A 115,343-nucleotide genomic window follows, 5' to 3' on the forward strand; every position below is an offset into this window, starting at 1 on the left:
GGTCGCGTTACCTTGATTGCGACTCAAGGGCAGGGTCACGGGCGAGTAATGAAGTGCCCACAAGTGTTCGAGAGCTTTGATAACTTGATTGGCTAAGTCTAACGAGCGCAAGTCAGTAGGACGCCAGTAAAAAGATCGTAAGCTCAAAGCTCAGAAAACATAAATAAAAAGGCCAACCAGACAGTATCTGGTTGGCCTTTGTTTTAGGGATTTAGTTGATGCTTAGTCAGTATCTAACTAAGCCCTATCTTTGTTAGCAGCTTGCAGGACCGATCTCTTTCCACACGCCCCATTGGCCTGTCGTTGTTGGATCTTCACCTGTTGTCCACCACTTCGCTTCCCAAACTTTACCACCTTGAGTTACTTGGTCGCCGCCAGTGTAGACCGCACTTGAATCCCAAGCGTTAGTACACGTACCGCCGCCTGTGGTTTTCTTAAGAACGTTCACTGAAGTAGCCGCTACCGATGTATCAGTGCCATCGCTGACCGTTACAGAGAAGTTCAGTGTTGTATCTTGCGCGTATTCCGCCGCGACAAAGCTCACTGAAGAACCTTGAACCGTTGCATCAATACCAGCAGGTACATCCCATGTGAAGGTCAATGTGTCTTGGTCAGCATCGCTCGAAGCCGAAGCATCAACCACGATTACATCACCCGCATTAACTTCAGTCGGAGCTGAAACAACCGCGACCGGAGCTGTGTTTACTGGACCTGTGTCCTTAGGGGTTACTGTTACAACAACGGTGTCAGTTGCAGTAGCACCTTCGTTATCAGTTACCGTTAGACTGAACGTTAGTACTTCTTGTTGAGCGACTTCAACCACATCGAAGCTTGCAACAGCCGCATTAGCGTTCGCCAGCGTTACTGCCGTACCGCTTACTTGTGACCAAGCGTAGCTCGCAATTGAGCCGTCGCTGTCTTTTGAAGCGCTACCGTCTAAAGAAACAGAAACTGGGCCTTCAACCGATTGGTCTGCGCCCGCTGCAGCTGTTGGCTTGCGGTTGACAGGATCTGTTGTTCCGCCCGCTAGGCCTTCATGCATTGCGTTGAGGATGTCGCCGTTATCTGCATCAATTTCCCAAGAGAATAGACCCGCAAGGCCAAGGCTACGAACGTACGCGCCTTTTGCTTTCACTGAACGGTCATCATCAAATGTGATTAGCTTGCCCGAAGTACGGTTCCAAACGTAAGGTGCTTCTGCCATTTCGTCGTAACCATATTCAAAGCCGTTGATGCCTTGGTTGTTTGCACCAAGCATGTTCGCCTTAATGCCTTTGTAATCAATAACGCCATCTTCCCATACACCCTGAGCAGAGCTGCCGGTCAGTTTGCCATTACCTACGCCAGTCATTGGATCACTAGGATCTGAAAGTGATGATGGTAATACGCCTTCCCAACCACGACCGTACATTGCTGCACCTACGACAAGTTTGTTCGCTGGAACACCTTGCTCAAGCAGCAATTGGATGCCGTTGTCTGTGGTGTAAGCAGGGCCAGTGTACTGTTCGCCATTTTCATCAAGGCCTGTGCCATCACATTGACCAGGGCGCATGAAGTTACCGCAGTTGAGTGCTGTTTGGTGACCTAACACGTTGTTAAAACCGCCGTAGAAGTCGTAAGTCATTGCGAAGATGTAATCCATGTATTGGATAGCATCGCCGTAGTTCACGTCTTCAATCTTATCGTGACCAACACCGATCGCTGATGTTAGCTCGTAAGTACGGCCGTTGTCAGCTTCTAGCTCATCCAACATAACGCGCAGTTCTGCCATCAGTGCAATGTATGCTGGGCCATCATTTTCTGGGTCACCAAGCTCTGGCGCAGCACCGCCACCACCTTGGTATTCCCAGTCGATATCTACACCATCGTAGAATTTCCATGTGTTGAGGAATTTCTTAACAGACGCAACGAAGGTGTCACGGTTGGCTTTGGTTGTGAAATCAAAGAACGGGTCAGACAGCGTCCAGCCGCCAATCGATGGGATGATTTTCAAGTCTGGATTACGCTGTTTTAGCGCCATCATCATCGCGTAGTTACCCTTGATAGGTGAGCTGTATTCGTGACCTGCTTGAGGGAAACTCTTCTGGAAAGCCGCCCAAGGGTCATGAATCACCACTTCGTAATCGTTAACGCCCTGACACGCTGTCATGAGTGCGTTGTAGCTGTTACCGCCTACTGATTTCACTGATTCATTAGGACCACAAATTGGGATGAAGCCGTAAAGGATATGGGTCAAGTTGTCAGCGGGTAGGTTATCGACTGTGTAATCACGGCCATAGATACCCCACTCAACAAAGTAAGTGCCTACTACCGTGTTTGGGTCGGTGTTGTATGACTTGTTGTTCGGGTCAACGTTCATCGCAAGTGGCGCTAAGTGTGAACCATCGGTATCTGCAATCGTGATCTGAGCAGGAGCACTCTTGGCGCAGCCTGTTTCGTCACACGCCTCGATTTCCATCTGAAATAAGCCGCCTTGGCCGTATTCGAATGAAGCTGTAGTTTGGCTGCCAGTAATAGGGCCAGTGGCCACTTTAACGCCATCGAAGTAGATGTTGTACGTGTTTCCTGACGTTCCGCTCCATTGGTTGAACTTGACGTCGACCTTTGCTTTGTCGTGATATTTAACCATCTGGTTGTAGCCTGATGTGGTTTCCATCGCGAGTTCAATTTTAGAAAACTGCAGGTTGTTGGAACCGTACATGTCGATGCTAGGTGCTGTTGGATCAGCTAATGCTGTACCAGATAGCGCTAGAGCAATGCTCGCCGCACAGGTATTTATACGAATCATACTTTTTCTCTCATTCCTTGAAGGTTACGAGAACCAAATGGCCCCATAAACGGCTCCAGTCAGTTTTGAAGGAGCTTCCCAGTCAGTATTCGAGAGAGTTTTAATTTTATAACTGAAAATAAATACGTTTTCGATGGACAACTAAAAAATAGTATTTCGTTACAATTCTGTTGCTTAATGAGTGAGAGGCTGAGTCCATGTTTTATAAAATAAAACACCCTTCAGAAGTAAAATCTCATAAGTGAAAATCCACGACATGAAGTTATGAAAAGATGCGACAAACGATAAGAAAGTATCGCAAGTTGAAGCAGTATCACAAAGCGAAATGTGTTGGGTGAGCGGCGCAGATCGGTAGGTAAATATGAAAGTAGTGATGCGGAGAATACTTTTTACGGAGAAGATTATTATTTAGATGACTGTTATTTAGACGACTGAAGAAGACTGAGAAGGGGGGTTATCTTTTGAATTGCTCGGCTAAAGAAGCCCGTCTTTGTTGCATCACACTGTGGGTATCACCAACTGCAGTATCCTCGTAGCCTTCTTTAATAAATTGCTGAGATGGTACGCTTGGCTCTAATCGCTTCAAGCGAGGCGAATCGTAAGTACCACTGATGGTGTAAACGGTGGTTCCAGAGCCAGTGTTGATCGTGACGATCTTCCCGTCAAAATCGAATGAGGTAGTGATAAGACGATGATTCATCATCACACCGTTTTCTGAAAGTGTCAGGATGTCGGTGTTGTAAGGTGGCGCCGCAATCTCTATCCATGTGCCATAGACGTTGCTTGGGCTGACAGATTGCTGGTGGGCTTGGTAAGCAAAATAGCCCGCGGTGAGGGCAACCATAAAGCCAGCTAATAGGAAGCTGTAGAGTAACGAGTTGGCAAATAGATCTCTGCTTTTAGTCGGCTTTTTTGCCATTATCTCTTCATTTTTCGACTGATATTGTTTTAGATTCTATTAACTAAAACCTTAGTTTGCAAAAATTGTTCTAAGAGTTAGAAGCAGGATCGAATGTTCTAATAAATTTGGTTGCGTTAGTGGTTTTTAGCCTTGCTCCTCAGTATTTACGTTGTCAATGAAAGCGAATTCCAGAAATGCTTAAGCTATGCGTATTTATTTCTTGTAGGAAAGTCTCGAATTGGTTAAAACAATTATCACCTAAATTTACGCATAGGCTTACTCGGTGAGCTCAATAATTGCAATTTGAAGATAACAAGGAAGTACAATGATTAAAGAAAACACATACTTTGAAGGTGGCGTTAAGTCGTTAGCGTTTAACCAGTCTGGTGCTGATGTGAGTGTTGGTGTAATGGCGGCTGGTGAGTACACGTTTGGTACTGCGGCTCCAGAAAAGATGACGGTTGTTAAAGGTGCTTTGATTGTAAAGCGTGTTGGCGATGATGACTGGACGACATATCAATCTGGTGAGTCTTTTGACGTTGCAGGTGATTCTTCATTCGACCTACAGGTAAAAGAAGCGACAGCTTACCTGTGTGAGTATTTGTAACTCGCTCTAAATTCGTTTAATCAGGGCATCGTTTATCTCTGATTAAATAGAAAAAAACCACGCTCTAAGAGCGTGGTTAAATAAGTGATAGTAACCGGCAGTGGATAGTGTCACTTGTTTTTGCAGTCATCAAATGGATGACCAAATCGTTGTTCGTTGCAAAATCTCTTCAATCTTCAATCTTCAATTCAAAGCTCAAAGCTCAAAGCTCAAAGACAGACATTGGTAAATCAGTAAGTCTCAAATACGCCGTCGTTGTAATCCTGAATCGTCTGTTCAATCTCTTCCATTGAATTCATGACGAACGGACCATAGTGCACAACAGGTTCATTAATCGGTTCACCAGAAAAAACCAGCACACCTGAATCTTCTAAGCTGTCTAAAGAAAGCCAGTCAGCTTTGGTGAGCAGGGCAAGCTGACCTTGCTTGATCACTTTGTCGCCAATCTTAATGCTGCCTCGGTACACATAAGTCATGGCATTGTGATTAACATTAGTCCCTAACGTCACTTTTTGCCCAGCATGAGAGCGCCAATCCGCAACGCTTAATGGCACACCTGTTTTCTGCAATGGACCTTGCGCTCGTAAAGCCTCTGAATCATCGTTAGTTTGGTTATGCAGTTCAAACCCACCGGCTATCACTCTCAATAAACCACGTTGTTCGCTTTGGTGTTCTGTAATGCTTTCACTCTGGAAGTCGTGATATTGCGCGGGCAGCATTTTGTGTGACGCAGGCTGATTTATCCAAATCTGAAAGCCATGCAGTGCGCCTTCTTCCATCATTGGCATTTCGCTGTGAATAACACCACGACCCGCGGCCATCCACTGTACGCCACCGCTGCGTAGCTCTCCAACATTCCCCATGTGGTCTTTGTGTTGAAAGTGACCTTGGAGCATGTAAGTGAGCGTTTCTATCCCACGGTGAGGGTGCGGAGGAAAGCCACCAACATAGTCTTTGCTTTCATCCGACTTAAGTTCATCAATCATCAAAAATGGAGAGAAACGCGTGTTATTGAAGCCAGCGAGCCTTTGGATTTTGACGCCATCACCATCGGAGGTCGCATGTGCTGCAATCACATGATCTACTGTTCTTACACTCGTCATTTTGAAATCCTCATAAACTTGAATAGCTGTAGTTTATGTAATTTGATTTTAAAAGAAGATGGCATAGCGTTGAGTGACTTATTCGAAAATTTTGAACAGGTAACAATAATTTTGAACAGGTAACAATATGAAATTATGTCTATACTCAATATAGAGTAGACCGCCAAGGAGGCCGCTATGGCAGTACAGCAAAAACATGGCGAAAGGCAAGGTCGGATGGGCTTTGATAACGACTTTACAACGGAGCAAGGGCAGCGTTTTACCGAGGTTGCGAACAGCGCCGTTAAACGTCGCGTGAAAAAGCGTGCAATTGAAGCGCCGTTTATTCAGTCGGCTAAGCAAGCTGCTTTTAAAACGGTAGTGAGACCTAGAGGCAATAACCCAAACCGAACACGACAAGTCGTATGGATGATTGTGATCGGGTTAGTGAGCCTATGGCTTATGTATATGGCAGGTTAGTGCGTTTAGCCGTCAGCGATATTAATGGTTAACGTTGACGCGTTTTTAACAGCGTAACATTGTTCCCTTCGACTTTTGCTTCAAGACAATCTTCAAGCTCAGATGAATCCGATTCTGAGAAGGTTAGGTTCGTCGGTAGTTCTTCGATCAATGTCGATACTGGATTGTCGTGATAATAAGCGTATCGGTTTTTTCCTGAATGCTTGGCAACATACATCGCTTTATCAGCACATCTCGTCAGTTCATGTAGCTCTTGAGCATCTTGCGGATACAAAGACACCCCAACACTGAGCGTCAATTCCTTGATTCTCTCGTTTGTCTGGCAACCACTTTCGAATAACCCACAAATCCTATCTAAAATACCGTCTAGATCTTTACGAGTTGGTACATCGTAGAGCATCAAAACAAACTCGTCGCCAGCAAAGCGCGCAATCGAATAGTCGTATTCATGGCTTTTTCTGTCTCTGGTTCGAATGTTGTTACTCAAGCGATTGGCAAAGTGCTGTAAGACACTGTCTCCTACGTCGTGCCCGTAGCTGTCGTTAATGCCTTTAAAGTCATCAATATCTAAAAAGACCAATGCCGTAAGTGATCGCTCACTATCCACTGTCGCAAGCTTTTCCACCGCCCAGCGCTCAAAGCTCCAACGGTTGGCCAATCCGGTAAGTTGGTCTCTGTAGGCGAGATCTTCAATGCCTTCTTTATAAAGGCGTTGGATATAACTGACGGCTTTTGTGTAGTAATAAGCGGATGTGTGACACACCAAGCTCATGGTAAATAGGCTAAGAATAAATCGGTGTGTACTGTTAAATGGCAAAGAAAAGTTATTGGGCATCGCCGTAATTAAGGTGCTGATAAACAGACAAAATGAGGTGCTGAAGATAATGCCAATTCTGAAATCGTTAATGAAAATGACGGCTGCCAGAATAGGGTAGAGCCAAAGTATCCGGTCGGGAATAGCGTGACTGTACAAGAATAGGATAACCCCTTGTACCAGAAGAACACCACTCAGAATCAATTCTGAATATTCAGGGTTAATGACTTTTCTTACGTAAAATGCATTGGAGATAGCGATCAGTGCAAAACACAATTCGAAAACCGACAGTGTGTAATGTTGGCCTTGGAAGTAAGCCCAAGTGTAGAAAATGAATAACGCAGCGGCAGTCAGTGAAAAGGAGTGGACAATTTTTTGCTTGCGGGTGGACCGTATGTCCGCCATTTCTTCTAGGTGTCTGCCGACCAGCCTTTTCATGTGATTTGTGCCAAAGATTTTGATAATGGAGTTAATAGTAGATTAGATAATAAGCTACGCGGAGATTTAGAGGGCTATTTAGTGTGATTGTTATCAAGGTTTTATACTAAAAACTAATCAACCGATAATAAATAGTGATGTGTATCACTGATGGCGCAAGCTTGTCCGAGAGTGAGATAATCAAGGTTCGAATTGGCAAAAGCGATTTAGTTATTATCTACTTGCTTTCCAATGATTTACTCAACATAGTTTATAGATAGCTAAATGTTTATAGATAGCTAAATGCTTGTAGATAGCTAAATGTTTATAGATACCTAAATTTGATAGAGGCTCATTATGTTAATTACCTTTAGTTGCAAGGCTCATGCTAGCGTCACTATGTTTGGTGAGGTAGGTCTTCAGTTCATTAAGATGCTTGGACATAGTGGCGCGATCCCAGGAGCCATTGATGCTTCAGCGGTCCCTCAAGCACTAAACAACTTACGTGCTGCGATCGCCGCTGAGCAGAGCAAACCGGTAGAGCAAGAAAATGCGGATGACGACAATGAAGAAGAGGTTGTTGAAGCGCCTGTTAATATCGGTAGCCGAGCTTTTCCGCTAGTCGAACTATTGAAAGCAGCTATCAAAGATGAATGCGAAGTTATGTGGGAAGACGGCAGCGGTAAACGATTGTAGTTCGATTCGCGCAAAACGTAACAAGCCTATCGAATCTATTTTAATAGGAATGAATGTTGAGCCAGTGTCGGGCATACCATGGAGTTTGATGGTGATGAATCGACACTGGCGCTTTTTTTAGGCGAAGTGTTTCACTTGTGTCTGTTCGTTTACAAAGTTCATCAGCCTTGAAATGAGTAACTTTTGTTATCGTAATATCAATACATAACAGACCGTAAACAAAGTGATGCTGTTCACGCTTTCTTGACTCCCAATTCTGAACTAGGAATTTTTCCTAGTTATTCTAAGACCCTCTCTCATGCGGTCGATTTTTAGACTCCTTATTATTTCACGGTCAACTAACAAAGAATGCATGGTCGCAATTATGCCGTGCAGACCTCATAAATAATAAGAGAGTTCACAATGTTAAAGTTCCTAGATCAGGTTCGAAAACCGACACTGGATCTTCCGGTCGAAACCAGAAGAAAAATGTGGTTTAAACCCTTCCTACAATCTTACCTAGTCGTGTTCATTGGCTATCTAACCATGTATTTGATCCGTAAGAACTTCAATGTCGCGCAAAACGACATGATTTCTACTTATGGGTTATCAATGACGGATCTAGGTCTTATCGGTCTTGGTTTCTCAATTACTTATGGTATTGGTAAAACCGTCGTTTCCTATTACGCCGATGGTAAAAATACCAAACAGTTCCTGCCATTCATGCTTGTCCTTTCTGGTATTGCCATGTTGGGCTTCAGCTTCAGTATGGGTGGCGGCAGCGCTAGCTTATTCATGATGGTTGCCTTCTACGCACTGAGTGGTTTTTTCCAAAGTACGGGTGGCCCTTCAAGTTACTCAACCATCACTAAATGGACGCCTCGCAATAAGCGTGGTTCATATTTAGGTCTTTGGAATATGTCACATAACGTGGGTGGTGCGGGTGCAGCTGGTGTTGCTCTGTTTGGCGCAAACTACCTATTTGATGGCAACGTAATTGGCATGTTTGTTTTCCCATCTATCATCGCGATTGTGGTTGGTTTCATTGGTATGCGCTTTGGTAACGACTCTCCAGAAGCATACGGCTTAGGTACGGTTGAAGAGTTGTTTGATGAAGAAATTAGCGAAGAAGATACTATCGCTGAAGAAAATCAAATGACCAAGAAAGAGATCTTTGTTGAATACATTCTAAAAAACAAAGTGATCTGGTTACTCTGCTTCGCGAATATCTTTTTATACATTGTTCGTATCGGTATCGATCAATGGTCTACCGTTTACGCGTATCAAGAGCTAGGTCTATCAAAGGAAACTGCGATTTCAGGCTTTACTCTGTTTGAAGTCGGTGCTCTGGTTGGTACATTGATGTGGGGTTATTTATCAGACCTTGCGAACGGACGTCGTGCTTTAGTTGCTTGTGTATCGCTTGGATTGATTATTGTCTCTCTAGAGTTCTACCAAAATGCAACGAGTGAGTTCATGTACCTAGCGTCACTATTCGTACTGGGCTTCCTAGTGTTCGGTCCTCAACTGTTGATTGGTGTTGCTGCAGTAGGTTTTGTACCTAAGAAAGCAATCAGTGTTGCTGACGGCGTGAAAGGCACATTTGCTTACCTAATTGGTGACAGCTTTGCCAAACTTGGTCTAGGTATGATTGCGGACGGAACGCCAATTTTCGGCTTAACGGGTTGGAAGGGGACATTCGCAGCACTCGATACGTCAGCTGCCATTTGTATCGTGTTATTGCTATTCGTTGCGGTTGCGGAAGAGAAGAAGATTCGTCACGCGAAGAAGATGCACCTAGCGGCTCAAAACGCGTAATTAGTCTCTCGTGCTTTATTTGATTAAAGCACGTGAGATCATACCAATCGTTAGTTCGATTCAGTATCATCTCTATCAATAAATTTAATAATAAATAGCTCCTGTCGGGGCTATTTTTCTTTCTTACTCTTAATTCTGGTTAATATCATGATTAATGTTGCGCTTGTTGATGACCACGTCATTGTTCGTTCGGGCTTTGCTCAATTACTCAGTCTTGAAACTGATATTACGGTCGTGGGTGAATTCAACTCTGCGGCAGAAGCGCGCCTCGGATTGCCAAGTTGTCACCCTGATGTCGTTATCTTGGATATTTCAATGCAGGATGAAAGTGGCTTGAGCTTATTGGAAGAAATTCCATCAGGCATTGCCAGTATCATGCTGAGCGTGCATGACTCTCCGGCAATGGTTGAGAAGTCATTAGAGTTAGGAGCCAAAGGTTATCTCAGCAAGCGCTGCAGCCCAGATGAGTTAATCCAAGCCGTACACACGAGCGCAAATGGTGGCTGTTATCTCACGCCCGATATCGCTATAAAGCTTGCGACACCAATGAAGAATAAAGCCTCTTTAAATCAACTCACCCGCAGAGAAAGCGAAGTGTGTCAGTTATTGGCAACGGGGCTCGATGTGAAATCTATCGCCGTTGAGCTAGGGGTTAGTCATAAAACGGTGCATGTACACCGTGCCAATGCGATGGACAAACTCAATGTTAAGAACAACGTTGAGTTAGCTAAATTGTTCACTCAAGATCAGTACTAATGCGCTCCTATCTAGCCACTTCACTATGTGGGGTTTTTATGGCTGGCTGTGCATGGTTTTGTTTATGGGTTATTGCCTTCTATTTTATTAATGACCCTGAGTTAGCCATTCTGCTTTTCCCATTCTCACTTCGATTGGGAATGACGCTGCACACTCGCAATCACTATTGGCCTGCTATCTATATTGCAGAGTGGGGACTTGCGATCGCGTTAGCGTTATTGCTTGATGAACCCCAATGGCTGACCATACTAGTCGCCAGTGGATTAAGTATTCCTGCCACTCTATTTGCCAAGCGTTATTACTATGGTGATCAAAATCGTCACTTGTTAGTGATGGCGAGCTTAATCATGGTTACCGCATTAATTAACGTTGCCGTGGTGGATTCTCATGTTCCAGCCGTTTACATGGTGTGGTTAGCGAGTATCACGGGTGGATTGATGCTGGTACCTATGTGTTATCTGGTCTGGAACTATCTATTCCAAAATAAGTGGGCGCCACTGAGCTCTTACTTAATCCATAATGTTGTAGAGTTCAAAATCCGTCACATCGCTTTATACAGTGTGTTGCTGGTGGCCAGTATTTTGATACAAACCAGCTTGCCTGATGAACTAAGGCGCTTCGCCCCATTTTGTATGGCGATCCCTATTATCTTGCTGGCCGTACGTTACGGATGGCAAGGCGCTTTACTGGCGACCCTGTTAAACAGTGTTGCGCTGATTGCTGCTCATAGCGGAACGTCCAAACTCGAAATTACCGACTTACTCTTGTCTCTATCGGCTCAAACTATTACCGGTATATTGCTGGGCCTTGCGGTTCAAAAGCAGAAAGATCTCAACTCCAAATTGCGAAGCGAGCTTTCCAGAAACCAAAACCTTTCACGCCAGCTAATAACAGCTGAAGAGTCGGTTCGTCGTGATATTGCGCGTGAGCTGCATGATGAAATTGGCCAAAACATCACGGCAATTCGTACGCAGGCAAGCATTATTAAACGTGTCGATGCGGCTGAGATGAGCGTTCGCTGTGCGGGGACGATTGAGTCATTGTCTTTGAATGTTTATGACACCACCAAACGTCTACTTACAAAACTAAGACCTAAGATGTTGGACGATCTTGACCTAAAAGATTCTGTGGAACAGCTTATTCGAGAGATGGAGTTTTCGGATCATGGCGTTGATATCCAGTTAAATTGGCAAGGTGATTACTCGTGTTTGAGTGACACGCTCAAGGTCACTATCTTCAGGCTGTGCCAAGAATCCTTAAACAACGCCTCTAAATACGCCAACGCGAGCGAAATCAGAATTGAACTGATTCTAGGTGACCAGGCTTATCTTCAGGTATCAGATAATGGCATTGGTTTTACAGCGCAAGATCTTCTCAAAGGAATGGGGGTTCGCGGTATGCAAGAGCGTGTTCAGGCGCTCGGCGGCAAGATGACAATCAACGCTAATGGCTCGTCTTCGGGTACCAATATCAGCGTTACATTACCCAAAGTGTGAGAACGAATATGTTTGGATTTCTGCGCTCAACAACGTCCAAGAGTGATGCTCTGACAGATGATGAAGTCAATCAGAGTTATCGCTACTGGCGCCTCCACATCATGATAGGAATGTATGTCGGCTATGCAGGTTTTTACTTCACTCGTAAAACCTTTAATTATGCCGCGCCAGCCATGATCACCGACCTTGGTTTGGACAAAGGCGATATCGGCTTAATTGGCACGCTCTTTTATCTTTCTTATGGCTTATCGAAATTTATATCAGGCACGATATCGGATCGGTCGAACCCGCGTTACTTCATGGGGCTCGGCCTAATCGCGACAGGTTTGATCAATATCGCGTTTGGCTTTTCTAGTTCGTTGGCGGCTTTTATCTCGCTGTGGGTACTGAACGCATGGTTCCAAGGTTGGGGCTGGCCATCGTGTTCCAAGTTATTGACGACTTGGTATTCTCGCTCCGAAAGAGGCTTTCGCTGGGCTATATGGAATACAGCACACAACGTTGGTGGGGCGCTAATTCCTATTCTCGTGGGTTATCTAACGCTGCAATTCAGTTGGCGGGCTGGGTTTATCTGGCCGGGTGTGATTGGTGTATTTATCGGTCTTATCGTTTGCTGGCGCTTACGTGACAAGCCCACCACCATGGGACTCCCGACGGTAGGGAAGTGGCGCAGTGACCATCTAGAGTTGGCGCAAGAGAACCATGGACAAGGGTTAAGCTATCGAGAAATATTGAAAACCTATGTGTTCAGCAATAAGTACATTTGGTTGCTCGCCTTTAGCTATGTGCTGGTTTACATCGTAAGAACGGCGGTTAACGACTGGGGTAACTTATACTTAACCGAAGAACACAATTACAGTTTGATAAACGCCAACGCTGCCTTGTCTCTGTTTGAGATTGGCGGTTTCGTTGGTTCACTTGTTGCTGGGTGGGGCTCGGATAGGCTGTTTGGTGGCAACCGCGGTCCAATGAACATCTTGTTTGCCATCGGCATATTTCTTTCAGTTTCAGCATTGTGGTTAATGCCTTTAACCAACTTTGTGTTTCAAGCGGCTGGGCTGTTTTGTGTCGGCTTTTTTGTTTTTGGTCCTCAAATGCTTATTGGCATGGCGGCGGCAGAATGCTCGCACAAAGACTCTGCTGGGGCGGCGACAGGTTTTGTTGGCTTGTTTGCTTACATGGGTGCAGCACTTTCTGGTTACCCATTAGCGCTCGTTCTAGAAACTTATGGCTGGAGTGGATTCTTCATTACCATCTCGACTTGTGCGGCCGTTATTGGCTTGCTGCTACTGCCTTTCCTACAAGCTCAATCACCTCAGAAAAGTGCAGAGGCTCGCTCTGGTTTTTAAGGGGCTTCTTCGTCAATAAGATAGCTGCTAATGGTCCTCTGGTTATTGTGCAGCTATCCTATCTTCAGCGTTTTTTATACGTAGCATTCAAATGTGACTCTTTTCACGCTTTTCATCGTTCTCACCCGTTTCTAAGAATTTTTCCTATTGCGTCTAAGACCTCATCTCATGTGGGTTCTAGCTGCTCTCTGTAGTCTTTCTAATTATTTACGTTATTAGAAATCAGCTCTCTGAATTGTGTTCAAAGAGCTCACTACGGAAAACGCCATGTCACTCAGTCACTTCTCAGAACACTCATTTTTCCCAATGGAAAACACCATCCAAAATTATGCATGGGGGAGCATTTCTTCGATACGTGAGCTGTTTGGCTTTAAGAATGAGACACAAGAGCCGCAAGCGGAAGTTTGGATGGGAGCGCATCCGAAGGGTTGCTCAATGGTTAAGCTTGACCAACATTTGGTGCCTCTCTCTGAGCTGATTAACAAGAATAAACCCGCTTATCTATCAAGCGATATTGCGCAGGAGTTCGGTGAACTGCCGTTCTTGTTTAAGATCTTGGCTGCAGAAAAAGCTTTGTCTGTTCAGGTTCACCCAAACAAGCGCCAAGCTGAAATTGGCTTTGCTAGAGAAGAGCAAGCAAGAATCCCCCTAAACGCAGGGCACCGTAATTACAAAGACTCTAACCACAAACCTGAATTGGTTTACGCGATCACTGAATACCAAGCGATGAATGGCTTTCGAGAATTCGATGAAATATTAGGTCTGTTCAGAAAGTTGGATTCGAGCGAGCTGGCTGGTTTGGTTGAAGAGTTTGGTAACCACCTTGATTCTCTAGGTTTAGAAGCATTTTTCCGCGATCTGCTAACGCTAAATGACCAACGTAAACACCGAGCATTAGAGCAACTTCTGACTTACGCAGCATCTCATCAAGACCAAGCTGAGTTTGCTTTGGTTACTGAGCTTAGCCATCAGTACCCGAACGATATCGGTTTGTTTTGTGTTCTGCTGCTTAACTTGATCACACTAAAGCCAGGTGAAGCTATGTATTTGAATGCGAACACTCCGCATGCTTACATTAAGGGAACCGGGCTTGAGATTATGGCAAATTCAGACAACGTGCTCCGAGCCGGTTTAACGCCAAAACACATTGATGTCGCTGAGTTAGTCGCCTGCACAAAATTCACGCCAATTCCGTTCGAACGCTTGTTGTTGGCGCCCTCAAAACTGGGGCAATGTGATAACTATGATATTCCTGTCAGTGATTTTGATTTCAATATCTTTCATCGCCCTCATCAAGAAGAAGTCATCACAAGCGGTGCTGAAATTTTAATGGCGATAGACGATGATTTAACGTTGATGAGTCAGAAAGGTGAGCATTTAACCCTTACTAAAGGGCAATCGGTATTTATCCCAGCCTATATTGGCCATTATGAATTGAGCAGCAACGGGCGAGTGGCTAGGGCGTTTAATTAGGGGAATAGCTGTCGTCTAACATTAGAAAGCTTTCGGGCTTTGGGTATGCGGTAAAGTCGTAGAGATATTAGTAAGAATGAACATTTCATAACAATAAGAGCTCTTCGAATCAGAAAACAAACGTTTTCATAGGTTGACTAATAAATGCAAACTGAAACAATAAGTCGCATTTATAGAAGTGTGTTGATCTAAAGGAAATTTGATGAGCTCTTATTCTCACGTTCGCAGTTACGCCAGTTTATTCAGTGTCTTATCGTTGGCGGTTACGTCAGCTCCGAGTGCCGCTGATATATCAACAACGCCCGTCATTGGTGGCGTTTTTAGCTCCAGTGAAGTGTTGAAAAATGAGGTGCTTTCAAGCCTAAGTTATTCAGCCAAACTCACTCGTGATGCAGCTCTTTTCACGATTGGTGGCGTTACATTAGATGCGTATATTCTCGCTCTCCCTTTAGATGTCAAAACAAAAGCCAGAGTCGTTGCTCAGTTATCTAACCCGACGTACTCAATTCCTCTGGGTTATTTTCTCTATAGTTATTACGACCGCTATTCAGGCTTGGGCAGTGAAGATGTGTTCAAATCTTACTTGTCGACGGTTTATGATAAGCAGGCGCTAAAGGGCTTTGAACATAGCCTCTATCATGTTGGAGATAAGCCAACCTCAGAGCATCACGAGCCAGATACCTCGACTGAAGCAACGGGACATCATGAAGGTATTCGTATCGATGAACAGTTCATTGCTAACATGGTGGTTATCTACGATGCGTTATTCGAAATTGGTGTTTGGCAGGATATGGACACGCTCCCTGCGAATTACACATACTTAACCAATAGCCCTGAAGATCTAGCGATCATCGCTCAGATTCAACCGATCATCGTTGATTTGATCGGTAAAGCGGCATTGGGAATGGATGAGGGTGACATGAAGTCTGCAATGTTAGCGATTGCAGAAGATGGCAAACCAGAAAACGCTGATAAGCCGAATAACAAAGCACAAGCCCTTACCATCACTCTCATTGATTTTGTACGCTTAAACTTGCTTAAAGCCTACCGACAGTTTGTGTTTAAAGAAGAACGTGCAGAAGCGCTCGATGATTGGATGCAACAAGCGTTCAGTGACCAGCCTGATGCGCTAATACAATTCTTAGAATCCCAACAGCACAAACGTTTTGCGGTCCAAGTGACCGTCGATGGTTTACAGCAAGGGTTGCTCGAAGGCTTGGTCGATGAAAATTCACCTTTCATTTCGGTTGCTTATCAGAATCATAAAAACCGAGCGCAATATAAACCTCAGCTAGAAAAAGTGATTGAACCTGAACACCAACAACAGGTGAGGTTCATGGAAGTTCTGTCAGAACAAACCTACCGTGATCCGAATTATCTTCCGTTCTTCAAAAAACTTTATCAAGAGAATCGAAATAATATAAGCCGAGTGGGTATCTCTTCTACTCCGACGATCAGCGTACGCAACCTACCGATCATTAAAACGGGCGCAAAAGTATCGGGGCAAGGTGGCACTGGTATCCCTAATTTCCACTTTGTTGACCGAGAGATCGACCGAGCGTATTACTTCTTCGGTAATGATGCCCTACAGCTGGATGTGTTGATGGCAAACAACAAGGTGCAAACCATGTTTGATCGCCTTGATTACCTCAAAACGCTGAACTGCAACGCTCAATATGATTGGAATGCTCACACCACTTACGATGGGCTAGTAAACCTAGGTTTGGGTGAGTCACTGCGTGATTATGGTGAGAAACGCTGCGTTAAAGAGCTTCAAGAACGTTCAGAAGTCGAAGTGGTTTTGCAAGAAAAGCGTCAAGCCTTGATTGAAGATATTGAAGCGTATCAGTCTATATCTGGCTTTGATTTTTTCACTAAGTTTTCAAAGAGAGCTCAGGTTAAACAATTGATTACTCAGTTTGCCGAGTTAGATGGAAAAGGGATGCCCGACTACACCTTGGTTTATAATCCATGGCCGGATCACTTCGCACACTTTACCGGTCCTTTTAGTGACGAAATTCTGATGCCGACTGGAGAGCTTAACCGACTGGACTATTGGATTCGCCAGATTGAAGCGACCTACCGCAGTGCCGGCGTTTACGATAAAACGCTATGGGGCATGGCAGGAGATCATGGTTTAACGCCAGTGTTCTACGCGCTCAACCCCGAAAAGCAGGTATTCGAAGGCTTACAAGCAGAGCTAGAGTATCCAATTGTGGTTAAGAAAATATCTTCAGACGAGGGGGAAGGACCTAAAATCACCAATGCCCTAAGCTACCCAAGCTCGAAAGAATTGGATGTGGTGGTCGCCTCGACGGCTGGTGGTAACTTCATGATGGATTTCTTTAATTCGGCTCAAGGGTGGCAGGTTCAGCCTGTTTACCAAGAACTCACGCAGTGGTCTCCGATTGCAGCGTCAGCTGGTCAGAACATAGACATCATTAATCAGATAGCGCAACGCTTGCCTGAAAGTCTTGATTATATGGTCGTAAGAGAAAGCACATGTGATCAACAACGTTGCGCTGTTCGTGTGATTGGCAACCGTGATTTAAAACGGGTCGATGAATTGATCACACGTGAAGGTGACAAGCTTTTCTATGAGTCATTGGAAGACAATCGAGCGCCGATTTTGCTCAATACGCAAAGGTTAAATCCATACCTAGCATCACCAAGCGAAGCTGATTTTTCACAATATTCTCAATTGGTCGACAAGTGTATTAACCGAGCGGTTAAAGCGGATGTGACAACGTGGTGTAGCAGTGCTGAGTGGACTTCATTGACGCAGCCAACACCTCGACCAGATTCAGTGAATCAACTGTCTAATATCTACCTTGAAGATAGGGCTGGCACGGTTAACTTGTTCCCTAAAGCGGGAATTGGCTACAACACCAAGGTACCGGGGCGTCATGCTGGTGAGGATTACTTAGAGAAAGATGCCTTCATCGGATTCTGGGGAGCGCCAATTGGCGATAAGTCTCAGCAATTGAAAATCGAAGCTAACGGATCTTTAGCGCCAACGCTGTTTGAGTATTTGACCGGAGAACCTGTGGTCGAAGGCGAGAACGGTTGGGGTTTTCCGTCGTTGATTGAGAAATTAGATATTTCAAGCGCGCGCTAAAGTAAACGCTCTCTACCTACTCGCTATCTGTATTTTCTCTATGGTTAGCGAGGCTGAGAGTTAGCTAGGTTGAGAGCCAATCCCACAAAATCATCATCTCCTTCATCAACAACTCGGTAGCCAAGTGAACGATAAAAGCTAATGGCGCGAGTGTTACTTCTAAAGCTCGACAAGGTGACTTGCTCACGTCGCTCTTCCGTGGCTCTCTTATGTATGAGAGTCATGACTTGCTTGCCAAGTGAGCGGCCTTGGTTTTGAGGGAAAATGATCAGCAGATGAATATGGTATGCGTTGTCATAAGGCTTAAAACACACAAGTCCAATCCTCTCTTCTCCTCGGTATATCCAATGAAACCAAGAGGGGTGGTAATCGTTTAAAAGTCGCTTACGTTGGAAGTCGTCGTCCCACACGAAAACGTTATCTACGTGTATGAAAAGACCTTGTTTAACACACGTAAACCGTTCTTCGAATTCAGAATTTGAAACGAGCTGGAATTGTATATTCTCTTCTTGTCTTGCCACAGTGTCCGCTTCCTTATCAAACGCCTTTGAATAAGCAAACAGTAACATAATTGAAGAAGCCGAATTAGCTTAGATTTGCGATGTGATGAAACCAAAAAGCCATGCGTGATGCATGGCTTAGAATAAAGTCTTGGACTGATTTTTCTATACGATCTTAAGTGCGTGGTGGCGCGTGAGCTGTTTGTGTAGCGAGTCTTTTAGCTCCATGCGTTCTACTTTGAGATTGTGCATGCTGTCGTCATCGATAGGGCTGCCAGAGATTTCTAGCTGACGGATGTCGTAGTCAAGTTGGTGGTACTTCTGCATGTCTGCTTTGAATTTTTCGTCGTCGTGGTTTAGCTGAACAATGTCTAATTTAAGATCTGGGAAATCTAAGATAAAGGCATGGTTTTCATTGAGCATTGGCACTTCCTCTCTAGTCGAATTATTAACAGTATAGAAGTAATTTTTCGAAAGAAATGTGGCTCAAAACACAAAGCGAGAACAGGATCAAAAAAGGGCATTGGCGTTCCATTATGGATTCGCTGATGCCCTTTGTTATTTTAGTAATATTAAAAACTACTTCGCTTTCTTACCAGAGCGTTGCTGCTCTTTGTGTGCAAGCTTTTCTTTCTTACGTTGATCGATAAGGTGAGCAGCATCGCCGCCTACGTGGGTTTCGCCACGAGCATTCGACAGTTGAACTTGCTTTTCACGTTCACGGAAACGCGCTTTCTGCTCATCGCTGTGCTTATCAACACACTTAGGGCAGCTTACGCCTTTCTCAAAGTGCTCAGACGCTTTGTCTTCGTCAGTGATTGGCAAACGACATGCGTTACACACATCGTAACCGCTCTTCTCTAGCTGGTGGTTAACTGCAACACGACCGTCAAATACGTAGCAGTCGCCTTCCCACATGCTCTCTTCTTCTGGTACTTCTTCTAGGTACTTAAGAATGCCGCCTTCAAGGTGGTAAACCTCATCAAAGCCTTGCTCTTTCATGTAGGCTGTTGATTTTTCGCAACGAATACCGCCAGTACAGAACATCGCAACTTTCTTGTGCTTCTTAGGATCAAGATTTTCTTCAACGTATTGAGGGAATTCACGGAAGGTTTCTGTGTTTGGGTTTACAGCATTTTTGAATGTGCCGATGTCCACTTCGTAGTCGTTACGGGTATCAACCAGAATTACATCAGGATCAGAAATCAGAGCGTTCCACTCGTTTGGTTTCACGTAAGTGCCGACAACGTGGCGTGGGTCGATACCCTCAACGCCCATGGTTACGATCTCTTTCTTAAGCTTAACCTTGGTGCGGTTGAATGGTTGTTCTTCGTTGAACGACTCTTTGTAAACAACATCAGCCAAACGAGAATCTTGTTTGAACCATTTAAGAAGAGCGTCGATAGATTCGCGCTTACCTGCAACGGTGCCGTTGATACCTTCATTCGCAAGTAGCAAAGTACCGCGGATTTGGTTAGCTTCTAACACGTCAGTGAGTGGCTGGCGAATTTCTTGGTAATCATCAAGTGCTACGAATTTATACAAAGCACATACAACATATTGAGACATGGTTTTTCCTTTCTGCGAGCTGGAACGTAAATCCAGAGCGGTTGCCTTTTATGATACAGACTGAGTTCGATTTACTCAGGTTTGCCCATATTGGCTAATTAAAATCCGCCGCAGTATAACCAAGCCAAGGAAGGACAAAAACCAACCAAAAGTAGGGCTATTTAGCATTATTACCAGTGTGGTTTTAGGTGTGTGGAGGTGGTAGCTATTTGATAAGCAGTTTTAGCTCAGATAAGTAGTGATATCTTGTTGTTTATTGAATATTTGGCTACGAACTTATGTTGTATCTCATTTCAATGAGCTGGTGTTCCCCGACGATTTCTACTTCACGAATGAACTCAAAGCCAAACTTTTCATAGTAATTCTTTAGGTATTGATGGGCGTGGATTTCAATTACTTTAGCACCATGTTCAGAGGCATGTTTTAGAAGTGCCGTGACAATTTCAGATGCGATACCAGATCCTCGATAAGGCTGTAGAACAGCAACACGCGCCATAGTTGAGCGTCCTGATTCATCAATGTGCAAGCGTGCAGTCGCGACTAAATTATCTTCATCGGTGATGAGTGCATGATGTGAGACAGGATCGAGCCCATCAAGATCCAATATGTGCGGTATGCCTTGTTCAACAACGAAGACTTGATGACGAATGGATTGTACTTTCATTATCAATTCAGGGTTGTTACCAATCACCACTTCCATTTATTGCTCCATGCTGTCTAACTAATGCTTTGAAAACACTCTATTTGAGAGGCTGTTCGTTTGTGACTTGCCTTTAAACTAAGGCTTTTGAATAGCTACTTGTCTCTATATCAATGATCTCTACGGTCAGCGAAGCATTGGATAGTGGAAGAGTCAGTAATTGATCCAAAATGGACTTGGAGAGCATCGTTTTAATGCTTTCGTTACGCCCAGACAAAATACGCACAGAGACATGCACGAAGTCTTCTTTTACTTCACCAGTTTGGTAATGCTGGTAGGCAAGGCTGCGTACTTTGATGTCTTCTCCTGTTGGTGAGAACAACTGAGATTCCATCGCGCCGAGAAACACTTTCTGATTGAGTTGCTGACCATCAATAGTGGATGAGTGTTCGATAATACAATGAGGCAAACTGAAGTCCTTTCTGTGTTTTATAGCGACCTAAAATTAAGGCCAATGTGACTCTCTTGTTGAGAATGACATTGGCCCTTAATGCTGATTCGTTGCGGCTTTCTCGGCAATAAGCCGATCAGGCTATCACCAAAGCGGTCAGTATCGTCAGCGATTACGCTTGGTTAAGTACTTCCGCTAAGCGTTTCACCGCTTCTGTTAATTCTTCTGGGTTGGCGTTGGTGAAGTTTAAGCGCAGTGCAGCTTTAGCTTCATCAGCCTTTGGATAGAATACAGGGCTTGGTACAACCGCGACGCCATTCGATAGCAAAGTCTTAGCTAATTCGAAGGTATCGCACTCTGGGATCTCAACCCAAATGAACATCCCGCCATCTACGGCTTTTAACACACAATCTGCAGGCAGTTGTTTTTCTAGCTCTGAAAACAACACTTCATAACGAGACTTGTACAGTGTGCGAATGTTTTCCATATGTACGTTGAAGTCTTCATGTTTCAGAAGACCGACAAGCAGCGCTTGCATGGGTACACTTGAGTGCAAGTCAGCGCCTTGTTTCACTTTGATCAGTGGCTCAAGGTAGCTGCGTTTGCCTGTTACCGCGCCAATACGTAGACCTGGCGATGCAATCTTAGAGAATGAACGAAGAACGATAGAGTTATCAGGGCAGAACGAAGAAACCAACGGCAGTTCCGTACCTGTGAAACGTAGCTCACGGTATGGTGCATCTTCAATGAATGCCACGTTGTATTTGATACACAGCTCAGCCACTTTTTGACGAGTTTCTGTTGCCCAGCACACACCGGTCGGGTTGTGGAAATCAGGCACGGCATAGAACATTTTTGGCGCTTGCTCGGCAAAGCATGTTTCCAGTTCATCTAAGTTCGGGCCAAATTCAGTTTGAGACACGGTAGCGATGTTTGCTTGAACTAGGCCAAACACCTGCATCGCACCTAAGTAGCTTGGCGCTTCCATCACAACCACATCACCCGGGTCAACATACGCACGCGCAATCAAATCCAAACCTTGCTGAGAGCCAGTACAAATCATTGCCGTGTGAGATTCTGGCAATTGGTAGCTTTGTGTTAGGTGATCAAGCAACGGGCCATAACCGGCGGTCGAGCCGTATTGGAAAACTTCAGGCATGTTCGCTAGGTTTTCTAGCGTAGGCTTCATTAAATCGATAGGGAATGTTTTCGCATCGGGTAAACCACCGGCCAACGAAATAACATTAGGATCGCTTGCGGCTGCGAGGATCTCTCGAATGTATGAAGATTGAATCTGTTGTAATGACTGTGCGATTTCCATGTGTTGTGTCTCGTCGTTTATCGTTTTTATTCTATCGCTTGATATTACACGGCAATTGTAAAAACTGGCGTGTCCGTTTATGCTCTTAAACATGTCCATTTATGCTATTTGAACGATGTCACGACAACACATATCCCGAATCAATGATGTTTTGTTCCATATTCACCAAGACATCAGTCAGCCTTTGTCGGCAAAAGCGCTCTCTGAGATTGCTGCGTATTCAGAGCAACACTTTCATCGCACGTTCAAAAGTGTGGTTGGGGAGTCGTTGCATCAATACATTCGACGCACTCGAATGGAGTATGCGGCTAATCAATTGATGTTCGATACCAGCTCGTCTGTGGTTGAGATCGCCCATAAATGTGGCTTTAGCTCTGTGTCTTCGTTTAGCCGAGCATTTAAAGCGACCTTTAATATGTCGCCCGGAGAATGGCGTAAGCATGATTTACAGATTGCAGAAAAACCTTACCTGAAAGATCCCGAAGTGGCGGCAGGCTATTTGAATGTGTCGCAGCGGGAGTTACCGGAACCTAAAATTGCTGAAGTATCAGACCGAATGGCAGCTTATGTTCGACATACTGGCTATAACCGATCCATTCGTAATGCGTGGTTGATATTGAAAGCATGGGCGAACTCTGAACAGCGTGATTTTTCGAGTCAGTTCGGCTTGCATCACTCTAACCCTGCTTGGGTTGAAATGGATCAGTGTCGTTATGTAGCGTGCATCGCGATTGATGAGCCGATTAAGTATCGCAGTGTCGTGAACCAAATGGTGATTCCAGGCGGTTTGCATGCCGTATTTCGACTTAATGGTCGTTATGGTGAGCTGCTACCACAGATCAGTATGGTATTGGAAAAATGGTTGCCGGCTTCTGGTTTCAAACAGCGTTCGACTCCTGCGTATGTGCATTATCATCGGAACCATTTTCTCAATAGTGATGAAGTGTTTGAGCTTGATTTCTACCTCCCTGTGAGTTTTTACTGAGCCTTTATCAGGCTAACTAATGAATTGGCTCGGTAATTGGTTTTGTTGTTTTTTATCGAGCGTGGCTTTACTCATTTGTTGTGGCTAATTTGCTCACTCAATGGCTGAAAGGCATCTTATGTTGGTGATGTAATGAAGAGAAAGCTTGTTGATAATTTACCTTAGTAATTAATGACAACGTACGGATTAAGCGATAGCATTCCGTTCTAATTGCAAATAATTCTTAATATCACTCGATAGAATATATGACCATTACCCATAAAGATTATCTGAAAATCGCCTTCCCCTTCATCATCTCTACGGTGACACAGCCTCTGCTTGGTGCTGTCGATACCGCTGTAATTGGGCAACTTGGCATTGCTGAATTGATTGGTGGCGTGGCGATCGGCACCATCATTATGAACACCATGTATTGGCTGTTTGGTTTTTTCCGTGTTAGTACCACGGGACAAAGTGCGATGGCACTGGGCAAAGGGAATCGTTCTGATTTAGCGGGCAGCTTGATGCGTCCGTTCGTATTGTCTGGTTTGGTGGGTTTGATCTTTATCTTAATACAACCACTCATCTGGCAAGGCGCGATGTGGGTGATAGAACCTGAAGCGAAAGTGGCTGAGCACGCGCATATCTACTTCAGTATTTTGATTTATGGTGCACCTTTTGTACTGCTCAACTACACCATTATTGGTTGGTTAATGGGGCAGGCGAAAGCCAAAGAAGTTCTTTACACACAAGTGTTTGGTAACGTGTTGAACATTGTATTGGATGCGGTGTTTGTACTTTATTTCGACTTGGGTGTTGCGGGTGTGGCCTACGCAAGTTTGATTGCACAAGTCACCACCTTCGCTATTGGTATGACACTGGTGATTAAGACCAGCAATATCTCGATCTCTGAGTTCCTACAAGGTTCGAAGATGACCAAGAAAGACCTATCGACAATCATCTCTTCAAATACTGATCTCTTACTTCGTACCATCTGTATTTTAGTTTTCTTCAACATGATGGCGCGTACTGGTTCTAAACTGGGTGCCGATGTTCTGGCTGCTAACGCGATCTTGATGCAGGTGACCTTCATTGTCAGTTACATGTTTGACGGCATTGCCAATGCATCGAGTGTGTTCGCGGGTAAAGCGGTAGGTCAGAAAAACCCTTCAATGTTGAATCGTGTATTAAGACTTAACTTCCAATGGACGGCGAGCTTTATTGCCGCACTGACCTTCCTCACCTTGGTATTCAAAGACAGCATTGTCTTCTTGTTTACCGATATCCCAACGCTTGTCGCTCTATATCAAGAGATGGCTCCGTGGTTGATTGTGTTCCCGCTGGTGTCTGGCTTTGGCTTAACGGTTTACGGCATCTTTACCGGAACGGGTACCACGCGTCCGGTTAGGGACTCTAGCATCGCTACTTTGTTGGTATTTTTAGCGGTACAGGCATTATCAATCGATATGTGGGGCAATCATGGTTTGTGGTTGGCGTTTACCTTGTTTTATCTTGGACGTATTGCATTCTTGTATCCGTTCATCGCACAAGTTAAGCAGAAGTGTCTTCCAACAGAAGGTGCATCCGCGGCGTGTCATTAGGTTAGAAGCACAGTCGTTCTTGCCAGTAGCTTTGAAAGCGCCTGACAGCAGTATGCTAAGGGCGCTTTTTCTATCTAATGACCTAGTAAAAATGGTCAATCAAACAGCAAATAAAATGCGATACGGTTCAATGTTCGCTTTTCATCATGTAGGCTTAATGATAGAGTTGTTATGTTATAACATCCATTTATGAGTATCTGCGTGAACACCCCACTTCTGTCTGTTGACCAATTCACGATCAAAACCTCTTCGAGAACACTTTTTCAAGATATTCATTTCGATGTATATCGAGGAGAGCTGTTGGCGATCATGGGTCCATCAGGCATTGGTAAGTCGATGCTTTCACGCGCGATTGCGGGTTTTCTGCCAGATACGGTTGAGGTTGAAGGCCATATTTCTCTTTCTGGCGATGCAGTATGTGGCTTGCCTATGTTGCAAAGAACCGCAGCACAGCGCCCCGCAGTTATCTTTCAAGATGCGCTTCAAGCATTAAATCCTCTGGTTTCCATTGAAGGTCAACTCAGTTTGGCATTGACGGGGACGCGCACTAAGCTTAAATCACAAGATAAGATCAAACTCACTGAATTGTTAGTGCGGCTTGGATTTCCTAACCCTGAAACCATATTGCCGTTATATCCGAGCCAAATTTCGGGAGGGCAACGTCAACGGATTTGTATTGCGATTGGCTTGCTGAGTAACGCCGATCTCATCATCGCCGATGAACCAACCAGCGCGTTAGATCCGGTGACAGAGCAAGAGATACTTAAGCTGATTCGAGACAATGTTAAACAGCGACAAATCGGTGGCTTGTTGATTACGCATGACCTGCACAGCGCATTAGCGTGTGACAAGTTGTTGGTCATCGATGATGGTGGAGTGGTGGCTTACGGCGCACCAAAACATGCGCTTGAATCAAGCTCTCACGCTTTCTGTTGTTCATTGAGAGACTTAATCGAATGAGCCCGACCTTACCACTAAATTCAGAAGTCTCGCCGTTAATGCCAGTGATAGATTCAGAAACACAAACACCGATCGAGATTAAGTTCGAGAATGTCGGAGTTCATTATTACTCAGTGCCAAGTTGGCAGGGTGGTAAGGCGTTCAAAGCGCTACAGAACATCGACCTCAATGTTGAAGACAAAAGCTTAGCCATTGTTGGCCGTTCTGGTGCCGGAAAATCGACACTGATTGAGCTGTTATTTGGCCTAAAATCACCGACTGTTGGCCGAATCAGCCTATTTGGCCATTCGCTGCCGATTCGCAATAGCAAAACGCAGGCAAGGGTGTGTCGCTTGATCCAGTTGGTACCACAAGAGCCTCATACCAGTCTCAACCCTTACTATACCGTTCGACAGATCTTAGCCGAACCGCTAAGCAACTTAGACGTTTCTGGTAATCATGAAAGCATTATTGAAGAGACGCTATTGGACGTGGGCTTACCTGCCAGTTTGCTCTCATTGAAACCTAGTCAGCTTTCTACTGGCCAAGCTCAACGTGTGGCTATCGCTCGGGCTCTTGTCGTTAGACCCGCAGTGTTGGTGGCCGATGAGCCGACTGCCAGCCTTGACCCTGTGAACCGTCAAAGGTTGCTGGATTTACTTAACTCACTGAAGAATAAGCGCGACATGCGAATCGTTTTGGTGACGCATGATCTCGGTGCGGCAAAGGCGCTTTGTGAAGAAATTCTGGTTCTTGACCATGGCGAGATGGTGGAGCATGGACCGACACCTCAAGTGATGAGCACACCTGCTCATCCTGCGACTCAGTTGCTGATCGAATCTCAGCCACTTTCGAAATCTACTTGTTAACACAACCTTATTTATTACGAAATACTGCTTATTAACGAAATACTGCTTATTAACACAACACAGCTTACAGAGAAAAATAACTATGCGTTTTAATTCAATCAAACTGGCTTGCGCGCTTGCGTTGGCTCTGCCTTTGACGGGCTGTTTTGACTCTCAACCAGAGTCGAGCGATGCGGCGGTCAAATCTGAAATTCGTGTTGCGATGATGCAGCCACCAAGAACGGGCCTATCGCCACTTTCTGATGACGCGTTCAAACTATCACGTTGGAGCACGGCTGAAACGTTAGTGAACTTGAGCCCAATCTCAGAAGCAGAACCAATGCTAGCGACTGATTGGAAACATCTTGATCCACTGACCTGGCAGTTCACGATTCGCCAAGGCGTTAAATTCCACGATGGCTCTACATTAACCGCAGAATCCGTAGTGAACTCTTTGCAGAAAGCGCTTGAGGCGGCACCGAAGCCACGCATTCTAGATGGTGTCGATCTCGAAGTGAAAGCGATGGACAACTACCGCGTAGAGATCAAGACCAGCTTTGATGACCCTCTTTTACCAAGCCGTTTATCAAGCCCTCAATTAGCGATTCTTGCAGCAAGTGCTTACCAAGAAGATGGCCGTGTTAGCCCAATGGGTGCAGGTACAGGACCGTTTGAGTTGACTGAAATTAACGGTACAACAAGTGCGAAACTGAAACGTTTTGATGGCTATTGGGGTGAAAAAGCGCAAGTTGAATCTGTGATTGCAGAATACGTCCCTAACGGTTTTGCTCGTGCTGCAGCTCTAAGAACAGGCACGGCAGACATCGTTGAAGCAGTACCCGTTTCACAAATCGCGACCATTGATCCGAACCTACTTTATGAAGTGGCGATGCCTCGTACCAATACGCTTTACTTAAATAACAAGTCAGGCGTATTCAGCGATATTAACTTGCGTAAGGTTGCGGCGGCTGCGGTAGACCGAGAGCAAATCGTGAATACCGTTTATGAGAACCACGCGGATATCGCACAAGGTCTATTAGGTCCTGCTCTTGCTTGGGCTGAACCAATTCGACCTGAAGGTCAGGCAATCGACAAGACTCTCAAAGCGAACGGCGAAAGCATTGTTATCGGTACCTTTACCGATCGTGCAGAGCTTCCAGAAGTAGCAGCACTGCTTAAACAACAACTTGAAGCGGCTGGTTTCAAGGTTGAGCTGGATATCCGTGAATACGCTCAGATTGAAAACGATGCACTGTCAGGCAAGTTTGATGCGTTCATCCTTTCTCGTGCAACCGTTCTAGATTCGGGTGATCCAGTGGCTTACATGATGAGTGACTTTGGCTGTAAGGGTTCATTCAATCTTGGTCAATTCTGCTCTCAAGAAGTAGACCAAGCGCTGACTCACGCTGATTTGCAACCACTAGGTGCACTGCGTCAGCAAGCGATCATCGAAGCTGAGCAAAAAATCCTTAACGACTTCGCTGCTATTCCACTGCTTCACGAACGCGTGATTCAAGGTGAAAGCGAGCGCGTGAGCAATGTGGTTCGTGACCCAAGTGAGCGTCGCTTGGTTGACCAAACTACACAGATCAAACAAGCGAAACAGGCTAACTAAATAGATGCTATCTGCTGAGACTCTGCGTCGAACCTTATTTCTCTTGACGCCTTGGTTATCAAGAATCGCCTCACTGATTGTGGTGGTGATTCTTGTTGGCTTGATGCCTGACATTGCAGGCATCGACCCAAGCCAATCCATTCTGCGTGCGAGGGCGGGGCAACAACACCTGCTTACGCCTGAAGCTTTAGCAGCGGTACGCGCTGATCTTCAGCTTGACCGTTCGGCAAGTGAGCGCCTGATCGACTGGGTAGGAAGTGCTTTTTCAGGCGACCTAGGTAAGTCATGGATTGATGGCTCTTCGGTTGCATTAGGCATTCAAAAGACAGCGTCGACGTCTCTGTTTCTGATGTCGAGTGCACTTGTGATGACTTTCGTGCTGTGCGGTGCAGGCTTGCTTGCCACCTTGCGTAGCTGGAAGAGGGGCAAACTGGGGCAGAGTTACAGCAGTTTAAGCACCGTATTAATATCCTTGCCAGAGTACGTGGTGGCCTCGGTATTAATACTGGTGTTCTCTATCTGGTTAGGTTGGCTGCCGCCGTATGGTTGGCAAAGTTGGCAAGATATCTGGCTACCGAGTTTAGCGCTCGCACTGCCCGCCAGTGGCCTATTTAGTCGCCTACTCAGAGACAGTTTACAACGCGTTTTAAATGAGCCTTGGGTGATTACTTGGCTCAGTGCCAACGTTCACTCTAACCAAATTATTCGCTTTGCGCTGAAAAGAGCGCTGAGCAGCCTGATCCCACAAATCGCGATGATCGTGATTGGTTTGACTGGTGGCGCGGTCGCGGTTGAGCTTATCTTCTCGATTCCGGGTATCGGGCGCATGATTCTAGGCGCTGCTAAGGCGCAAGATTTACCAATGTTGCAAGGCGGCCTATTGGTATTGCTGCTATTTTCAATTGCCGTGAGCAGCATGAGCTTGTTTGTTCAACAGCTGATTCTGGGTCACAGTCTGAAAAGCGGTAAGCTCATTAGCAGCCACTCTTCGTTTCGCTTTACACAGAGCCGTACCAAGCGTGCTGTTGCTTTTTCAATATTTTCATTCCTGAGTGCAATTGTAATTTGGGCGGCATTTCGTGACCCATACACCAGTCAGTTTGCTCGCTTAGCGGACCCTAGTTGGCAAGCGCCTTTGGGTGCGGATGGCATTGGCCGAGACTTACTGGCGAGAATCGGCTCGGGCATGGTCTCGACCTTCCAAGCGGGCATCTTAGCAACGTTCTTGAGCTTGGTGACGGGCATCATAATGGGCTTCAATACTCGCTTTAGCCAAGGTCTTATCGAGATAACTAAGGGTATCCCTTACATCATTGCTGGCCTGTTGGTTGCTGGCTTAACGGGGATGAATCCGAACAGCGCATTAATCGCGATTGTATTGGTATCTTGGGCACCATTAGCAGCTCACTGTTCAAGCTTGATCGTGGAAGCAAAGGCTCAACCTTATACGCATCTCGCGCCATTGTGGGGCACCAGCAAGCTTCGAATCTTCCGTTTCTACTTGCTTCCTTATGTATTGCCACCTTTGCTAAGGCACGCGATGTTGAGGCTGCCAGTAATTACATTGAGCCTGACCTCACTGAGCTTCATCGGTTTAGGTGCGAAACCGCCTGCACCGGAATGGGGTTTGATGATTGCAGAAAACTTGCCCTACATCGAGCGCGCGCCATTGGCTGTCATGGGGCCAATCGTTGGGCTGATTCTGTTAGGTGCGGCCATCAACATGATGTTTGATGATTAACGAAAAAGTGCAGGCTGCTTAAGTTTTCGATGTGCTATTCGATTGAGTGTTCGATTTGCTTTTTATGTTGTAACCTTGAGCCTGTTTTTTTGAATTGGCTTTCGGATCGGTTGTCGAACGGTTTTTAGCTTAGTTAAGTGTTCAGCGTTAAGGATTCAACATGTATCTCGTTTTGTATTGCCACAATATTGGTATGACCGACTTTTCCTTCTTTGAAACGGAAGATTTCGATAAAGAAGAGGGCTATATCGTGCGAGGTAAGTGGCCGAACGAGAAAGCGTTTCGTGATTACTTAACCAAAGAGTTTGGTGACATGAGCGAATTTCAAGTGATCGACTTAATCGCCAAAGGTACAGAAGCAGAACACTACTCGCCCGAAGAGTTGATGCGCTTAGCTTTGTAATATCTAGTTTAATAACGGTTAGCTTATCAGCATCCAGTTAAGTAGCATCTTTCGAACAAACGAATAAAGAAATGGCAGCCTGATTCGGCTGCCATTTTCGTTTTAGGTTAAAGCTAATACCTTTTGCATCGTGAATGGTGCTACTGCGCCACTTCGTCCACCAAGTACAAGATTGACTGATACGGAATGCCACTGTGATGTGACAAACCGATCTCACAGGTTCGGCTGTTGCTGAATCCACGAGTACAGTTGCTTGGCACTTGTTCTTTGAGTGGGTGTACCGCCGCTTCATTCAGCTCTGGCGTGGTAAAACCTTTATCACCCGCCCAACCACAACATTGAATATGCTCAGGAACAATCACCTCTTCGGTACAGGCTTTAGCAAGGCTCAACATCGCGCCTTCCAAACCCATTCGACGAGAGCTACAAGTTACATGCAGCATCACGGTTTCTTGCAGCGGCTCAAGTGTCAGGTGCTCAAGCAAGTATTGGTTCACAAACCCTGTCGGCTCTAATACCTCTAACGGTTTGGTGAACTGTTCAATACTGCGTTTAGCACAAGGGCTGGTATCCATTAATACTGGGTATTCACCCTGACGACTGGCCTGCCACAACACTTCTTCGAGCTGTTGAGCTTTAGATTGGGCTAAATCGGTCATCCCTTTACTGTCGTAAGGCATGCCACAACATTGGTCATCGAGCTTCTTCGGAAGAATTACCTCAAATCCTGCTTTGTTAAGCAAAGACATGGTCACTTCAGTTAGAGGACGTTGGTCGCCCGCATCGCTTTGCTGTCCCATGGTGCGACTGGCACAGGAAGGGAGGTAAACCACCTTCTTATGATTGCTTGAGGATTCTGCCGTCACTGGTGATGAGACTAGCGAGTGGCTATTGGATTGCGGCATCTCAGGCATCCAAACGGGTGTCGCGCCTTTAGTTATTGAGCGCAAGCCATTGGTTAGCTTGCCGACTGTAGTTGCGCCTAATACTTTGCTCGCCACTTGGTTGGTTTTGAGGCTAGCCTTGGTGAGTTTTGTGGTGGTCGAGAAATGATCAGCTGTCCATTTGGCGATTGGTGTAAATTTCTCGTATTTGGCAATACGAAGCTTCTTGATCAAATCGCCGGTGTTGATTCCCACTGGGCAACGCTCGGCACACAGGCCAGTTGCGGCGCAGGTATCGATACCTTGGTATTCGAAGGTTTTCTCTAGCTCACTTGCTTCTATCTCTTCACCTGCGGCACGGCGGCGTTGTAGCTCGCGATATAAAACAATACGTTGGCGTGGTGATAGAGTGAGCGTACGAGACGGACAAACAGGCTCACAGAAGCCACATTCAATACAGCGGTCGACAAGGTCATCGGCAGCAGGCATTGGCTTCAAATTGGTGATGTGTGAATTCGGGTTGTCGTTGATGATAACGCCGGGGTTGAGCAGCCTTTCTGGATCAAACAGCGCTTTGATCTGTTGCATCAAGGCATAGCCGTCTTTGCCCCATTCCAATTCTACATAAGGCGCCATGTTACGACCAGTACCATGCTCTGCTTTTAGAGAACCTTGGTATTTCACCGCAACCAGCTCGGCAACATCGTCCATGAAACCGCCGTAGCGATCGATTTCTGTTTGACTGTCGAAGCCTTGAGTAAATACAAAGTGCAGGTTGCCTTCGAGGGCGTGACCAAAAATGATCGCTTCGCTGTAGTCGTATTTGTCGAACAGCTCTTGTAGCTCTCGAATACCGTTAGCGAGGTTTTCGACAGGAAAAGCAACGTCTTCGATGATAACGGTTGTGCCAACTTCACGAACGGCTCCAACGGCAGGGAACATGCCTTTTCGGATGCCCCACAGAGTTGCGACTGTCTTTGGATCGGAAGTGAAAGGCACCGATTCAACAATCGTGTATTCAGTCAATGCGTCCAAAATTGATTTACATTGTAAATCTAAGTCCGGCTGGGAGCTGGCGTGTGATTCAACCAAAATCGCTGCGGCTTCTAAATCCAAGTTCGGCATGAATGCAGGCATACCTGGTTTGTCTGCGACAGAACGTAGTGCTCTGCCATCCATCAATTCAACCGCAGCAACCGGCGTTTTTGATAGCGTAGTAACGGCTTTACTGGCTTGTTCGATGTCGGCAAACACCAACAGAGCAGAGGCTTTGTTCGGATGTTCGATAACCGTGTTGTAGGTGATTTCGGCGATGAAGCCTAGTGTGCCTTCTGAGCCAATCATCAGATGTTTGATGATCTCGATTGGGTCGTGGTAATCAACCAAGGCATTCAAAGCGTAGCCAGTGGTGTTTTTTAGGCGGTACTTGTGGCGGATTCTGTCTGCGAGTTCTTGGTTTGACGCTGTCTGTTGATGTAATTCGACAATGCCTTCAAACAGATCTTTATGTGATAGCTTGAATGCTTCAACGCTGGCGTTATCTGCGGTATCAAGCAGGGAACCATCACTCAATACGATTTTCATGCTCTCAACGGTGCGATAAGAGTTTTGCGCAGTACCACAACACATGCCGCTGGCGTTGTTCGCGGCGATACCACCGATTTTACAGGTATTGATTGAAGCTGGATCTGGGCCGATTTTACGTTGGAAAGGGGCAAGGTATTTATTAGCATCAGCGCCAATTACCCCTGGTTGTAGGATGATCTGATTGCCGTTATCGATAATTTCGTGGCCACGCCAGTCATCGGTCAGTGTGATGAGTACCGAGTCTGAAACCGCTTGTCCTGACAGGCTGGTGCCCGCGGCGCGAAAGGTAAAATGAATACCGAGTTCACGGCAACTTTGAATGGTGAATATCACTTCGTCTAAGTTCTTGAGCCTTAGAACCATTTTCGGCACCAAGCGATAAAAACTCGCATCGGTGCCGTAAGCCAAGCGCTTTGCCTCTTGAGTGACAATGCGTTCCGTTTCTATTTTTTGAGCCAGTATCGCTTCAAGCTGCTGATAAGCTTGTGCGTCTATTACTCGCTCATGGGATGTGGTTGTCTCCATCTTTGCTTCCTTGTGCTTCTTATTTGGCACTGTTCAGGGCGTGTTGACCTTTCGTGGTTAAATTTTGTTCGAGATAAAAGCGTTTTAATCGCGGCGAGGGGGAAGTAGCCTAGTCACTCTAAGCAAATCCCCCTCAACAAAGAGTAAAACGCTTTTTGCGGGGGCGCCCAGCTCGAACCCTTCGGGCAGCGTTTGCTGGCCATTTCTACTACGTTATCGGCTTCTCATGTAGGCTAGCTACACATCGACGCCTCTGCCTTGTATAAATACCCAGCAACTCGCTGCAAAAATCAGCTCGAAAGATCAACACGCCCTAGTTTTTTATTTTATTTTCCAGTGCTTAAACGGTGTCACAACGGCAGTGGAATTGCTGTGACACCGATTGAACTTCAGTCTAAGTAGACCAAAGCATTAGTCCGAATCCGAACCTAAATCGTTGAGGTTTAATCTAGCCCTACCAAAGATTCGCGAGTTAAGTCTTTGATTGTCTTAGCGCCTGTTAATGTCATTGCAACGCGCATTTCTTTGTCATATAGGTCGAGCAGGTTCTCAACACCTGCTTGTCCTTGCGCTGCTAACGCGTAAACGAAAGAGCGGCCAAGCAAGGTGCAGTCTGCGCCCATCGCCATCATGCGAACTACATCTAAGCCAGTACGAATGCCAGAGTCGACCAGAATCTTGGTGTCGCCTTTTACCGCATCTGCAATCGCAGGCAGTGCTTTAGCACTTGATAGAACACCATCAAGCTGACGACCGCCGTGGTTTGAAACTACGATACCGTCTGCGCCAAATCTCACGGCGTCTTTTGCATCTTCTTCATCAAGAATGCCTTTGATAACCATTGGGCCATCCCAGAAATCACGGATCCACTCTAGGTCTTTCCATGAAATTGATGGGTCGAAGTTATCACCTAACCAACCGATGTAGTCTTCCAGTTTGGTTGGAGAACCGCGATAAGTCGAAATGTTGCCAAGGTCGTGCGGTTTACCAAGTAGGCCAACATCAACGGCCCAACTAGGATGACGCATAGATTGGAATACACGACGTATTGCTGCATTTGGACCACTCATTCCTGAGTGCATGTCACGGTAGCGAGCGCCAGGTACAGGCATATCAACCGTGAAGACCAGTGTTGTTACGCCTGCCGCTTTGGCACGTTCCAATACGTTCTTCATGAAGCCACGATCTTTTAGCACGTAAAGTTGGAACCACATTGGGCGCTCAATCTTAGGTGCCACTTCTTCGATCGGGCATACCGATACGGTCGACATGGTAAAAGGGATGCCCTTGTTGTCAGCCGCTTTAGCCGCTTGTACTTCGCCACGTCGTGCGTACATGCCTGTTAGTCCAACCGGAGCTAAGGCAATCGGCATCGCCAGTTTTTCGCCAAACAATTCGGTTTCCAAATTTAGGTCCGACATGTCATTAAGTACACGCTGCTTGAGTGCGATCTCTGCAAGATCGGCCGTGTTGCGGCGTAGGGTATGTTCTCCGTAAGAACCGCCGTCAATGTAGTGAAAAAGAAACGGTGGCAATTTTGCTTTTGCTGCGGCGCGGTAATCAGTCGATGCGGATATGATCATAATTTCAGTCCTAAATTCTTGGGATGTTGCCCTTCTATGAGAGCTTGGCTTGGGCTGCTTTAATTCTTGAAAAGTAAGTGTTTGTTGTTTCTTAATCGGTGAAGCAACTCATCGATAAATAAAATAACCTGTGAAGCAATTAATCTATGAAGCAATTAACCTGTGAAGCAAATAAACAGTGAAACAGTTAAGCAATAAAATGGCGTTAATACCCGGGGTGTTGATGTGTTTTAGTATCCGTTCCGAAACTCATCAACTGTCTTATTAGACGGTGTTACAGTCGGGGAATTGAGTATTAACGCCAAGTGCTTTTGTAACGACTTATGGTTTACATAAGTGCGTCTGTCATTTTGAAGCCGTAGATAACCACTAGGCCGATGATTCCTGTCATCACCAAGTAGTAGAACGTTGGGATGATAGTCTTACGTAGTGTTGCGCCTTCGCGTCCTAATAAGCCTACGGTCGCCGATGCGGCTACCACGTTGTGAATCGCAATCATGTTACCTGCTGCAGCACCAACGGCTTGCAGAGCAACAACCACAGCACTAGAGATAGACAGAGTTTGTGCTACTTCGAATTGGAACTGGCTGAACATCATGTTTGAAACGGTGTTTGAACCTGCAATGAAGGCACCTAACGCACCCACCGTGGCACTTAATGCTGGGAATGCGCCGCCGACTAGGTCAGCTGCAAAGTTGGCAGTGGTTACTGGCATACTTGCTAAATCAGCGCCGTTCACACCTGAGTTAATGAAGATACGAACCATTGGGATGGTGAACACCAACACAAAGCCAGCGCCTATTAGAGTCTTGCTCGACTCACCAAAAGCTTTAGCCAGTGGTGTTGCGCTGCGTGATTGCATTAGAACCGCGACTAGTGCGACGAAGACCAAGATACCGCCAGGTAAATACAGAGGTTGAATCGCTGTGCTTACACCGGTCTCGCCAAGGATGTTGCTGAAAGAAAGGCTAACGCTCTTAAGTAGGCCTTTGAACTCAGGGCTCACACGGCTAGCAACGAGAGTGACAGCGAGCAGCACGTAAGGTGCCCATGCCATCGCCATGCTCATTTTCTTATGACCTTGCTTACTGTTTGAATGAGTGTCATCAAGATCGATCTTCAAAGAACCTAGCCATTCTGCTGGCCACTTGTCTTCGCTTTCAAAGTCCCATTTTGATTTAGGTACTAGGAAGCCGCGTTTTGCTGCTGTTACAACAATCGCAAGGCCAACCAAACCACCAATCAGTGATGGGAACTCAGCACCTAGGAAAACACCTGTTAGTGCGTAAGGAATGGTGAAAGCGGCACCTGCGAACAGTGCGAACGGCAGGATATCAAGACCTTCAGTCCAGCTTTTGTTCTTACCGAAGAAGCGAGTCAGCATCATCGCCATCAATACAGGAATCATCACACCAACGCAGGCGTGGATGATCGCAACACTTGATGTGATCTGTTGTAGGTAAGCATCCCATGTTGAACCATTGGCAATCAGGCTTTCACCAATGTTGTGCGTATCCAAACCTTTGTTTACGCCAACAATGATAGGTGTACCAACCGCGCCGAACGATACCGGCGTAGATTGAATCATCATGCCCATCAGTACCGCAGCTAATGCTGGGAAGCCGATTGCAACGAGTAAGGGAGCGGCGATTGCTGCGGGTGTGCCGAAGCCGGATGCACCTTCAATGAATGAACCAAAACACCAAGCGATGATGATCGCTTGCACACGACGGTCTGCTGATATGTCAGTAAAGCCGTTACGGATGGTGGTGATGGCTCCGGTGTGTTTCAAAGTGTTTAATAAGAAGATGGCGCCAAACACAATCCAGAGAACCGACACGGTAATGCCGAAGCCTTGGAATACTGAAGCCAGCACGCGAGTGCTAGACATATCCCATGCGAATAGGGCGATAGCAACGGTTAATGCAAATGCCACTGGCATCGCTTTTTTTGCAGGCCAGTTAAGGCCAACCAGCAGAATCGCTGCAACAACTATTGGCGAAAAGGCCAATAATGCTAGTAGAGTTTCACTCATGGGTACTTCCTCGTACTTGTTTTCAAACGTTCATGTTTGAAGTGAATAACACGTCATTAGTTTTGTAGGTGTAATCTGAATCTCGAGGATTCAATTGTTGTAATTAGAGTCGCTTTATTTGTAACCGATGTGATTGCAAAAGCTGTTTTTGTAATTGTTTTGTTAATTTGGCGTGAATTTACCCCTTTATTTTTTATTGATATAGGGAAATAATGAAAATAATTAATTCCAAAATTGGCATAATCAAATGCGAGCAGACGATTTGATCCTGTTTTCACAGGTAGTAGAACTGGGCAGTTTTAGTAAGGTGGCAGAGCAAAATAACCTTACAAATTCGGTAGTTAGCAAGAGAATTGCGCGTTTGGAAGAAGAGATTGGCGTGCAGCTATTATATCGAACCACGCGTAAATTGACGCTTACCGAGGCGGGTAAGGCAATGTTACACGGAGCCAAAAATGTGAAGCAGGCGGCTCAAGAGGCTATGGACGCAGTTTCAGGCTTTGGTGAAAATGTTAGTGGTCATATCAAAATGTCAGTGCCTACTATCTCCGGAGATTTGATTCTGGCAGACGCTGTTGCCGAGTTTTGTAATATGCACCCAGGTTTAACGGTCGATATGTCTCTTAACAATCGCTTTGTGGATCTGGTTGATGATGGCCTCGACTTAGTGATTCGAACCGGTTACTTGGAAGACTCCAGCTTAATTGCCCGTCATATATTGGATTCACAATGGGTGGTATGTGCCTCGCCGTCTTATATCGCCAAGAATGGTAAGCCGATGCAGCCCAAGGATTTGGTTGAGCACAATTGTCTGCAATACGCTTATCAAACAACGGGTGCCAGTGAGTGGCAATTTCTGCATAGTAAAGATGGCTTTACTGATAATGATAAATACATAGTGCGCGTCTCTGGATCTTTTTCTACCGATAACGCGACGGCATTAAGAAAGGCGGCGTTGGGCGGTCATGGTGTTGCGTACGTGCCACGTTGTCTGGTGTATCACGATATTCGCAATGGTCAGCTGGTGGACATCTTCCCTGATTTAGTCGGCAAGAAGCTCGGTATTTATGCGGTGTACCCCTTTACGCGCCAGCCACCGAACAAGATTAAGTTATTGATTGAACACATCAGAACACGTTACCTGACGATTTCACATTATTTTTAATAAGGATCACGATGAGCTATTTAAAAGAGTATCAATATCCAGTCACCAACAAACAGATCGTCAGCGATGACTATTTTGATCACATAGTTGAAGACCCTTATCGCTGGTTAGAAGACGACAGAAGCGACGAAACCGCGCAGTGGGTGGCGAGCCAAAATGAAGTCACGTTCAGTTACCTTGCTCAAATTCCGTATCGCGCAGAACTGCGAGAGCGATTAGCAAAAGCGCAAGACTACAAAAAGAGCTCGCAGCCGTTTGTACGAGGAGATTACACCTACTTCTACAAGAACGATGGCTTGCAGAATCACAGTATTCTCTATCGTCAGAAAGAAGGGCAACAAGAAGAAATTTTCCTAGATCCGAATACCTTCTCGGAAGATGGCACTACATCACTGGGTTCGGTGTCGTTTTCTAAAGATTACAGCCTAGTGGCGTACAGTATTTCAGAGGGTGGTAGCGACTGGCGCAAGATTTTTGTTATCGATACCGAGACCAAACAACAGCTCGAAGCCGAAATCACTGACGCGAAATTTACTGGCATCTCTTGGTTGGGTAATCGTGGCTTTTATTACTCTAGCTACGACAAGCCTGACGGTAGCCAGCTTTCTGCACGTACCGAACAGCACAAACTTTACTTCCATGAGTTGGGTACAGAGCAAGCTAGCGACAAAGTGGTTTTTGGTGAGAACAACGCTGAGCAGCACCGCTATGTATCAGGCTATACCACCGAAGACGACCGTTACTTGATCATTCTAGGGCGAGAGTCGACATCGGGTAACAGGCTGTTCTATATCGATTTAAATTCACCAGAACAATCGCTGAACACGCTGATTGATCATGTGGATAGCGATACGTACCTCATCGATAACCAAGATGAAGTCTTTATTTTATACACCAATCTCGATGCGCCTAATGGCAAGGTCGTGAGCTTTGATACTCGCAGTCAACAGTGGCTCGATATCATTCCTGAAAAGCCACAGCCGTTAGATATCAGCACTGGCGGTGGTTACTTGTTTGCTCATTACATGGTCGATGTGGTGTCTAAGATTGAGCAGCTGGATTACCAAGGTAACCTAGTTCGTGAAATTCATTTACCCGGGCTAGGAACTGCTAGTGGTTTGGGTGGTAAAAAAGAGCAAACCCAGCTTCATTACACCTTTACCAACTATGTAACGTCGCCAACGATTTTCTCTTTCGATGTCGAATCTGGCAATTCTGAAATCTACCAACGCTCTGAGTCTCCGTTTGAGTCGGATCAATTTGAGTCTAAACAAGTCTTCTATACCTCGAAAGATGGCACCAAGGTTCCGATGCTTATCTCTTATAAGAAGGGATTAGTGTTAGATGGCAATAATCCAACCATGTTGTACGCCTATGGTGGCTTTAACGTTAGCCTAACGCCTTCTTTCTCGGGCACGGTTGGCAGTTGGCTGGAACTGGGTGGTGTGTATGCAGTGCCGAACTTACGTGGTGGTGGCGAATACGGTAAGGCGTGGCACAAAGCGGGTACACAACAACAAAAACAGAATGTATTTGATGACTTCATTGCTGCTGCGGAGTTCTTAATTGAAGAAAACTACACCTGCAGTGATAAGTTAGCGATTCGCGGCGGTTCTAACGGCGGTTTGTTGGTAGGCGCTTGCATGACACAAAGGCCTGAGCTGTTCCAAGTGGCTTTACCTGCGGTTGGGGTGTTGGACATGTTGCGTTACCACACATTCACGTCTGGTGAAGGCTGGGCGTACGACTACGGTACATCAGCGCAGAACAGAGAGATGTTCGAATATCTGCTTGGCTATTCTCCGGTTCATAATGTGGTGCGCGGCACGGATTACCCTGCGACATTGGTTACTACAGCTGATCACGATGATCGCGTGGTACCTGCTCACTCTTATAAATTCATTGCAGAGCTGCAAGATAAGCATGAAGGCGGTGCCCCCGTGATGATTCGTATCGATGTTAATGCGGGCCATGGTGCTGGAATGCCGCTGAGTAAAGCGATCGATCTCACTGCTGATATCTACGCATTTACCCTGTTCAATATGGGAATTGAGTCCCTAGATTCATTTTAGCGAATACTTGATTTTAGATAACTGGGTATTTTACTCAGACCAAAAAGCCTCAAAATCTGCCTTAGATTTTGAGGCTTTTCATATATATGAAAACCAATCAAAGCTGCATCGTATTTCCTTCACTTTCACACTCTGTTTTCCGTGATAGCCGCCACCATTACTGATGAAATGAAAGCGATTTCAAGCTGATATTTCACGTATTTTTGTTCATAACTTATTGATCTCAATGCAGTAGTTTTCTCCGTGAATTTTCTAAAAGTTTCATGGCATTTAAGCTGATTTATCAGTGTGAACAGCGACCAACTTTTCAACTCTTTCATTGCTTAATATTTCCCTGTTCGATGAAAACTCAAAAAAATAATAGGGAAATACAATGCAAAAATTTAAGCTTTTGCCAATAACGGTCGCAGTGGCGGCATCGCTTGCTTCACTCTCTTCTTTTGCTGCTGATACTAATATCGAAGCATTAGAAAAACGAATCCAAGAGTTAGAATCTAAGGTTGTGGATATTGATTATGTCAACGATCAACAGCCTGCTGTCCTAACTGCAGAAACTAAGGTGCCAGAAGGCATCGTCTTCTCTGGTTATGCTCGTTACGGCGCTCACTACAAGAGCGGTGATGAGCGTTACGTAGACATCGGTACAACAGGTCGTTCTGTCGGTCGTTTGGGTAACGAAGCTAATGGTGGTGAGGTTCAGCTAGCTAAGCTTTTCCAAGCTGACAATGGTGCGATTTGGGACATCGTATTCATGGCTGACCACTGGGAAGCAGACGCTTGGGCTGACGACGGTGGCTTGAGCATGAAAAAAATGTACGCTGGTGTAACTAACGTATTTGAAAGCCAACCAGAACTTTACATGTGGGCTGGTCGCGACTTCCACCAACGTCCGCAACAAGGTTTGAATGATTACTTCTGGATGACACACGATGGTCAAGGCGCTGGCTTTAACAACCTAGATTTCGGCGGCGCGAAGCTGGATATGGGCTTTGTAGGCCAAGTGAAAGGCGGCCTCGTCAATGATAATGGTCGATACGCTGTAACCGCGAAGCTACACAGTATTGACGCAGGTATTGGTAATCTGGATTTTTACGCGAACTACGGTTTTGCATCGAGCGAAGCGGATACGTCTACGACGACTGAGTACGTATACGATCCAGTGACAGATTCAATGCAGCCTGTCGTGACTCAAGGACAAAAAGTCAGTGATGAAACGGCCTACCTAGTAGGTGCAACATTAGGCTTGGGTGAGTCTAACAAGTTGGTTGTTAAGTACGGTGACGGTGCCGATTCATCGGTATATGACCTTAAAGGTGATTACCAGACTTTGTATGCAAGTGTTGAGGGTAGCTACGCTGCATCTGAACAGTTCATCATTGATTACTTAGTGTCTTACAAAGACAATTCTGGCTCAGACTTAGATCGTGAGAATACTGAATACGCTGGTATCGTTCGTCCACAGTACCAATGGGATGATGTTCACTCTACATGGTTAGAAGCTGGCTACGGCATGGTTGATTACGATGACGACGGTGAAGAGAATGCGTGGAAAGTCACTCTGTCTCAAAACGTTTCTCTAGGTGGCTTACCTTGGAGCCGTCCAATGCTTCGCTTCTACACAACTGTGGGTGATGTAGAAACGAAAGGCAACACAGTGAAGACAACCAATGTTGATACATTGTCGTTCGGCGCAATGTTTGAAGCTTGGTGGTAATCACAGGTATAGAAAGCGCTGCTCTTTGAATTTGGCATATTTTCAAGGAGCCATGCTTTCAAATATCTATGCTTGTTAAGAGCACGTAATACTGTCCATTTTAGCCCTAAAGGCAGATTGATTAGGGCACGTTTCAATTAACTCCATTCTTGGGCACATTTTTGTGCCCTTTTTTTTCGCCACTAGATCAAGGAATAACGATGAGACTTTCTTCCATTGTGTCTCGAGTCTATTTAGGTTTCTTCACGCTGATAGTAATCATGCTGGGTAGCGCATGGTTGAGTATTAGCAGTAACAAGAACATAACCTCACACATCGAAACCATCACTCAACAAGCCACCCCTTTAATGCTCCAATCCTCCACGCTCACCATTCGTTTCTTGGACATTAATCGCAGCACTACTCCCTATTTATCCGCCAACTACATTGATGAGCTCGAACCGCTGAAACAAACCGTCGTGAGTAACATCGCGCAATATCAGCAGCAGTTAAATTGGTTTGATGGCAAGGCTGAATCGGGCTCACCACTTGAACCCATACTCCAAAATATTGAAGAAACGGGCGTTGCCACCATCAATAAGATAGAACAGTCCTTGAACTTATACGTCTCTTATTTGGATAGTAAAGATCTCGGTTCGATGGATCAGGAACAATTTCAATCTGTGGTAGGACAACTCAATAACACCTTGGTTAATCAATTGGCGAGTACGAGTTCGGGTAACACGCAAAAAGCGGTAGAAGCCTTGTTGGTTCAGTTGAGTTTGATTGCCGCAGAAGCGAATGAAGCTTTCTCTCTGCAAACGTCATCGGAGGTTCGTGGTGTTGAGCGTCGTCTACAAAGTCGTAAAGAGCGATTCGAACAAGCTGTATCAGACTTGGATAATCTGGACTCATCTTTGTTACGCCGCAGTAAACAGTCTTTATCACTGCTCGCTTCACATGTATTTTCAGCGCAAGGATCTGTGTCAACGCATATGGAAACCGTGAAGCTACATGAGAGCATTGCTCAGCAAAGAGTGGAGATCGAACAGCTCATTGATGTGCAGTTAAGCCATTTTGATGAGCTTTCTATGTACGCGGAAGATACGGCTAAACGTTTATATCACGAGTCGATGGACTTCTCTCATCAAGCACTGTTGATGCAGGCCATCATTGCTATTGGGTCGGTTTTTATTGCGCTGCTAATCGGGCTGAACATCGCTAAAGGGATTCGCAAGCCAAGTAAATTACTGCAAAGTGCACTAGACCAAGTCGCCAAAAAAGACTTGAGCGTGATAGTTCGTTATCAAGCCAATAATGAATTTGGTTTGGTGAGCGATAAAGTCAATTTGGTGATCAGTCACCTGACCCAAATGATTGACAACATGCGCCACTCCTCAATACGTTTAAAGGAAGCTTCCCTTGAGAACCAAAGCACCAGTCGTTCTTTGAATGAAGCGATGCAAGAACAAACCAATCAAACGGTGATGGTAGCGACAGCGATGGAGCAAATTGAGTGCTCAGTGACGGAAATCACTCAGGCGGCCAACCAAACGCTAACGCTAGTGACCGACGCGGTATCCAGTTCCAGTGATGGGCAGAAGACCATGGATAAAAGCGTCGAATTGATGGGCAGCTTAGAAAATAAGCTGGCGGAATCAACGGCGACCATTGGTCAGCTTGAAAGCGAAAGCGCCAGTATTGGGTCCATTCTGGATGTGATATCTGGGATCTCTGAGCAAACCAATCTACTGGCGTTGAATGCGGCCATAGAAGCGGCGCGAGCTGGAGAACAAGGGCGCGGTTTCTCTGTGGTGGCTGATGAAGTTCGCGTGTTAGCGGCCAAAACCAATGCGTCAACGCAAGAGATACACAATAAGATTGAACAGCTGCAAACCAGTTCCAAATTGGCGGTGGAACAAATCAATCAATGTGTGGTGGGGATGGTTCAATGTGTTGAGCAAACGGGCGAAGTGAATCACTCGATATCGACGGTGTCTGATCTTCTCAACGAAGTAGAGCAACGAAGCCATCAAATTGCGACCGCGACGACAGAGCATCAAGTCGTTGCCTCTCAAGTCACTCAAAATATCAGCCAGATACACACCTTGGCTGAAGATAACTCGCAACGTTCCCAAGTGCTTTTTTCCCACGGTCAACAGCTTGAAACTATGTCGCAACAGCAATTCTCATTAACTCAAGAGTTTAAGTTAGCGGAATCATCTAATCACAAAGATTAGAGCCAGTTAATTTCTTCCATGTTTTCACGCCCAGCCTTCCGCTGGGCGTTTTCGTATCTGGTTTTTTGATGAAAAGGCTTTGAGCTAAAAATCACCGTGAAATGTTCTCATACAATTTCGAAAGGCCATTGAAATAACAAGGTCACTTCCCCCGTGTATATTGCCGTCAGCTGCGGATTCATCATCAAATGACGTTTAAAAAAAATGGATTTAGGCGGACTTGTTTGACCTGACGAACAAGTAACCGAGCGCCATCTTGATAATATGAACAATAATCCCATGAAACAGTTTCATGGCGTGAAGTTAATCTGTAAGCGCTTTCATGATTTCCACAACTGGCCTTTTTACCTCCAACTTTAGTGTGATGACACTCACTTCAACTAAAACGTAATTTCTTAATAATCGTTTTGTAAGCGGTTACAAGCTAATGAAGTATCGAGGTTCGAGTGGCAACAATTAAACACGTATCAGAACATGCAGGTGTGTCTCAGGCGACAGTGTCTAGGGTTATTAATGGCACTAGCAGAGTCAGTCATGACAAGAAATTAAAGGTTGAAAAAGCGATCAAAGAATTGGGTTATCGCCCGAACTCTATCGCTCAAGCCTTGGCTTCAAGTCGTACTGGTAGTGTGGGTGTTGTTGTTCCAGAACTTGGCGGTTCTTTCTATTCAGGCATTTTGCATTGCATAGAAGAAAACCTACGCCGCTTTGGTTACCACGCTGTGGTTACAGCGGGTTCGAATACTGAGCAAGGGCAACGTGAGTCGGTGGAGTTTCTGTTGGGGCGTCGTGTTGATGCTTTGATTCTTCATACTCAACTGCTCAGTGATGATTATTTAATTGAATTGGAAGAACAGGGGACCCCTGTGGTTTTAATTAACCGCTTCATCCCAGAAATGGCGATGAGTTGCATTGATATTGATAACGAAGTCGGGGGGCTACTCGCTACTCAATATCTTTTGCAAAAGGGACATACAGATATCGCGTGTATTACCGGGCCTTTAGATAAAGCAGATGCTAGGGGGCGTTTGCAGGGGTATCGAAAGGCCTTGGAAGAAGCGGGTGTGCCATACGATGAAGCCTTAGTCTCGGAAGCGGGCTTTACTGAAGAGACGGGCATCAGTGCTATGAAGAAGCTGATTAATCGTAAGTGTCATTTCACAGCAGTATTTGCTTCGAATGACCACATGGCATTTGGCGCCTTCGAGGTGTTGCATCAAGAGGGACTGTCTGTTCCGAAAGATGTATCACTGGTGGGCTTCGATAACACCATCTTCGCGCGCTATCTGACCCCTAGTTTGACCACCATTAATTTCCCTATTGAAGAGATGAGCGTTGAAGCAGTACAGCTCACTCTACAGAAGCTAAAAAAAATAAAACATGACGTGAACTTTAAATTGCTGCCGACGTTGGTCACTAGAAACTCGGTATCGGATTTACCAGTTACCCTATAAAAATATTAAGGATAGAACATGAAATTTAAGACCTTAGCGCTTTCATGCGCGGTTGCTTTAGGATTAGGTACAACAGCTGCAAATGCAGCAGACAAAGAAATTCGTTTCGACGGTTTCCCTGATTTCGATAGCAGCCTGAAGGTATTACTGCCTGATTTCGAAAAGGAAACGGGTATCAAAGTTGATTACCTTATGAACAACCACGGTGACCACCACACGAAACTCACAACGAACCTTGCAACGGGTTCTGGTGCCGGTGATGTGATTGTTGTCGACGTTGAGAAAATTGGTCCATTTGTTGGCTCTGGCGGCCTAGTTAACCTGTCTGAAAACTACGGTGCAGATAAATACGAAGAACGATTCGCACCTTACGCATGGGCACAAGGCAAAGGCGCTGACGGCGATATGTATGGTATCCCTGTCGACCTAGGTCCTGGTGTTATGTACTACCGCACCGACGTATTCGAAAAAGCGGGCATTGATGTAGAAGAAGCAATCAAAGATTGGGATTCATACATCGCTGCTGGTGAAAAACTGAAAGAGCAAAACGTACAACTTATCGCTTCGGCAGCCGACGTGGCACAAGCGATTATCTTCACGACCGTTCCTGAAGGTGAAGGTCTGTACTTCGATAAAGATGGCAACCCAGTGGTGACATCAGAGCGTTTTGTTCACGCTTTTGAAGTAGCAAAAGAGATTCGCGACAAAGGCTTAGACGGCCGCATTCTGGCTTGGTCTAACGAATGGTACGAAGGCTTCCGCAACGGCACATTTGCAACTCAACTTTCTGGCGCTTGGCTTCTTGGTCACCTAAACAACTGGATTGCTCCTGAAACCAAAGGTAAGTGGGCAGTAGAAAACCTACCTGATGGCATCTACGGCAGCTGGGGTGGTTCATTCCTTTCTATTCCAACTCAATCAGAAAACCCAGATGAAGCTTGGGCGCTTATTGAATACATGACGACGGATCGTGAAGTACAGCTTAAACACTTCGAAACGATTGCTGCCTTCCCTGCGAACATCACCACGTATGACGATGAGCTTTTCCAAGAAGAGATGGAATTCCTAGGTGGGCAAAAAGCGCGTCTACTGTTTGCTGAAGTAGCACAGAACATCAAACCAGTATCTCCAGCACAAGGCGACCACGTTGCACGTTCTATTATCTTAGAGAACGCATTGATGGAAGTACTTGATGAAGGCAAAGACATCAAGACTGCGCTTAAAGAGGCAGAGCGTCTAATCAAGCGTCGCACGCGTAATCTTTAATTTGTTTTTACTTTAAGTAAGTGAGGAAGCGTGGATAACGCGCTTCCTTTTTAAGAGGTCGTTACTATGAATCATACAGCGAGCACAACGATAGAACCTGCGGACAAAAGCCTTTTTTCTCGTCTAAATTTGAAAGCGCTTACACCGTATGGATTTCTTCTGCCGTTTCTGATCATTTTTTCTGTATTTGGGATCTTCCCGCTGTTGTTCTCTGTTTACCTGTCGTTCCACGAGTGGAACCCGGTAAGAGGCATGGATGCGATGGAGTTCGTTGGTTTTGAGAACTATCACATTGCTTTAACGGACCCATGGCTATGGCGTTCATTGAAGAACACGCTTTGGCTAGCGATCACTTCAGGCGTGGCTCAGCACTTAGTCGCTATTCCAGTAGCTTACATGTTGGTTTCAATGGGTGACCGTATGCGTCACTGGCTAACATCGGCGTACTTTCTACCGTTCATTACATCAACGGTCGCAGCGTCACTGATTTTCTTCAATATGTACTCTCCTAACTCAGGAATTATTAACCAAACGCTAATGGCACTAGCCGATAGCACGCTGTTTGGTTGGGCATTCGCTTGGGTTAACGATTTCCAACCCATCCGTTGGTTAGACGATGCCACTATGGTGAAGCCGTCTATCGCAATCATGGTTTTCTGGAAATACACCGGTTTTAACATCGTCCTTTACACCACAGGTTTAATGACGATTCCTAAAGACATCTTAGAAGCTGCACGTATGGATGGTGCCAATGCCTTCCGCCGCTTCTGGAACATTTCACTACCAATGATTCGTCCATTCATCTTCTTTGCTATCACGATGACCATCATCGGTAACCTGCAAATGTTTGAAGAACCGTTCGTACTAACACGTGGTACAGGTGGTACTGGCCAATCTGGTTTAACTATCTCGATGTACCTCTACAAAGTGGGTTGGGAATGGCTAGAAATGGGCACAGCATCTGCTATCTCGTGGTTACTGTTTGCACTCATCGCGACTTGTACATTGGTTCAATTTTTACTCTTCGGTAAGAAAGGCTTAGGGGAACATTAAGATGTCGACATCAATTAAGACAAATACCTCACCACTAAGTGGACTGATGCCAAGCGAACGCAGCATGTACATTCTGACTAAGATCTTGATGGTCATGTTAGGCATCTTACTGGTTGTTTCAGCGCTGATTACAGTCTTTCCATTTGTATGGTCGGCACTGCTATCAACGCGTGACCGTTCTGAAATTTTTGGCACGGGCATTAGCTTTGCGATTGGCGATAGCCTGGCGATTAACTACGCCAAATTGCTTGAAATCATGCCGTTTTGGAAAGCGATGTTTAACTCGATTTATGTGGCTTTCTTAGGCACCACCATCTCGCTGCTGTTTTGTAGCATGGGTGGCTACGCGTTTGCTGTGTTTAAGTTCCGCGGTAAGAACGTGTTGTTTGGCATGCTGGTTGGCTCAATGGCGATTCCGCCGGTGCTTAGCTTGATCCCTTACTTCATGATCGTGAAATTCTTAGGCTTGTTGGATAACCACATGGCGGTATGGCTACCGTTCACTACGACACCATTTGGTATCTTTTTGATGCGTCAGCACGTGATTGCATCGATTCCAAAAGAGCTACTTGAAGCGGCGAAATTGGATGGTGCTGGTGAGTTCAGAACGTACTGGAGTGTGGTATTGCCACTGATGAAGCCTGCCTTAGCAACACTGGCTATCGTTCAGTTCGTTTTCTTCTGGAACATGTTTATGCAGCCTCTCGTGGTGCTTAACAACCCAGATAATTACGTGATTACACAGGCGTTACGAAGCGTTCAAGGCATTCCGAATACGCCATGGGGCGCGGTAATGCTAGGCACCACAATTTCTATTTTACCACTCGTGATTACTTACTTGTTCGCATCGAAACAGATGATCAGTGGTTTAACGTCCGGCGCAGTCAAAGGTTAGGTTTAAGGGTTATAACAATGAATAAATATCAACTTCCAAGTGATTCAAAGTTACGCAGTAAGGAATTTGTATTCGGTGTCGCGACATCTTCATACCAAATTGAAGGCGGCGTTGAAGAGGGCGGTCGTACACCGTCTATCTGGGACACTTTCTGTAAGACGCCGGGTAAGGTCGATAACGGCGACAATGGTGATGTGGCGTGTGACCACTACCACTTATGGAAACAAGATATCGAGATGATTCAAGGCTTAGGCGTTGATGCTTACCGTCTCTCTATTGCATGGCCGCGCATCCTGCCACAAGACGGTGTCGTGAACCAGCAAGGCCTAGAGTTTTACGGTCAGATCATCGACGAGTGTCATGCTCGCGGCATGAAAGTGTATGTGACTTTGTACCACTGGGATCTACCGCAATATCTTGAAGATAAGGGTGGCTGGTTAAACCGCGAAACGTCTTACAAATTCGCAGAATACGCAGAAGTGGTGAGCAAATACTTTGGTGACAACATCGATGTGTACACCACGCTGAATGAACCGTTTGTGTCTGCATTCCTAGGCTACCGCTGGGGCGAACATGCGCCAGGCATCAAGGGCGAAAAAGAGGGCTACCTAGCATCTCACCACCTAATGCTGGCACATGGTTTGGCAATGCCGATCCTTCGCAAGAATGCACCTCACGCTAAGCATGGTGTGGTATTCAACGCGACGCCAGCTTACCCGCTGACGCCACAAGACCAAGCGGCAGCAGATTACTGCGAAGCCGAGAATTACCACTGGTTCATCGACCCAGTATTAAAAGGCGAGTACCCACAGCTGGTGGTTGAACGCCAAGCGATGAACATGCCTATGATCCTTGAAGGTGACTTAGACATCATCAGTGCTCCTGTTGATTACATCGGTATCAACTACTACACACGCAATGTCGCTCGCTTTAATGAGAACGGCGACATTGAATCGGTGAAACAAACCGATGCTGAACACACTTACATTGGCTGGGAGATCAACCCACAAGGTCTAACCGACTTATTGGTAAGACTGGATGCTCGTTACGAAAATATGCCACCTATCTACATCACAGAAAATGGTGCAGCGGGCAACGATGAACGAGTAAATGGACAAGTGATGGACGAGCAACGAGTTCGTTATTTCCAAGGTCATATCGAAGCGGTTCACAACGCCGTTGAAGCGGGCGTGAAAGTTGATGGCTACTTCGCTTGGAGCCTGATGGATAACTTTGAGTGGGCATTCGGTTACTGCCAGCGTTTTGGCATTGTCCATGTTGACTACACCACCCAAGAAAGAACATTGAAACAGAGCGCAATTGCGTACAGAAATATGCTTCTAGAGCGCGCTGAGGAGAACAGATAATGGCTAAAGTAGAATTTAAGAACATCAAAAAATCATTCGGTGATGTTGAAGTCGTCAAAGAGTTTGATTTTACGGTTGAAGACGGTGAGTTCGTGGTTTTCCTTGGCCCATCTGGCTGTGGTAAATCGACAACGCTACGCATGCTAGCTGGCCTTGAAAGCATCAGTTCTGGTGACATTGTAGTTGGCGGCAAGCTGATGAATAAAGTCGACGCGAAAGACCGTGATTTAGCGATGGTATTCCAAAGCTACGCACTGTATCCGCACATGACGGTATACGAGAACATCGCATTTGCTCTTAAACTGAAGGGCATGCCAAAAGCAGAAATCGACGTAGAAGTGCTAAAAGCGGCGAAAATGCTAGAGCTTGATCCGCTACTGAACCGTAAGCCAAAAGAGCTTTCTGGTGGTCAGCGTCAGCGTGTAGCAATGGGCCGCGCAATGGTTCGTACACCTAAGGTCTTCTTGTTTGATGAGCCGTTATCTAACCTAGATGCAAAACTTCGTGGCGTAATGCGTGAAGAGATCAAACACCTACACCGTGAACTAAAAACCACAACGATCTACGTAACACATGATCAGATCGAAGCGATGACACTGGCGGATCGCATCGTGATCCTAAAAGACGGTTATGTTGCTCAAGTTGGTACACCAACCGAGGTGTTCCAGCGTCCTGCAAACAAGTTCGTCGCGCAATTCATTGGTAACCCATCAATGAACATGTTGGAAGCAAAACTGATTGAAAAAGAAGGCGAGTACTTCGTTGAAATCGGTGATGTTCATATCCCACTGCCTGAACGCTTTAAGTCTCTGGCATCTAAGAACCTAGCGCTGCATTTTGGTGTTCGTCCAACAGACATCCACCTACGTGCCGAGCAAGTTGACCACGACCGCGTGCTGCCATTCCCTGTGAAAATCAAAGACAAGGAACTACTGGGCGCAAGCATTCTTCTGAAAACAGAAATTGGCGGTCAACCGCTGATGGTTGAAACCCAAGCAGCTGAAGTGGATGTAAAAGATCTGACGCTTTACTTGGATTTGGATGCTTTCCACTTGTTCGATGCATTGAGTGAGAACTCGCTAGCGAGCTGATTTGCAAGAGCTAGTTAATTTGCAACAGCCAGTTGATTTGCAAGGGCGACTGAAAGAAGCCTGACTCAAACGGCTAATTAAAGTGGCTAAGTCAGTCATTGAGCTGACACCAACCAACTTACGACAAATTGTTTTGGCTCCTCCTGATTTGGGAGGGGCTAGGGATAGTGATGATGAAATTCGGATATTTTGACGATAAAAACAAAGAATACGTAGCAACCACGCCGTGCACACCGATCAAATGGTGTAACTATGTCGGCACATTAGATTTCGGTGGCATTGTTGATAGCAACGGTGGTGTGCTGTTGTGTAAGGGCGATCCTGCACTCAACCGCATCACTAAGTACATTGCTCAATTGCCAAACTCAGATTTCAAAGGCTCGACCATGTACCTCAAGGTACGTGACGAAGCGGGCAACGTAGAGGTGTTCTCACCTTTCTACACGCCAACCTTGAAGCCGTTAGATAAGTTCGAAAACCACACCGGTTTGTCATACACCACCATTATTGCAGAAGCCTTTGGTGTGCGTTGTGAAGCGACGTTCTTTGTACCAAAAGCTGACCAAGTACTGCTACAAGACATCAAAGTGACCAACATTTCAGACAAAGCGCTACACGTTGATGTGGTGCCTGTTTACGAATTCACACACTTCGATGCGCTTAAACAGCTACTCAATGCGGACTGGGTTCCACAAACCATGACGCTAAAAGCACACCAGCAAGAGTCGGGTTATACCGTGCTTGAGCAGTATGCTTTCATGAAGCGTGACTACGCGGTGAACCTGATGACAGCGGATCGCCCTGCGACGTCTTTTGATGGTGATCGCCAATCGTTCCTAGGGAATTTGGGCTACGGCACATGGGCAGCACCAGAAGCACTAAACAATGATGAATTAGGCAATACTGAGTGTTTGCGTGGCGACAACATTGGTGCACTTAACCTGCGCCTAGGTTGGTTATCTCCAGAGCAGACAGAACGTACGATTGTACAAATTGCGCAAGAACAGAGCCTAGAAGCTGCACTTCCTCTGCTGGCTAAATATCGTGACCATCAAGTGGTCGATTCTGCTTTCGCTGAACTGGCTGAACATTGGGATGGTTACCTACAAGCGGTTCAGGTTGAAACGCCAGATCCGGCAATGAACTCAATGCTTAACGTACATAACCCACGTCAGTGTCACACAACCAAAAACTGGTCTCGTTACCTGTCTCTGTACCAGCTTGGTTATGGGGCTCGTGGCATCGGTTTCCGTGATTCTTCGCAAGATACTTTAGGCGTAATTACTCACATGCCGGAAGAGGCGCGTGAGTTCATTGAGCGTCTGTTATCTGTGCAAAACACCAACGGTTCTGCGATGCACCAGTTCTTCCCATCAACGATGGAAGCGAACGCGGGTGACTCACGTGAAGAGGAAGATCGCCCTGATTATTACGGCGATGATCACCTGTGGATCATCTACGCGGTGACGCAATATGTGAAAGAAACCGGCAATGCAGACTTCTTGAATAAAGATATTCCGTTCTATCAAAAAGACAAAGCGGGCAACCCAGTCGAAACGGGAACCGTGTGGAATCACCTGTGCCGTACGATTGAATTTACTTACTGCAATACTGGTGAACACGGTCTACCGCTACTGGGTTTTGCTGACTGGAATGACACGGTGAACCTGCCAACGGGTGCTGAATCGATGATGGTGGCGAACATGTACGGCAAAGCACTGCTCGACATGTTGGACTTGTGTGAGCTGCGTGGTGAAGCGCAACTGACGGCTAAGTTTAAAGATCAGTACCAACAGATGCAGAGCACAGTCAATGAATGCGGCTGGGATGGCGAATGGTTTGTTCGTTACTTTGATGAGCAGGGCTTGCCGATCGGTTCTCATAAAAATGAACAAGGGCAGATCTACACCAACGGTCAAAGCTGGCCTGTAATCTCTGGTTTCGCGACTCAAGAACGTGCAACGCAAGCGCTAGATTCGGTTTACAACAAACTGAACACTACCAATGGCATCAAGCTTTCAACTCCGGGTTACAACGGCTTTGATCCTCAGCTAGGTGGCGTATCGACTTACCCACCAGGTGCGAAAGAGAACGGCGGTATCTTTTTGCATTCAAACCCATGGGTGATGATCGCAGAAGCGAAAATGGGCAACGGTGAGCGTGCTTACGAGTACTACCGTCAAATCAACCCAGCTTCCAAAAATGATGACATCGATACCTTTGAATCTGAACCTTACTGCTACCCACAAAACATTCTGGGTGACGAGCACAAACAGTTCGGTTTAGGACGCAATGCGTGGCTTTCTGGTACTTCATCTTGGACTTACGTGGCGGGTACGCAGTGGATTCTGGGTGTTCGCCCTGAAGTGGATGGCTTGCTGGTGGACCCATGTATTCCGGCGGATTGGCCTGAATTTAAAGTCCGTCGTCAGTTCCGTGGTGCGACTTATCATATTCATGTCACTAACCCGAATAACGTGTGTAAGGGCGTGGTTGAGATGAAGGTCAACGGTGACCTAATTTCAGGTAATAAAGCGCCAGTGTTTACCTCTGGTGAGCACACCATCGAGGTGATTTTAGGTTAACAAAGAGAAGGGCGCTTTATGCGCCCTTTATTGCTTCTTTAGTTTGGTTCTTTCGTTGCAGTTGTTTCGTTAGCAATGCGTTCTCCGGGGGCTGATTTCGCATACAGCAGTTGCTTTACTTTGCTTTCTTTATGTTGGCTGATAGGTGGCTTGGCATTGCCAAGTAAAGGTTTGAGATTGGTTCGGGCTAAGCGTCAATAAGCCAATCTGGTTATTGAATGCGTCGGCTGGGCAAGTCATTGGTTCTATTGCAATACTTTGCTCGCTAGTCGGCGTGTACAGCTGAACGAATGGGTAGCTTTCATCTTGTTGGTAGCGAATTGCGGCAGACGAATCTGAGCGCGTAAATGCAAGTTGATTGGTTGTCTTGGAATCAAATTCAAAGCAATGATTTAAGCTTTGATTGGTGAGTGAATCGTCCAAAGACAAACGATCAAAAGCGTGCTTTTCACCATTGGGTAGGTCGTTTTCGTGTATGACCTCAGAGCAAGGCGACATAGCGAGTCCACATTGTGCTAGCTCAGTGCCGAGTGAAAAATAAGGGTGCCAAGCATCACCGAATGGGAAAGCTGAATCACCAAGATTAGAGACGGTCGTTGAGGAAGTGAGTCTACCCGTGACGTCAATCGTGAAGGTGACTTCAAGGTTGAGAGCAAACGGGAAAGCAGGGTGCAAAGACGATGTTTGATACTGCAACGTCACACTGGCGGATTCTTCAGTGGCTACGTTGTTTGTGATTGAAAAAGGTTGGTTGTAGAGCAGGCCGTGTACGGCGTGATCAGACCAAGGAAAATTAGCTGGGAGTTGATGGTTTTGGTTATCGAAACTGTAACGACCTAAGTTTAAACGGTTTGGAAAAGGGAATAATTTAGCACTGCGGGAAAAGAACGGATGTTGGTTGATCAGTTCATCATAATTCTGATAACCACAAATAAAAGAGAATGGACTGTTATTTACGATATACTTATTAATAACAGCACCAAATCCATTGATTATTTGAAGTTCTATACCATGTTGGTGGTTTATTAATGTGACAGAGTCAATATTTCCAAATTTTTCATTTATAATTTTAAACATGTTGATGTCTCCATTTTTAAAAGATATTAACAAGAAGAAAAAAATATTCAATGGCGGTTTTAAAATGAATAATAAAATTCCATATACGAGCTACTCAGGAAATTCAGAACACTTGTGTAAAAAAGGTGATGCAGTTGAATTTATTCAACCTTGGTACACGCCAATTTCGACTACACCAGAAAATACCGGTATGGCAGTCGGCGGAATTGGTAACACATTTACACTCACACCAAACGGCAACACGCCTAACTTCAGCTTTATTCCGGGAATTTTTGTCGATTGTTCAGAGCAAGTTATTAATTTTAATGATTTTTATGCGTCAGTGATGAATGTGCCAACCATCGACACGCTGCAAGTTCTTAATGAACAAGAGCTAAGCGTTCACCTGAACTTCTATCCTGCTTTGTTTGATGGAAAAAAGATTGAAAGTAGAGAAATGTCGAATGCGATTAGTCTCATTCAAACAGCATTAAAAAATGGTCGATTCTACCAAGAAAATAAAACTAACTTTACAAAATGGAACGTTGAATTTTCAAATAAGACTCAATTGTTGATTGCAGAAGATTCAGGTTCAACTATTTGTCAATTATATGTAGCCTTAGATTTCTTTAATGGTTTATTAATAAATGATACAACGAGATTATTATCACTCACTGCGGGTGATAATAATGATATGGATAGTATCAGTGGCAGTGATATAGATAGTATCAATGGCAGTGATATAGATAGTATCAATGGCAGTGATATAGATGGTGTTAATGGCAGGGATATAGAATACCAAGCTTTATATCCACTGGCTGAATATAAATACAATAGCTTCGACGATATTAATATAAAGCGTAAGGTAGTCTCTCCGATCGTTAAAGAGAACAAACGCCTGTGTTCTTTACCGATGCACTGGAATCACTTCGAATTAACCAATAATTCATCACAACCACGCGTGATTACGCTTGCTCAGCCGCTTCAAAACTTGATTGGTTCAACCTACCAAAAAGGCCGTGATGGTATTCAGGATTCGGCATGTACCTTGTCTCAAAATCCGATTGCTCAGCAGCATGAAGTGGTTAACTTAAAGGGCGAAAGCCACAGCTTTACGGGTGTTCAATTGTCTAGCCAATCGCCTTATCAAAGCGATATTGAAGGCGAAGTGGTGTTTGGTGTTCAAGCGGATAACCATTTGACTGAATCTGGTAAGGTTTCGATTTCTGTCAAACCAACGCTTTATACCTCTAAGACAGCTCAGCAAACAGAGTTCGCACTGAAAACAGGCCGTACCAACGCGGAATTCCAAACAGGAATTTACACGGGGCGTGAAGCATTGAGCGCATTGGTGGTGGTTCAGGTTGAATTGGAACCTGGCGAGTCTGTTGACCTGCGTTTTGCACAGGTGATGGCTCACAGCAAAGTCATGCTTAATGGTTGGCACTCAGATAAGGCTTACACGCAATTCTACCCGCAAGTAAAGCCTGCATTACCTATGTTAGAAGACATGTTGCCTAAGCTCGAAACCATTGAGCAGCAGATCGTCGAACAACAAACAACTTTCCTAGAGCAAGCTCAAAACAAGATCTCGCAGCCTGAATCGGCACTTCGCTATGCAACGATGGCGATGAACTCATTGTCCTTCCTAGCGGAATCAACGGTATGGGATAAAGAAGATAAATTCTTGGTTAAAGAGTGTGTCGACTACCCATTCTTTAACTCTCTTGATGTGTACTTCTATGGCTCATTCTCGCTGCTTTATTTGCTGCCTGAGCTTGATGGCTGCGTGATGAAAGAATTCTCGAAAGCCATTTTGGCGGAAGACTTTACCGAGCGCCGATACTGGGAATACGAAGCGACGCCTAATGCCGAATTGATTGATGACAAGTACCAAGGTGTGCGTGCTATTCGAGGTGCGGTAATCCACGACTTAGGCAGCCCATTCGACATCCAGCCCGATGCTTATAGCTGGCACAACGTGAAAGAGTGGAAGGACTTAGCGCCGAAATACATTCTGATGGTGTACCGCCATTACCAAAACACCCAAGATATCTCTGTGGTTAAAGAGTGCTGGCAAGCAGTAACTGAAAGCATCGATTTCTTATCGAATTTGATCGCTGAAGGTGACGATTTACCACTAACCCGAGGTACAGACGATACCTTTGATAACCTAGCTTCTCATGGCATTTCAATTTACTGTGCGAGTCTTTGGGTTGCTGGCTTGCAAGCGGCGAGTGAACTTGCACAATTGATGGGTGAAAGCGAGCGAGCTAACGGTTACTTAACACGTTCTAAAAAGGCGTTGGCAACCGTTGAGCAAAGCTTGTGGGATGACAAAGAGGGTTACTACCACTTCTTCGTGACGCCAGTTCAGGCCAAGCATCTAACCGGTGCGGGCTATCAAGCTCTGGAAACCTTAGGACTTTCATTGACTGGCGATGCGATTGCTGACAAGAACACGCTCAATACCTATCTCAATGAAACGGATACTTCCATCAGCATCAGTAAGGTATCTCAAAGAGTCTCTAAGAAACGCTTGCTGAGTGAGGCGGCGCCACAAGCCTTTACTCAAGAATACTTAGATTTAGTGCCAGATTCTGACAACAGTTTTGGTGATGCCTTGTTGGCCGACAGTTATCTAAAACTCATCGGACTCGAGGGTATTTTTCCGCAAGAGAACATCCAACGCGCACTAGACTATGTTTATAAGCACAACTTTGAGATTAACAGCCCTAAGCTTGGGGTTGCGAATATGACGTTGGCTGATGGTTCACCGCATGAAGCGTTCCAAGCTCAAGATGTGTGGATTGGTGTGCAGTTTAGTGTTGCAACGGCGTTGAGTCTGGCAGGTAAAAACCAGCAAGCAGAAACATTGATGGATACCGTGTATACCGCACTCTATGACTATTCAAAAATTCCATTTGCAGCGCCAGAAGGGTTCAATTGCTCTGTGTCTGTCCATGAGGAAGATCTTATAGAAGCATTTAAATTGACGCAAAATGATGCGAAAAACTGGCTAAGTGTACTTAAATGTCAAAACTGTGTGCTGTCTGACGGTCGTATCAGCCCAACCTTGACGAAAGATACTGATAATTTTGTTAAAATGTTGAGCGGTGAAATCCCGCTAGAAAAGCTGGCTGGCTTGCACAAATGGCTACTGAGTACTGGCTTGAAATACACGGCTGGTCGCTACTTTAGACCGGGGATGATCTTCGCCTACTTGTATTAACTTAATGACACGATTTTCAGCTAAAGCAGTGGTATGCAGGTTGAAACTGATGGGGAGCTTAAAGCTCCCCGAATGTCACTTGATTAGGGATTCGAGATGCGCACTAAAACAAAAAAAACAACAGTATACGATGTAGCAAGACTGGCTGGTGTTTCTCCCAGTACCGTGTCTCGCTTCCTTAATCGAACCACTTATGTGTCTGACGATAAAAGCCAAAATATTGAGCAAGCGATTAAAGACACGGGCTACAAACCTAATTTTCAAATGCAAGAAAACACCAACCGACGCTCGCTCACTATTGGTGTATTGGTACAACACCCTGACAGCCCTTATACCAGCCGTATTCTCAATGACATGGAGAAAACACTGATCGCTCAAGGTTATTCGTTAGTAATCGCGACAGGGCATTGGCAGAAAAAGTTAGAAATGCACGCGTTGGAGTATCTCGCAAAAAGTAACGTGGATGGCATGATCATCGTGACAGGAAGCATTACTCAGGAAGAGATTGCCAAGTATGCACAAGACATTCCTATCGTGATGGTTGGCTACGATTTTGTTGAGAATAACGTCCGCTCCATCAATATTGATAACATGTTGGGCGGCTACATGGCAACATTACATTTACTGCAACAAGGGCATGTGAATATTGCTCATATTAAGGGGCTTTTAAGTCAACCTGATTCGGGAAACCGCTTTGAAGGCTATAAGAAAGCACTTCAAGAAGCGGGCATTAAAGTGATGCCAAAACTCGTTAAACAGGGTGATTTCAGTAGTGAGTCTGGCTACGAGAAAACGGTGGAGTTGATTGAATCTAAGGTTCACTTCTCTGCCTTGTTTGCTGCAAATGACCAAACGGCTTACGGTGCGATTAAGGCGCTGTCTGACCACGGTTATAAAGTGCCAGAAGATGTGTCTGTGATTGGCTTTGATGATTTGCCGACCTCTAAGTATTTCACGCCAGCCCTGACGACGCTGAGACAGCCGATTGAAGAGATTGGTGAAGTGTGTGCTCAGTCGATTTTGAACCTGTTATCTGGCGAGCGGCATGAAGCTCGACTACCACCCATTGATTTAATCGTCAGAGAGTCGACCAAATCATTGTATCGTTAATTTCAAGACAAGCCTCAAGGTGGTGCGACCGTGATGGTTCGTATTGATGTCAATACGAACCATGGTGCAGGAATGCCGCTGAGTAAAGCTATCGATCTCACTGCCTATATTTGCGCGTTCACATTGTTCAATATGGGGCAGGTAAGCTAAAACATTTCTGCCCCAATCCAATTCTGGATGATTTTTATCACATTTCAAGGCTGGCTATTTGACCTACATTTTTAATCAATGCAGTGTCTAGTGAAGTGGGGTCTAACATGCTATACCTAGGTTCTGCCACTAAGTACTAGCTACTTATAATTTCTTGCCTTGCCTTGCCTTGCCTTGCCAGTATAATTACTTTCAATCAATTAAATAATCGTGAATGTTCATGTCGTCTTATCGTAGAGAGCTTGATGGTCTTCGAGCTTTAGCTGTTATCGCAGTAATTATTTATCATGCTAATTTGGAGATCTTTGGTTTTCAAATATTTCAAGGAGGATTTTTTGGTGTTGATGTTTTCTTCGTTCTGTCGGGATACTTGATTACAGGAATAATTCGTAGTCAGATGGACAACGGTACATTCACATTTAGAGATTTTTATTGGCGAAGAGCTAAGAGAATAGTGCCAGCATTGGTCACAATGTTGTTAGTTACTTCAGGATTAGCATTCCTAATTTTACTACCAAGTGATTTAGTAACTTATGCTAAGTCGCTCCAATCCACGTTGTATTTTGGTTCAAACCACTTCTTCTACGGTGAAGAGAGTTATACAGCGGCTGCAAGTATTTATCGCCCCTTACTGCATACTTGGAGTCTATCCGTTGAGTGGCAGTTCTACGTAGTATTTCCGCTTATTGTTTGGTGGATCAATACGTTTTTCCCTCGATACTTTTTCGGAGTACTTCTTGCTTTAGCGCTAATATCATTACAGGCATCTAGCTTCATCGTAAAAGTGAACCCTGAGATGGCATTCTATCTTCTTCCTACGAGATCTTGGGAATTAATATTAGGAGGTTTAGTTAGCTTTTATAATAGAAGCAATCTTGAAAATGCTATTAAAGGTAGTTTACTATCTTTTGCATTTAAATCCTTGCCTATTATCGGGTTATTTCTTGTCGTGCATTCTATGATTTTTGTTGGACACGAAGTTAAACACCCTTCATTTATTACATTACTTCCTGTTTTAGGGACTTGCCTTTTCATAATGTTTGCTCATAAAGGTGAGCTTTCTAATGATCTCCTATCCCTAAAGCCATTTGTTGGTGTTGGTTTAATTTCTTATTCTTTATATCTATGGCATCAACCAGTATTTGTTTTTTTTAGATTTATCAAGCATGATTATTTTAGGATAGAACAATTTATCTTACTAGTAACTATTAGTCTTTTGCTTTCATACTTCACCTACATCTTTGTAGAAAAAAAATTCAGGAAAACAAATGTAGGGTGGATTCACTTAACAGTGATGGTTTTTTCTGTGATGTTTCTATTCTTATATTCCTTTGGAATGAAACATTACATCGAAGAATATTTTAACAAGCCAATGGCAATCGCTTCTATGGAAGCTACTAATAAAAACCCTTATGAATGCATGGTAGGACAGAATGTAAAACTAAGTGAACTATCATACTGCTACATTGGTAATAAAGATAATATTAAGGCCATTGTCGTCGGTGATAGTCATGCAGATGCATTAACTACGTCAATATCAAGTGTGTTAAATTTAGAAAAAGAAGGTCTTATCGCACTTACTCGAGCATCTTGCCCCTTTGTTATTAATGCAAAAAGTAATGTAGATGGAGATTCTTGCTATAAAGAAAATTTTCTTAGACTGAAAGAACTTAAAAGTAATTTCCTTGACGTGCCTATATTTATTATTGCGAGATGGTCAGCATATATTTATGGCCAATCTAATCCCAAAAGAATTATTGGTGATAATCGAGCTTCTATGTATTTTGGTGAAAATGATGATATGAAGGAACTAGACTTAATATCATCGTTTCGTGAAAACTTAGTGCTTTCAGCATGTGAAGTAAACAAAAAATCCCCAGTTTACATTACTCAGCCAATACCTGAAATGAGAAAAAATATACCTAAAACAATGGCTGAAAACATTCGTTTAGGTCGAAAAAATATCGATTACTCACTTGATGAGGATATGTACTACGAGAGAAATGATAAAATAAGAGAGGTGATCTCTAGTCTTTCTACTTCATGTGGTGTGCATGTGCTAGACCCTACAAAATATCTTTGTAATGAAGGTAAATGCATTGCTGAAATTGATGGAAGGCCAATTTATTATGATGGGGATCATTTGAGTGAATTTGGGAATAAATTACTCAGTCCTTTATTTGAAAAAGCCTTATATCATTAGATATAACTGCTGATAATGCGAGCTGCCAAGCCTTTTAAATCAAAGCCTAATCAAGCGCAAGTTTGCGACTTGCGCTAACCCTTGGTAACTCAGGCTGACAATACTTAAAGTTATTCATGAATTACTAATTTAGCAAAGGCACTATCAAGTGTTTGTCCAAAAACGAGATGAACGAAGCCGCTCTTCGACTGTGACCCAACTACCAGCTAACCCTGTTTAAAGTCCGTCAATTTTAGCAAACCTTCATAATCGCTGAGTTGATTTTTCATATACGCCAGAAAAGAAAAATGTCGCATCCATGCGACATTTTTCTTTTGGCGGCCAAACCAGTTTTGCTATATCCATTCTAGATTTCAATCCATTAGGAGATTATTCAGAATGTACTTATAAGACGCTGTTAATGTTGATTAGTTCCCGTTACGCCGCATTTTTTTTCGATTTATTTTCTAAGTCGAATGACGCTGCGATTAACTTCTTGGTGTAGTCATTTTTTGGTGCATTGAAAATCTCTTCTGCAGACCCTTCTTCCATCACTTCACCCTTCTGCATCACCAATACACGATCCGACAGTGCTTTCACTACCGAGAGGTCATGGCTGATGAACAGGAAGCCGATATTGTGCTTGGCTTGAATGTCTTTCAGCAGGTCAATCACGGTCAGTTGTACTGAGCGATCGAGTGCTGAAGTAGGTTCATCCAGCAAAATGAAAGAAGGTTCAAGAATCAGCGCGCGAGCAATCGCGATACGTTGTCTTTGTCCGCCAGAGAACTCATGCGGATAACGGTTTATTGAATTCGGCTCTAAGCGAACTTCAATCAATGCTTTGCGCGCTCTTTCTAAACGTTCTTGCTTGGATAGATGAGGTTGATGCACCGTTAAGCCTTCGGTGATGATTTCCCCAACTGTCATGCGTGGTGACAAAGAACCATAAGGATCTTGGAACACCATTTGGACATCTTTCTTGAGCTTGTGACGCTCTTTATCACTTAATAAGCTAACGTCTTGGCCTTTGTAAACAATACGTCCGGTACTTGGCAGCAAGCCGATTAACGCTCGTCCCAGTGTTGATTTTCCTGAACCGGATTCACCAACAATACCCAAGGTTTCGCCCTGTTTAAGATTCAACGAAATGCCTTTTACGGCTTCGAAATACTGACTTTTACTCTTGATGAAATGTGATTTAACCAAGAACTGAACTCGGATATCGTCAGCACACAATAGCTCTGGGGCTGACGCCTCAACAGGAACCTTAGCGCCTTTAGGAATCGAGTTAATCAGCATGCGTGTGTAATCGTGTCTTGGATTCTCGAATAAGGCTTGAGTCATCCCTTCTTCAACTAGCTCACCTTTGCACATCACCAGAACACGGTCGGCAAAATGTTTTACTACGCCAAGGTCATGGGTGATGAACAAAATTGCCATGCCCATTTTGTTTTGGATTTCTTTGATAAGAGAAAGCACTTCCGCTTGTACGGTCACATCCAATGCGGTGGTGGGTTCGTCGGCAATCAAAATGTCGGGCTCGTTGATCAAAGCCATCGCAATCATGATGCGCTGCAACTGACCGCCTGAAAACTCATGCGGATACTTGTTGTAAGCCTGCTCTGGCATTGGTAAATGCACAAGATTGAAGAGCTCTAGCACACGCTGTTTTGCTTTTGATTTCGATACATTGCGGTGACACATAATGGCTTCCGCCACTTGTGTGCCCACGCGCAGGTATGGGTTGAGAGAGGTCATCGGTTCCTGAAAGATCATGCCGATTCTGTCGCCACGAATCGACTGCATTTCTCGTTCAGTCTTGCCAAGTATTGATTGCCCCTCAAATTCTATTTCAGATTGAGCATCAATGATGGCGTTATCAGGGAGCAAACGCATGAGTGCGTTAGAAGAGACTGATTTGCCTGAACCTGATTCACCAACAATGGCCAAGGTTTCGCTAGAATTAAGGGTAAAGTTAACCTTTTTTACCGCATCAATGATTCCATCATTGGTTGTGAAGCTAACGGAGAGGTTATTGACTTTAAGAATGGCCCGGTCCGACATGATATATCCTTATCAATTTAAGACATTAGGTGAAGATTTCACTTCTGACGTGGTTTTAAGTTGCCCAAAATGGTGATGAGCACGTTGAATTTGTTCTAGTTCGAGCATCCAATACGAACTGCGTTGAGCACTGCAAAAAGCGATCAAGTGATTGAGTAGATCTTCACTCTGTTTTTCCAGCAGTGAATAGGTGCGTTGGATCAGTTCTGTGCTTTCGAGAGAGATAAATTGCATCAGTGCGTAAGACTGATTCAAGGTGTCGAAGGCTTGCTGATGATGGCCTAAACGGTTGAAAATCTCTGATTGAGCGACACTTGCGTCTCTAAGCCCTGCAAGTAGACAGGCAAATTGGCAGGGCTTGATGTCGCTTTGGTATGCAGCATCTTGGATGTGGTGAGGAAGAGACGTTAGAACATCACCATACAGGCGCTGTGCTTCTGGCCAGTGACCTTGTTCCATTAACTGTTCAGCTTTTAGGTAGTGCATCCAGCATCGTTCAATTTCCATATCCACATCCTCAATTTATAATATCTGAAAATGTTAATGATATTTATTATCAAATGCAAATTAAAATCATTCACATGTTAAGTTGGTAAATAAAGTGGCCGGTTATTCTTAAAAATGGCTCAAATTGTGCGTTATTTGCTCAGTTGAACAGCGATGTTGCGTAAGTCACTAAATTTATAGGAAATTACATCTACACTGATTTTATCTACACCCAAGTAATGAAGGACTAAGGAGGCGGCGATGGCGATGCAAAGACTCAATACAGAACAGCTGTATAAGGTAGCGGAACTCGATAAGCTACCATGTAAGTCGACCAAAGAACTGGCTCCAATTGACGAAATCGTCGGGCAAGAACGTGCACAAAAGGCCGTTGAGTTCGCGATGTCAATCAAGGAAAAGGGTTACAACATTTATGCGATAGGGCGAAATGGTTTGGGTAAGCGCACCATGATTTTGCGCTATCTAAACCGACACACTCAAGAGGTCCAAGAGCTTTTTGATTGGTGTTATATCGCGAACTTTGAAGATATTCGTACACCGAAGGTACTCAAGTTGCCACGTGGCGTGGGCAGCAGCTTAAAGCAAGACATTGAAAAGCTGATGCGTAAATTGCTTAAAGCCATGCCGCTCGCATTCGACAATGAGATGTACTTTAGCCGTGCAGATAGGCTTAAAAACCAATTGGCCACGAAGCAACAAGCTGCACTCGAAACAATTAGCCAAGAAGCGAAAGACAAAGGCATCAACCTGACGATTACTACTCAGGGTGATTACCAGTTTGTCGCAATGAATGGGGATGATCTTCATACCGAAGAGAGCTTCGATCTGCTTTCGCCGGAAGAGCAAGACCAGTTCGATAAAACCATTGATGGATTGGAGGTGGGTCTACGAACCATTTCTCGCGAATTGACCGAGCTTGAAGAGACGTATACAGAGAAAATTCAAAAGCTTAATGATGATACGGCGCGAGATGTGATCACGCATTTCATCAAGCAGTTGAAGCAAGATTACAGCCAATATCCAGATATCAAAAAGTACCTGACGGCACTGCGTAAAGACATTGTCGACAACGCAGATATTTTCTTGGAAGAGAGCACAGAGCAAGCAGAAGTTGCGACCGCCTCTTTGGATAAGAAAATGCCGCGTCGCTACAAGGTTAACGTGATTGTGAGCCAGAAGGAGGAGACGCTGCCGATCGTGGTTGAAGAGAATCCGAATTATCACTCTCTGTTTGGCTATGTCGAGACGGCAACTTTTAAAGGCACTGTATTTACGGACTTCTCATTGATTCGCGCAGGTAGCTTACACAGAGCCAATGGCGGTGTGTTGTTGATGGATGCGGTTAAAGTCCTCGAACAGCCTTATGTTTGGGAAGGCCTGAAGCGCGCGCTACGTTCGCGTCAATTGAGCTTCACTTCATTAGAAAAAGAGGTCACGTTAACGGGAGCGGTATCGCTTGATCCAGAACCCATTCCATTAGACGTTAAGATCATTTTGTTTGGTGATTACCGCACTTATCAACTGCTGCAACATTACGATGCGGAGTTCGGTGAACTGTTCCGTGTCACAGCCGATTTTGAAGATGAGATGAAGCGTACTGCGGATTCTGAAATGCATTATGCACGCTTCATTTCGAGCATCGTACATGACAACAACATGCTACATTGTGATCGTAAAGCGATTGCTCGCATCATTGAGCACAGTTCTCGTCAAGCGGGTGACCAAGGTAAGTTGTCGCTGCACTCGGCACACATTGCGAATCTGCTTCGTGAGTCAAACTACGTAGCGAGAGGCTCAAAATCGAACTTGATTCGTGCAACGCACGTCGACCAGGCGTTATCTAACCAACAGATGCGTGTTGGACGATTGCAAGACAGCGTAATGGAAACTTTCACTAACGGTACAACGCTTATTCATGTTGATGGCCAAGCGGTAGGGCAGGTTAATGCGCTTTCAGTACTCAGTACTACCGATCATATGTTTGGTGCGCCGAACCGAATCACGGCTACCACAGCTTACGGTGATGGTGAAGTGATTGATATTGAAAGAAACGTAGACCTAGGTGGCAGTATTCACTCGAAAGGGGTGATGATCTTGTCTGCTTATCTTTCTTCAGTGTTTGGTAAGACAGCCAAAGTCCCGCTCACCACTAACATCACCTTCGAACAATCGTACGGTGGCGTCGATGGTGACAGTGCGAGTATGGCCGAGTTTTGTGCGGTGGTGTCTGCGTTTTCTAAGCAGCCAAACCGCCAAGATATTGCGATTACCGGCTCAATGAACCAGTTCGGTGAGTCTCAGCCAATTGGTGGTGTGAACGAGAAAATTGAAGGTTTCTTTGATGTGTGTGAAATCAAAGGACGTTCAAACGAACAAGGGGTGATAATCCCACGTTCGAATGTTCATAACTTAATGCTGCGCGGTGACATCGTGAAAGCGGTTGAAAAAGGTGAGTTCAATATCTGGGCGATTGACCATGTCACAGAGGCGATTGAACTGTTCACTGGCAAAGCCGCAGGTGAGGCAAGTGATGAGGGTAGCTATCCAATTGATACTATCTTCGGTATCGCTCAAGCTAAACTGAACGCACTGCGTAAATAGCTGTATAGCTAGACTAGATAGATAGATAGATAGATAGATAGATAGATAGATAGATAGATAGTTAGCTTATGCCTAGATAAACAGATAAACAGATAAAAACAGCCAAAACGCAAAAGCCATCGATTCTAGAGTCGATGGCTTTTTTATTGGTTGCGACTTTGCTCGCGAGTGAGTGGTTTGTATTTGGTCAATTCACGAATTAGACGAGCGCAGCGTGTTAAATGATCTTAGCCGTTTCGTAAGCAGAGCTTGGTGCCATCGAACTTCAATTTTGCCAACAAGTGTTTAGCGTTAGCTCGGCCAATATCATCAAATTCCACACCGTATCGAGCGTAGTGCGTCGATTTTTGCAGATTACAGATGATTCCTCTCAATGGAGGGATAAGAGGGCCATTGTAGTTCTCAGGTGTAATTTCGATAGACACTCGATCGGCAATCTGAATTGCACGAGAGGTCGGTGAGGTCACAAAACGACAACCACTTTTCGATAAGTCTCTTATCTCACAGTTTGCTCGTTGGTCGTTGAAGATAATTCTTGAAGCCAAGTTCACTTCATAGCGTGTTTCTTTACGCAGCTGAGTGACTTGCATCGTGCTTGGTGTCGAAAGCACAAGAATAGGGAAGGGTTCACCAATCTTATGGTGAATTTGGCTTCTAAAGTGAATAAGTGCGCCTTCACCTCGTAGAGAATAGGCACGAGCGGTCATCCAAAAACCTTCTTGAAAGAAAAAATTCAGATCTTCATTGGATACCTCGGGAACCTCAACCACAATACAGTTATCACTGTGCGTACCGATAAACTTGGTGGTGGCGAGAAACTTAGTGCCAACCGGAGTCGAGACATTTAATGTCAGTTCACTGCCGTGCTCAATCATGGCCAGTGCATCGGTGCTGTTTATCGTAGAAACGGTGCGGTTACGAGGGTCTTGAAGTGCCTGATTATGCTCCAAAGGCTTCTTCAGTGGTGCGTTCATTATATATTCTCCATGCGCCAACATGCGTCTGTTAGTTATATTGGTAACTTGCTAACAAGGGGTTATTACGTGCTAGATTGAGTAGGCGTACTCACATAGATTTATAGAGTGCCTTTTATCATTGCTGTTTTTATATTAAGCCGATGGCACTGAATTAACTACTTTGTTTGTAAGTACTTAGTTTTATTTATATGCACTTGCGTTAGTCTATTACAAGGAACTCATACTTCAAACTTTTATTGTTTGTCGTATCAATTATTTGCAGGAGTTGAGAATGCAGGCAGTAAAATGGGATCAAGAAGTGAACCAGATCACAGTTGAGCTAGAACCCAACCAGTTCGCGGTCGTTAAGTATCAAAAGGACGGAGATGTACTACATATCACTTCGACACGAATCCCTGATGAACTACAAGGCAAGGGCTTTGGCAAGGTGATGATGGAGTCGGTCTTGCCTGAAATTGAACAAGCAGGTTTCAAAATTGTGCCAGTTTGTAGCTATGTCGTTCACTACATGAATAGGCAGCCTCAGTGGTCACATCTTCTATCTGATAAAGCATAGCAACGAGTAATATGTCTCAATCAATATCGTCAAATAATCGGGCTCAACCTGAAGCGAGTTCAAGTCAAAATCAGCCAGAGCTTTATCAACAAGAGTTTTATCGAAATGAGCTTTATCAAAAAATAGCGACCTCGTTGGGTTGTCATGAAGGGTTTGATGTCCAAGTGATTCAACGCCTGTGGGGTGGATATGGCGAGTTAGTTCGCTTAGTCTTTTCTCAAGAAGGCCATGCTGAACTGAAAAGTGTGATTGTTAAACATGTCGCGTTGCCAGATAAAGCAGAACACCCAAAGGGTTGGAATACCAAACTCTCTCACCAACGAAAGGTGCACTCTTACCAAGTGGAAACGGCTTGGTATCAATCGTTCACTCAACAGTGGGATGAGCGTTGCCCTGTACCTGCAGGGCTGCATTGTGAGTTACAAGAGAATGAATGGCTGATTGTGATGCAAGACTTGGCCGAAATCGGCTTTCCGTTGATCTCTCAGTTTGATGTGCTTGCTGCCTCTGACGATCTGGCAACCAAAGAGACTCAGCTTGAACTGGCGTCTGGTTACACACTAGAAGAGCAAAATCAACGTGATGCCTGCCTAAAGTGGCTTGCTAATTTTCATGCGAAGCATATCCATATCGACCACGAACAATCAGCCTCATTGTGGCAAGTCGGCACATACTGGCATTTAGACACACGCCCTGATGAGTTTAATGCCTTGGCCGACTTACTATTGAAGAGCCAAGCCAAGCACATTGACCGTTTACTTAAAGAGTGTCCATATCAAACCTTAGTCCATGGCGATGCCAAGCTTGCCAATTTCTGTTTTGATTCAGAAAGCCAAAACGCAGCTGCCGTCGATTTCCAATATGTGGGTCATGGTTGTGCGATGAAGGACGTGGCTCTATTTATGAGCAGCGCGGTTAGGCCACAAGATTGTGCAGAGCTTGAATCACAGATGTTAGAGACTTACTTCCGATACTTGGAAGAGGCATTGGCGTACTATCAACCACAGCTTTCGTTCGATGAAGTCGAAGCCACTTGGCGACCAATGTTCTATGTGGCGTGGGCTGATTTTCAACGTTTTGTAAAAGGTTGGAGCCCAGAGCATTGGAAGATCAACCCGTATACTGAGCAATTGACTCAAACGGTGATTGAGCAGCTAGAAAGCTCAGAATAAATTGCCTGATATCTGCAAACCAAATAAGAAAAAATCGCCCAATTTATGATTGGGCGATTTTGATTTTATCTAGCGTGTGTTTTTAATTCGTTAGGCTATCAGCTTCTGTCGTTCGTGTGTAAGCGAGCTTATTGGCAAGTTTGAGTTTGTTATTGAATCCCTCTTTATCAATATCTCCCATTACACGCGCAGGCTCTATTTCACCGCTGGCGGGTGAGTAAAAGAAAATCGCTGGTGGGCCAAATACATTCTTATCATTAAGCCACGCCATTTGCTCTGGAGAGCTTTCTGTCACATCAAGCTTTATTGTCTTCCACTCTTTAAGTTGTTGGCTCACTTGTTGGTCGTTAAACACATTGTTTTCAATCACTTTACAAGAGACACACCAATCTGCGTAAAGGTCGACTAGCACCTTTTGGTCGCTGCTCGCTGCGGTTTGCAACTGTTGTTCTAGCTGAACAATAGAGTCTGTTTTTTCAAAGGGAGTGATTGCAACGGATTGGACTGACGCTCTGTTTGCAAGCGGATTTAGAGGGTCTGTATTACCCAAGAAGAATCCGAAAAATAGAATTAACCCGTAACCCAGTGGCAGCAAAGCAGAAAACTTACGAGTACGCGCCCAACCCGGTTGTGCGGCTTCTAAAGCACCGAAATGCACACCGGAACCGATAGCAAGCAGCGCCCATAAGATCATAATAATCGATGGAGCGACAAAGCGGCTCAACAGGACAATAGCAACAGCTAACAACAGCACGCCAAACACTTGCTTAACTGAAACCATCCACGCGCCACTTCTTAATAACAGACGTCCACCACTTGCGCCGATAGCGATAAGCGGTATGCCCATACCAAGCGCCATAACGAACAGAGTCGCTCCGCCAAACACCCAGTCTTGAGTTGTTGAGACATACAGCAACGCACCAGCCAATGGAGCACTGACACAAGGTGACACAACCAAGGCTGATATTGCGCCCATGGCAAAGACACTGGCGATCTTGCCGCCGCCAAGTTTGTCTGAGCCGCTATTGAGCTTTTGCTGCAGGGCGGCAGGCAGTCGGAGTTCATAGAATCCGAACATCGCCAATGCGAGCAGAACAAAAACCGCTGCAAAGCTACTTAACAACCAAGGCTGTTGCATCGCGGCTTGCAGGTTGACCCCTTTTGCCAAGGTGGTGACTAAGATCCCCGTTATGGCATAGCTGGTCGCCATACCCAGAACATAGGAACTGGAGAGTGCCGCACCTTTCTTGCCTGTCATCGCTTTTTCGCCACCGATGATGCTAGCCAAAATCGGAATCATCGGCAGTACACATGGCGTTAGGGACAAGCCTAGACCAAGCAAGAAGAACACAAGAAGCGCTTGTAACTTACCGGCTTGGGATAGGAACGAAGATAAGCCATTCGTATCCTCACTGATCTCACCTAGGGTTTGATATAGAGAGTTTGATGGCTCCTCAACCAAGGTTTCAGCTACGGTTTCGAGCATCGGTAAATCGAGCACTAACTTTTGCGGCAGGTAGCAAAGTCCTTTGTCTGCGCAGCCTTGATAACGCACGGTGAGTTTCCCACTTCCTGAGTAAGGAACAGTAACGGTAACGGGCTCGTGAAACACGATGACGTTACCAAAGTTAGGATCCTCTTTCTTTTCACCTGGCAGCGAATAACTCGGTTCTAACGTAGATAATGACGACTCACCTTTGAACGAAAATCGAGATTGATACAGGTAGTAACCCTTGTGGGTATCAACGCTGATTACCGCGCCTTGAACTGTGGCTTCCCAAGTTACGGGGAAAGCTTCTTCAACAGGAAGAAACTCGTTTTCTTGAGCATGCAAAAAGCCGCTAAACAATAGAATTAACGTAAGTAGGTAGCACTTCATGGATGAAGGAACTCCGTGTTTTGGTGAATGTGTAATTGATCGTCGATGTAGATAACAGCGCTGTCTTCAGGTACTGATATGTTGGGATTCAATGTCAGTGAAGTACTGAGCACGCCTGCTTCTAATGTGGACGACGAGATAGCGGTAACAGAAAGGATCTTCTGCTCGACATCTTGCTTTGACAGAATATGAGAGGTGGTCTTGTCACCAAATTGCACTTGGCGTTCACTGTGAGCTGAGGTCGTGAGCGCTGCGTTCGTTAACGGAACGGCGAAAAATGGGGTCTTGTTGTCTCTTGGATCTAAGACAGCAATGTTAAATGCCGAGCCATCCGGTTTGGTTCCCAGCGCATAGATGTCACCGCCAAAATTCACTAACATCGACGTCGCGCCGAGCTGTTTGCCGATCGCTACGGCTTGGTCGACGGCGTACTCTTTGATGACGCCGCCAAAATCGAAACGAGTACGGGAATCAGGGACGTGTAGCCTTGTCTTTTGTAGATCGACAGTCCCTTTCAGCTCCCACGCTTGCTTACCCAAAGCAGAAGACAGGGCTTGGAAAGCATGACTGTGCAACATCTTCGGCTTTTGTTTTAAAAGATGTTTGATGCTGCCAACCGTAGTATCAAAGGTATCGAAGGTCAGTTGACTTAATCGGTCGAGGTGTTGGAAAACCTCAGCAGATTCAGAATCGAGTTCGACATCACATGATGCTCGCTGATTAATGTGCTGTGTTAGCCATGAGTCGTCGCAGTAGAAGTTATATTTGTCTTCCAATCGGCGTGTGTTTTGCTCTATCTCAGTCGCTATTGCTGTTGCGCTTGCCTCTGGAATGTTAGCCAAATCCATCGACAAAATTTGCACTTCACACGGTACGGTCATGGCATGAAAGCGATGTACAAAGGGCAGGTTAGAACTCATAGGTTGCTCCAACAGCCCACCACTGTGCTTCAAAACCGTTGCTTTGTTCGTAGTACGCAGCAAGCGCATTTAAGCGTAACTTCTTATGTACCTTGATACTCGCACCTAGTTCATAGGCATTAGCTGTGAAGTTGCCTAAGCGAAGGTCTGAAGTCGCGTAACCTGACGATGCAAAAGAAGGATCGGCACTACTTGGATCGCGATAGAAATCGGCTGCATCTTGCGTGTACCAGAAATAGCCCGGTGCCAAGGTTAACCATTCACTCACTCGCCAAGATAATTTGCCACCTAACTGGTGAGACATTACGCCCCAATCATCCATAAACCATTTGTATCTTGGTCGGATTTTTAGACTGTCGGACACTGAGTAAAAAGCTTGGATATTAATACCGCCAGAGAGTCGCGTATCCGGTCGAGAATCTTGTCCCAAGAACACTTCATCATCATCGATCTTTCCGTCGTCGTTGATATCGACTTCACGCAGAACCGTTAAATAGTGATTGCTCAAATAGCCACTACGGTAACCCGTGTAAGCAGTAAAAATGCTGTATAGATTCGGCGTGAAGGTTTGTGATAATCCGGCTTCTAAACTGCCCGTGAAAATGTCTTCCCAGCTCTGGCTGTTTGATGAAGCCAACGAGTATTTGCCGAACGCTTGAGTCTGATCGAAAAGGGCAGAGCCACCTAGACTGTAAGAGCGGTTTTTAGTGCTATCGGCATAGACCAAACCTTTGGCATTGATACCAAGGCTTTCGTAATCTTCTTCTTGAGAGGCGTTACCACCGAGAGTCCATTCATTACGTAAGGTATCGCGATAGGTCGCGCTTAAGCTGATGGATTTTCTAGTGTCTTCAAGGCCTACTTTTTGGATTTCATAGCCACTGCGGTGAGGATCATAGCCTGCACGAATAACCTCGTCGGTTTTATTCTGTGCTTGTTGAGTTTTCAGGGCGCGGTTTACCTGATCGGCATTGGAAGCAGGAGGTGTTGTAGGCCCCCATGCTGGAGAGGCGCCTGAAACACTGTCGTAGCTTATCTCTGCGTTGAGTGTCCAATCTAAGCCGATACTTTTCTCAATCGAAACCATGGTGTCATTGGCTGATACTCTGTCATCGTATTCCTCATAGCTAAGGTAATGAACAGAGATATGATCTTCAGCTAATGCCACGTTAGCCACTGCCGCTGCACTCAGCAGCGTAATTGGTAATTTTTTCATTTTTTTCTTATTTTGTTTTTTTAAATACTGATTTGTTCGTTGATGGATCGGTTAGTTACAACCACAGCCACCGCCACCAACACCACTGCCGCCGACGGAACCTTGTTTGTAAGCGAACACCTTTTCAGAAAAGACGTCGAATTCAGGCACCGTGCCACCGGGTTTCATCTCTTTTTGAGCCAATGTGCCTTTTTCCCAAGGCTTTACGGGTTCAATACCAAGGAACTCATCAACGAAAGCCAAAGCAGAAGGTTTGTTACTCTCTTCTGGTGCTTTCTGTTCGATAACCAGTTGCTTTGCCTTGGGTTTAACCATTTCAATGTTTCGTCTGGTCGCACGTTTTGCTTCTTGGTTTGAATAATCACCGCCACTTGAATAAACGGTGCTAGAGATGATCTCCTCTTCAACGAGAGGACCTTCGTTTTTGTCAGTGGCTTGCTGCTCAACGGGCTTTTTGCCCAGACCACTGAGGTCGAGTTCTAGCGTGGCATTAGCCGTCATTGGAATCGCGAGTAGCCCAACAAGGGTGACTTTGATTAGCATTAAAGTTGCACTCCCATCTTGGTGAGGTCATCAGTAATCACGTCACTAATGTGGTTAATGGCACCAAAACGAATCTTGATAACCTTGCCTTGGTAGATGTAGTAAAGCGCAGGCATGCCGATAGGTTTAAACTCTGCGATCAACGCTTGTTCAGGGTCGTTAACAATAGGGAACTCCAGTCCGAGTTGTTTTTGAAACTCCAAGCCAACCTCAACATCTTCATCCACATCAACGCCTTTAAACGTGACGCCTGTGCCTTTGAGTTCGGTGTAGAGTTGATTAACTTCTGGTAGCTCTTCGCGGCAAGACACGCACCACTCTGCAAAGAAGTCGACAATGGTCAGTTCATCCTTGTTGAGTTGAAGTTTTTCGATGACGTCTGGCGACAACGAATCCCCTTCTTGATAAGCCATTGCAGGTAAAGAAAGGCACAGCGCCAATAGCGTTAGGGCTCGTGTAAACATGTTTTTCTCCATATTGTTTTTAACTTGTTTGTTTTTAATTCAATGCTTAAATTCAGGTGTTTCGAATCAAACGCTTTGTTTGGATTAGCGAGTGAGTTTGATGGTTGCCGAGTATTCAACCGCTAAAATATCGGAAAAATACTCGTTGAGTTGGGTGGTATTCGTGGCACTAAATACACGTGATGGGTTCCCTGCACAACGCTCGAACTGGGCGATTCGAGATGAGCTGACGCCATAGCCGATGAAGTTCATTTCGATGCCATATTGATTGATTGCGGTAGTACAGAACCCTGCGTTAACCAGTTGGTCAAACGTGTCTCCTTCGTCAGCACCGTCGGTGAAGAGCACTAGCTTTCTTCTGGTTTCAGGTACTGTGCTGACGTTGATTCCCCATGCTTGTTGCCAGCTAGGGATCAGTTGTCTCACTCCCCATAACAAGCCGTGAAAAGAGCGAGTACCGCCATTTGCTGTTAGGCTGTTTATCGAGTTTCGGACGCGAGAAAAGACGCTGGTTAATGGCAGTATTGGTGAGCTTTGGTTACAGTCAGATAACCAGCCGTTGGGCTTCGCAAACTTCACGGGCTGTTGCGAATGCAGAGTCGCGAGGTTATCGACGGTCAGAGCTGCAGAGAAATTGCCATTACGATAGTTAAGCCCATCGATACAGTAGATACCGGCTGCTTCTTTGGATAACCAAGGTGGGCGCTGCGCTGCGACTCCAGAGTCGAAGGGAACAATTGAAATACTCACAGAATCTAAATCGTTGGCGTTATTGCTCTGAGATTGAATCGTATTCAATGCATTGGATAAAATGGATTTCAACGACTGGATGTTTGAACCCATCGACCCAGACACATCAAGTACTAAAACCAGCTCCGTTGGAATCGAAAATTGCTTGCTTTCAACCACACTTTTATAACCACCACCCGTCGCCGTTACCTTGGTTGCATAGCTCTCATATTGGAAGTTGGGCAGTAAGGGTGACAATGAATAACCTAGGCTAATACGGCATTCTGAGCCTATGATTTCTGGTTCTAAGCCACTCACACCTTTTAGGGTTGGCTGATAGTACTCTTGGTAAGCCCGCATCATTGGGAGTGTGGCTGTATCAGCAAAGGCACAAGCTAATGCGGCAGAATCGGCGGCTTGCGCTGCTCGGTTTGAAACCATTACTTGAGCCGAGATCATCAGGGTGCCAACGGCAATGAAAAGCGCTGGAAACAGTAACGCCAAGAATGAAATGGTCATGGAGCCTTGCTGTTTTTTAAGCGCAATGCTGCCGAATATTGGTTTAACCATAATGCTTTCCTATCACGGCTGATGAACTTGAGAGTGTTTTAGGAAGATTGAGTCGCTTGTAGTCAAACGGTGTATTCACACATAAAGTGAGTTGAACCAAGGTGGATGGTCTTCCAACTAACGCAGGGTCGCCGCTACCCTCAACGATAAGTGTCTCTAGTTGATCGATGGGTGTGTACTTTTGACAGATGATCCCGGCATGGATGTGCTTGTATTCCCAGTTCGAAGCAGTGGTATCAAATACACGGCTTTCAAGTACCAGCCCAATATCGCTGCGCTTGATGTCTTGCGGAAGATAACGTTCGGCGAGATCGAGAAGCTGATCCTTTAACGTATTAGGTAATCCGTTTGGGCCTTGCTCTGGTTTTAGTTGCGTTAGTGAAACGGCGTTGACTAAGTTATATGTCACGCTGTCGAGTTGAGTCTGCAGGCTGAATAAGCGATAAACGGCAACAAGCCCCCACAAAATGATCATGAGTGCGAGTACAACGAAGGGGAATTCAATCGCTGCTGAACCCGCTTGTTTTTTTCGAGGTGTTTTATTTGTTGTCATAACTAACCAGTACCTTTCTTTTCAAGGTTGTCATGTTGCCGATAGACTCAGAAAACTGAGTTGATAGATTAGGTAATAAGGCAAATGAAAATGAGTAAGACACCTTGTACTCGCCTAACACTGCTCTGCTTTTGGATACCGGTTTCTCATTAACTAAATCTGAGAAGTTTTCGGCGTATAGCGGCGATGGATCCAAGACGAGCTTGCTCTTATCTATCAGTGGGAACTTTGCGATAGTCTCGGCAAAAGCTTGGTCTGAAATAGGACTAATCGGCCGTGTCTTGGCCTCACGAACACCCGCATTAACGGCTACATCAAGGATGATGTTGACCAACAGCAGGCGGCAGATCTCAAAGAACCCGATGATCAGTATCAGGAACGGTACCACCAACATTGCAAACTCGACGGTCTGTGCACCTTTTTGACGTGAGAGCATCACTGTTCTCCTTGCTCAGTTTTAGCAGCAAGCTCTTGGTAATACAGACTATTGTTGGCGAGCTCAGGTTGAGATAGATGTGCACGAGCGATACTTTTCGCGGACGCACTGTCTCCAGAAAGCGCATAAGCCAGTGCTAGATTGAGTTGCAGTTTTACGCTCGCTTCACCTCGGACAAAGATCGGGTGCAGAATGCGGATCCCTTGTTCTGGTTTACCATCGAGTATCCAAGCCATGGCTAAGTTGTTGCGATACTCATTACTGGATGGCATCAAGCTGAGGGCATGAGAGTAAGATTCACGCGCTTTTGAATACTGCTTATTGAGCGAGTAACTTACGCCTAAACTGTTGTGGGCGACATCATCAGTTGTAACTAATCTGACAGATTCTTCGAGTGCTGATGTGGCTTGTTCAAGCTCACCAAGCGCCAACCACGCGCGGCCAAGTTCTCTGTAAATCGCGCTCGATTGATTAAGCTCGATACCGTGCTTTAGATAATGCAGTGCCTCATCATAACGACTGGCTTGATTCGCAGCGGACCCCATTAGCAATAGTAACTGTGGGTCATCAGGCTTCGATATCAGCATCTTTCGGTACAGATCCATGGCACTTTCTGGTTTGCCATTCATCAGTGCAACCTCGGCGACTTTCATATCTTCAGAGGTCTCTTTTTCAACGTTATTCGTTGACTGACAGCCAACCAAAATTAGCGCTAAACCCAAGAGAATGATCTTGTTCATAAGCCCCCCAGAGTTTGTTTAAGGGATAACATGATTGGCACGACAATAATGCCCACGACAGGTAACATGATGAAGACCACTAAAGGGAATGACATCTTGGCTGGTATTTTTCCTACCCACTCTTCAAGCTCTAAGAAGTGATATTGGCGGCTATCAGAGGCAATCAGCTTTAACGCTTCAGCGAGAGGCGTACCGTATTGAAGCGCTTGATTCATGGTGGTCACAATATTGTTGATGTCAGGAAGCTGGACTCGTTTGTCTAGGTTTGAAAGTGCCGTTTGTGGTGAATCAAGAACCGATATCTCAGTCGCAGTGAGTAGCCATTCTCGTGACAGTGCTGGAGAGATCGCACGCATCTCTTCACCGACACAGCGAAATACCGCTTCGAGTGTTAGACCTGATGCGACACATACCACCATCAGATCGACGGCATCAGGAATAACGCGGCTAATTTGCATTCGGACTTGGTTCACGCGCCAATCTAGAATGCGGTCAAACAGGATGCCAACCACAATGGCGATTGCGATACATTCGGCCACAGAGTTCATGTTAAGCACTTGGATTCGAGTGACATACCAAGCAATAGATCCCGTCACCATCGTCAGTAGTCTTAAGCCAAGAAAATAGATCTCTGCATTAGGACTCAACCAGCCAATGAGGATTAACTTCTGGCGTCGTGGTTTTGCACCTTGGAAGCGCCATTTACTTGAAGCGGTGGTGTACTTTGAGGAGTCGCTCGATACGCGAGTCAGTCGCTCAGCGACAACATCTCGTTTGAAAGAAGACAAGTGTACGACAACTGTCAGTAGTAATGCACATCCCAACAGAAGCAAGGCAACATACATCATGATGAGAACCTTCTGTTACGAGTCAGAGCGTTCAAAATGAGTGTGCCTGAGCTGATGCTAACGACGGCGTAGGTTAGTACCCGCTGTCCCGACTCTGTGTTGAACAATTGGACTATCATGGTGGGTTCCATCAAATAGATACCACTCAATAACCCCAAGGGTAAGATAGAAAGAAAGAGGGCTGTCATACGAGGCTCCGAGGTTAAGCTTTTGACCTTTTTTCTCATCGCTCGATTGTCATGCATGGTTCTGCTTAAGCTTTGAAGAATGTCGCGCAGTTGGCCACCATTCGATTGATTCAGGATCAACGCGACCGAGAAGTAGCGGAAACTGCTGTAAGGAAGGCGAACGCATGCATCATCGAGGCTTTGTCGAAGGCTTAAACCGAGCGTTAAGTTATCGCGAATATAGGAGAACTCACGTCCTAATAGCCCTGGTTGGGTTTCTGACACTTGTTCAATCGCTTGTGGGACTGAGAGCCCCGCAGCTACCGCTCTAGAAATTAAGCCAAGTACATTGATGATGCCTTGTTCGAACTCTTCTACCTGCATTTTTCGGCGGTACATCACCAAGGCACATGTGCATACAAACCAAAGTCCAACAGCGGCGAAAAGTTGATGATGCATTGCCATTTGGGGAAATAACATGTGGCCTGATGCTGGGAAGCCGATAGCTGATAAGGCAATAAAGTACTTATCCCAAACTGGCAGCAATGCATTCATTCGTAAAAAGAAAGCATGCAGTTTGTTGCTGCGCTGGTGGTTGGTTTTTTTGATTGAAACGTCAGCTGTAAGCGAGCGTTGACTGCCGCTTACCAATAACAGCCGTTTATTGACGATGGCTTGCTTTGAGCTCAACCTGATTAACCCGATCGCGATAAATAAAACGAAAACAGTGAGAACTAAGATCATCAGGCTTCAAGCTCCATCGCTACTCTTAGTTGAGCATCGAGTTGGTGGTATTTGGCTTTTTCATTGAAGCTTGGTACGCACTTAGCACTCTTGTATTCGCCAATCAGGTTGCCTTGTTGATCCTCCGATAAAGGCTTGAATTTGAACAAGTCTTGAGTGATGTATTGTTCTCCTTCTAACCCTTGCACCTCGGTGATCGAAACAATGCGTCGTTTGCCATCACGCATTCTTTCGACTTGGATAACGACATCGATGGTGTCTGCGATTTGGCGGCGCAATGAGAACAGAGGCAGAGTCGCTTGGCTCATCATCAACATGTTTTCCATACGAACGAGTGCGTCAGTTGCCGAGTTTGCGTGCAATGTACACAGTGAACCATCATGGCCGGTGTTCATTGCCTGCATCATTTCAAAGGCTTCATCGCCACGAACTTCGCCTAAAATGATGCGATCTGGTCGCATACGTAGAGCATTTCGCACCAACTCTCGCTGGGTAATTGGCGTTAAGCCTTCGGCATTGGCTGGGCGAGTTTCAGCGCGCACAACATGAGGTTGCTGTAAACGCAGTTCTGCGGTGTCTTCAATGGTAATGATGCGTTCTTGAGGTGAAATGCTAAAAGACATCGCATTGAGCAGTGTGGTTTTACCTGCACCAGTGCCTCCCGCAACAAGCACATTAAGGCGTGAGCGAACAATAATATCGATAAGCTTAACCATCGATTTCGACATTGCGCCAAACTGAGCCAATTGGCTGAGTGTTAGCTTATTCTCATTGAATTTCCGGATGGAAATGTAGGTTCCATCAAGCGCTAGCGGTGGGATCATCACATTGACACGGCTACCATCATCCAATCGAGCATCGACTAATGGATTCGATTCATCGATTCTTCGCCCGACCTTGCTGACGATGCGTCGCGCTAGGTTGAGAAGTTGTTCTTCATTGCGAAATTGAACTGCCGTTTTTTGCAATTTTCCTGAGCGTTCTACGTAGACTTCACGGTACCCATTGACCATGATGTCGGTAATGCCTTGGTCTTCAATTAAGGGCTGCAGTGGGCCTAATCCTAGAAACTCATTGAGCAATTGTTCCACTGAATGAGCGACATCTTTGTGACCAAGCGGTAACTGCTTAGAGACCACGATATCTGACACCATTTCGGCAATTCTAGCTTCAAGATCGGGTGCGCTTAAGCTCACTACAACCGATGGATCGATCGCCTTGATGACCTCTTCATGAATCACATGATAATGCTCACGAACTGAGGGTGTTGATGAGAGGGCTTCATGAGACCGAGCTCTATTCGTTACAATCGGATCTATGGCTTGTGTGTTCTGACCAAACATTATGCGCCTCGCTTCCAAAAACGGCGGCTGCCTTGTTGCGGCTCACCAGTGACTAGTTCAAGTAGAGAGTTAAACGCGAGCTTCACTTTCCTATTGCCTTTATGGGCAGGCTGACCAAGCGATGACTTGCTCAAGAAATGGTTAGGCAAAAATGGAATCATGACGTCTACGGATGTACCGAGTGATTTCTTCACATCATTGACCGAAATAAGGGATGCGGAATCGGACTTACAATGGTTCAACACCACAATGGTTTGTGAAGCTGCTTGGTTTTGAAGTCGTTTGATTATCTGGCCTGCATTGCGAATGGAGCTGAGTGTAGGCTCGACCACAATGATTCGGATATCGGCACTTTTAAGCGCTTCAAAGCCAACCTGGTCACGCAATGAATAGGTCGGAATGTCGATCAGTAAGTAGTCTGAACTTTGCAGGCAGAACTTTGTAAACTGATCGAATGCACTCTTTTGTGGCCAAAATGGTGTGGTGTCTAAAGGTAGATAACCGGTAAAGAGCGTGTGCTCGGGTGACACACTGATCCCACTGCGCTCAAACACGAGAGGTTCTAATCTTTCTGGGTATTGTAAAAGCTCTACCAACGCCGTGTTGCCTTCGACATTGAGTAGCAAATCTAAATCACCCATCGAAAAATCGAGGTCCATACAAGTTACTCGTTTATCGAGTTCGGCAAGCTGCTGCGATAACGTCGCTATAATGGTGCTGCTTCCTGAGCCACCTTTTGCACTGACAATGGAAACGATTTTTTCATTTCGTTTTTCGTTGTTGAGTTGCAAAGCAGCAAAGGAGACGTGTTCAAGATCTTGTGGTGTCACAGGGTTGACTAAATAGTCACTGGCACCGGATGCGAGCATTCCACGGTAAGCAAAAATTTCGGTTGAATGACCAATCGCGATAACTTGGCACCCAGTACGTTGTATTAAACGTTGCACAACCTGTTTCGACTCTGGCAATTCGCTATTCAATACATCGAGGAAGATGGTTTTAACGTCATTCTTAAGTACCTCTCTCACTACGTCATCTTCTTGATTCGAAGAGGTTGTGATGTTGTTGATACCGAAATCATTCAGTGTGTATGTGAGCGCTAATGTATCGAGTTGCTCCGATGCCGCGATCAGTACCGTTAAGTTGTGTACTTGATTCATTGCGAACCTCCTAGCGTGGTATTCGAAGAGCCAGAGTTTGTCTGTTGGTTTTGTGCTGGTGGCGCAAAGTAGTTATCGATGCTGGACACCGCTTTTTGTCCTTGTGCACTGTCGATGGGCTGACCAACTATCAGGTCTTTTGGATTTGCGACCATTTGCGCCAGTGCATTGGCATTCGCACAGCCAAAATTGCGCTGAGTACGATAAGCGTTGAGTGTGGTTCTTGGTGTTTTACCCGCGTCACATGCCGTTACTTTGGCACGATAAGATTCAACAAAAATCGTGATGTCGCCTTTACCTTGCGCCGCAGTGTCTGACACTGAAATTTGCGAAGGGTAGAGCCCTGACTCGATCAGACGAAGCCTAACTTTTTCACTTTGGCTTTCTCCTTTCTGAGTCGTATTTTCAATCTTGACCATTAAGTTGGATAGCGTGCCTCGGCGAGCAATAAAGTCAGAGATATCAGCTTTCTCTTGAGCCGATAACGTTTTGCCCGACAGTGTTAAAGTCAGTTTGTTTGTCACGGACACCACATCCACAGAAGGTTGTTGGGTTGTAGGCGTTGGCGCGCAACCCGCAAGCGCAATGAGAGCGGGCAGTAATAAGGATAATTTGTTCATGATGTCCTCAGTAGTAGAACCCGTTGTCACCCAGTAAGCGAGGCTTCTGGTTGTCGGTATAAGTCGCTTTATTATTTGATGTTTTTTGTTGCTCTCTTGGCCATGCCAGTAAACGTTCAACATCGCTCAATGGGATTAAGCCATCGGTTGGTAGTGGCATTGAGTCCGAACGAGTCGGTTGAACTAGGTAAGCCGTTACAATGATGATGAGCTCTGTTTCTCTACGAGTGAATTCAGTCGAGCGGAACAGGCTACCGAGTACTGGTATCTCACCGATGAGCGGGACTTTTTGTAGTTGTTCGATGTCTTCCGATTTCAATAGCCCACCTAAAGCAAAGCTCTGCCCACTTGCCAATTCAATGGTGGTGGAGGCGCTACGAGTGGTAAAAGAAGGGAAGTTAGTTCCGTTTATCACTTGTTGGCTCTCGATTGAGATGTTACTGACTTCTGGGTTCACCTTTAAACTAATGCGGTTTTGGCTGAGCACGGTCGGCGTGAAATTCAGTTTCACACCGAAATCCTTGTATTCGATTTGAGTGGTGTCAGCCGTGATCAGTGGTAAGGGAACTTGTCCACCCACCAAAAACTCAGCATCTTCACCTGACATCGCGGTCAAGTTAGGTTCAGCAAGCACAGACATCATGCCGTTGGTTGCTAGTGCATCAATCAGAGCAGTAATGCTCGGCTTGCCCCAACTACTGACATTAGGCAGCTTTGAAAACGAAAATTGCCCCACACCACCGGCGATTGAGCCCCATTTGATGCCCAACTTGTTGGATACATTTCTTGATACTTCCGCGATTTTTACACGAATGTTGACCTGATTTGGCATGGTGACAACCAATTGATTGATCAGCTCATCATCATTGGGTTGAGTCTGCTGATTTTGATTGGTTGAATTACTGCTGTTGTTACTGTTTCCCTGTGAATTCGAGCTCTCTTGTTGTTCGGTAGAACCGACAATAGGGGATAAGTAGCCTTTCGCGAGCGACACGATATTGTGTGCCATCATCGGAGAGGGAACACGACCTTTAAGCCATAACTTTCCACCCAGAGATTCAGCGTTGACTGACGCTTCTGGGAACTTGTTTTTAACCAGTTCATTGAACTCACGGCTATTATGCGTGACGCGAATCTTGTTGGTATAAATCACGCGTTCTTGTTCATTCAAAACGGTGATCGTAGCGCTGCCCGCTCGCTTACCGAATATCATCACCTTGGTATTGGTTAAGGTTTGGTAATCAGCGATATGGGTGCTAGAGATGAAAATAGATTTCGCTTTCTCTGGTAAGTGAATCATTCTTGCCTCATTGATCGTGACATCAAACGTTGATGCTGAAGATGCAAAAGAGACACATAGGCTTGATAGCAGGAGAACACCCCACCAACGACAGATATTAGCCATTGTTATCAGCTCCAGTATTAGTTTTAACCGTTTTAGTGTCGGCTCTAAATTCCACCAATCCCACGTCAGGTAATACCTGAGTTGTGTCCGGAGAAATGACTTTCAGCGTCACTTCATTTGCGTGTTGAGGTTGATCTTGAGCCTCGTTTTGCCCGCGTAATACAAGCGTTAACTTTCCTAATTGCTTCGCAAGGACCACTTGGTTTGCTTGCTCGGGTGTCACTTCTAAAGAGACACTGCTGTCGTCAGGGATACCATTTTCGAAACCATTCGATTCCCGAGCCTTTTGATAAGATTCTGCCGTTTGCTTGTTATTAAATGCCAAGACTCTTGCATCATGCACTATCGTTGTAACGTACAATCCTTGAGATGAATTGCCATAACGAAGTAGCTCACCATCTTGTGAACCGAGTAGGAGAATATCTACTCGGTCGCCCGGCTCAATGAAGCCTGAATTAGACGTGACTTGATCGACAGGGACTGAAATCGCGCGATAGCCCGGTTGCAACTTCAATGAGAGCGAGTAGCCACCTTCGGGTTCGGTAATGTCCGCTTTCGACAATATTGAGTCTTTGACGAGTTTGGTGCGTGCTAGTCCTGACATCGTGTGGTCAGCAGAAATATCTTCCGGTGTCACGTGGTCGATGTAGTTCTCTAACTCTTGCTGTGGAACTTCTTTCCATCGAAACGAGTTTGGAGTGTAGGTTTGGCCTATCTCGATAGTGCGAGTCGGCACCAGCACTTTGATTGTTTTCTCTGTAGCCGATACGGAGGTGATCGCAGACTCGTTATTGGTTTGGCTCAACAGTAAAACGGATAATCCGAGCACCGAGCAAAATAACGACAGCAACATGAGTCGCTTGGCAGTCATAACTATTCCTTTAATTTACGGTAAACGGGCTTATTCTGATTTTTGAGCGTCTTTGAGCTGAGTGACGACAGTTTGGTAAGCGTCAGTAATGGCTTCGGTTAGATCACCATTCTCGCCGCCTACAAAATTAAGCAAGACCACAGACATTGCTGCTGCGAGAATTGCGTATTCGATAGCGGCCGCGCCGCGCTGCTTTTTCTTGTTAAACATGTTGTTATTTCCTAGATGAAAGCAGCTTCAGCTGAGGCTGCTGTGGTAATAAGTAATAGTGTTTTGATTGCCTATTTGGCAACGAGTCGGTATAGGTAACGGCCGTCGTAACTTTGAGTACCCACGTCTCTTTCATCCATGGTTGTCATATTCAACCCGAGGACACGACCATAAGGAGCGGCATCGCTAGTGATATAGGAGCTATGGTTGGAATAACCTCCACCAGTCACGTCATTAAATTTAAAGACATCGGAATTGATAGGTAGTAACCCGTATAGCTCTGCTTTCGATGGGTAGCGCCAGTTCGTCTTGCCACATACTTTTTGTGTATTTCGTGTTGAAATTAACGGCGTTACATCTACGTATTTCTTGAAACGGCTAGTGTCTCCGTTGGTAAACAGTTGCCAAACGAGGGTGCTGTCAGTGTCTTGTGCGCAAATGGCATTGTGGCGATCAGCTACGACGTTCCCTTGCATATCTAGGTACTGGTATGTTGTCGCTTTTTCTCTAACCAGACGCCCTAAGATGACGGCATCTTCAGTACCACTGACTGCCGAACGACGGACATCTTGGTAGCTGCGTTCAGAACTGTAGTTTGTGATGTATTGTTTGGTGTCCTTTGCTTGATTCGACCAGTAGTAAAAAGTCACGCCACCGTAATAGCTAGATTTGTCATACTCCGGATCCAACCCTCGGTGATGAGGGAATGCATCTGTATCGATTGTGATGGTCGAGTTTGAGCTAGAGATTGCTTTAGTTTGTAGTGAAAGTAGCTGAGACAGCGCTGGTACTTTCCAATCATTGAAGCCACATAAGTTCGCATTATTAGTGTTCTCTAGCAGGCCGTTACTGCCTAAAACACTTGCTACACCAGAGGCCGAAGCGTCATAAGCAAGATCGTCAGCACCATTTGGTCGGCCGTCTTTGAGCAGTGTCCATACTCGGCGTTTGCCTGTGATGTCAGTGTCTTCAACACAACGCCAGCCTTGTTTGTAGGTGGTGCTTTTTGGTAGGTAGTTGCCTAACTCGTCCAATTTAGCAAAGCGGCTGCTTACCATTGCGTCAGCTTGAGAAACGCTAAAGCCATTGTCTTTCGCCAGTTTCAGTCCATCTTTTGCTAGCACTTTTGATTGTACTAGGTTGTGGATTTTGGCCGTCGTGTTCATCTCACTGATAAACTTCTGGAACAATGTAGTTAGGGTGGCAAACTCCGAGCCCAGCGATTGTGTTGATGTATTCAGCTCACTTGTGAACGAATTAACCATGCTATATTGATACTCTAGTTCTGAGATAGCCTTGTACAGGTCTAAACTTGCCTGGTGAATGTCCTTAGCCAATGACGCTGAGCTTAGTGCGTTGGTCGAGCTGGATAGACTTACGGACTTTTGCTGCATGAACGCTAATTTTTTAGCAAACTCAGAACCAGAGACTAGTGCGCTTAGTACAACGGTGTTTTGCTCTAATTTAGCGACTTGCTCCTTATACGCTTTTACCTTGTTAATGAATTCAAGGCTCTCAGCATCAGTTCGGCTTTGAGCAACAGAGGCCTGAAACTCAAGAGCTTTTAGCTTTAGCTTTGTGTTCTTAAGATCATCTGCCCATGGTTGGGTCAAAGCCTGCAGTTCTACTACTTTAGCTTGAGCTTCCGCTTCTAATGCAGCGTAACCTTTGCTCTTAGATTGATTGGCGGTTAGCCAGGTTTCTAAATAAAGCTCCGTAGCGTTAATTTTTGTATCTTGTGTACTCAAAAATACGGTTATTTCAGTCGTCGCGCTGTCTACACCAGTAAGTAACTCTGCACCCGATGGCAATTGCCATTTAGCGTATACGTATTTTGAATAATACTGCTCAACAGATTCCTGGCCTTTGTTGATAGTGACAGCGACGCCATTTTTATCCGCTAATATATTCATTGACTGATTCGATACCAAGTAACCACCACTTCTTAGATTTGATGGCAGTGTTGCAGGATCTCGTTGCGATAGCGTAATCACTTCATTGGTGTCTGGAAGCGTCCAACCAGCGATATCACAATCATCCAGTTGTGCGACTTTATCGAAGACGGTATTGATTTCTGAAGAGAATCGTTTTGCCCAGAACGTCGGTTCCCCTTGTCCTTTGTCATCGTATTCAGCAATACAATTTAAGGAGTAGGTATTCCATGAGCCACCGTAACTAAAATCAGCGACCTGCGAACGGGTTTTCATCGGTACGAATTTTAATGCAGTGAAGCGACTACTAGCACCTGTAGCCCAAAGGGTGTCGCTGATTGAGTTTGATACACCTTGTTTCGCATTCTCTTTTAGTCGAACACCGACATTGGCTTTGTCGTACGCTTCTGGGCCAATAAATTGAGGAATCGAAACAATAGGTTGCCAGGTCAGGCCTTTGTCGTTGGTGAACTCATAGTATTCGGCTTCATCAAAGCGAACAGATTGACCTTCAACGTTGGCGGTTAGGTAAGCCCATTGAAATCCATTTGTGTTGACTGGATTACTGCCTGTGAAAGTATTTACAATTTCAGGCGAGGTTGGCGCCGGAATTTCAAACACTTTGGTAAACGCTTGTGCAGTTGGAGTTGCAACGCCATGAGGCATACCATTAGTTGGGTTCTGCCTTACTCGTAATTGCACTTCAGCGATGTTCTTGTCTACATTGCCAATGACTACAGGCTTAGCGGTTACTTTTGTCCAAGTTGAGCCTGAGTCGAGTGTGACTTCGAAGTGCTCGGGTTGAGTAAATTCGCTGAAGTATGTCCAATCGAGCGTGTTGTCTGCGTCGTTAACCACCAGACCAGTCGGGGCGCTTGGCGCTGACGGACGAACAGTAAACGCCACATCATTCGTCAACTCTAAACCGCTAGGACGACCCGTAATCGGATCTCGTTTAACGCGTACTTGGATTGAATCGATAGCGTAAGCTTGGTCATTTAGCTGATATGGCTTTGTGGTAACGACGGTCCAACCCGTGTTAAGTGCATTGATCTCGTAATCCGTTATCTCTGAAAACCCGGAAACGAATGACCAATCAAATGTGTCTAATCCATCGTGAGAGACTGGTGATGTCGGCGCGGGTGGCATACTAGGAGTAACTGAGTAGCCCTTGTCTGAACACAGCGCTTCGCCAGGATCATGTAGAGGATCCGATTCTGCTTTTACTCGCACACAGACTTGCCCCTTGGAAAATATCTCATCAGGGATAGCTTGTGGGTTGCTAGTTACAGGGGTAAAAGTAATGCCTCTATCTAGAGAGTATTCGTAGGAGTCACTCCCCGTGAATCCTTCAACGTTCGTCCATGCGAATGTGTTTTCTGCATCGTCAACAATTGGCATGGTTGGCGATACAGGCTGGCTTTCTGAGCGAGTGAATGCAGAGCTGATAACCAACGGAACGCCGGCAGGGCGTGCATCCAATGCATTTGACTTAACGCGAACCGAAATCGAGTTCGCAGGAAGTGAAACATTGCCAACGAGATAAGGCAGTGTGGTTACGTCCTGCCAACCGCTACCTAGATTAATTTCGTAGAAAGATGGCGCATTGTATCCAGTGACCCACAGCCAATTGATTTGATTGGTGCTGTCGTTCGCAAAATCGAGTACTGGTTGCGCGGGTTGGATCGGGGTTACCGTCATCGATTGTTCTGATGCTGAACTTAATCCCGTTGGGTGACCTAACAAGTCATCTTTGGCTACACGAACTTTTAAGTGCCCAACTGGAATATCTAGATCTTGAATGTTTTGAGGCTTTTCAGTGGCTTTAGTCCAACTTGAGCCGTTATCTAATGAATATTCATATAAACCTAGTTCATTAAATGAGTCGACAAATGCCCAATCAAATTGGTTGATCGCGTTATTCACCGTAATCCAAGCTGGAGCCGCAGGCACTGTCGTTAGCGTAAACGCTTTGTCTGAAAGCATTGGCTTTCCGACTGGAGTATTACGAACGTTAGACGCAGCAACTCGAACTTGAACGGCTCCTTTGTCGAACGCCAGTTTCCCTACAACAATCGGCTTACGAATTACTGTTGTCCAAGTATTCCCTGAATCTAGCGAATATTCGTAATCTGTGTTGTGGTTGAAGGCTCGTACAAACTGCCAGTCGAAGGTGTCTGAGGCATCATTGACCTGACCATGTTTAGGAGCCGGTGGTCTAGTGATGATTTCATTGCCATCGATGTCTTCTTGGGAAACTTTGAGTTGATCTCGGTACTCTTTACCAAGTTGCTTCAATGCGCTATCGGTTCCTGATGCGCCATGAGACAGCAAGTCGGTCTTGGCTTTAAATTCTGCTAAATCAAGCTCTGCCAGCTTGTACATAGAGCCTTTTCGAGCATTTACTTGGTCGACACCTGCATCAACAGAGGCTATTTGTGCTTCCTGAAGTACGCGAGTAACACCGCGTGCAAACATGTGTACTTCACGGCTTATCGCTGAGTTTGATGCGGAATAATCACCAACAGCCAGTTGTTTATCTATGCCTAAGTCGCTGGCCACAAGCTGAGTTGCTTCATCAAAACTGATTCCACTGGTTTTCGACACACTTGCAATAAGAGATGTCATGGGGCTGATCACGTTCGAATTGTTACTCGGCACTTCTAACGTAAATCCGGATTCAATAGGCTGATTTGGTGAATCCATATCGATGGTTATACCGGCAACCGCTTCAACCAATATTGGGTATTGGGCGACATCATTGTCGACGTCTAACTGAAATCGTCCTTCGGCGTCCGTAGTGGCAATTTCCCCATCAGCAGAGTCACACATGGCATTGCTATTTTTGTCTAAACAAACCTTCGCATTGTGTAAATAACCATCCAAAGCTATGCCCGAAATATTCTGAGAATTTGGTTGAGTCTGTGACTGCTTGAGCTTCGGATCTGACTCTGCTCCACCACAAGCCATGAGCATTGTGGAAACGAGTGAAACACTCATTAGTTTGTATGGATTTCTTACCACCTGAACTCCAAATAATTTATAAATTACCCATAGGAAAGGCGGAGGATATTAATTTAAATGATAGTAATTATCAATATCATTTGATCTTTTATTTCGTTAAGTGATTTAATAGCCAAATTAAATACTATCAATCCAATAATAAACTAGGTGAATCGGTCGAAAAAATGCACAATAAATTATTAATATGCAAATTGTCACTAGCAATCTCTAGTGCCTTAATGGTCTCAGGATGTGGAGGCAGTTCTGATAGCGAAAACCCAGTTGGGTCTACGGCTTCAGGCTATGCGTTTTTAGATTCATTAGTCTGCGCTGATGCAGATCTGAATGGCGTATGCAGTGATCAAGAGAAACAGATTGCTGATGTTTCTGGGTACGCACAGCAAAGGCAATATGATGGTGCAATTTTGACTGCTTCTCCTGGTATGAAAGTGGTGACGCCTTTCACTACTTTGATTCATAGTGAGATGATGTTTAACCCAACGGTAAGTAACGATGTAGAACAAGCAAAAGCATCGCTTCAAAGTAAGCTAGGTGATCATGTTGGCATCAATTTTGGTGTTCTAGACTCAACTCATGGGTCTAAAGATCTATCAAATCTGTTGTTAAAATCGCTGAAAAAGGCGCAAAGTGACGGTAAGCAGTCTTCTTATACCAATATTGCTCATGCCCTTGATTTGATGATAGAACATAAGACTTTAGACTTATCTAATATTGACGTTGCTGGTACGGTTTCTCGGCATCTACAAATTGAAGATTCTTTGGTTGTTCGCGGTTCACAATCGGTACCGCAATTGTCTGGTGCGAAGTCGATAGCTCTGAATCCAGCGAGCAGTCAGATTGTGTTTTTAACGGCTAATGATGTGGTTATGCAAATTGATAGCTCTTCACGCAATAAGCCGGTGACAATCAATGGTGACCCTGCATCTCAAGCGGTTTCTGGTCTGGTTAGTATCCGTTCGCACGACGACGATGATTATGACGACCATGACGATGATGATGACGACGATGATGATGATGACGATCACGGAGGTGACACTGGAGGCGGAGAAATACCGGTAGATTCGAGTGAAATCATTCAGTTAGTTCCTGCGCTAAATGGTGTTCAGGCATACAAGGTTTACAAACCGACCGCTTACGTCTCACCCACATCGAGTGATATTTGTAATAGCCAAGGCGCTAATGGTGTTTTCCTCACAAACCTCAATGGTTCGAATAATAACAATGTTGGCGTGAAGGCTTTTGCGATTGATACATACAGCAGTCGCAGTGGAGGCACGCTTCCACCCATTCCAAAACCTAATCCAGCCGTGCCGCCTAAATCGACTGAGTCGTGCATCAATGATAACTTCGCAGCAGTGGTTCCTCTGTTACAAAGTGGCTCGTTACTGGCGATTAAAAATACCGGAAGCTCGATATACTCACAGCAAGAACTCAAACTGCTAAGTGCTAATAAGCTAGATATGAAAAGCTGGAGTCACGCATTGAAAGCTTCCTCACCGCAAGTCATGTCATCTTATGACGAAAGTGAAGCATTAATTGTTTATAAGAATTACTTTTCAAACAGTAATTTAGCGGCAGAAGTTATCGATACGGCTAACCTATCCACTAAGATGACGATTGATAAGTTAAATCTTAAAACAGCCAATATTGTCGTGAATCAGCAGATATTGTTGGGGTTGGATAGCAATAAGGTTGAGTGGGTGTCTAACTCGATACAACAAACCGTACTTGGGGAGCTGACCGTTGATTCTGCTATTAGCAAGATAGCGACATCGCGAGACGGAAAAACCAGTGCGATTACCACAGCAAGTTCTCTTTATATCGTTGATAACATGACGAGAAGCTTACTTGTAACAGAGTCTCTGAGTAACAATGCTATCAAGTCTTTGTATGTGTTAGAAGATAAGGTGATTGCGTTAACTTCTTCGGGTGCGGACTATTATCAATTCCGAAATATCAGCGGCCCGGCTCTCAAGGTTGGCAGCCAATTGATAACAAAAGAACTCCTCAAAAAGTGGGAAGACAGCGGCAATTCAAGTTGGAGTTCAACGAACTTGGGCTACATTCTTTCTCAAACGGGTACAGAAAGTGAACTCTCCGATAAATTTAAAAACGTAAATCTCTCGTTTTCTCCGACCAATGCGACAACGTCAAGTGGCATCTCTGGTGTGCACGTCAGCGGCTTAGAACGAGGTGAATGGCTAACTTTCTATAAAGGCCTTTAACGGTTTATTGCATCAAAGAAGGGAGGCTTGCTCCCTTCTTATTCCTCCTTTTTTATTTCACCTCTCTTTTTTCATAACGACCTATTTCTCTTGTTTATTTCTTTTCGCACCATGCATTTATGCTCTGTATAAACACTAGAAAAACAAAAGTTAATCGTTTGTTAACTCCCATAAAACCGGAGTATGATACTGGATTACTATTTAGGATTTGGCTGTCATGAGTGCATCAACAGCGAGCTGGAAAACGCCGCAAAACTTCTTATTACTGATTTCGATTGTTGTCCCGATCGCGTTTTCGAGCTGGATGGCTCTGCTGAATAACTTCGTGATTGAGAAAGCGAACTTTGATGGTGCTGATATTGGCTTGCTGCAAAGTGTTCGTGAAATCCCGGGCTTCTTAGCGTTTACTGTGGTGTTTGTTTTAGCCTTCATTCGAGAGCAACGCTTTATGTTGATATCGCTGGCGATGCTGACTGTAGGCACGGCGATTACCGGTTTATTTCCTACACTCACAGGCTTGTTGTTGACTACGGTTTTGATGTCTACGGGTTTTCACTATTTTGAAACGCTGAAGCAGTCTCTGTCACTGCAATGGTTGAGTAAAGAAGAGGCGCCAGAGATGCTAGGTAAGATGATCTCCGTTGGCGCGTTAGCCTCGTTAATCACTTACGGATCTATCTGGGTGATGTTAGAACAGCTCAAACTCGATTTTGCTTGGGTGTATGGCATCACTGGCGGTATTGGCTTGATTTTGGTTTTGGTGATGACCTTTGGTTTCCCGGAGTTTCAGACCAAGACCCAACAGAATAAGAAATTGGTGCTGAGAAAGCGTTACTGGCTCTACTACGCTCTTACCTTTATGAGCGGAGCAAGAAGGCAGATATTTACCGTGTTCGCGGGCTTCTTGATGGTAGAGAAGTTCGGTTACTCGGCTGCTGACATCACGCTACTGTTTTTAATCAACTATCTGTTTAACTTCTTGTTCGCAAAACGCATTGGTAAATTTATTGGTGTCGTGGGTGAGCGTAAGGCTCTGATCTTTGAGTATGTGGGTTTGATTGGTGTGTTTGTTGGTTATGGCTTGGTGCAAAGCGCTGAGTGGGCTGCAGCACTTTACGTGGTAGATCATCTTTTCTTTGCGTTGGCACTGGCGATCAAAACCTACTTCCAGAAAATTGCGGATCCTGCTGACATGGCCTCAACCGCGGGTGTCTCTTTCACCATCAACCATATAGCAGCGGTTGTTATTCCAGTCGCGTTTGGTGTGATTTGGCTGTCGTCTCCTGCAACGGTTTTTTACATTGGTGCAGCAATGGCAGTGGTTTCTTTGGCGCTGTCTTTAAACATCCCTAAGAAGCCTGAAGAGGGTAACGAAGTCCGGATGTTCAGCTGGCGCTAATGTTCATTTCAATCTGATGAGATAAATAAAAAGCTCCAATAGCGATATTGGAGCTTTTTTGTATGTGCTATTTGGTAGTCAAAGGCGTGACGTTCTAAACGGATTACTTCCTATGCCGCCTGTTTTTCTAATGAGCCAGAAAAGCGCTTCTTGTAGCTGCGTAACATACTTAGGCTGAATATGGCTGTTACGGTTTCCGCGAACAGGATACTCGCCCAAATCCCTTGTTCTGGGAATAGTTTTGGCAAAATCATTATGCCCAATGCGACGAACACAAAGCCGCGGCCAAGAGATATCAGTGTTGCTTGTTTAGGTTTGGCCGTTGCCTGAAACAGGTTGGCGATCACTAAGTTGATGCCCATTAGTGGTACAGCAAAGAAGAAGAACGTTAATGCCGTGGCTGACAGTGCAATCAAATCACTTGAATCACCCAAATAGAGGGCTGCGATTTGAGGCGCAAGCAGGTACACAATAACCATAAACACTAAGCCGCTACCAATTGCACTTTTTAAACCTAAGCGAAAAATCGCTTCGATTCGGTTTGGCTGGTTGGCACCATGATTAAAGCTGATAATTGGCTGGCAGGCTTGAGCGATTCCGACCATCACAAACAAAGCGAATACCCCGATATTTGCCGTTAAGCCATAGGCGATAATATGATTCTCACCAAACTGATGCAGCAACACGTAGTTGAACAGCAAGATTGTCATCGCGGCGGTTACCTCAATAAAGAAGGTCGGTGTGCCTATTTTTAGGATGCTTGGCAGTTTGTCCAAACCAATTCCTTTTAGGCTCAGTTCCAAGGTGCCTTGTTTACGTACAAAGTGGCTCAATAGAATACAAGCGATAACACCTTGCGCAATGGCTGTACCGTAGGCTGCCCCTTTCATACCCCAGCCCCACTTTAAGACGAAGAAGTAATCCAACACTAGATTGACCACAGCACCTATCGACATCGCGTAAGTCGCCAGTTTTGGGTTGGTGTCGTTACGAACAAAGCACGACATGACCCAAGCTAACGAGTACAACACAAAGAATGGCAGCATTACAGCCAGGTAATCGTGAGTCAGTTCAGCCATGTATCCAGAAGCGCCCATTAACGCAATCATGTCGTCTAGAAAATACAGAGCAATGCTGACTGAAATGGTGCTAAGCACGGCGGTACTGAGCATTGATTGGCTAAAGAGGGTTTGACCCGACGCTGAATTTCCTTTGCCAACTTCGATAGACATAAGCGCTGCACCGCCAATGCCAACCATCATCGCGATAGCGGTAAATATTGAGAAAGCAGGGATGGTCAAAGCGATAGCACCAAGCCCATCAGGGCCAACACCACGTCCGACGAACCATGCGTCTCCCATGATGAAGAGAGACTTGATCACCATGCCAGTTAGCGCTGGCCAAAGGTACTGATAAAAGGATTTAGATATAGGATCGGTTTTAAGGTTGATGGCCATTCGAGAGTGCTCCCAACAAGTTGGATGTAACCAAAGTGGATGAATTAAAGAGGGAGCATTATCCGAACTTAACTGGGCTCTAAAAAGGGATGATCTGCGTGTTATGTTGCACTATCTGCACATCGAGTTCGAAACTCTGCAGGCGACTCATTCATCTGGCCACGGTAAAAACGGCTGAAATAGGCGGGGTCTTCGAAGCCAAGTTCAAAGGCGATGGTTTTAATTGTCTTGGTCGAAAAAATCAATTCTCGGTTCGCTTCCAAGATGATTCGATCGTGGATCAATTGGGTGACCGTCTTACCTCGTTCAGCCTTCACGATCTCATTGATGCGTTTGTTAGTTATCGATAGCGCTTGCGCATAAAACTCACAATGTTTGTGGGTAGTGTAGTGTTGCTCAATCAAATCGACCACTTGGTTTACTCGGCTGTCGCGCACTTCGCCTTTCAATGATGATTGGCTGGCGAAACGTAATATGTAGCGCAAAAAGCTATTCATGAGGGACTCTACCAAATCCCAGTCGCTCTCTTCTCGTGCACACTCCTCTTTAATCATAGTGAAAATAGGCAGTAGGTAGCGGTTGCCTTCTTCACTGCAATCTAAGTAGGGAGGACGACTTTGATGCATGGCAAAAACGGTGTCGACCAGCTGTGTGTTGCGATGGTTGGTTTTAACAAAGCCTGGCGTAAACACCAGTAAACGGGCGCTTTCTCCCACTAGTTCAGATCGGTGAACCTGACCCGGAGCAATGGTAAAAATACGGCCGACCTTGTTGTCATAGTCTACAAAATCAATGCTCTGACTGCCTAAGCTATCTACGCACCACACCAACTCCCAGTATTCATGTCTGTGCGGTTCTAAGAATGCGTCGTCGCTGTTAGTCAGTTCCTCAACCCTACAAGGTTGACCTTTAATCAGGCGCATGTGTTTGATGGGAGTTCTCATGACATTCCTTGGTTGAAGACAGATGGTGCAGTTAAGACTAGAGTCGGTTGTTCTCAGCGTTTCTAATGTAGTCGATTGCGACTTTTAAGTCATTCGCTTGCCATTATCAATGAGTGATGGGCAGTGAAAGAATGGACGCGGTGAAATAGATAGGAGTGTGAGAGGGGAGTGAGTTAAAACTTAGATTTGAGTCGCTAAATAGAACCCTAGAAGCGCATTGCGGGCTTCTAGGGTTAATTCATAGAACTTAGTTGCTACTTACTGTTTTTAACGAAGAGCGCAGCTTGAAGATTCCCTTTGGTGCCTTGGTCAGCAAGATGCCACAAAGTAGAGGGATCATCATAAGCAGAGACTGTTCAGATAGAACCTCACCATTGATGTAGCAAGAGATCAGCAGCGCAACCACTGGGAAGATTAGGAAGCAGATAGACGCTTGGAACGGCGTCGAAACCTGTCCTAATTTAAAGTAAGCCACAATGCCGCCAACACTCGCCACAAAACCTAGGTACACGACAGCTGAGATTGAATCCCAAGTGAAGGATTCAACATTAACGCTTTCACCCATTGCAGAAACTGCGAACAAGAATAGAGAAGCAATTAAGCTCGGAACGGCGTTGTAGGTTAGAACTTCGATTCCTTTGCAGTGCTTTTGAACTAAAACATACATCACTGCGTGAATGGCAACAGCAAGGCCTAAGCAAACCGTGCCAATAAGGTAGTCATCACCACCCATTTGCATTTCATTGCCAAGGATTAAACATAGGCTCACAACAGCTGTGACCAAACCGAAGATTTGGTGCTTCGCTAATCGTAGGCCTAGGAATAAACCCGACATTAGCATTACTGCTACGGGCATGTTGGCGAAGATGATCGACGCTAGACCAGAAGAGATGTATTGCTCACCATAGATCATCAAAGTGAACGGAATAGCAAAATACATCAGTGCCACAATAAGCAGCCATTGACGTTTACCTTTAGGGAAAAGCAAAGGTTGGTTGAAGACTTTTGCTAATACCGCAAGCAGAGGTGCTGCAAGTAAAAAGCGTAACGCAGTGGCAAAAATAGGTGGGATAGAATGCAATGCCACTTCCATAGCGAACCAAGTGGTTCCCCAAATTAAGCAAACAGAGACAAAAAGCAAGATAGTTAGCGACTTCGAATTCATGGTGACTACTCATTAATAATTATTTTAAATCATAGGCTTGTGGCGCCTTAATGACGTGGCACAGTATAGAAAGGTAGTCGGAGAAAAGTTTTGCCTTTTTATCTCTAATTTGAGTTTATTGAGGAAATTAAATCTCTAATGTAGTTATTTTGAAGAAAATTATTTTATTTTAGATAACTTAAACAAAGTCATTGTTCTTTGTGAGGTTTAATGTTGGTCGATAAATCGTCAGTTTAGCGACGTATGGCAATTTGGTTGAAAGATATTAAGAATAAGATTCAGCGTGTTGTTTTAGGTGTTCAATAAAGGCGCGAATTCTGGCTGGCACCTGTAACCCATAATTATGGACGACATAAAAAGAGGCTTTAAGAACTTGATCTTTGGGCAAGATGTTTACCAATGTCCCTTTTTTCAGGTCTTCTTCAATTGCTTGTTTAGGTAAACAGGCAATCCCCAATCCATTTAAGGCCATCATGCGGATGGTCGGAACGCTATCTCCGATTCGACTTGCCCTGAATTGATACGTGCTTACTTTGCCCTTATTAATTTCAAAGCTTCTTTGGCTGTTGATTCCTTCCCACTGATTGGCAATGTAGTCATATTGGGAGAGGTCACTTGGCATGATTGGCTGCGGTATTTGCGCCTTAGTAAGATAATCAGGGTGACAGCACAGTACCTGATGAAGCTCTCCGAGCTTAATTGCACGAGACGTTGAATCAGGAAGAGCCCCAACAGTGACCGACAGGTCTATGTATTTTTCGATAAGATCTACGCGCATATCGTTGGCCAATAGTTGAGGCTCGATACGAGGGTGGCTTTTCATAAACTCACACATTGCAGGTCCAATAAGATGTGTCATCAATGTGTGTGGGGATGTGATGGTGATAGTGCCTGCAAAATCAGAACAGGACTCGCGCACTTCTTCTTCCGCAAGCGACATTAACTTTCGCATTTCTAAGCATCGTTGATAAAAACGTTGTCCAGCGTCGGTTAAGGATTGGCGACGTGTTGTTCGAGTGAGTAATTTCACACCAAGGTGTTGCTCAAGCCCTTGTAAGTGATGGCTAACGACAGATTTTGAGAGATCTAGCTTATCAGCCGCTTTCGTTATGGAGCCCGATTCTACAATTTGGGCGAACACTTGCATGCGATGCAATTCGTTTTTCATGGTGGTTTATTGTCTTATTAAATCGAACTATGTTTCAAATATTACTGTATTTATCTATTTTAACAAACAAGTAAGATTCTCCTCGTACCTTAACAAAATAAGAAAACGGAGAGAATGATGACTATTTTAGTGCAATTTACCTTGAGCCATACTGAAGATAAAACGGCAGAGATCGGTGAGTTTTTTAACGAAATATTGCCAGATACTCGTACTTTTAACGGCAACCTTTCTGCGGAGCTTTATCAAAAAGATTTGGCAGAAAATTCCTTGGTTTTATGTGAAGAATGGGAAAGTACCGCTCACTTTAATGAATACATTGCTTGGCGCAAAGATATTGGTGATTTTGACCGTTTAGGCGCGATGCTTACGGATATGCCAATTATCACCGTCATGTCAAAAATCGTCACAGCCTTTGAGGGGTAATGATGAATAAGATATGGAGCCCTTCTTCAGTACCCGCTCCAGCCGCTAATTATCATCAATGTGCGTTGATCCCCGCAGGTTCAACGCGATTGCACATCGCTGGGCAACTAGGGGTTGATAGCGAAGGAATGGTGGCTGAAGGTGCGGAACAACAGATTGTACTGGCTTGGAAAAATCTGAGAGGTGTGCTTCAGGCAAACCAAATGGATATCGAAGATTTAATCAGTGTAAGGCTGTACTTAGTGGACCGGAATGATATGTCTGATTATCAAGCCGCAAAGCAGAGATTGCCTTTCGATGTTGGTGGTCTCCCAACGACATTACTGTTTGTACAAGGGCTTTTTGACGAGCGATGGAAAGTTGAAATTGAGGCTGAAGCGGCGAAACTGATTTAAGTCGATCGCTGTATGCTCAATTGATACGAAAGACATGATATGAAGCAAAAAGCCCCTTTATTTAATCAGACTATAAAGGGGTGAGAGCTACCACACGAAACGGTAAACTAAAAACGAAGGTTGAAACCTAGTTCGACACTGCCATCAGAACGAAATACATCTCCTGGACTCACTCGTTTTTGGCCAAAGGTATATTTCATGTAAGGTTCAACCCATTTGGGTTTTAGGGTAAAAGTGACGTCTTGGCTGTTGTAATAGCCTTTTGAGCCCGTTAATTGGCGGTCATGACTGAATGAATAGGAAAAGTTCATAAACTCTGTTGGAGAGTAACTGGTACCAACCGTGTTCTTCCATTCCCTATCTGTCATATCTATGAGGGATAAAGAAACATCGCGCCATTCATGCGATGTGTTCGCAAAAACCATAATATTGTTTGTGATAGCTGTGCCACCAAACAAGCCTATGTCGTAAATATCGATAAGATCTGCTCGGCCATAACTCACGAACGCTTCAGTATAAAAGTTACCCAACATCAAGCCGTAGCCAGTCCCAATTTCCAAGTAACCTTCAGAATCTATTTCTGCACTAATATTGATTTCTTCAGTCGCTTGAATTACGCCGGATACTGTACCTATCCAGTTGTCTCCAGCTTTAGCTGTTTGAAAACTTAAACTCGGCTCGTGGTAGCTTAATGTTTGTAATTGATGGTCGTTTGCATATATGGCGAAGGGCATCAATAAAGTGATCAATAGTCGTTTCATCGTGTTCTCAACTCTCAAATAAAAAGGAGCCGCTAATAAGCGGCTCCTTTGCTTTTATATTTATTATTTTTTATTAGCTGCGGCTAGCGCGGTCTTTTACTGCTTGTTTAATTTGCTGACGTTGTTCTTGAGATAGAGATTGTGCCTTTTGACGAATTTGCTCTGCATTTAAATCTGAGCGAAGCTCAATACGTTCAGCAACTACTTTCTTTGCTTTATCAGAGATATTTACATCAACAATTTTCCCGTCATTAATAATAATGCTTACCGCTTTATCATTAATACTAATCCATGTTGAGCCGTCAGTATTTTGTCCAGATTCAATGCTAGTAATCAGTTGGTCATTTAAGCTTGGTGGTAGTTGTTTTTCAGAATCAGGAGATACTCCCCATTCACCATCAATGGTTGATTTTTCCCAATCAATTACCCATTCACCACGATTATCTTGATAAATAACATAAACGTCGTCAGAATTCATGGCACCTAGTCTAACTTCAAATGATCCATGAGTGTCACCTGGCTCAAGAATTAATACCGTTTTACCATCTTCGTTGTACACGTAAGCTTGTTGGTGTTCTTTGCTAAACTCGACAGTGTAAGGTTTATTTGGATTATCCCAACCGCCATCAAGTTCAGGTAAGTCGTTATCTGGGTTTACCCAACCCCATCCATTATCTACATCACCTCTGATGATGGTGATATCACCGTTATTGTCTCTTCCTATTTGCATGGTTTCGCCTGTTGAGAAATCGGTGAATACGATTCGACCTTTTCCATCATATTCAGCACCGCCAACAACAACACCATCAATTGTGACTAAGTTAGTTGTTGTATCAATAACATAATCAACACCATTAATTGTTACTGGTATCAATGGGTTTGTGTGTCCTTCATCGCCATCCCATTTAGGCGGTAATTCTGGTGCAGGTTTCGTGACATCCCAGCCATGATCTCCATCCCATGAACCATCATCTTTAGGTGGTAGCTGTGGATTTGGTTTTACAGTTTCAGAAATAATTAAACGGCCATTTTCAACTTTAAGTACTGCTTCTCCGCCATTGTTGCCATGGAAGATAAGCTCTGAACCTTCTTTTTGTATATGACCAATAGTTTCACCTTGAGCATTTTTTACTTCATCACCATTGGTTACATAAGTTTTACCGTTTAAGCGAACTACCGTATTACCATTGCTTCCTTTTAATAAGCTAGCTTGGTAATTACCGTCATCACCACTAACGATTGCTGCTTGAAGATTTTCGCCTTGGAAGTATGTAACATCAGCAATGCCATCTTGTGGATCAATACCGCCGCCGTTATCACTTGAACCAGAAGAAGAACAACCAGCTAGGAAAGAGGCTGCGATAAGTGTGCTTAATAATTTTAGTTTCATGATCTACTCTCAAATAATTGTATAGGAACAAGGTTTGCTTCTTGCAGTGTTATGTGGCGTTCCTAGCCGATGAGAGAAGTATATGGATTGAACAAAAAAGCCTCTAATCCCTTACAGGAATAGAGGCCTTAACGATCAGTTATTAATGAAACAGACTAAAGAGGATGATAACCGTTAGTTATCATTGAGTAATGATTGAAGAATGTTTTTTAACCATAGCATAGTCGGGTTATTACGATTTTTATGGTGATAATAGGCACAGATTTTCGGATTAATATCTTTACTTTCAAAGAGTATCTGAATGCTTCGTAGTTCTTTGTTATGTTTAATGTCGAAAAATCTAGATGCTGGGAAAATCATGTCTGAGTTATTAACCACATCGATTACGGCTGAAGGCAATTCTGAGCGAAAGCCAACATTAGCTTTCAACCCTGCAATTTTTAGTGTTTTTTCCGCTAAAGATTGATGAGAGTTCCAATCTACCGCTATTACAGTTGCCAGTTCAAATTTAACCCCATCTTTAAATTCTATTTCAGTCTCTTTGTATGGATGTTCTTGTCTTACATATGCTTTAAAGCTCTCTCGAGCGATAGGTTTTTGAATGAGTTCTTTTGGAGCATGGCTAATTTCGTAATTAAGACCCAGTTGAACCTCATCATTAATGATATCGGTCATGGTTGATTTTGACCAATTTAATAGTTGCACCTGAACGTTCGGTGCCTCTGCTCTAATCGCTTGAAATAGCCTATTTGCAATAGCACTTAAAATAAAAGGAGATAAAGCGATCTTGATGACACCATTAAGTTCTTTCGGGTTAAATTCATTACTGTTATTTAGCGCAGAAGACAGTTCGTCCAGTATCGGGGAAATACTTTCGGCCAACATATTGGCGTGCTCTGTCGCTCTTAATCCGTGGTGAGTTTTGACAAATAGCTCATCGTCGAAATGATCGCGTAATCGTTGTAGAGCTTTACTTATCGCAGGCTGAGATACGAATAGGCGCTCGGAGGCTTTACGCATGTTTCTTTCTTGATGAAGAATGATAAAAGTGCGAAGTAAATTTAAATCTAAGTTCGAAAATAGATCTTTTGCCATAAGGAGCACCGAGTTAAGTTTGTAAACTTAATAATAAGATGGTGTTCGGTCTAGGACAAATAGATATTTCGCATAGGTGTGATGCCAGTAAAATAAAACCCGCACTTGGCGGGTTTTTGTGTAGGTCGTTACTATATGTAAATTCTATTGCGTAATAGGCTTAACTTGTTTGGTTTGTCTTACTGCAAGGATAAGCTGCGGTAGTAGCGACATCACGATCATGCCGGTCATTAGTGAATATTGGACTGGAGTAAATGATTCACCCATTAACACCATACCGGTCACGATGCCCGCAACTGGGTTTGCAATACCACCGAAGGTGAAATCAACCACTGACATACGTTGTAGCAACCACACATACATGCCGTAACCCAGCGCTGTGTTTAGTCCAATCACCCACAATAGCCCCATAGCATTACGAGAATCGAAATGAGTGACAGCGTTAACATAAGGCTGCGGGTCGATGAACGCATGAACGCCAGATGCGACAGATAAAATCGTACCGCCTAGAATCAGCTGCCACGTTAATACTTTCCACCAATGCATACGATTACCCAGTGATTTAGTAATGCTGCTGCCGATGACGATACACATGATTGCCGCGAACATGGCACCTAAACCGATCGGGTTTAATGCGATCTGACTTGGATTAAACAATATCCACGCTAAGGTGATCAAGCCAATACCAGACAGGGCTTGAATCAAATGCGGGCGCTGCTTTTTCACTACCCAGTGGAAGATCATCGCAAACACCGGCACGGAGATCATGCCCACACCAGAGATTGCCGAAGGCAGCGTTAGCGCCATTACGAAGATCAAGCCAAAGAAGGTCGCAATATTGATAAGGCCCAATGTGAAAATGATCTGCCACTCGCCTTTTTTAGGCAGCGTTGGTTTTACCGCTAGCAATAACAAACCAGCAGGTAACGCACGCAAAGCACCCAATAATAATGGTGGCCACTCCTGTAGCGTAAATTGCGTCACTGCATAGGTTGTTCCCCAAAAGAATGCGGGGATCATTGCTAATAATATGTTCATATGAAATATCTTTACGTTAAGATAACTATTGTGTGAACTGTATACTGAGAACTAGTGGTTGTAAAGTATCTTTATGTTAAACTAGTTTGAAGTAATCAGACTAATAACGGAGCGAGATCGCAAATGGATGCTATCGACCGCGTAGTAGAGCAATGGGCAAAGGAAAAGCCTGAGCTAGAAACTGAGCCTATGGCAATGATGGGCCGGATTATGCGTATTGCCAAGTATATGGAGACGCAAGTTGCCGAGCTTCATAAAAAATACGACATGAAGCTGGGTGAGTTTGATGTGCTGGCGACGTTGCGACGTTCTGGAAAGCCTTACCGACTGACTCCGTCAGAACTGATCGGGTCGATGATGCTGACATCAGGCGCGATGACCAATCGCCTTGATAAGCTAGAAGCCAAAGGGCTGATCAGTCGTGAGCACAGTAAAGAAGACAGACGTAGCGTGAGTGTTCAGTTAACCAAAGATGGTCTCATTCTGATTGATCAAATGATGACCGAACATGTCGAAACGCAGAAAAAGCTCGTTAAATCACTGTCTACTAGCCAGAAGAAAAATACTAACCAGTTGCTTAAAACATGGCTGAGTGCTTACGAGTAATTGACGTGAGCTAACTCAAACTGATTTGAAAGCCGAAGTGATGAGCTTCGGTTTTTTTGTGTCTTCAATTTGGTGTCGTGTTATTTAGTATCGGTTAATTTGGGATCAGAATTGAGCCAGAAAATCGAACAAGTTCCATTGATGTCATTCAATATTTTAGGACATCCTATTCAAGACTTCCCGTTATCAATAGATGCCACCCATCAGTATATTTCTCGTATTCCCACAATACAGAGCTTACTGAAATGAAACTTAAAATAGCCCTTAGCGCAGCACTACTAGTGACTTCATTTGCATCTCATGCAGAATTGAAAATGTCGATCAACGAACAAACCAATGGCGTCGTCGTTACGGTTTATCAAGATGGAGAACGCGTCCCTAATGCTCAGGTCACCACCAATATTCGTGGGCAACAAGTGACAGAAACATCAGATAGAGGACAAGCATTTTTCTACAAGGGAAATATCCCGAGGGTGTACCGATTTGAAGCAACCACACTTCAAGGAGAGAGTGTCCAACAAAGTCGATTTATCGGACGAGATAAATAGACTTTTCGGAGTGCCCAGCTAGAAGCAAGTTAGTGAGTTTGAGCCGACACTCTCCAGCACTTTTCTAACTTTTTCAAAGCGAGTGTTTTGGCTTTTCCCATGTTGCCTATTTGCCACGCCAGTACGATATCAACGGTTCTTGCGTGGCCAATTTCCACTAAACTTCCAGCTTCTAACTCGGATGTGATTAATTGCTTGGGTAGAGTACCGATACCAAGGTTACGTTGAATTGCCGTTAACTTACTGCTCATCGAACTTACCGTACTGGTTTTTTGGTTCAGTAAGATGTTTTTGGTAATTTTAGGCGCAGACTTTGCGGTATCGGCCACTGCGATGATCGTGTGTTCACGTCGTGTTGATTCACTGAGCGGATTTGGCTCTTTTAAAATGGGTGCATTTTTCGCAGCCACCCAGATCATTTCTACACGGCCGATGGTTTTACTGTTTACGGTATTCGGTAGCTCGATATTGGGTATCGATGAGATGAGAATATCCGCTTTTCCTGAGATTAATGCCTCCCAGCCTCCCGACAAAATATCCTCTTGAACATACAGCTGCGTGCTGCATTCTGTTGCCATGTCGGCGATTAACGACAACGCAATGTCTTGCCCGATAATGCCGTCATAGGAAACAAACAGTTCGCTTTCCCAACCACTTGAGAAACGTTGTATTTGGTTTATAAGTTCATCGGATCCCGCTAGTAACTGGCGACCATTTTCCACCAACATTTGCCCTACCTGAGTAAATACGGCTCTGTGTCCTGAACGATCTAAGATCAAGATGCCGAGTTCGTCTTCCAACTTTTGAATCTGATAACTCAATGCAGAAACGGATCGATTGAGGTGCGCAGAGGCTGACGAGTAAGTCCCTTCACGTTGTAGAACATCCAATATTTGTAAAGTATCGAGCGGTAGTGTTTTCTTCAGAGTCTTCATAAAATCAATAAAAATGGGGCAAGTGTTTCAATGAATTTAAGGCAATGGTAACAGCATTGAGGTTGTTCAATCTTCGGATTTAGTCAGTAATTTGTATGCGAGTATGTCTACTAAAATTTCAAACAAGTTGTTCTATTTTTCTCGTTATCATCTTAATGCTAAGTCGAATAACCTATCGGCAATGAAACTTATCAAGGCTTAGAACTATGAACACTAGATTGAACGACACACTGACTTTTTTCGCTCGTATTTTATTGGCTTACTTGTTTATTCAAGCGGGTTGGGGAAAGCTATTTAGCTATGAAGGAACGGCGGGGTACATGGCATCTCAAGGGGTCAGCGCTCACTTGTTGCCTTTGGTTATTTTGCTTGAACTCGGTGGTGGACTTGCGATTCTAGCTGGATTCATGACTCGCTTTACTGCGTTGTCGATTGCGTTTTTCTCTTTGGTTTCTGGTGTTATGTTTCACTTCGACCCAAGTTCGTCGGGGCAAATGATTCATTTCTACAAAAACGTCTCTGTTGCTGGTGGGTATCTAGCGTTAGCGGTACTTGGCGCGGGATCGTTTAGTGTTGATTACTGGCTGTCTACCAAGCTAAAGCAAGACACCAAATGGACGCGCTTAATGGTTCTTGTACGTTAGCGTTCTTTGTCTAATCACACCTTATTCGTTAGTGTTGTTGGCGCAACTTATGAATAAAAAACCGAAGCTACCTGGCTTCGGTTTTTTATTCCTGTCTAAGAACTTCAAGTACAGCGAGTTGGCTAGTTAAGCTTGCAGCATCTCGTCACTGAACAGTTCTGCGCAGCCAATACCATTAATGGCGCAGCTCTCGTCGATGTCTGAGATGTCACCGCTCACGCCGATAGCACCCAATACCGTTTTATCCTTGTCTCGAATCAGTAGCCCCCCTGGAACTGGCACCATGTTTCCGTGTGCGAGCACGTTTACGGCGGAGATGAATGCTGGTCGGTTGTCAGCATCTTGGGCGAGTTTTCTAGAGGAACAACCCAGTGCGAGTGCCCCCCACGCTTTAGCAATCGCGATGTCTGGTCGCATCATGCTAGAGCCGTCTTGACGTTGCAGAGAAATCAGTTTGCCACCGCTGTCTAAGACGGCGACCGTCAAAGGTTCTGTGTGGATCTTGTTTCCTGCTTTTAAGGTGCCATCGATGATGGTTAACGCTTGTTGTAGAGTCAAACTTCCCATGTTATCTCCTAGTTTTTCAAGGGGCCGTGTACCAAGCTAAGTCAGCCAATCATTACTCTTGTTGTGAATCTCATCGACTGATTCAGCTCGGTACAAGAGTCCTAACTGGACTCTTGTAATAGCCCATAGCTGGGTAAAGTTAGGAAGGCAGCGAACTCTTTGGCTGTAGAAAGTTGATAGAAAAGATCAGCTGTCTCTTCAAATCGACCTGCTGTATAGCGCGAGTCTCCGACTTCATGTTTTATCGTGTCTAACTCCTGGTAAAGCCAAGAGTGGAATAGTGATTTGGTAAAGGTTTGGCCGTCATCAAGCGTGACGCCGTGGTGGATCCACTGCCAGATATTGGCTCTTGAGATCTCAGCAGTCGCGGCATCTTCCATAAGGCCGTAGATAGGCACACAGCCGTAGCCTTGGATCCAAGCTTCGATGTAATACAGCGCGATGCGTATATTTTTACGTACTCCTGCTTCGTCGCGACTGCCCTCACAAGGCTTGAGTAGAGTGTCGGCGTTGATCACATGCTCTGGGCTTTGGAAATCCATTTGGTTTACTTTGCCATCTAAGTGCTTATCAAAGATCGACATTGCCAAATCAACCAGTGCAGGGTGCGCGACCCATGTGCCATCGTGTCCGTTTTGAGATTCTCTCTGCTTATCTTCGATAACCTTGGCGGTGACACGCGCCATCTCTTGCGGATCTTTCGCTGGAATAAAGGCAGACATACCACCCATCGCCAGTGCGCCGCGAGCGTGACAAGTGCGTACCAACAGTTGGCTGTAGGCGTTAAGGAATTCTTGATCCATGCCGATCCCATGACGATCTGGCAGGATGCGGTCTTTATGGTTCTTCAGCGTTTTGATATAGCTGAAGATGTAATCCCAACGGCCACAGTTCATCGCAACGATGTGATCACGCATGGCGTACAAGATCTCTTCCATTTGGAATACGGCTGGTAACGTTTCGATCAATACTGTCGCGCGAATGGTGCCTTTTGGTACATGGAAATAGTTTTCGGTGAAGCTGAAAATATCGTCCCACCATTGTGCTTCTTCCATGCTTTCTAGCTTTGGAATGTAGTAGTAAACCCCTAAACCTTGTTGTGCACGTGATTGATAGTTGTGGAAAAAGTACAAGGCGAAGTCCATCAAGCAACCGCCGATAGGTTGATTGTTGAATTGGATGGATTGCTCAGGAAGGTGGATCCCTCGTGGGCGTGCGATCAGCAGTGCAGGATCGTCGTTTAATTGGTAACGCTTCTGCTTCTTCTCATCGAAATAACTAATGGTGCCAAGGTTGGCATCTCTTAGGTTGATTTGCCCTTCGACCATATTGGCCCAAGTAGGAGAAGACGCATCTTCAAAGCAGCACATGAAGACTTTCGCGCCTGAGTTTAGCGCGTTGATCACCATCTTTCTTTCGATAGGCCCGGTGATCTCTACTCGGCGATCGAGTAGCTCTGGTGGCGGTGTCGCCACTTTCCACTCTTTATTCTGGCGAATGGAAATCGTGTCTTTTCTAAAATTGGGTAACTCACCCTCGTCATATTGAGCTTGTTTTACGTCGCGGTCACTTAGCAGGGTATGACGGCGATCTCCAAACTTATTGATGAGAGCTTCTAAGAATTTTAATGCATCTTTAGACAAGATCTCTTTGTACTCGGAGTTGTCCATCTTCCCAAGTACCTGCATACATTGTACTTCTTCTCTCTCTTTTACGTCATTCATCATTGTTGTCTCCTTTAAACAATACGATGCCACTTTGTATACAAAATGCTCTTTTTAAGGGTATTTATATTGTAGAAATTGTAAACAAGCAAACAGTATTTAACATTTATTTATCATTTGATCTTTTTGTAATTTATTTTTACGTAAAGATATTTTATGTAAAGCAATGAATTGTAAGCTTTTCAGGATGAGTGCGTACTTAATGTGATGGGTTGATGTAACAAAATTGTTTCATTGTGGGGTTGATAAATAGCGAGGATGGTTCATAGTACACAAAAGTTAGTTTAATTGTATACAATCTGAACTGGAGGTTCGAATGGCAATTATGAAAGCGATTGAAGCAGCGGTAGAAGTGCTTAAACGTGAAGGTGTAGACATCGCATTTGGTGTTCCCGGCGCAGCAATAAACCCTATGTATGCGGCTATGAAAAAGCTCGGAGGAATCGACCACGTCTTAGCTCGCCACGTAGAGGGTGCATCCCATATGGCCGAAGGGTACACACGTACTAATCAAGACAATATAGGTGTGTGTATTGGTACCTCTGGCCCTGCGGGAACGGACATGATCACGGGCCTTTATTCTGCGTCTGCAGATTCGATCCCAATTCTATGCATCACCGGCCAAGCGCCACGAGCTCGTCTTCACAAAGAAGATTTCCAAGCGGTCGACATTGAATCTATCGCCAAGCCAGTGACCAAGTGGGCAACCACGGTACTGGAACCTGCACAAGTGCCACGCGCATTCCAAAAAGCCTTTCATTTGATGCGTTCGGGTCGTCCGGGGCCAATCCTGATAGATCTACCGATTGATGTTCAGTTGGCTGAGATTGAGTTTGATATCGATACCTATGAACCGCTAGAACCTTACAAACCGCAAGCAACTCGCGCGCAGGTTGAGAAAGCATTAACCATGATGTCTCAATCAGAAAAACCGCTGATTGTATCGGGTGGTGGCGTGATTAACGCTGGCGCGTCCGAATTGCTACAACAGTTCGCCGAAATCACCGGTGTGCCAGTGATCCCAACCTTGATGGGCTGGGGCTCTATCCCAGATGACCATGACTTAATGGCGGGTATGGTGGGGCTACAGACTTCTCACCGTTACGGTAACGAAACCATGCTCAACTCTGATTTCGTGTTTGGTGTCGGTAACCGTTGGGCCAACCGTCATACCGGCTCTGTGGATGTTTACACCGAAGGTCGTAAGTTTGTTCACGTTGATATTGAACCAACCCAAATCGGCCGCGTGTTCTGTCCGGATTTAGGCATAGTCTCTGATGCGAAAGCTGCGCTAGAGCTAATGGTTGAAGTGGCGCAAGAGTGGCGTGACGCTGGCAAGCTGCCGAACCGAAATGCTTGGGCAAGTGAGTGTCAGGAACGCAAATCGACCATGCTGCGTAAAACCAATTTCGATGAAGCGCCAATGAAGCCTATGCGTGTTTATGAAGAGATGAACAAGGCATTTGGTCGTGACACTTGTTATGTGAGCACCATTGGTTTGTCGCAAATCGCTGCCGCTCAGTTCCTGCATGTTTATAAGCCGCGTAACTGGATCAACTGTGGTCAAGCTGGCCCACTAGGTTGGACAACACCAGCCGCATTGGGTGTAAGAGCAGCTGATCCAAATCGCGATATCGTTGCTATCTCTGGTGATTATGATTTCCAATTTATGATCGAAGAACTGGCCGTTGGTGCTCAATTCAACCTGCCATATATTCATGTGTTGGTGAACAACTCGTATCTAGGTTTAATTCGCCAAGCACAGCGTCAATTTGATATCGATTATTGTGTACAACTGGCGTTTGATAACCAGAATGCGCCTGAGCTTGAAGGCTACGGTGTTGACCATGTTGCCGTTGTTGAAGGCCTAGGCTGTAAGGCGATTCGAGTTCGTGAACCAGAGCAAATTGCCGCTGCGTTTGAGCAAGCAAAAGAGCTGATGAACAAGCACAAAGTACCGGTTGTTGTTGAGCTGATTCTTGAGCGAGTAACCAACATTGCGATGGGCGTTGAGATCAATGCTATTAATGAATTTGAGCCACTTGCCGAAAGCCGCGGCGATGCCCCAACGGCGCTGGCGTACAAGTAATCATTAAGTCATGTGTATCCGTAGAGCTGAGGCTTAGCTCTACGGAAAAGCCTCCAATAGAGCGAGGCTCTACTACAAATAACCAGATTTTTACAGATAAAGAATAAGGACAGAGTCATGGCAAAATTTGCAGCAAACTTGTCAATGTTATTCACGGAAGTTGATTTTATGGATCGCTTTGAGGCCGCTGCAGAAGCGGGCTTTCAAGGTGTGGAATATCTTTTCCCTTACGCCTTTGATGCTCAGGCACTCAAAGCAAAGCTCGACGCTAATAACCTAGAGCAAGTGCTATTTAATTTGCCCGCGGGTGATTGGGACGCTGGCGACCGTGGTATCGCGGTAGACCCAGCAAGAGTTGAAGAATTTCAAGCGGGTGTACCTAAAGCCATCGCTTACGCAAAAGCACTCGGTTGTACTCAAGTGAATTGCTTGGCGGGGATTGTTCCGCAAGGTGTGACCCAACAAGACGCGCAATCGGCGTTTGTGATTAACCTGCATTACGCGGCGAACGCGCTAGCAGCAGAAGGCATTAGCTTAGTGATAGAGGCGATCAATACCCGTGATATTCCGGGCTTCTTCTTGAACACGACTGAGCAAGCCAAAGCGATCATCAAAGAGGTAGGGAGCGATAACCTTTCTATCCAATACGATATTTATCACATGCAAATTATGGAAGGCGATCTTACGCCGACCATACAGCAGAACATTGGTCAAATCGCACACGTGCAATTGGCGGATAATCCAGGTCGACACGAACCGGGTACCGGAGAAATCAATTACCCATTCGTGCTTAATTATCTTGATGAGCTTGGCTATCAAGGCTGGGTGGGCTGCGAATACAAACCTAAAACGACAACGACAGAAGGCCTTGGTTGGCTGCACCAGTACCGTTAATTGCGTCTGGTAACCCTCAAACGTTAAGGAGAACAACATGTCTAAAATTGCATTTATCGGAACTGGCATCATGGGTAAACCTATGGCGAGTAACCTTCAAAAAGCAGGTCACGATTTGATTCTGTCGGATCACTTTAATGCAGCACCTGCCGATCTTGTGGCAGCGGGTGCAACGGTCTGTCATTCACCCGCGGAAGCGGCTGAAGCAGCAGATATCATTATCTTAATGGTGCCGAATACCCCTCAAGTAGAAGACGTCCTGTTTGGTGACAATGGCGTCGAGCAAGGCCTTACCGCCGGTGGCGCTGCTGGAAAACTGGTTATCGATATGAGTTCAATCTCACCAATCGCAACCAAAGCGATTGCAGCGCGAATTAACGAAGGTGGCGCGTCATACCTTGATGCTCCGGTTTCTGGTGGTGAAGTGGGCGCAATCAATGCTGCGCTGACTATCATGGTGGGCGGTGAGCAAGACGCGTTTGATAAAGCACGCCCTCTGTTCGAAATCATGGGCAAGAACATCACGCTAGTAGGCGACAACGGTGCCGGTCAAACCTGTAAGGTCGCAAACCAAATCATTGTGGCGTTGAATATCGAAGCCGTGTCTGAGGCACTGGTGTTTGCATCAAAAGCTGGCGCCGATCCAGCACGCGTACGTCAGGCGCTATTAGGTGGCTTTGCTAACTCTAAGATCTTGGAAGTGCATGGCGAGCGTATGGTTGAAGGCACATTTGATCCTGGCTTTAGAATCTCACTTCACCAGAAAGACCTGAACTTAGCGCTAACGGGCGCTCAAGAATTGGGTGTTGCGCTGCCGAATACGGCCAACGCTCAAGAGCTATTTGGTGAGTGCGCCGAAATGGGCGGTGAAGGTTGGGACCACTCTGCGCTTATCCAAGCGATAGAGAAACGTTCTGACCACTCGATTCGCTAGTTAATTAGGGCTGCTATCGATTCGTAGCCAACAGTTTGTTTATAAATCGCGTAGTTTCGTCTCCTTTTATACGCGTTCCTGATACGAGGCAGAGGTTGAAGTTGTTCCTTTCCAACTTGATCTTAGCAGGCACCCTTTGGCCTTGTATCGGGGTTCTTTTTTTCTCCGTCAACTAAGGAGTGGCTGATGGACATTGATGCTAAGCAGTTTCTACAAACCCTTTTCTCAAGTGCTGTTAATCAGGCGCTACCTAAAAATCACATCGAACCTTTTCTTCCTCAAGACATTTTTTATCGCTCTGCTAATCAAGCCGGGCGTACTGTCGTTATAGGAGCAGGAAAAGCCGCCGCGTCGATGGCCGCTGAGCTCGAAGCCGTCTGGCAAGTTAAACAACAGCAAGATCTCGCACTGCGTGATCTTGAAGGCTTAGTCGTGACCCGCTACGAACACACCGCCCCCTGCGAACATATCGAAGTGATTGAAGCGGCGCACCCCGTGCCAGATGCGATGGGCTTAGAAGTAAGCCAACGTATGCTGCAATTAGTGAGTGGCTTGAGTGCCGACGACACGGTTATTTGTCTATTGTCGGGTGGCGGCTCTGCACTATTAAGCTTACCCGGTGGTGACATCAGCCTAGCAGAGAAGCAACAAATCAATAAGGCGCTGCTTAAATCAGGCGCCGCCATTGATGAGATGAACTGTGTGCGCAAACATCTATCTTCGATAAAAGGTGGTCGACTCGCCAAAGCTGCGTATCCAGCAAGAGTTGTGTCACTGGCGATTTCGGACGTGCCGGGTGATGACATCAGTGTGATTGCATCGGGCCCAACCGTACCCGACACCACCACGCGTTTTGATGCGATGGCCATTTTAGAACGTTATCAAATAGAAACACCACGCTCGGCATTTGAATGGCTAAATAATCCAGAGTCAGAGACCATTAAGCCAGATGATGCCTGTTGGAAGAACGCGGAGCACCATATTATCGCCACCCCGATGTCGGCATTGGAATCCGCTGCAGCAGAAGCTGAAGGCTTAGGTATTCCGGCTTATGTGTTGAGTGATTGCATAGAGGGAGAAGCGCGAGAAGTGGCGAAGGTTCATGCAGCGCTGGCTAAGCAAGTGGCTAATAACAAGCACCCATTCGAGACGCCTTGCGTGATACTTTCCGGCGGGGAAACCACGGTAACCGTTAAGGGAAATGGTCGCGGTGGGCGTAACTGTGAGTTCCTTTTAAGCTTGTATAACGAGCTCAAAGGCCAAGACAATATCTTCGCATTGGCTGCCGATACCGACGGGATTGATGGTGTTGAAGACAATGCGGGAGCATGGATTACGCCTCAAACATGGCAACAAGGTTCGAGCCTGTCGCTTAAAGCGCAAGATTACCTCGATGCCAACAATAGCTACGACTTTTTCAAGCAAGTCGATGTGCTTCTTACCACGGGACCAACGCTGACCAATGTGAATGACTTCAGAGCAATATTGATTCTTTAACTTGAACAGTTCAAAAACACGGTATGGAATGGTCGTTTCTTAACAAATAGAGCGGCCATTTTATTGTTATCAATGCGGTGACCTTGAGTTCTGATATTATCTTCTGGACTAATGAAGCACGTTGATTACTATGATTTTAGTAACGAGCTGTAAAGGATGCAATATGTCTAGGATCAGACAAAAGAATCAAGATTTAATCATCGAAGTCGCGTGTGAACAATTCGCCACTCATGGTTATGCCGCAACAAAAATGGCTGACATCGCAAAAGCGGCCGACATTCCCAAACCCAACGTCTTCTACTATTTCAGCTCTAAAGATAAGCTCTACAATGCCGTTCTAGAAACCGTCACTCAGCCTTTACTTGAAGCATCTCGTCCGATTGAAGAGCTCAGCGATCCTGTTGAAGCCTTGTCCCAATATATTCAAACCAAACTGATCATTTCTCGCGACCATCCACATGCCTCTAAAGTGTTTGCCAATGAAGTGATGTCGGGCGCGAAAGTGCTACCAAAAGAGATTGGCGATGAGCTGTATAAGCAATCCCAGATGATCCTTGATAAGTTCTCAACGTGGTCAGCACAAGGTTTAATGGATGACGTTCCTGCACACCACCTGATGTTTACCATCTGGGCAGCCACCCAAACCTACGCCGATTTTGGCTGGCAGATTTGCAGCGTGATGCAGAAAGATAAGCTCGATGATAAAGACTATGAAGATGCCGCTGAGTTCATCACGCAGCTAGTGATTAAAGGGTGTGGTGTAAAAGGAAAAGCTTAGTTATTTGACCTCAAATTAATACAAAAAAGGACATCATTCGATGTCCTTTTTTGTCTGTGTTGCTTTATGGAAGGGTGACCTTTATGTGTCGCTTCGAGAAAAAATGGCGGTACAACCACAAGTGTCTGGTATTGAGTCTGAATGCGCGTTATCTATCAGTGTTGATGTCCAGCCATAACTGTCTCCGATACGTTTGACGATGATTAAACCAAGGCCGTGTTCTGTTTTAGTATCATCACTCAACCCAGCGCCAGTATCAGAAACTGAAATGGTATTAGAGTGGATGATTACCGTGATTTTACCTTGCGTGGTAAATCGAATCGCGTTTTCAATGTAGTTCTTAAGCACCATATTGACCAGTGGTAACGGCATGTTGAGCGTGGTGTCTGGTTCAACGTTTAACACCAGTTCAACGCCAGGGGATAACACCGTTTGGTACTTAGATAAGTCGATAGAGCTATCGTCGATCTCAGTTAACGTTTTTTCGGTTGAAGAGTTCTCTTGTTTGACAATATTGAGCAGTACCTCGACCGTGTTACTCATCCCATGGGCTGCACCTAAAATACGCTCGCGTTGCTTGGTTTGGAATGCTGGGTCGTTAGGCTTCATGGCTTGCAATTCGGCAGCGCCGAGAACAATCGCTATCGGTGTTTTTAATTCGTGACTGGCGTATTTGGCAAACATCATCTCTTGCTTGGCAAGTCGGTCTTTCATCTTGGAGTAGCTGTTTAGGTGTGAAGTAAGCATCTGCAACTCATCAACCGTGTGAGTCGGAACATGGAAGTTATCAGACTCATGCTTGCTGAGCTGCGTACTGAGTTCT

General features: G+C 45.2%; 93 protein-coding genes (2 of these 93 cut by a window edge). 46 read left to right on the forward strand and 47 right to left on the reverse strand.

Annotated features, from left to right (window positions below; translation table 11 throughout):
* Positions 1 to 96, forward strand: partial view of an alpha/beta hydrolase gene (locus OCU90_RS24590; protein WP_017067239.1) — the 3' portion only. It extends 753 nt beyond the left edge of the window; 96 of the gene's 849 nt are visible here — the last part of the coding sequence; its start codon lies beyond the left edge, outside the window; it ends in the stop codon at positions 94 to 96.
* Positions 97 to 253: 157 nt separating this feature from the next.
* Here the strand turns inward: OCU90_RS24590 and OCU90_RS24595 are convergent, their stop codons facing one another.
* Both OCU90_RS24595 and OCU90_RS24600 read right to left on the reverse strand, forming a co-directional pair.
* The gene (locus OCU90_RS24595) at positions 254 to 2,788 is read right to left on the reverse strand and encodes a glycosyl hydrolase family 18 protein (RefSeq protein WP_061021218.1); all 2,535 of its coding nucleotides are present in this window, start codon (positions 2,786 to 2,788) and stop codon (positions 254 to 256) included.
* A gap of 454 nt (positions 2,789 to 3,242) precedes the next feature.
* A complete protein-coding gene (locus tag OCU90_RS24600; protein WP_061021219.1) occupies positions 3,243 to 3,707 on the reverse strand; it encodes a DUF2850 domain-containing protein in 465 nt (154 codons plus the stop codon).
* Positions 3,708 to 4,014: 307 nt separating this feature from the next.
* Here OCU90_RS24600 and ppnP point away from each other — a divergent pair, with 307 nt between their 5' ends.
* A complete protein-coding gene (gene ppnP / locus OCU90_RS24605; RefSeq protein WP_017057600.1) occupies positions 4,015 to 4,296 on the forward strand; it encodes a pyrimidine/purine nucleoside phosphorylase in 282 nt (93 codons plus the stop codon).
* A gap of 230 nt (positions 4,297 to 4,526) precedes the next feature.
* Here ppnP and OCU90_RS24610 read toward each other — a convergent pair whose 3' ends face one another.
* Positions 4,527 to 5,399 (reverse strand): pirin family protein, encoded by an 873-nt coding sequence (locus OCU90_RS24610; protein ID WP_061021221.1) that lies wholly within the window; start codon positions 5,397 to 5,399, stop codon positions 4,527 to 4,529.
* Between the two features lie 177 nt (positions 5,400 to 5,576).
* On the opposite strand from OCU90_RS24610, the gene OCU90_RS24615 reads away from it, so the two are divergent.
* Positions 5,577 to 5,858: a hypothetical protein gene (locus tag OCU90_RS24615; protein WP_029221923.1), complete on the forward strand. Its 282-nt coding sequence runs from the start codon at positions 5,577 to 5,579 to the stop codon at positions 5,856 to 5,858.
* A gap of 28 nt (positions 5,859 to 5,886) precedes the next feature.
* On the opposite strand, the gene OCU90_RS24620 is transcribed toward OCU90_RS24615, so the two are convergent.
* Positions 5,887 to 7,077: a GGDEF domain-containing protein gene (locus OCU90_RS24620; RefSeq protein ID WP_050546407.1), complete on the reverse strand. Its 1,191-nt coding sequence runs from the start codon at positions 7,075 to 7,077 to the stop codon at positions 5,887 to 5,889.
* A 369-nt stretch (positions 7,078 to 7,446) separates the two neighbouring features.
* Between OCU90_RS24620 and OCU90_RS24625 the strand changes: the two genes are divergently transcribed.
* The 7 genes from OCU90_RS24625 (at position 7,447) to OCU90_RS24655 (ending at position 17,774) form a co-directional block, all read left to right on the forward strand.
* Positions 7,447 to 7,785: a DUF1840 domain-containing protein gene (locus OCU90_RS24625; protein ID WP_017077035.1), complete on the forward strand. Its 339-nt coding sequence runs from the start codon at positions 7,447 to 7,449 to the stop codon at positions 7,783 to 7,785.
* A 402-nt stretch (positions 7,786 to 8,187) separates the two neighbouring features.
* Positions 8,188 to 9,582 carry a hexose-6-phosphate:phosphate antiporter gene (gene uhpT, locus OCU90_RS24630; protein WP_004732760.1) on the forward strand — a complete coding sequence of 465 codons (1,395 nt, stop codon included), beginning with the start codon at positions 8,188 to 8,190 and terminating at the stop codon, positions 9,580 to 9,582.
* A 147-nt stretch (positions 9,583 to 9,729) separates the two neighbouring features.
* Positions 9,730 to 10,338, forward strand: coding sequence for a transcriptional regulator UhpA (gene uhpA, locus OCU90_RS24635; protein ID WP_004732761.1), 609 nt, complete (start codon positions 9,730 to 9,732; stop codon positions 10,336 to 10,338).
* A 38-nt stretch (positions 10,339 to 10,376) separates the two neighbouring features.
* Complete coding sequence (gene uhpB, locus OCU90_RS24640) at positions 10,377 to 11,834, forward strand: signal transduction histidine-protein kinase/phosphatase UhpB (protein ID WP_240513371.1); 1,458 nt, start codon at positions 10,377 to 10,379, stop codon at positions 11,832 to 11,834.
* 8 nt (positions 11,835 to 11,842) lie between these two features.
* Positions 11,843 to 13,183, forward strand: a complete 1,341-nt coding sequence (uhpC, locus tag OCU90_RS24645; protein ID WP_054541954.1) for an MFS transporter — start codon at positions 11,843 to 11,845, stop codon at positions 13,181 to 13,183.
* Between the two features lie 267 nt (positions 13,184 to 13,450).
* The gene (gene manA / locus OCU90_RS24650) at positions 13,451 to 14,656 is read left to right on the forward strand and encodes a mannose-6-phosphate isomerase, class I (RefSeq protein WP_061021228.1); all 1,206 of its coding nucleotides are present in this window, start codon (positions 13,451 to 13,453) and stop codon (positions 14,654 to 14,656) included.
* A 202-nt stretch (positions 14,657 to 14,858) separates the two neighbouring features.
* Positions 14,859 to 17,774 (forward strand): alkaline phosphatase family protein, encoded by a 2,916-nt coding sequence (locus tag OCU90_RS24655; protein ID WP_061021230.1) that lies wholly within the window; start codon positions 14,859 to 14,861, stop codon positions 17,772 to 17,774.
* A gap of 44 nt (positions 17,775 to 17,818) precedes the next feature.
* Here OCU90_RS24655 and OCU90_RS24660 read toward each other — a convergent pair whose 3' ends face one another.
* The 6 genes from OCU90_RS24660 to OCU90_RS24685 form a co-directional block, all read right to left on the reverse strand.
* Positions 17,819 to 18,343, reverse strand: coding sequence for a GNAT family N-acetyltransferase (locus OCU90_RS24660; protein ID WP_061021232.1), 525 nt, complete (start codon positions 18,341 to 18,343; stop codon positions 17,819 to 17,821).
* 96 nt (positions 18,344 to 18,439) lie between these two features.
* Positions 18,440 to 18,697, reverse strand: coding sequence for a YdcH family protein (locus tag OCU90_RS24665; protein ID WP_009846137.1), 258 nt, complete (start codon positions 18,695 to 18,697; stop codon positions 18,440 to 18,442).
* A gap of 156 nt (positions 18,698 to 18,853) precedes the next feature.
* Positions 18,854 to 19,843 carry an oxygen-dependent tRNA uridine(34) hydroxylase TrhO gene (trhO, locus tag OCU90_RS24670; protein WP_061021236.1) on the reverse strand — a complete coding sequence of 330 codons (990 nt, stop codon included), beginning with the start codon at positions 19,841 to 19,843 and terminating at the stop codon, positions 18,854 to 18,856.
* 268 nt (positions 19,844 to 20,111) lie between these two features.
* Positions 20,112 to 20,543 carry a GNAT family N-acetyltransferase gene (locus tag OCU90_RS24675; protein WP_061021237.1) on the reverse strand — a complete coding sequence of 144 codons (432 nt, stop codon included), beginning with the start codon at positions 20,541 to 20,543 and terminating at the stop codon, positions 20,112 to 20,114.
* Between the two features lie 73 nt (positions 20,544 to 20,616).
* Positions 20,617 to 20,952, reverse strand: a complete 336-nt coding sequence (locus tag OCU90_RS24680; RefSeq protein ID WP_055319204.1) for a 5-carboxymethyl-2-hydroxymuconate Delta-isomerase — start codon at positions 20,950 to 20,952, stop codon at positions 20,617 to 20,619.
* A 154-nt stretch (positions 20,953 to 21,106) separates the two neighbouring features.
* Positions 21,107 to 22,255, reverse strand: a complete 1,149-nt coding sequence (locus OCU90_RS24685) for an aminotransferase-like domain-containing protein (RefSeq protein WP_017082999.1) — start codon at positions 22,253 to 22,255, stop codon at positions 21,107 to 21,109.
* 115 nt (positions 22,256 to 22,370) lie between these two features.
* Here OCU90_RS24685 and OCU90_RS24690 point away from each other — a divergent pair, with 115 nt between their 5' ends.
* The 7 genes from OCU90_RS24690 (at position 22,371) to OCU90_RS24720 (ending at position 30,366) form a co-directional block, all read left to right on the forward strand.
* Positions 22,371 to 23,240, forward strand: a complete 870-nt coding sequence (locus OCU90_RS24690; protein ID WP_061021239.1) for an AraC family transcriptional regulator — start codon at positions 22,371 to 22,373, stop codon at positions 23,238 to 23,240.
* 245 nt (positions 23,241 to 23,485) lie between these two features.
* A complete protein-coding gene (locus OCU90_RS24695; RefSeq protein ID WP_061021241.1) occupies positions 23,486 to 24,820 on the forward strand; it encodes an MATE family efflux transporter in 1,335 nt (444 codons plus the stop codon).
* 201 nt (positions 24,821 to 25,021) lie between these two features.
* Positions 25,022 to 25,780, forward strand: a complete 759-nt coding sequence (locus OCU90_RS24700; protein WP_061021243.1) for an ATP-binding cassette domain-containing protein — start codon at positions 25,022 to 25,024, stop codon at positions 25,778 to 25,780.
* On the forward strand, positions 25,777 to 26,628 hold the full coding sequence (locus OCU90_RS24705) for an ABC transporter ATP-binding protein (protein ID WP_061021246.1): 852 nt from the start codon (positions 25,777 to 25,779) through the stop codon (positions 26,626 to 26,628). Before OCU90_RS24700 ends, OCU90_RS24705 begins: the two co-directional genes overlap by 4 nt.
* A gap of 82 nt (positions 26,629 to 26,710) precedes the next feature.
* Positions 26,711 to 28,222 carry an ABC transporter substrate-binding protein gene (locus tag OCU90_RS24710; protein ID WP_061021248.1) on the forward strand — a complete coding sequence of 504 codons (1,512 nt, stop codon included), beginning with the start codon at positions 26,711 to 26,713 and terminating at the stop codon, positions 28,220 to 28,222.
* A 4-nt stretch (positions 28,223 to 28,226) separates the two neighbouring features.
* The gene (locus tag OCU90_RS24715; protein WP_061021250.1) at positions 28,227 to 29,963 is read left to right on the forward strand and encodes an ABC transporter permease subunit; all 1,737 of its coding nucleotides are present in this window, start codon (positions 28,227 to 28,229) and stop codon (positions 29,961 to 29,963) included.
* A gap of 160 nt (positions 29,964 to 30,123) precedes the next feature.
* Positions 30,124 to 30,366, forward strand: coding sequence for a hypothetical protein (locus tag OCU90_RS24720; protein ID WP_061021252.1), 243 nt, complete (start codon positions 30,124 to 30,126; stop codon positions 30,364 to 30,366).
* A 140-nt stretch (positions 30,367 to 30,506) separates the two neighbouring features.
* On the opposite strand, the gene OCU90_RS24725 is transcribed toward OCU90_RS24720, so the two are convergent.
* The 3 genes from OCU90_RS24725 to OCU90_RS24735 form a co-directional block, all read right to left on the reverse strand.
* Positions 30,507 to 33,362 carry an FAD-binding and (Fe-S)-binding domain-containing protein gene (locus OCU90_RS24725; RefSeq protein ID WP_061021254.1) on the reverse strand — a complete coding sequence of 952 codons (2,856 nt, stop codon included), beginning with the start codon at positions 33,360 to 33,362 and terminating at the stop codon, positions 30,507 to 30,509.
* A gap of 443 nt (positions 33,363 to 33,805) precedes the next feature.
* Complete coding sequence (lldD, locus tag OCU90_RS24730) at positions 33,806 to 34,945, reverse strand: FMN-dependent L-lactate dehydrogenase LldD (RefSeq protein ID WP_010432610.1); 1,140 nt, start codon at positions 34,943 to 34,945, stop codon at positions 33,806 to 33,808.
* Positions 34,946 to 35,273: 328 nt separating this feature from the next.
* The gene (locus OCU90_RS24735) at positions 35,274 to 36,980 is read right to left on the reverse strand and encodes an L-lactate permease (RefSeq protein WP_017085042.1); all 1,707 of its coding nucleotides are present in this window, start codon (positions 36,978 to 36,980) and stop codon (positions 35,274 to 35,276) included.
* 247 nt (positions 36,981 to 37,227) lie between these two features.
* Here OCU90_RS24735 and OCU90_RS24740 point away from each other — a divergent pair, with 247 nt between their 5' ends.
* The 11 genes from OCU90_RS24740 (at position 37,228) to OCU90_RS24790 (ending at position 53,861) form a co-directional block, all read left to right on the forward strand.
* Positions 37,228 to 38,145, forward strand: a complete 918-nt coding sequence (locus OCU90_RS24740; RefSeq protein WP_017081288.1) for a LysR family transcriptional regulator — start codon at positions 37,228 to 37,230, stop codon at positions 38,143 to 38,145.
* Between the two features lie 11 nt (positions 38,146 to 38,156).
* Entirely contained in the window at positions 38,157 to 40,217 is a 2,061-nt protein-coding gene (locus tag OCU90_RS24745; RefSeq protein ID WP_061021257.1) for a prolyl oligopeptidase family serine peptidase, read from the forward strand.
* Between the two features lie 373 nt (positions 40,218 to 40,590).
* Positions 40,591 to 41,931: a carbohydrate porin gene (locus OCU90_RS24750; RefSeq protein WP_017094242.1), complete on the forward strand. Its 1,341-nt coding sequence runs from the start codon at positions 40,591 to 40,593 to the stop codon at positions 41,929 to 41,931.
* A 200-nt stretch (positions 41,932 to 42,131) separates the two neighbouring features.
* Positions 42,132 to 44,150, forward strand: a complete 2,019-nt coding sequence (locus OCU90_RS24755) for a methyl-accepting chemotaxis protein (protein ID WP_061021261.1) — start codon at positions 42,132 to 42,134, stop codon at positions 44,148 to 44,150.
* A 446-nt stretch (positions 44,151 to 44,596) separates the two neighbouring features.
* Positions 44,597 to 45,604 (forward strand): LacI family DNA-binding transcriptional regulator, encoded by a 1,008-nt coding sequence (locus OCU90_RS24760; RefSeq protein ID WP_009846150.1) that lies wholly within the window; start codon positions 44,597 to 44,599, stop codon positions 45,602 to 45,604.
* Positions 45,605 to 45,622: 18 nt separating this feature from the next.
* A complete protein-coding gene (locus OCU90_RS24765) occupies positions 45,623 to 46,870 on the forward strand; it encodes an ABC transporter substrate-binding protein (RefSeq protein ID WP_012601181.1) in 1,248 nt (415 codons plus the stop codon).
* A 66-nt stretch (positions 46,871 to 46,936) separates the two neighbouring features.
* The gene (locus tag OCU90_RS24770; RefSeq protein WP_009846152.1) at positions 46,937 to 47,923 is read left to right on the forward strand and encodes a carbohydrate ABC transporter permease; all 987 of its coding nucleotides are present in this window, start codon (positions 46,937 to 46,939) and stop codon (positions 47,921 to 47,923) included.
* A 46-nt stretch (positions 47,924 to 47,969) separates the two neighbouring features.
* Positions 47,970 to 48,818: a carbohydrate ABC transporter permease gene (locus OCU90_RS24775; RefSeq protein ID WP_017077012.1), complete on the forward strand. Its 849-nt coding sequence runs from the start codon at positions 47,970 to 47,972 to the stop codon at positions 48,816 to 48,818.
* Between the two features lie 17 nt (positions 48,819 to 48,835).
* On the forward strand, positions 48,836 to 50,185 hold the full coding sequence (locus OCU90_RS24780; RefSeq protein WP_061021262.1) for a GH1 family beta-glucosidase: 1,350 nt from the start codon (positions 48,836 to 48,838) through the stop codon (positions 50,183 to 50,185).
* Positions 50,185 to 51,276: an ABC transporter ATP-binding protein gene (locus OCU90_RS24785; protein WP_009846155.1), complete on the forward strand. Its 1,092-nt coding sequence runs from the start codon at positions 50,185 to 50,187 to the stop codon at positions 51,274 to 51,276. Before OCU90_RS24780 ends, OCU90_RS24785 begins: the two co-directional genes overlap by 1 nt.
* Before the next feature lie 170 nt (positions 51,277 to 51,446).
* A complete protein-coding gene (locus OCU90_RS24790) occupies positions 51,447 to 53,861 on the forward strand; it encodes a GH36-type glycosyl hydrolase domain-containing protein (protein ID WP_061021264.1) in 2,415 nt (804 codons plus the stop codon).
* 129 nt (positions 53,862 to 53,990) lie between these two features.
* On the opposite strand, the gene OCU90_RS24795 is transcribed toward OCU90_RS24790, so the two are convergent.
* On the reverse strand, positions 53,991 to 54,938 hold the full coding sequence (locus tag OCU90_RS24795) for an aldose 1-epimerase (RefSeq protein ID WP_061021266.1): 948 nt from the start codon (positions 54,936 to 54,938) through the stop codon (positions 53,991 to 53,993).
* Between the two features lie 64 nt (positions 54,939 to 55,002).
* Here OCU90_RS24795 and OCU90_RS24800 point away from each other — a divergent pair, with 64 nt between their 5' ends.
* The 3 genes from OCU90_RS24800 (at position 55,003) to OCU90_RS24810 (ending at position 61,612) form a co-directional block, all read left to right on the forward strand.
* Positions 55,003 to 58,149: a GH116 family glycosyl hydrolase gene (locus OCU90_RS24800; protein ID WP_061021268.1), complete on the forward strand. Its 3,147-nt coding sequence runs from the start codon at positions 55,003 to 55,005 to the stop codon at positions 58,147 to 58,149.
* Positions 58,150 to 58,245: 96 nt separating this feature from the next.
* Complete coding sequence (locus OCU90_RS24805; RefSeq protein WP_061021271.1) at positions 58,246 to 59,259, forward strand: LacI family DNA-binding transcriptional regulator; 1,014 nt, start codon at positions 58,246 to 58,248, stop codon at positions 59,257 to 59,259.
* A gap of 370 nt (positions 59,260 to 59,629) precedes the next feature.
* Positions 59,630 to 61,612: an acyltransferase family protein gene (locus OCU90_RS24810; RefSeq protein ID WP_061021273.1), complete on the forward strand. Its 1,983-nt coding sequence runs from the start codon at positions 59,630 to 59,632 to the stop codon at positions 61,610 to 61,612.
* Between the two features lie 417 nt (positions 61,613 to 62,029).
* Here OCU90_RS24810 and OCU90_RS24815 read toward each other — a convergent pair whose 3' ends face one another.
* Together OCU90_RS24815 and OCU90_RS24820 are read right to left on the reverse strand one after the other, a co-directional pair.
* Complete coding sequence (locus OCU90_RS24815) at positions 62,030 to 63,658, reverse strand: ABC transporter ATP-binding protein (RefSeq protein WP_061021276.1); 1,629 nt, start codon at positions 63,656 to 63,658, stop codon at positions 62,030 to 62,032.
* 12 nt (positions 63,659 to 63,670) lie between these two features.
* Entirely contained in the window at positions 63,671 to 64,165 is a 495-nt protein-coding gene (locus tag OCU90_RS24820) for a hypothetical protein (protein ID WP_004732800.1), read from the reverse strand.
* Positions 64,166 to 64,405: 240 nt separating this feature from the next.
* On the opposite strand from OCU90_RS24820, the gene OCU90_RS24825 reads away from it, so the two are divergent.
* Positions 64,406 to 66,766, forward strand: a complete 2,361-nt coding sequence (locus OCU90_RS24825; protein ID WP_017083022.1) for a Lon protease family protein — start codon at positions 64,406 to 64,408, stop codon at positions 66,764 to 66,766.
* A 227-nt stretch (positions 66,767 to 66,993) separates the two neighbouring features.
* Here OCU90_RS24825 and OCU90_RS24830 read toward each other — a convergent pair whose 3' ends face one another.
* Positions 66,994 to 67,740 carry a flagellar brake protein gene (locus tag OCU90_RS24830; RefSeq protein ID WP_004732802.1) on the reverse strand — a complete coding sequence of 249 codons (747 nt, stop codon included), beginning with the start codon at positions 67,738 to 67,740 and terminating at the stop codon, positions 66,994 to 66,996.
* A gap of 274 nt (positions 67,741 to 68,014) precedes the next feature.
* Here OCU90_RS24830 and OCU90_RS24835 point away from each other — a divergent pair, with 274 nt between their 5' ends.
* Both OCU90_RS24835 and OCU90_RS24840 read left to right on the forward strand, forming a co-directional pair.
* Entirely contained in the window at positions 68,015 to 68,299 is a 285-nt protein-coding gene (locus OCU90_RS24835; RefSeq protein ID WP_004732803.1) for a GNAT family N-acetyltransferase, read from the forward strand.
* An 11-nt stretch (positions 68,300 to 68,310) separates the two neighbouring features.
* Positions 68,311 to 69,471 (forward strand): phosphotransferase, encoded by a 1,161-nt coding sequence (locus OCU90_RS24840; protein WP_061021278.1) that lies wholly within the window; start codon positions 68,311 to 68,313, stop codon positions 69,469 to 69,471.
* 82 nt (positions 69,472 to 69,553) lie between these two features.
* Here OCU90_RS24840 and dsbD read toward each other — a convergent pair whose 3' ends face one another.
* The 18 genes from dsbD to OCU90_RS24930 form a co-directional block, all read right to left on the reverse strand.
* On the reverse strand, positions 69,554 to 71,350 hold the full coding sequence (gene dsbD / locus OCU90_RS24845) for a protein-disulfide reductase DsbD (protein ID WP_061021280.1): 1,797 nt from the start codon (positions 71,348 to 71,350) through the stop codon (positions 69,554 to 69,556).
* Positions 71,347 to 72,270 carry an FAD:protein FMN transferase gene (locus OCU90_RS24850; protein WP_061021281.1) on the reverse strand — a complete coding sequence of 308 codons (924 nt, stop codon included), beginning with the start codon at positions 72,268 to 72,270 and terminating at the stop codon, positions 71,347 to 71,349. Before OCU90_RS24850 ends, dsbD begins: the two co-directional genes overlap by 4 nt.
* The gene (locus tag OCU90_RS24855; RefSeq protein WP_061021283.1) at positions 72,260 to 73,486 is read right to left on the reverse strand and encodes a DUF3570 domain-containing protein; all 1,227 of its coding nucleotides are present in this window, start codon (positions 73,484 to 73,486) and stop codon (positions 72,260 to 72,262) included. The genes OCU90_RS24850 and OCU90_RS24855 overlap by 11 nt, the downstream gene beginning before the upstream one ends.
* A 51-nt stretch (positions 73,487 to 73,537) precedes the next feature.
* On the reverse strand, positions 73,538 to 74,029 hold the full coding sequence (locus OCU90_RS24860) for a DUF4266 domain-containing protein (protein ID WP_004732808.1): 492 nt from the start codon (positions 74,027 to 74,029) through the stop codon (positions 73,538 to 73,540).
* A complete protein-coding gene (locus OCU90_RS24865; RefSeq protein ID WP_061021285.1) occupies positions 74,029 to 74,493 on the reverse strand; it encodes a TlpA family protein disulfide reductase in 465 nt (154 codons plus the stop codon). Before OCU90_RS24865 ends, OCU90_RS24860 begins: the two co-directional genes overlap by 1 nt.
* Positions 74,494 to 74,577: 84 nt before the next feature.
* On the reverse strand, positions 74,578 to 75,792 hold the full coding sequence (locus OCU90_RS24870; protein ID WP_061021287.1) for a vWA domain-containing protein: 1,215 nt from the start codon (positions 75,790 to 75,792) through the stop codon (positions 74,578 to 74,580).
* Complete coding sequence (tadF, locus tag OCU90_RS24875; RefSeq protein WP_061021290.1) at positions 75,785 to 76,345, reverse strand: tight adherence pilus pseudopilin TadF; 561 nt, start codon at positions 76,343 to 76,345, stop codon at positions 75,785 to 75,787. The genes OCU90_RS24870 and tadF overlap by 8 nt, the downstream gene beginning before the upstream one ends.
* A complete protein-coding gene (locus OCU90_RS24880) occupies positions 76,332 to 76,781 on the reverse strand; it encodes a TadE/TadG family type IV pilus assembly protein (protein WP_004732812.1) in 450 nt (149 codons plus the stop codon). Before OCU90_RS24880 ends, tadF begins: the two co-directional genes overlap by 14 nt.
* A complete protein-coding gene (locus OCU90_RS24885) occupies positions 76,781 to 77,521 on the reverse strand; it encodes a tetratricopeptide repeat protein (protein ID WP_017088354.1) in 741 nt (246 codons plus the stop codon). The genes OCU90_RS24880 and OCU90_RS24885 overlap by 1 nt, the downstream gene beginning before the upstream one ends.
* A complete protein-coding gene (locus OCU90_RS24890) occupies positions 77,518 to 78,369 on the reverse strand; it encodes a type II secretion system F family protein (protein WP_061021291.1) in 852 nt (283 codons plus the stop codon). The genes OCU90_RS24885 and OCU90_RS24890 overlap by 4 nt, the downstream gene beginning before the upstream one ends.
* Positions 78,366 to 79,280, reverse strand: a complete 915-nt coding sequence (locus OCU90_RS24895; RefSeq protein WP_061021293.1) for a type II secretion system F family protein — start codon at positions 79,278 to 79,280, stop codon at positions 78,366 to 78,368. Before OCU90_RS24895 ends, OCU90_RS24890 begins: the two co-directional genes overlap by 4 nt.
* Positions 79,280 to 80,623, reverse strand: a complete 1,344-nt coding sequence (locus OCU90_RS24900) for a CpaF family protein (RefSeq protein ID WP_061021295.1) — start codon at positions 80,621 to 80,623, stop codon at positions 79,280 to 79,282. Before OCU90_RS24900 ends, OCU90_RS24895 begins: the two co-directional genes overlap by 1 nt.
* The gene (locus OCU90_RS24905) at positions 80,623 to 81,783 is read right to left on the reverse strand and encodes an AAA family ATPase (protein ID WP_004732817.1); all 1,161 of its coding nucleotides are present in this window, start codon (positions 81,781 to 81,783) and stop codon (positions 80,623 to 80,625) included. The genes OCU90_RS24900 and OCU90_RS24905 overlap by 1 nt, the downstream gene beginning before the upstream one ends.
* Positions 81,780 to 82,403 carry a CpaD family pilus assembly lipoprotein gene (locus tag OCU90_RS24910; RefSeq protein WP_004732818.1) on the reverse strand — a complete coding sequence of 208 codons (624 nt, stop codon included), beginning with the start codon at positions 82,401 to 82,403 and terminating at the stop codon, positions 81,780 to 81,782. The genes OCU90_RS24905 and OCU90_RS24910 overlap by 4 nt, the downstream gene beginning before the upstream one ends.
* 7 nt (positions 82,404 to 82,410) lie before the next feature.
* The gene (locus OCU90_RS24915; protein WP_061021297.1) at positions 82,411 to 83,808 is read right to left on the reverse strand and encodes a type II and III secretion system protein family protein; all 1,398 of its coding nucleotides are present in this window, start codon (positions 83,806 to 83,808) and stop codon (positions 82,411 to 82,413) included.
* Entirely contained in the window at positions 83,801 to 84,679 is an 879-nt protein-coding gene (gene cpaB / locus OCU90_RS24920) for a Flp pilus assembly protein CpaB (protein WP_061021299.1), read from the reverse strand. Before cpaB ends, OCU90_RS24915 begins: the two co-directional genes overlap by 8 nt.
* Positions 84,680 to 84,709: 30 nt before the next feature.
* Positions 84,710 to 84,889, reverse strand: coding sequence for a Flp family type IVb pilin (locus tag OCU90_RS24925; RefSeq protein ID WP_061021301.1), 180 nt, complete (start codon positions 84,887 to 84,889; stop codon positions 84,710 to 84,712).
* 71 nt (positions 84,890 to 84,960) lie between these two features.
* The gene (locus OCU90_RS24930) at positions 84,961 to 89,820 is read right to left on the reverse strand and encodes an Lcl C-terminal domain-containing protein (protein ID WP_061021303.1); all 4,860 of its coding nucleotides are present in this window, start codon (positions 89,818 to 89,820) and stop codon (positions 84,961 to 84,963) included.
* A gap of 242 nt (positions 89,821 to 90,062) precedes the next feature.
* Here OCU90_RS24930 and OCU90_RS24935 point away from each other — a divergent pair, with 242 nt between their 5' ends.
* Together OCU90_RS24935 and OCU90_RS24940 are read left to right on the forward strand one after the other, a co-directional pair.
* Positions 90,063 to 92,069 (forward strand): hypothetical protein, encoded by a 2,007-nt coding sequence (locus tag OCU90_RS24935; RefSeq protein ID WP_061021304.1) that lies wholly within the window; start codon positions 90,063 to 90,065, stop codon positions 92,067 to 92,069.
* A 217-nt stretch (positions 92,070 to 92,286) separates the two neighbouring features.
* A complete protein-coding gene (locus OCU90_RS24940) occupies positions 92,287 to 93,468 on the forward strand; it encodes an MFS transporter (protein WP_004732824.1) in 1,182 nt (393 codons plus the stop codon).
* A 110-nt stretch (positions 93,469 to 93,578) separates the two neighbouring features.
* Here the strand turns inward: OCU90_RS24940 and OCU90_RS24945 are convergent, their stop codons facing one another.
* From OCU90_RS24945 to OCU90_RS24960, 4 genes are all read right to left on the reverse strand, one after another.
* The gene (locus OCU90_RS24945) at positions 93,579 to 94,925 is read right to left on the reverse strand and encodes an MATE family efflux transporter (RefSeq protein WP_004732825.1); all 1,347 of its coding nucleotides are present in this window, start codon (positions 94,923 to 94,925) and stop codon (positions 93,579 to 93,581) included.
* Positions 94,926 to 95,026: 101 nt separating this feature from the next.
* Positions 95,027 to 95,869 (reverse strand): helix-turn-helix domain-containing protein, encoded by an 843-nt coding sequence (locus OCU90_RS24950; RefSeq protein WP_017096162.1) that lies wholly within the window; start codon positions 95,867 to 95,869, stop codon positions 95,027 to 95,029.
* 247 nt (positions 95,870 to 96,116) lie between these two features.
* On the reverse strand, positions 96,117 to 97,034 hold the full coding sequence (locus tag OCU90_RS24955) for a DMT family transporter (protein ID WP_004732827.1): 918 nt from the start codon (positions 97,032 to 97,034) through the stop codon (positions 96,117 to 96,119).
* 265 nt (positions 97,035 to 97,299) lie between these two features.
* Positions 97,300 to 98,202, reverse strand: a complete 903-nt coding sequence (locus tag OCU90_RS24960; protein ID WP_017083046.1) for a LysR family transcriptional regulator — start codon at positions 98,200 to 98,202, stop codon at positions 97,300 to 97,302.
* Positions 98,203 to 98,316: 114 nt separating this feature from the next.
* Here OCU90_RS24960 and OCU90_RS24965 point away from each other — a divergent pair, with 114 nt between their 5' ends.
* Complete coding sequence (locus OCU90_RS24965; protein ID WP_081089940.1) at positions 98,317 to 98,625, forward strand: antibiotic biosynthesis monooxygenase family protein; 309 nt, start codon at positions 98,317 to 98,319, stop codon at positions 98,623 to 98,625.
* On the forward strand, positions 98,625 to 99,020 hold the full coding sequence (locus tag OCU90_RS24970; protein WP_081089941.1) for a RidA family protein: 396 nt from the start codon (positions 98,625 to 98,627) through the stop codon (positions 99,018 to 99,020). The genes OCU90_RS24965 and OCU90_RS24970 overlap by 1 nt, the downstream gene beginning before the upstream one ends.
* Positions 99,021 to 99,127: 107 nt before the next feature.
* Here the strand turns inward: OCU90_RS24970 and OCU90_RS24975 are convergent, their stop codons facing one another.
* From OCU90_RS24975 to OCU90_RS24990, 4 genes are all read right to left on the reverse strand, one after another.
* A complete protein-coding gene (locus OCU90_RS24975) occupies positions 99,128 to 99,781 on the reverse strand; it encodes a hypothetical protein (RefSeq protein ID WP_061021492.1) in 654 nt (217 codons plus the stop codon).
* 73 nt (positions 99,782 to 99,854) lie between these two features.
* Positions 99,855 to 101,171, reverse strand: coding sequence for a hypothetical protein (locus OCU90_RS24980; RefSeq protein WP_061021308.1), 1,317 nt, complete (start codon positions 101,169 to 101,171; stop codon positions 99,855 to 99,857).
* Between the two features lie 174 nt (positions 101,172 to 101,345).
* Positions 101,346 to 102,266, reverse strand: coding sequence for a LysR family transcriptional regulator (locus tag OCU90_RS24985; protein ID WP_061021310.1), 921 nt, complete (start codon positions 102,264 to 102,266; stop codon positions 101,346 to 101,348).
* Positions 102,267 to 102,410: 144 nt separating this feature from the next.
* Positions 102,411 to 103,304, reverse strand: a complete 894-nt coding sequence (locus OCU90_RS24990) for a DMT family transporter (protein WP_061021312.1) — start codon at positions 103,302 to 103,304, stop codon at positions 102,411 to 102,413.
* Between the two features lie 123 nt (positions 103,305 to 103,427).
* Between OCU90_RS24990 and OCU90_RS24995 the strand changes: the two genes are divergently transcribed.
* Positions 103,428 to 103,910, forward strand: a complete 483-nt coding sequence (locus OCU90_RS24995) for a MarR family winged helix-turn-helix transcriptional regulator (RefSeq protein ID WP_004732835.1) — start codon at positions 103,428 to 103,430, stop codon at positions 103,908 to 103,910.
* A 245-nt stretch (positions 103,911 to 104,155) separates the two neighbouring features.
* Positions 104,156 to 104,458: a hypothetical protein gene (locus OCU90_RS25000; RefSeq protein WP_061021313.1), complete on the forward strand. Its 303-nt coding sequence runs from the start codon at positions 104,156 to 104,158 to the stop codon at positions 104,456 to 104,458.
* A gap of 29 nt (positions 104,459 to 104,487) precedes the next feature.
* On the opposite strand, the gene OCU90_RS25005 is transcribed toward OCU90_RS25000, so the two are convergent.
* Positions 104,488 to 105,393, reverse strand: a complete 906-nt coding sequence (locus OCU90_RS25005) for a LysR family transcriptional regulator (protein ID WP_061021316.1) — start codon at positions 105,391 to 105,393, stop codon at positions 104,488 to 104,490.
* Between the two features lie 206 nt (positions 105,394 to 105,599).
* Here OCU90_RS25005 and OCU90_RS25010 point away from each other — a divergent pair, with 206 nt between their 5' ends.
* Positions 105,600 to 106,037, forward strand: a complete 438-nt coding sequence (locus OCU90_RS25010) for a DoxX family protein (RefSeq protein ID WP_061021318.1) — start codon at positions 105,600 to 105,602, stop codon at positions 106,035 to 106,037.
* 126 nt (positions 106,038 to 106,163) lie between these two features.
* Here OCU90_RS25010 and OCU90_RS25015 read toward each other — a convergent pair whose 3' ends face one another.
* The gene (locus OCU90_RS25015) at positions 106,164 to 106,604 is read right to left on the reverse strand and encodes a GlcG/HbpS family heme-binding protein (protein WP_008220964.1); all 441 of its coding nucleotides are present in this window, start codon (positions 106,602 to 106,604) and stop codon (positions 106,164 to 106,166) included.
* Between the two features lie 101 nt (positions 106,605 to 106,705).
* Complete coding sequence (aceB, locus tag OCU90_RS25020) at positions 106,706 to 108,331, reverse strand: malate synthase A (RefSeq protein ID WP_061021320.1); 1,626 nt, start codon at positions 108,329 to 108,331, stop codon at positions 106,706 to 106,708.
* 313 nt (positions 108,332 to 108,644) lie between these two features.
* On the opposite strand from aceB, the gene gcl reads away from it, so the two are divergent.
* The 5 genes from gcl (at position 108,645) to OCU90_RS25045 (ending at position 114,520) form a co-directional block, all read left to right on the forward strand.
* Positions 108,645 to 110,417, forward strand: a complete 1,773-nt coding sequence (gene gcl, locus OCU90_RS25025; RefSeq protein ID WP_050632529.1) for a glyoxylate carboligase — start codon at positions 108,645 to 108,647, stop codon at positions 110,415 to 110,417.
* Positions 110,418 to 110,534: 117 nt separating this feature from the next.
* Entirely contained in the window at positions 110,535 to 111,311 is a 777-nt protein-coding gene (gene hyi, locus OCU90_RS25030; protein ID WP_061021322.1) for a hydroxypyruvate isomerase, read from the forward strand.
* A 37-nt stretch (positions 111,312 to 111,348) separates the two neighbouring features.
* Positions 111,349 to 112,245 (forward strand): 2-hydroxy-3-oxopropionate reductase, encoded by an 897-nt coding sequence (locus OCU90_RS25035; RefSeq protein ID WP_017105663.1) that lies wholly within the window; start codon positions 111,349 to 111,351, stop codon positions 112,243 to 112,245.
* Between the two features lie 186 nt (positions 112,246 to 112,431).
* Positions 112,432 to 113,742 (forward strand): glycerate kinase type-2 family protein, encoded by a 1,311-nt coding sequence (locus OCU90_RS25040; protein WP_061021324.1) that lies wholly within the window; start codon positions 112,432 to 112,434, stop codon positions 113,740 to 113,742.
* A 163-nt stretch (positions 113,743 to 113,905) separates the two neighbouring features.
* Positions 113,906 to 114,520, forward strand: a complete 615-nt coding sequence (locus tag OCU90_RS25045) for a TetR/AcrR family transcriptional regulator (RefSeq protein ID WP_061021326.1) — start codon at positions 113,906 to 113,908, stop codon at positions 114,518 to 114,520.
* A gap of 81 nt (positions 114,521 to 114,601) precedes the next feature.
* Here OCU90_RS25045 and OCU90_RS25050 read toward each other — a convergent pair whose 3' ends face one another.
* Positions 114,602 to 115,343, reverse strand: the 3' portion of a protein-coding gene (locus tag OCU90_RS25050) for a sensor histidine kinase (protein WP_081089946.1). Its footprint extends 509 nt past the window's final position; 742 of the gene's 1,251 nt are visible here — the last part of the coding sequence; its start codon lies beyond the right edge, outside the window; the stop codon is at positions 114,602 to 114,604.

Origin of the sequence: Vibrio splendidus, assembly GCF_024347615.1 — a bacterium.
GTDB lineage: Bacteria > Pseudomonadota > Gammaproteobacteria > Enterobacterales > Vibrionaceae > Vibrio > Vibrio splendidus.

Bases quoted from the DNA above. Each gene is read 5' to 3' on its own strand.
- OCU90_RS24595 (WP_061021218.1), bottom strand. From the start codon at position 2,788: ATGATTCGTATAAATACCTGTGCGGCGAGCATTGCTCTAGCGCTATCT.
- OCU90_RS24600 (WP_061021219.1), bottom strand. From the start codon at position 3,707: ATGGCAAAAAAGCCGACTAAAAGCAGAGATCTATTTGCCAACTCGTTA.
- ppnP (WP_017057600.1), top strand. From the start codon at position 4,015: ATGATTAAAGAAAACACATACTTTGAAGGTGGCGTTAAGTCGTTAGCG.
- OCU90_RS24610 (WP_061021221.1), bottom strand. From the start codon at position 5,399: ATGACGAGTGTAAGAACAGTAGATCATGTGATTGCAGCACATGCGACC.
- OCU90_RS24615 (WP_029221923.1), top strand. From the start codon at position 5,577: ATGGCAGTACAGCAAAAACATGGCGAAAGGCAAGGTCGGATGGGCTTT.
- OCU90_RS24620 (WP_050546407.1), bottom strand. From the start codon at position 7,077: ATGGCGGACATACGGTCCACCCGCAAGCAAAAAATTGTCCACTCCTTT.
- OCU90_RS24625 (WP_017077035.1), top strand. From the start codon at position 7,447: ATGTTAATTACCTTTAGTTGCAAGGCTCATGCTAGCGTCACTATGTTT.
- uhpT (WP_004732760.1), top strand. From the start codon at position 8,188: ATGTTAAAGTTCCTAGATCAGGTTCGAAAACCGACACTGGATCTTCCG.
- uhpA (WP_004732761.1), top strand. From the start codon at position 9,730: ATGATTAATGTTGCGCTTGTTGATGACCACGTCATTGTTCGTTCGGGC.
- uhpB (WP_240513371.1), top strand. From the start codon at position 10,377: ATGGCTGGCTGTGCATGGTTTTGTTTATGGGTTATTGCCTTCTATTTT.
- uhpC (WP_054541954.1), top strand. From the start codon at position 11,843: ATGTTTGGATTTCTGCGCTCAACAACGTCCAAGAGTGATGCTCTGACA.
- manA (WP_061021228.1), top strand. From the start codon at position 13,451: ATGTCACTCAGTCACTTCTCAGAACACTCATTTTTCCCAATGGAAAAC.
- OCU90_RS24655 (WP_061021230.1), top strand. From the start codon at position 14,859: ATGAGCTCTTATTCTCACGTTCGCAGTTACGCCAGTTTATTCAGTGTC.
- OCU90_RS24660 (WP_061021232.1), bottom strand. From the start codon at position 18,343: ATGTTACTGTTTGCTTATTCAAAGGCGTTTGATAAGGAAGCGGACACT.
- OCU90_RS24665 (WP_009846137.1), bottom strand. From the start codon at position 18,697: ATGCTCAATGAAAACCATGCCTTTATCTTAGATTTCCCAGATCTTAAA.
- trhO (WP_061021236.1), bottom strand. From the start codon at position 19,843: ATGTCTCAATATGTTGTATGTGCTTTGTATAAATTCGTAGCACTTGAT.
- OCU90_RS24675 (WP_061021237.1), bottom strand. From the start codon at position 20,543: ATGGAAGTGGTGATTGGTAACAACCCTGAATTGATAATGAAAGTACAA.
- OCU90_RS24685 (WP_017082999.1), bottom strand. From the start codon at position 22,255: ATGGAAATCGCACAGTCATTACAACAGATTCAATCTTCATACATTCGA.
- OCU90_RS24690 (WP_061021239.1), top strand. From the start codon at position 22,371: ATGTCACGACAACACATATCCCGAATCAATGATGTTTTGTTCCATATT.
- OCU90_RS24695 (WP_061021241.1), top strand. From the start codon at position 23,486: ATGACCATTACCCATAAAGATTATCTGAAAATCGCCTTCCCCTTCATC.
- OCU90_RS24705 (WP_061021246.1), top strand. From the start codon at position 25,777: ATGAGCCCGACCTTACCACTAAATTCAGAAGTCTCGCCGTTAATGCCA.
- OCU90_RS24710 (WP_061021248.1), top strand. From the start codon at position 26,711: ATGCGTTTTAATTCAATCAAACTGGCTTGCGCGCTTGCGTTGGCTCTG.
- OCU90_RS24715 (WP_061021250.1), top strand. From the start codon at position 28,227: ATGCTATCTGCTGAGACTCTGCGTCGAACCTTATTTCTCTTGACGCCT.
- OCU90_RS24720 (WP_061021252.1), top strand. From the start codon at position 30,124: ATGTATCTCGTTTTGTATTGCCACAATATTGGTATGACCGACTTTTCC.
- OCU90_RS24725 (WP_061021254.1), bottom strand. From the start codon at position 33,362: ATGGAGACAACCACATCCCATGAGCGAGTAATAGACGCACAAGCTTAT.
- lldD (WP_010432610.1), bottom strand. From the start codon at position 34,945: ATGATCATATCCGCATCGACTGATTACCGCGCCGCAGCAAAAGCAAAA.
- OCU90_RS24735 (WP_017085042.1), bottom strand. From the start codon at position 36,980: ATGAGTGAAACTCTACTAGCATTATTGGCCTTTTCGCCAATAGTTGTT.
- OCU90_RS24740 (WP_017081288.1), top strand. From the start codon at position 37,228: ATGCGAGCAGACGATTTGATCCTGTTTTCACAGGTAGTAGAACTGGGC.
- OCU90_RS24745 (WP_061021257.1), top strand. From the start codon at position 38,157: ATGAGCTATTTAAAAGAGTATCAATATCCAGTCACCAACAAACAGATC.
- OCU90_RS24750 (WP_017094242.1), top strand. From the start codon at position 40,591: ATGCAAAAATTTAAGCTTTTGCCAATAACGGTCGCAGTGGCGGCATCG.
- OCU90_RS24755 (WP_061021261.1), top strand. From the start codon at position 42,132: ATGAGACTTTCTTCCATTGTGTCTCGAGTCTATTTAGGTTTCTTCACG.
- OCU90_RS24765 (WP_012601181.1), top strand. From the start codon at position 45,623: ATGAAATTTAAGACCTTAGCGCTTTCATGCGCGGTTGCTTTAGGATTA.
- OCU90_RS24770 (WP_009846152.1), top strand. From the start codon at position 46,937: ATGAATCATACAGCGAGCACAACGATAGAACCTGCGGACAAAAGCCTT.
- OCU90_RS24775 (WP_017077012.1), top strand. From the start codon at position 47,970: ATGCCAAGCGAACGCAGCATGTACATTCTGACTAAGATCTTGATGGTC.
- OCU90_RS24780 (WP_061021262.1), top strand. From the start codon at position 48,836: ATGAATAAATATCAACTTCCAAGTGATTCAAAGTTACGCAGTAAGGAA.
- OCU90_RS24785 (WP_009846155.1), top strand. From the start codon at position 50,185: ATGGCTAAAGTAGAATTTAAGAACATCAAAAAATCATTCGGTGATGTT.
- OCU90_RS24790 (WP_061021264.1), top strand. From the start codon at position 51,447: ATGATGAAATTCGGATATTTTGACGATAAAAACAAAGAATACGTAGCA.
- OCU90_RS24795 (WP_061021266.1), bottom strand. From the start codon at position 54,938: ATGTTTAAAATTATAAATGAAAAATTTGGAAATATTGACTCTGTCACA.
- OCU90_RS24800 (WP_061021268.1), top strand. From the start codon at position 55,003: ATGAATAATAAAATTCCATATACGAGCTACTCAGGAAATTCAGAACAC.
- OCU90_RS24805 (WP_061021271.1), top strand. From the start codon at position 58,246: ATGCGCACTAAAACAAAAAAAACAACAGTATACGATGTAGCAAGACTG.
- OCU90_RS24810 (WP_061021273.1), top strand. From the start codon at position 59,630: ATGTCGTCTTATCGTAGAGAGCTTGATGGTCTTCGAGCTTTAGCTGTT.
- OCU90_RS24815 (WP_061021276.1), bottom strand. From the start codon at position 63,658: ATGTCGGACCGGGCCATTCTTAAAGTCAATAACCTCTCCGTTAGCTTC.
- OCU90_RS24820 (WP_004732800.1), bottom strand. From the start codon at position 64,165: ATGGAAATTGAACGATGCTGGATGCACTACCTAAAAGCTGAACAGTTA.
- OCU90_RS24825 (WP_017083022.1), top strand. From the start codon at position 64,406: ATGGCGATGCAAAGACTCAATACAGAACAGCTGTATAAGGTAGCGGAA.
- OCU90_RS24830 (WP_004732802.1), bottom strand. From the start codon at position 67,740: ATGAACGCACCACTGAAGAAGCCTTTGGAGCATAATCAGGCACTTCAA.
- OCU90_RS24835 (WP_004732803.1), top strand. From the start codon at position 68,015: ATGCAGGCAGTAAAATGGGATCAAGAAGTGAACCAGATCACAGTTGAG.
- OCU90_RS24840 (WP_061021278.1), top strand. From the start codon at position 68,311: ATGTCTCAATCAATATCGTCAAATAATCGGGCTCAACCTGAAGCGAGT.
- dsbD (WP_061021280.1), bottom strand. From the start codon at position 71,350: ATGAAGTGCTACCTACTTACGTTAATTCTATTGTTTAGCGGCTTTTTG.
- OCU90_RS24850 (WP_061021281.1), bottom strand. From the start codon at position 72,270: ATGAGTTCTAACCTGCCCTTTGTACATCGCTTTCATGCCATGACCGTA.
- OCU90_RS24855 (WP_061021283.1), bottom strand. From the start codon at position 73,486: ATGAAAAAATTACCAATTACGCTGCTGAGTGCAGCGGCAGTGGCTAAC.
- OCU90_RS24860 (WP_004732808.1), bottom strand. From the start codon at position 74,029: ATGCTAATCAAAGTCACCCTTGTTGGGCTACTCGCGATTCCAATGACG.
- OCU90_RS24865 (WP_061021285.1), bottom strand. From the start codon at position 74,493: ATGTTTACACGAGCCCTAACGCTATTGGCGCTGTGCCTTTCTTTACCT.
- OCU90_RS24870 (WP_061021287.1), bottom strand. From the start codon at position 75,792: ATGGTTAAACCAATATTCGGCAGCATTGCGCTTAAAAAACAGCAAGGC.
- tadF (WP_061021290.1), bottom strand. From the start codon at position 76,345: ATGACAACAAATAAAACACCTCGAAAAAAACAAGCGGGTTCAGCAGCG.
- OCU90_RS24880 (WP_004732812.1), bottom strand. From the start codon at position 76,781: ATGCTCTCACGTCAAAAAGGTGCACAGACCGTCGAGTTTGCAATGTTG.
- OCU90_RS24885 (WP_017088354.1), bottom strand. From the start codon at position 77,521: ATGAACAAGATCATTCTCTTGGGTTTAGCGCTAATTTTGGTTGGCTGT.
- OCU90_RS24890 (WP_061021291.1), bottom strand. From the start codon at position 78,369: ATGATGTATGTTGCCTTGCTTCTGTTGGGATGTGCATTACTACTGACA.
- OCU90_RS24895 (WP_061021293.1), bottom strand. From the start codon at position 79,280: ATGATCTTAGTTCTCACTGTTTTCGTTTTATTTATCGCGATCGGGTTA.
- OCU90_RS24900 (WP_061021295.1), bottom strand. From the start codon at position 80,623: ATGTTTGGTCAGAACACACAAGCCATAGATCCGATTGTAACGAATAGA.
- OCU90_RS24905 (WP_004732817.1), bottom strand. From the start codon at position 81,783: ATGAATCAAGTACACAACTTAACGGTACTGATCGCGGCATCGGAGCAA.
- OCU90_RS24910 (WP_004732818.1), bottom strand. From the start codon at position 82,403: ATGAACAAATTATCCTTATTACTGCCCGCTCTCATTGCGCTTGCGGGT.
- OCU90_RS24915 (WP_061021297.1), bottom strand. From the start codon at position 83,808: ATGGCTAATATCTGTCGTTGGTGGGGTGTTCTCCTGCTATCAAGCCTA.
- cpaB (WP_061021299.1), bottom strand. From the start codon at position 84,679: ATGACTGCCAAGCGACTCATGTTGCTGTCGTTATTTTGCTCGGTGCTC.
- OCU90_RS24925 (WP_061021301.1), bottom strand. From the start codon at position 84,889: ATGTTTAACAAGAAAAAGCAGCGCGGCGCGGCCGCTATCGAATACGCA.
- OCU90_RS24930 (WP_061021303.1), bottom strand. From the start codon at position 89,820: ATGAGTGTTTCACTCGTTTCCACAATGCTCATGGCTTGTGGTGGAGCA.
- OCU90_RS24935 (WP_061021304.1), top strand. From the start codon at position 90,063: ATGGTCTCAGGATGTGGAGGCAGTTCTGATAGCGAAAACCCAGTTGGG.
- OCU90_RS24940 (WP_004732824.1), top strand. From the start codon at position 92,287: ATGAGTGCATCAACAGCGAGCTGGAAAACGCCGCAAAACTTCTTATTA.
- OCU90_RS24945 (WP_004732825.1), bottom strand. From the start codon at position 94,925: ATGGCCATCAACCTTAAAACCGATCCTATATCTAAATCCTTTTATCAG.
- OCU90_RS24950 (WP_017096162.1), bottom strand. From the start codon at position 95,869: ATGAGAACTCCCATCAAACACATGCGCCTGATTAAAGGTCAACCTTGT.
- OCU90_RS24955 (WP_004732827.1), bottom strand. From the start codon at position 97,034: ATGAATTCGAAGTCGCTAACTATCTTGCTTTTTGTCTCTGTTTGCTTA.
- OCU90_RS24960 (WP_017083046.1), bottom strand. From the start codon at position 98,202: ATGAAAAACGAATTGCATCGCATGCAAGTGTTCGCCCAAATTGTAGAA.
- OCU90_RS24965 (WP_081089940.1), top strand. From the start codon at position 98,317: ATGATGACTATTTTAGTGCAATTTACCTTGAGCCATACTGAAGATAAA.
- OCU90_RS24970 (WP_081089941.1), top strand. From the start codon at position 98,625: ATGATGAATAAGATATGGAGCCCTTCTTCAGTACCCGCTCCAGCCGCT.
- OCU90_RS24975 (WP_061021492.1), bottom strand. From the start codon at position 99,781: ATGAAACGACTATTGATCACTTTATTGATGCCCTTCGCCATATATGCA.
- OCU90_RS24980 (WP_061021308.1), bottom strand. From the start codon at position 101,171: ATGAAACTAAAATTATTAAGCACACTTATCGCAGCCTCTTTCCTAGCT.
- OCU90_RS24985 (WP_061021310.1), bottom strand. From the start codon at position 102,266: ATGGCAAAAGATCTATTTTCGAACTTAGATTTAAATTTACTTCGCACT.
- OCU90_RS24990 (WP_061021312.1), bottom strand. From the start codon at position 103,304: ATGAACATATTATTAGCAATGATCCCCGCATTCTTTTGGGGAACAACC.
- OCU90_RS24995 (WP_004732835.1), top strand. From the start codon at position 103,428: ATGGATGCTATCGACCGCGTAGTAGAGCAATGGGCAAAGGAAAAGCCT.
- OCU90_RS25000 (WP_061021313.1), top strand. From the start codon at position 104,156: ATGAAACTTAAAATAGCCCTTAGCGCAGCACTACTAGTGACTTCATTT.
- OCU90_RS25005 (WP_061021316.1), bottom strand. From the start codon at position 105,393: ATGAAGACTCTGAAGAAAACACTACCGCTCGATACTTTACAAATATTG.
- OCU90_RS25010 (WP_061021318.1), top strand. From the start codon at position 105,600: ATGAACACTAGATTGAACGACACACTGACTTTTTTCGCTCGTATTTTA.
- OCU90_RS25015 (WP_008220964.1), bottom strand. From the start codon at position 106,604: ATGGGAAGTTTGACTCTACAACAAGCGTTAACCATCATCGATGGCACC.
- aceB (WP_061021320.1), bottom strand. From the start codon at position 108,331: ATGATGAATGACGTAAAAGAGAGAGAAGAAGTACAATGTATGCAGGTA.
- gcl (WP_050632529.1), top strand. From the start codon at position 108,645: ATGGCAATTATGAAAGCGATTGAAGCAGCGGTAGAAGTGCTTAAACGT.
- hyi (WP_061021322.1), top strand. From the start codon at position 110,535: ATGGCAAAATTTGCAGCAAACTTGTCAATGTTATTCACGGAAGTTGAT.
- OCU90_RS25035 (WP_017105663.1), top strand. From the start codon at position 111,349: ATGTCTAAAATTGCATTTATCGGAACTGGCATCATGGGTAAACCTATG.
- OCU90_RS25040 (WP_061021324.1), top strand. From the start codon at position 112,432: ATGGACATTGATGCTAAGCAGTTTCTACAAACCCTTTTCTCAAGTGCT.
- OCU90_RS25045 (WP_061021326.1), top strand. From the start codon at position 113,906: ATGTCTAGGATCAGACAAAAGAATCAAGATTTAATCATCGAAGTCGCG.